The 115343-nt window shown below is 45.0% G+C and carries 95 protein-coding genes (1 of these 95 cut by a window edge); 60 read left to right on the forward strand and 35 right to left on the reverse strand.

The genetic code is table 11. The features are described 5' to 3' along the window. From PV783_RS04640 to PV783_RS04675, 8 genes are all read left to right on the forward strand, one after another. A protein-coding gene (locus PV783_RS04640) for an efflux RND transporter permease subunit (protein WP_079469884.1) crosses the window boundary here: on the forward strand, positions 1 to 43 show its final stretch. 2366 nt of this gene lie to the left of the window's left edge; only the last 43 of its 2409 coding nucleotides appear in the window; its start codon lies beyond the left edge, outside the window; the stop codon is at positions 41 to 43. Positions 44 to 296: 253 nt separating this feature from the next. Continuing rightward, on the forward strand, positions 297 to 986 hold the full coding sequence (locus PV783_RS04645) for a hypothetical protein (protein ID WP_079469883.1): 690 nt from the start codon (positions 297 to 299) through the stop codon (positions 984 to 986). 479 nt (positions 987 to 1465) lie between these two features. After that, positions 1466 to 4558: a SusC/RagA family TonB-linked outer membrane protein gene (locus tag PV783_RS04650; protein WP_420987268.1), complete on the forward strand. Its 3093-nt coding sequence runs from the start codon at positions 1466 to 1468 to the stop codon at positions 4556 to 4558. Between the two features lie 29 nt (positions 4559 to 4587). Next, a complete protein-coding gene (locus tag PV783_RS04655) occupies positions 4588 to 6000 on the forward strand; it encodes a RagB/SusD family nutrient uptake outer membrane protein (RefSeq protein ID WP_420987269.1) in 1413 nt (470 codons plus the stop codon). A 713-nt stretch (positions 6001 to 6713) separates the two neighbouring features. Beyond that, a complete protein-coding gene (locus PV783_RS04660; protein ID WP_420987270.1) occupies positions 6714 to 9794 on the forward strand; it encodes a SusC/RagA family TonB-linked outer membrane protein in 3081 nt (1026 codons plus the stop codon). Positions 9795 to 9805: 11 nt separating this feature from the next. Continuing rightward, positions 9806 to 11221 (forward strand): SusD/RagB family nutrient-binding outer membrane lipoprotein, encoded by a 1416-nt coding sequence (locus PV783_RS04665; protein WP_420987271.1) that lies wholly within the window; start codon positions 9806 to 9808, stop codon positions 11219 to 11221. 621 nt (positions 11222 to 11842) lie between these two features. After that, positions 11843 to 14974 (forward strand): SusC/RagA family TonB-linked outer membrane protein, encoded by a 3132-nt coding sequence (locus PV783_RS04670; RefSeq protein WP_420987272.1) that lies wholly within the window; start codon positions 11843 to 11845, stop codon positions 14972 to 14974. A gap of 12 nt (positions 14975 to 14986) precedes the next feature. Further along, positions 14987 to 16615 carry a RagB/SusD family nutrient uptake outer membrane protein gene (locus tag PV783_RS04675; protein WP_420987273.1) on the forward strand — a complete coding sequence of 543 codons (1629 nt, stop codon included), beginning with the start codon at positions 14987 to 14989 and terminating at the stop codon, positions 16613 to 16615. Positions 16616 to 16691: 76 nt separating this feature from the next. On the opposite strand, the gene PV783_RS04680 is transcribed toward PV783_RS04675, so the two are convergent. Both PV783_RS04680 and gatB read right to left on the reverse strand, forming a co-directional pair. Then, positions 16692 to 17843 carry a redoxin domain-containing protein gene (locus PV783_RS04680; RefSeq protein WP_420987274.1) on the reverse strand — a complete coding sequence of 384 codons (1152 nt, stop codon included), beginning with the start codon at positions 17841 to 17843 and terminating at the stop codon, positions 16692 to 16694. A 71-nt stretch (positions 17844 to 17914) separates the two neighbouring features. Next, positions 17915 to 19366, reverse strand: coding sequence for an Asp-tRNA(Asn)/Glu-tRNA(Gln) amidotransferase subunit GatB (gene gatB, locus PV783_RS04685; RefSeq protein ID WP_079469875.1), 1452 nt, complete (start codon positions 19364 to 19366; stop codon positions 17915 to 17917). Positions 19367 to 19470: 104 nt separating this feature from the next. Here gatB and PV783_RS04690 point away from each other — a divergent pair, with 104 nt between their 5' ends. After that, a complete protein-coding gene (locus tag PV783_RS04690) occupies positions 19471 to 20853 on the forward strand; it encodes an aldehyde dehydrogenase (protein ID WP_420987275.1) in 1383 nt (460 codons plus the stop codon). Between the two features lie 2 nt (positions 20854 to 20855). On the opposite strand, the gene PV783_RS04695 is transcribed toward PV783_RS04690, so the two are convergent. Together PV783_RS04695 and alaS are read right to left on the reverse strand one after the other, a co-directional pair. Continuing rightward, entirely contained in the window at positions 20856 to 21878 is a 1023-nt protein-coding gene (locus PV783_RS04695; protein WP_111577057.1) for a PDZ domain-containing protein, read from the reverse strand. A gap of 374 nt (positions 21879 to 22252) precedes the next feature. Further along, complete coding sequence (gene alaS / locus PV783_RS04700) at positions 22253 to 24874, reverse strand: alanine--tRNA ligase (protein ID WP_420987276.1); 2622 nt, start codon at positions 24872 to 24874, stop codon at positions 22253 to 22255. A 350-nt stretch (positions 24875 to 25224) separates the two neighbouring features. On the opposite strand from alaS, the gene PV783_RS04705 reads away from it, so the two are divergent. The 3 genes from PV783_RS04705 to PV783_RS04715 all read left to right on the forward strand — a co-directional run bounded on the left by PV783_RS04705 (position 25225) and on the right by PV783_RS04715 (position 27359). Then, positions 25225 to 26196, forward strand: a complete 972-nt coding sequence (locus tag PV783_RS04705) for a M23 family metallopeptidase (protein WP_079469870.1) — start codon at positions 25225 to 25227, stop codon at positions 26194 to 26196. 139 nt (positions 26197 to 26335) lie between these two features. Continuing rightward, positions 26336 to 26854, forward strand: coding sequence for a MerR family transcriptional regulator (locus tag PV783_RS04710; protein ID WP_235015921.1), 519 nt, complete (start codon positions 26336 to 26338; stop codon positions 26852 to 26854). A gap of 10 nt (positions 26855 to 26864) precedes the next feature. After that, positions 26865 to 27359 (forward strand): thioredoxin domain-containing protein, encoded by a 495-nt coding sequence (locus tag PV783_RS04715; RefSeq protein WP_079469869.1) that lies wholly within the window; start codon positions 26865 to 26867, stop codon positions 27357 to 27359. Between the two features lie 225 nt (positions 27360 to 27584). On the opposite strand, the gene PV783_RS04720 is transcribed toward PV783_RS04715, so the two are convergent. Together PV783_RS04720 and PV783_RS04725 are read right to left on the reverse strand one after the other, a co-directional pair. Beyond that, positions 27585 to 28691: a mechanosensitive ion channel family protein gene (locus PV783_RS04720; RefSeq protein ID WP_079469868.1), complete on the reverse strand. Its 1107-nt coding sequence runs from the start codon at positions 28689 to 28691 to the stop codon at positions 27585 to 27587. Between the two features lie 9 nt (positions 28692 to 28700). Beyond that, the gene (locus tag PV783_RS04725; RefSeq protein WP_420987277.1) at positions 28701 to 29846 is read right to left on the reverse strand and encodes an amidohydrolase family protein; all 1146 of its coding nucleotides are present in this window, start codon (positions 29844 to 29846) and stop codon (positions 28701 to 28703) included. A 97-nt stretch (positions 29847 to 29943) separates the two neighbouring features. Between PV783_RS04725 and prfA the strand changes: the two genes are divergently transcribed. The 3 genes from prfA (at position 29944) to PV783_RS04740 (ending at position 32679) form a co-directional block, all read left to right on the forward strand. Then, positions 29944 to 31008 carry a peptide chain release factor 1 gene (prfA, locus tag PV783_RS04730; RefSeq protein ID WP_079469866.1) on the forward strand — a complete coding sequence of 355 codons (1065 nt, stop codon included), beginning with the start codon at positions 29944 to 29946 and terminating at the stop codon, positions 31006 to 31008. 171 nt (positions 31009 to 31179) lie between these two features. Continuing rightward, entirely contained in the window at positions 31180 to 31773 is a 594-nt protein-coding gene (locus PV783_RS04735) for a hypothetical protein (RefSeq protein WP_420987278.1), read from the forward strand. A gap of 300 nt (positions 31774 to 32073) precedes the next feature. Next, positions 32074 to 32679 (forward strand): OmpA family protein, encoded by a 606-nt coding sequence (locus tag PV783_RS04740; protein ID WP_227024429.1) that lies wholly within the window; start codon positions 32074 to 32076, stop codon positions 32677 to 32679. Positions 32680 to 32748: 69 nt separating this feature from the next. Here the strand turns inward: PV783_RS04740 and PV783_RS04745 are convergent, their stop codons facing one another. From PV783_RS04745 to PV783_RS04760, 4 genes are all read right to left on the reverse strand, one after another. Then, entirely contained in the window at positions 32749 to 33141 is a 393-nt protein-coding gene (locus PV783_RS04745; RefSeq protein WP_420987279.1) for a VanZ family protein, read from the reverse strand. Positions 33142 to 33255: 114 nt separating this feature from the next. Next, the gene (gene gcvH / locus PV783_RS04750) at positions 33256 to 33636 is read right to left on the reverse strand and encodes a glycine cleavage system protein GcvH (RefSeq protein WP_079469863.1); all 381 of its coding nucleotides are present in this window, start codon (positions 33634 to 33636) and stop codon (positions 33256 to 33258) included. A gap of 101 nt (positions 33637 to 33737) precedes the next feature. Continuing rightward, entirely contained in the window at positions 33738 to 34400 is a 663-nt protein-coding gene (locus tag PV783_RS04755; protein ID WP_079469862.1) for a peptidylprolyl isomerase, read from the reverse strand. 9 nt (positions 34401 to 34409) lie between these two features. Next, the gene (locus PV783_RS04760) at positions 34410 to 34748 is read right to left on the reverse strand and encodes a hypothetical protein (protein ID WP_079469861.1); all 339 of its coding nucleotides are present in this window, start codon (positions 34746 to 34748) and stop codon (positions 34410 to 34412) included. Positions 34749 to 35035: 287 nt separating this feature from the next. Here PV783_RS04760 and PV783_RS04765 point away from each other — a divergent pair, with 287 nt between their 5' ends. From PV783_RS04765 to rsgA, 5 genes are all read left to right on the forward strand, one after another. Then, on the forward strand, positions 35036 to 35995 hold the full coding sequence (locus PV783_RS04765; protein ID WP_374725569.1) for an AAA family ATPase: 960 nt from the start codon (positions 35036 to 35038) through the stop codon (positions 35993 to 35995). Between the two features lie 60 nt (positions 35996 to 36055). Then, positions 36056 to 36922 (forward strand): DUF58 domain-containing protein, encoded by an 867-nt coding sequence (locus PV783_RS04770; protein WP_079469859.1) that lies wholly within the window; start codon positions 36056 to 36058, stop codon positions 36920 to 36922. Positions 36923 to 36946: 24 nt separating this feature from the next. After that, positions 36947 to 37942 (forward strand): hypothetical protein, encoded by a 996-nt coding sequence (locus tag PV783_RS04775; protein WP_420987280.1) that lies wholly within the window; start codon positions 36947 to 36949, stop codon positions 37940 to 37942. A gap of 29 nt (positions 37943 to 37971) precedes the next feature. Further along, complete coding sequence (locus PV783_RS04780) at positions 37972 to 38982, forward strand: vWA domain-containing protein (RefSeq protein ID WP_420987281.1); 1011 nt, start codon at positions 37972 to 37974, stop codon at positions 38980 to 38982. A gap of 91 nt (positions 38983 to 39073) precedes the next feature. Continuing rightward, entirely contained in the window at positions 39074 to 40009 is a 936-nt protein-coding gene (rsgA, locus tag PV783_RS04785) for a ribosome small subunit-dependent GTPase A (RefSeq protein ID WP_079469856.1), read from the forward strand. Here the strand turns inward: rsgA and PV783_RS04790 are convergent, their stop codons facing one another. The 3 genes from PV783_RS04790 to PV783_RS04800 are packed head-to-tail and all read right to left on the reverse strand — an operon-like array spanning position 40010 to position 40898. Then, on the reverse strand, positions 40010 to 40156 hold the full coding sequence (locus PV783_RS04790; RefSeq protein ID WP_159454295.1) for a hypothetical protein: 147 nt from the start codon (positions 40154 to 40156) through the stop codon (positions 40010 to 40012). Positions 40157 to 40165: 9 nt separating this feature from the next. Then, on the reverse strand, positions 40166 to 40315 hold the full coding sequence (locus PV783_RS04795; RefSeq protein WP_159454294.1) for a hypothetical protein: 150 nt from the start codon (positions 40313 to 40315) through the stop codon (positions 40166 to 40168). 46 nt (positions 40316 to 40361) lie between these two features. Further along, positions 40362 to 40898, reverse strand: a complete 537-nt coding sequence (locus PV783_RS04800) for a gamma carbonic anhydrase family protein (RefSeq protein WP_079469855.1) — start codon at positions 40896 to 40898, stop codon at positions 40362 to 40364. A gap of 92 nt (positions 40899 to 40990) precedes the next feature. On the opposite strand from PV783_RS04800, the gene PV783_RS04805 reads away from it, so the two are divergent. Further along, positions 40991 to 42172 carry an aspartate aminotransferase family protein gene (locus tag PV783_RS04805; protein ID WP_420987282.1) on the forward strand — a complete coding sequence of 394 codons (1182 nt, stop codon included), beginning with the start codon at positions 40991 to 40993 and terminating at the stop codon, positions 42170 to 42172. Between the two features lie 16 nt (positions 42173 to 42188). On the opposite strand, the gene PV783_RS04810 is transcribed toward PV783_RS04805, so the two are convergent. Then, positions 42189 to 42581, reverse strand: a complete 393-nt coding sequence (locus tag PV783_RS04810; RefSeq protein ID WP_420987283.1) for a hypothetical protein — start codon at positions 42579 to 42581, stop codon at positions 42189 to 42191. 10 nt (positions 42582 to 42591) lie between these two features. Beyond that, positions 42592 to 45099 (reverse strand): DUF5686 family protein, encoded by a 2508-nt coding sequence (locus tag PV783_RS04815; RefSeq protein WP_079469852.1) that lies wholly within the window; start codon positions 45097 to 45099, stop codon positions 42592 to 42594. A gap of 135 nt (positions 45100 to 45234) precedes the next feature. Between PV783_RS04815 and PV783_RS04820 the strand changes: the two genes are divergently transcribed. The 5 genes from PV783_RS04820 to PV783_RS04840 are packed head-to-tail and all read left to right on the forward strand — an operon-like array spanning position 45235 to position 48614. Next, positions 45235 to 45873 carry a hypothetical protein gene (locus PV783_RS04820; RefSeq protein ID WP_111577049.1) on the forward strand — a complete coding sequence of 213 codons (639 nt, stop codon included), beginning with the start codon at positions 45235 to 45237 and terminating at the stop codon, positions 45871 to 45873. Between the two features lie 8 nt (positions 45874 to 45881). Then, on the forward strand, positions 45882 to 46178 hold the full coding sequence (locus tag PV783_RS04825) for a winged helix-turn-helix domain-containing protein (protein WP_079469850.1): 297 nt from the start codon (positions 45882 to 45884) through the stop codon (positions 46176 to 46178). A 54-nt stretch (positions 46179 to 46232) separates the two neighbouring features. Beyond that, positions 46233 to 47552, forward strand: coding sequence for a cell envelope integrity protein CreD (gene creD / locus PV783_RS04830; protein ID WP_420987284.1), 1320 nt, complete (start codon positions 46233 to 46235; stop codon positions 47550 to 47552). Positions 47553 to 47560: 8 nt separating this feature from the next. Beyond that, positions 47561 to 47923 (forward strand): diacylglycerol kinase family protein, encoded by a 363-nt coding sequence (locus PV783_RS04835; RefSeq protein ID WP_079469848.1) that lies wholly within the window; start codon positions 47561 to 47563, stop codon positions 47921 to 47923. 19 nt (positions 47924 to 47942) lie between these two features. Further along, positions 47943 to 48614 carry a DUF1361 domain-containing protein gene (locus PV783_RS04840; RefSeq protein ID WP_420987285.1) on the forward strand — a complete coding sequence of 224 codons (672 nt, stop codon included), beginning with the start codon at positions 47943 to 47945 and terminating at the stop codon, positions 48612 to 48614. Positions 48615 to 48832: 218 nt separating this feature from the next. Here PV783_RS04840 and PV783_RS04845 read toward each other — a convergent pair whose 3' ends face one another. Then, a complete protein-coding gene (locus PV783_RS04845; protein WP_079469846.1) occupies positions 48833 to 52240 on the reverse strand; it encodes a hypothetical protein in 3408 nt (1135 codons plus the stop codon). A gap of 61 nt (positions 52241 to 52301) precedes the next feature. Here PV783_RS04845 and PV783_RS04850 point away from each other — a divergent pair, with 61 nt between their 5' ends. Continuing rightward, positions 52302 to 52943: an MBL fold metallo-hydrolase gene (locus tag PV783_RS04850; RefSeq protein ID WP_079469845.1), complete on the forward strand. Its 642-nt coding sequence runs from the start codon at positions 52302 to 52304 to the stop codon at positions 52941 to 52943. A gap of 1 nt (position 52944) precedes the next feature. Here PV783_RS04850 and PV783_RS04855 read toward each other — a convergent pair whose 3' ends face one another. The 4 genes from PV783_RS04855 to PV783_RS04870 all read right to left on the reverse strand — a co-directional run bounded on the left by PV783_RS04855 (position 52945) and on the right by PV783_RS04870 (position 56100). Beyond that, positions 52945 to 54480 (reverse strand): polysaccharide biosynthesis C-terminal domain-containing protein, encoded by a 1536-nt coding sequence (locus PV783_RS04855; protein WP_133256121.1) that lies wholly within the window; start codon positions 54478 to 54480, stop codon positions 52945 to 52947. A 77-nt stretch (positions 54481 to 54557) separates the two neighbouring features. Then, the gene (gene arfB, locus PV783_RS04860; protein ID WP_079469843.1) at positions 54558 to 54956 is read right to left on the reverse strand and encodes an alternative ribosome rescue aminoacyl-tRNA hydrolase ArfB; all 399 of its coding nucleotides are present in this window, start codon (positions 54954 to 54956) and stop codon (positions 54558 to 54560) included. Positions 54957 to 55092: 136 nt separating this feature from the next. After that, the gene (locus PV783_RS04865) at positions 55093 to 55548 is read right to left on the reverse strand and encodes a hypothetical protein (RefSeq protein WP_079469842.1); all 456 of its coding nucleotides are present in this window, start codon (positions 55546 to 55548) and stop codon (positions 55093 to 55095) included. 81 nt (positions 55549 to 55629) lie between these two features. Next, positions 55630 to 56100, reverse strand: coding sequence for a hypothetical protein (locus PV783_RS04870; RefSeq protein ID WP_420987286.1), 471 nt, complete (start codon positions 56098 to 56100; stop codon positions 55630 to 55632). Positions 56101 to 56198: 98 nt separating this feature from the next. On the opposite strand from PV783_RS04870, the gene dtd reads away from it, so the two are divergent. The 4 genes from dtd to PV783_RS04890 all read left to right on the forward strand — a co-directional run bounded on the left by dtd (position 56199) and on the right by PV783_RS04890 (position 59500). Continuing rightward, the gene (gene dtd / locus PV783_RS04875; RefSeq protein ID WP_079469840.1) at positions 56199 to 56651 is read left to right on the forward strand and encodes a D-aminoacyl-tRNA deacylase; all 453 of its coding nucleotides are present in this window, start codon (positions 56199 to 56201) and stop codon (positions 56649 to 56651) included. 37 nt (positions 56652 to 56688) lie between these two features. Beyond that, complete coding sequence (locus PV783_RS04880; protein WP_079469839.1) at positions 56689 to 57018, forward strand: nucleotide pyrophosphohydrolase; 330 nt, start codon at positions 56689 to 56691, stop codon at positions 57016 to 57018. 43 nt (positions 57019 to 57061) lie between these two features. After that, complete coding sequence (locus tag PV783_RS04885; protein WP_420987287.1) at positions 57062 to 58003, forward strand: YihY/virulence factor BrkB family protein; 942 nt, start codon at positions 57062 to 57064, stop codon at positions 58001 to 58003. Positions 58004 to 58072: 69 nt separating this feature from the next. After that, positions 58073 to 59500 (forward strand): glycine--tRNA ligase, encoded by a 1428-nt coding sequence (locus PV783_RS04890; protein ID WP_420987288.1) that lies wholly within the window; start codon positions 58073 to 58075, stop codon positions 59498 to 59500. Between the two features lie 172 nt (positions 59501 to 59672). On the opposite strand, the gene PV783_RS04895 is transcribed toward PV783_RS04890, so the two are convergent. After that, positions 59673 to 60392: a ferredoxin--NADP reductase gene (locus PV783_RS04895; RefSeq protein ID WP_079469836.1), complete on the reverse strand. Its 720-nt coding sequence runs from the start codon at positions 60390 to 60392 to the stop codon at positions 59673 to 59675. Between the two features lie 165 nt (positions 60393 to 60557). On the opposite strand from PV783_RS04895, the gene mfd reads away from it, so the two are divergent. Both mfd and PV783_RS04905 read left to right on the forward strand, forming a co-directional pair. Beyond that, positions 60558 to 63929 (forward strand): transcription-repair coupling factor, encoded by a 3372-nt coding sequence (gene mfd, locus PV783_RS04900; RefSeq protein WP_111577043.1) that lies wholly within the window; start codon positions 60558 to 60560, stop codon positions 63927 to 63929. Positions 63930 to 64120: 191 nt separating this feature from the next. Next, the gene (locus PV783_RS04905) at positions 64121 to 64825 is read left to right on the forward strand and encodes an SIMPL domain-containing protein (protein WP_079469834.1); all 705 of its coding nucleotides are present in this window, start codon (positions 64121 to 64123) and stop codon (positions 64823 to 64825) included. An 82-nt stretch (positions 64826 to 64907) separates the two neighbouring features. On the opposite strand, the gene PV783_RS04910 is transcribed toward PV783_RS04905, so the two are convergent. Next, complete coding sequence (locus PV783_RS04910) at positions 64908 to 68135, reverse strand: TonB-dependent receptor (protein WP_420987289.1); 3228 nt, start codon at positions 68133 to 68135, stop codon at positions 64908 to 64910. 315 nt (positions 68136 to 68450) lie between these two features. After that, a complete protein-coding gene (locus tag PV783_RS04915) occupies positions 68451 to 68909 on the reverse strand; it encodes a hypothetical protein (RefSeq protein WP_133256120.1) in 459 nt (152 codons plus the stop codon). Between the two features lie 288 nt (positions 68910 to 69197). On the opposite strand from PV783_RS04915, the gene PV783_RS04920 reads away from it, so the two are divergent. Beyond that, positions 69198 to 70526, forward strand: coding sequence for an AAA family ATPase (locus tag PV783_RS04920; RefSeq protein ID WP_420987290.1), 1329 nt, complete (start codon positions 69198 to 69200; stop codon positions 70524 to 70526). A 5-nt stretch (positions 70527 to 70531) separates the two neighbouring features. After that, a complete protein-coding gene (locus PV783_RS04925; protein ID WP_420987291.1) occupies positions 70532 to 71752 on the forward strand; it encodes a tetratricopeptide repeat protein in 1221 nt (406 codons plus the stop codon). Between the two features lie 86 nt (positions 71753 to 71838). On the opposite strand, the gene gyrB is transcribed toward PV783_RS04925, so the two are convergent. Both gyrB and PV783_RS04935 read right to left on the reverse strand, forming a co-directional pair. After that, positions 71839 to 73821 (reverse strand): DNA topoisomerase (ATP-hydrolyzing) subunit B, encoded by a 1983-nt coding sequence (gene gyrB, locus PV783_RS04930; protein WP_079469829.1) that lies wholly within the window; start codon positions 73819 to 73821, stop codon positions 71839 to 71841. A gap of 123 nt (positions 73822 to 73944) precedes the next feature. Next, a complete protein-coding gene (locus PV783_RS04935; RefSeq protein WP_420987292.1) occupies positions 73945 to 75615 on the reverse strand; it encodes a hypothetical protein in 1671 nt (556 codons plus the stop codon). Positions 75616 to 75733: 118 nt separating this feature from the next. Here PV783_RS04935 and PV783_RS04940 point away from each other — a divergent pair, with 118 nt between their 5' ends. Next, positions 75734 to 76696 (forward strand): helix-turn-helix domain-containing protein, encoded by a 963-nt coding sequence (locus PV783_RS04940; RefSeq protein ID WP_420987293.1) that lies wholly within the window; start codon positions 75734 to 75736, stop codon positions 76694 to 76696. A 116-nt stretch (positions 76697 to 76812) separates the two neighbouring features. Further along, positions 76813 to 77694, forward strand: coding sequence for a hypothetical protein (locus PV783_RS04945; protein ID WP_420987294.1), 882 nt, complete (start codon positions 76813 to 76815; stop codon positions 77692 to 77694). A gap of 737 nt (positions 77695 to 78431) precedes the next feature. Here the strand turns inward: PV783_RS04945 and PV783_RS04950 are convergent. Next, positions 78432 to 78896: a PepSY-like domain-containing protein gene (locus tag PV783_RS04950; RefSeq protein ID WP_079469825.1), complete on the reverse strand. Its 465-nt coding sequence runs from the start codon at positions 78894 to 78896 to the stop codon at positions 78432 to 78434. Positions 78897 to 79153: 257 nt separating this feature from the next. Between PV783_RS04950 and ileS the strand changes: the two genes are divergently transcribed. Both ileS and PV783_RS04960 read left to right on the forward strand, forming a co-directional pair. After that, positions 79154 to 82480 carry an isoleucine--tRNA ligase gene (gene ileS, locus PV783_RS04955; protein ID WP_420987295.1) on the forward strand — a complete coding sequence of 1109 codons (3327 nt, stop codon included), beginning with the start codon at positions 79154 to 79156 and terminating at the stop codon, positions 82478 to 82480. A gap of 6 nt (positions 82481 to 82486) precedes the next feature. Next, entirely contained in the window at positions 82487 to 83530 is a 1044-nt protein-coding gene (locus PV783_RS04960; protein WP_111577035.1) for a TraR/DksA C4-type zinc finger protein, read from the forward strand. A gap of 76 nt (positions 83531 to 83606) precedes the next feature. Here the strand turns inward: PV783_RS04960 and PV783_RS04965 are convergent, their stop codons facing one another. Then, positions 83607 to 85121 (reverse strand): glycosyltransferase, encoded by a 1515-nt coding sequence (locus PV783_RS04965; protein WP_079469823.1) that lies wholly within the window; start codon positions 85119 to 85121, stop codon positions 83607 to 83609. Positions 85122 to 85337: 216 nt separating this feature from the next. After that, positions 85338 to 87170 (reverse strand): ABC transporter ATP-binding protein, encoded by a 1833-nt coding sequence (locus tag PV783_RS04970; RefSeq protein WP_420987296.1) that lies wholly within the window; start codon positions 87168 to 87170, stop codon positions 85338 to 85340. A 197-nt stretch (positions 87171 to 87367) separates the two neighbouring features. On the opposite strand from PV783_RS04970, the gene rbfA reads away from it, so the two are divergent. Next, a complete protein-coding gene (gene rbfA / locus PV783_RS04975) occupies positions 87368 to 87748 on the forward strand; it encodes a 30S ribosome-binding factor RbfA (RefSeq protein WP_079469821.1) in 381 nt (126 codons plus the stop codon). Positions 87749 to 87791: 43 nt separating this feature from the next. Then, positions 87792 to 89015: an FtsX-like permease family protein gene (locus tag PV783_RS04980; protein WP_420987297.1), complete on the forward strand. Its 1224-nt coding sequence runs from the start codon at positions 87792 to 87794 to the stop codon at positions 89013 to 89015. 81 nt (positions 89016 to 89096) lie between these two features. On the opposite strand, the gene PV783_RS04985 is transcribed toward PV783_RS04980, so the two are convergent. Beyond that, complete coding sequence (locus tag PV783_RS04985; RefSeq protein ID WP_079469819.1) at positions 89097 to 89933, reverse strand: transketolase; 837 nt, start codon at positions 89931 to 89933, stop codon at positions 89097 to 89099. Positions 89934 to 90095: 162 nt separating this feature from the next. On the opposite strand from PV783_RS04985, the gene PV783_RS04990 reads away from it, so the two are divergent. Then, complete coding sequence (locus tag PV783_RS04990) at positions 90096 to 91238, forward strand: glycosyltransferase family 4 protein (protein ID WP_420987298.1); 1143 nt, start codon at positions 90096 to 90098, stop codon at positions 91236 to 91238. A 107-nt stretch (positions 91239 to 91345) separates the two neighbouring features. After that, positions 91346 to 91909, forward strand: coding sequence for a ribosome recycling factor (frr, locus tag PV783_RS04995; protein ID WP_079469817.1), 564 nt, complete (start codon positions 91346 to 91348; stop codon positions 91907 to 91909). 84 nt (positions 91910 to 91993) lie between these two features. Here frr and PV783_RS05000 read toward each other — a convergent pair whose 3' ends face one another. Continuing rightward, positions 91994 to 92881 carry a DMT family transporter gene (locus PV783_RS05000; protein ID WP_420987299.1) on the reverse strand — a complete coding sequence of 296 codons (888 nt, stop codon included), beginning with the start codon at positions 92879 to 92881 and terminating at the stop codon, positions 91994 to 91996. A 118-nt stretch (positions 92882 to 92999) separates the two neighbouring features. Between PV783_RS05000 and PV783_RS05005 the strand changes: the two genes are divergently transcribed. From PV783_RS05005 to PV783_RS05060, 12 genes are all read left to right on the forward strand, one after another. After that, positions 93000 to 93746, forward strand: coding sequence for a PPK2 family polyphosphate kinase (locus PV783_RS05005; RefSeq protein ID WP_420987300.1), 747 nt, complete (start codon positions 93000 to 93002; stop codon positions 93744 to 93746). Between the two features lie 76 nt (positions 93747 to 93822). Continuing rightward, positions 93823 to 94251, forward strand: coding sequence for a large conductance mechanosensitive channel protein MscL (gene mscL, locus PV783_RS05010; RefSeq protein WP_420987301.1), 429 nt, complete (start codon positions 93823 to 93825; stop codon positions 94249 to 94251). Between the two features lie 89 nt (positions 94252 to 94340). Continuing rightward, entirely contained in the window at positions 94341 to 95285 is a 945-nt protein-coding gene (locus PV783_RS05015) for a DUF3078 domain-containing protein (RefSeq protein WP_079469814.1), read from the forward strand. 122 nt (positions 95286 to 95407) lie between these two features. Further along, entirely contained in the window at positions 95408 to 96202 is a 795-nt protein-coding gene (locus PV783_RS05020) for a segregation and condensation protein A (protein WP_079469813.1), read from the forward strand. Beyond that, a complete protein-coding gene (locus tag PV783_RS05025; protein WP_111577029.1) occupies positions 96195 to 97103 on the forward strand; it encodes a helix-turn-helix domain-containing protein in 909 nt (302 codons plus the stop codon). Before PV783_RS05020 ends, PV783_RS05025 begins: the two co-directional genes overlap by 8 nt. 104 nt (positions 97104 to 97207) lie before the next feature. Then, positions 97208 to 98080, forward strand: coding sequence for a pirin family protein (locus tag PV783_RS05030; protein WP_420987302.1), 873 nt, complete (start codon positions 97208 to 97210; stop codon positions 98078 to 98080). Between the two features lie 35 nt (positions 98081 to 98115). Then, entirely contained in the window at positions 98116 to 98643 is a 528-nt protein-coding gene (locus tag PV783_RS05035; RefSeq protein WP_079469810.1) for a YceI family protein, read from the forward strand. Positions 98644 to 98702: 59 nt separating this feature from the next. Next, on the forward strand, positions 98703 to 99332 hold the full coding sequence (locus tag PV783_RS05040; protein ID WP_420987303.1) for an NAD(P)H-dependent oxidoreductase: 630 nt from the start codon (positions 98703 to 98705) through the stop codon (positions 99330 to 99332). A 160-nt stretch (positions 99333 to 99492) separates the two neighbouring features. Next, positions 99493 to 99903: an OsmC family protein gene (locus tag PV783_RS05045; protein ID WP_079469807.1), complete on the forward strand. Its 411-nt coding sequence runs from the start codon at positions 99493 to 99495 to the stop codon at positions 99901 to 99903. 178 nt (positions 99904 to 100081) lie between these two features. Beyond that, complete coding sequence (locus PV783_RS05050; RefSeq protein ID WP_420987304.1) at positions 100082 to 100795, forward strand: pirin family protein; 714 nt, start codon at positions 100082 to 100084, stop codon at positions 100793 to 100795. Positions 100796 to 100915: 120 nt separating this feature from the next. Beyond that, entirely contained in the window at positions 100916 to 101629 is a 714-nt protein-coding gene (locus tag PV783_RS05055) for an HAD-IIB family hydrolase (protein ID WP_420987305.1), read from the forward strand. 147 nt (positions 101630 to 101776) lie between these two features. Then, positions 101777 to 102154, forward strand: coding sequence for a hypothetical protein (locus PV783_RS05060; RefSeq protein WP_420987306.1), 378 nt, complete (start codon positions 101777 to 101779; stop codon positions 102152 to 102154). On the opposite strand, the gene PV783_RS05065 is transcribed toward PV783_RS05060, so the two are convergent. The 3 genes from PV783_RS05065 to dxs form a co-directional block, all read right to left on the reverse strand. Next, positions 102155 to 103261 carry a PAS domain-containing protein gene (locus PV783_RS05065; RefSeq protein WP_420987307.1) on the reverse strand — a complete coding sequence of 369 codons (1107 nt, stop codon included), beginning with the start codon at positions 103259 to 103261 and terminating at the stop codon, positions 102155 to 102157. A 133-nt stretch (positions 103262 to 103394) separates the two neighbouring features. Continuing rightward, positions 103395 to 104441: a flavin reductase family protein gene (locus PV783_RS05070; RefSeq protein WP_420987308.1), complete on the reverse strand. Its 1047-nt coding sequence runs from the start codon at positions 104439 to 104441 to the stop codon at positions 103395 to 103397. Positions 104442 to 104523: 82 nt separating this feature from the next. Continuing rightward, positions 104524 to 106449 (reverse strand): 1-deoxy-D-xylulose-5-phosphate synthase, encoded by a 1926-nt coding sequence (gene dxs / locus PV783_RS05075; protein ID WP_079469801.1) that lies wholly within the window; start codon positions 106447 to 106449, stop codon positions 104524 to 104526. A gap of 222 nt (positions 106450 to 106671) precedes the next feature. Here dxs and PV783_RS05080 point away from each other — a divergent pair, with 222 nt between their 5' ends. Together PV783_RS05080 and PV783_RS05085 are read left to right on the forward strand one after the other, a co-directional pair. Then, positions 106672 to 107700, forward strand: coding sequence for a sensor histidine kinase (locus PV783_RS05080; protein ID WP_079469800.1), 1029 nt, complete (start codon positions 106672 to 106674; stop codon positions 107698 to 107700). Positions 107701 to 107791: 91 nt separating this feature from the next. Beyond that, the gene (locus tag PV783_RS05085; RefSeq protein WP_079469799.1) at positions 107792 to 108520 is read left to right on the forward strand and encodes a LytR/AlgR family response regulator transcription factor; all 729 of its coding nucleotides are present in this window, start codon (positions 107792 to 107794) and stop codon (positions 108518 to 108520) included. Positions 108521 to 108602: 82 nt separating this feature from the next. On the opposite strand, the gene PV783_RS05090 is transcribed toward PV783_RS05085, so the two are convergent. Then, positions 108603 to 109358 (reverse strand): geranylgeranylglyceryl/heptaprenylglyceryl phosphate synthase, encoded by a 756-nt coding sequence (locus PV783_RS05090; protein WP_079469798.1) that lies wholly within the window; start codon positions 109356 to 109358, stop codon positions 108603 to 108605. A 326-nt stretch (positions 109359 to 109684) separates the two neighbouring features. Between PV783_RS05090 and PV783_RS05095 the strand changes: the two genes are divergently transcribed. The 3 genes from PV783_RS05095 (at position 109685) to PV783_RS05105 (ending at position 114539) form a co-directional block, all read left to right on the forward strand. After that, positions 109685 to 112981, forward strand: a complete 3297-nt coding sequence (locus PV783_RS05095) for a vitamin B12-dependent ribonucleotide reductase (protein ID WP_420987309.1) — start codon at positions 109685 to 109687, stop codon at positions 112979 to 112981. 548 nt (positions 112982 to 113529) lie between these two features. Further along, complete coding sequence (locus tag PV783_RS05100) at positions 113530 to 114030, forward strand: hypothetical protein (protein WP_079469796.1); 501 nt, start codon at positions 113530 to 113532, stop codon at positions 114028 to 114030. Between the two features lie 20 nt (positions 114031 to 114050). Beyond that, positions 114051 to 114539, forward strand: a complete 489-nt coding sequence (locus tag PV783_RS05105) for a YcxB family protein (protein ID WP_079469795.1) — start codon at positions 114051 to 114053, stop codon at positions 114537 to 114539. 12 nt (positions 114540 to 114551) lie between these two features. Here the strand turns inward: PV783_RS05105 and PV783_RS05110 are convergent, their stop codons facing one another. Beyond that, positions 114552 to 115268, reverse strand: a complete 717-nt coding sequence (locus tag PV783_RS05110; protein ID WP_420987310.1) for a DUF2490 domain-containing protein — start codon at positions 115266 to 115268, stop codon at positions 114552 to 114554. Positions 115269 to 115343 lie beyond the last annotated feature (75 nt).

The following is a 115343-nucleotide window of genomic DNA, read 5'->3' on the forward strand; positions in this document are numbered from 1 at the left end:
AGATATTGACATAAAAGAGTTGGGGATCAGCGATCAGGAGTAGTTTATAAAGATAATAATATCAGGGCCACCGGGGCTGACAGGGCGTGTTTTTCATGCTTTCTGTTTGCCCCGGTGGCTTTTTAGTGTCAGGAAACCGCAGTGGATGCTAAATATTTAGCTAAAATGGACAAAAAATAAAGCTGAAATGATCTAGTGGGCAGCATTCACATACCCTTATAGCCGCTTGTAAAAAAAGGGGGGGGATTATAATGAAAAAGTATGAGGTTTAATACGCCATTCTAACCACATAGTTCATGAAAAATAAGTACTTAAAGGGCGCTCATTTATCCGAGCGCAAATTTAAGGAGATCCTGCGGCTGTTTGCCGATGATCTTACTGCGACCCAGATAGCGAATATCAGCGGTGTAAGCAGGGTAACTATTAACAGCTACCTGAAGAAGCTACGACACCAGATTGCGCGATACTGTGAAACGCAGCATCCTGTGCCCGTTCCCGTGTTAACGTACGAACCCCGGCAAAGTGACCTTACCTCCGACCACGACAGCGACACGCTGGTGGCGGTAAAGCCGGAAGTAGACCGGATTGTTAAGCCGGTAATCTTCGGCATCTGCAGATCCTCAGACAGGTTACACACCGAAATTCTCCCGGACGTAAGCCGGTCAATGATTCATGCGGCTACCCGCGGGCGTTCCGTATTGGAAACGCAGGTAGCTACAGAACGTTTGCGCCGGTTCAACGGATTGGTAGATCTCGGTCAGTACCGTTTATACCGGCTGGGGCAAACTTCCGACACGCATCAGATGGATGACGTGGATGCTTTCTGGGGCTTAACCAAGCATCGCCTGGCTAAGTTCAAGGGGCTGAACCGGAACACTGCTTATTTACACCTGAAAGAGTGTGAATACCGGTTTAATCATCGCAATGATGATCTCTTTATGGTATTGCTGGAGTTGTTAAAAACATATCCGCTTACCCTTTCCTGATAAAAACATTCGCCCCGCAGTTATGCGGGGCAACTTTAATCTCGATTTAGATTTTGGTTGATGAGCACAGGCGGTATTCTTGCCGCTTGTTTCATTTTTATGCCCTTACGTATTAATTATGAAAATTATATGTTAATGAGGCGTTAAAAAGATGTTACCTAAACGTTATCGGGAACTTTCCAAGCTTAACTTTTTGTTAAGAATTATTATATTTGGGGCTGGTTGAAAATTTGCTAAGGAAACTGCTTATGAGGAAGAAGTTGATTACTTCTGCTTGCGATTTATTGAATAAATTGCAAGAGAAGAGGTCAATTGTTTAATTTATGGTCAATATCACTGTACCGTTTTACCTACTCCAGCTTTAAGTATCCAATCACAATTTCACCAACTGCTTATTTAACGGGAACCAATTGAATTAAGGCTTACGGGTCTTGATAATGAGGATTATTTTTTAAGGTTAAGGAAACAAAATCATGCTTATGAGGAAAGTACTATTTCTCCTCTTGTCCGTGCTATTTCTGGGCGGGCAGGTCTATGCGCAAAGCCGCACAGTAACAGGGAGAGTCACTGATGCCGCAGATGGCTCAGCTATTCCTGGTGCCAACATCCAGATTAAAGGTACCACAAAAGGAACCGCAACGAATCCCGAAGGGGGCTACACTATCCAGGTGGATGCCAATGCCACACTGATCGTATCATTTATTGGGTTTGAAGCAAAAGAGGTGCCGGTAGGTACTGCTGCCACTTTGAATGTAAAACTGAAAACAGATTCCAAAAGTCTGGATGAAGTAGTGGTAACAGGTTACACCGTGGAAAAGAAGATCAACTCTACCATTGCCGCATCCAGCATCAATGGCGCAAAGATCAACAACGTTGCATTGCCTGATGTAAACCAAATGCTGCAGGGTAACGCGCCTGGTGTTGCGGTATCAACTAACTCCGGTCAGCCTGGCGCAAAAACGGAAGTACGTATCCGTGGTATCGGTTCTATTTCTGCGAGCAACAGCCCGCTGTATGTAGTAGACGGCGTAATAATTTCTTCCGGAGATTTTACCCAGAACACACCTTCCCAGGATGTAATCGCTAACCTGAACCCTGCCGACATTGAAAATGTGACCGTCCTGAAAGATGCGTCTGCCACAGCATTGTACGGTTCCCGTGGTTCTAACGGTGTGGTGGTTATTACTACCAAAACCGGTAAGAAAGGCGTGAGCAGAATTAATTTCAATGCCAAATATGGTTTCCAGGACCTGTCGCATGGAATTGATATGATGAACGCTACTGAGCTGCTGGCGTATCAGCGTGAGGCTATGAAAAATGCGACCAAAAAAGACGGTACACCACTTTTCACTGCAGAACAGATCCTGGCTAACCGTCCGAACAGTCTCACAAATATCAGCACCGACTGGATGGACGAAGCTTTCCGCACGGGTAAAACTCAGTCCTACGGTATCAACGCCAGCGGCGGAAATGATAAAACGCAGTTCTATGCTTCCGGCGATTATTTCAAACAGCAGGGTATCCTGATTGGCTCTGATTTCAGCCGGTACAGTGGCCGTTTGAATGTGGATCATAAGTTCAACGAAAAATTTGACCTGAGCGTAAAGGTAAACGGCAGCTATACCGATCAGAGAAGTGCAAGTGCAGGTAACAGCTACTCTTCACCACTGATGGGCGCACTGGCCAACTCTCCGTTTATCCCTTCCCGTGATGAGAACGGAAATCCATATAACGGCTATACTGCGGGGCAGCCAGGCACCACGTCCTGGGCCGGTTTCGCGGATATTCCCTCCTCTTACCGCCCGGTATTACGCGGGGGTAACTTCGTGAGCACTGTAAACAGTAATTATAACAGAAGCAATAATACACAAACAGTTTTTAATGCTGCATTGGGTTATAACATTATTGACGGATTACGTTTCGTGGTAAAGGGTAATGCAGAGTTGACCAACATCCGCGAAAAGCAATGGACATCTCCGGATTCTTACGATGGACGCAACTATGGCGGTTATCTGTATAACGTGAATACCAACATGGCGTTGTACACTACCCAGCAATTACTGACTTACAACTTCAACCTGGGTAAAGATCACAGTTTCCGTTTACTGGCAGGTAATGAATATTCCTTCCAGAACCGTGTGTGGAACTATGGTGCAAAGAATGGCTTCCCCAATGGTCAGGCACAGGTGCCGGACGCGGGTTCCCAGTACTTTGACATGGCCGGTGATGAAACATCTTATGCTTTCCAGGGCATACTGGCGAAAGCCGATTATGACTATAAATCAAAGTACTTCTTAAGTGGTAGTTTCAGAAGAGACGGTTCTTCCCGTTTCCCTAAAGACAACCGCTATGGTAATTTCTACTCTGTAGGCGCTGCATGGCGTATTACAGAAGAAGAATTTACAAAAAACATCTCCTGGCTGAACGATCTGAAACTGCGTTCCAGCTATGGTATTATGGGTAATGCAGAAGGTTTGGGAGATTATCCTTATCAACCCCTGTATAGCCTTGTAGGCGCTTATGATGGCGGATCAGTTGCTTATCTGAAACAGCCGGGCAACATGGCGCTGAGCTGGGAAAAACAAAACCTGTATGATGTGGGATTGGATATCAGTGTACTGAAAAAACGTTTATACGGTAGCGTTGGATATTACGATAAACGCTCTTCCGCATTGCTGATGCAGCTGCCATTATCTATGACCAGCGGTTTTGATGTAATGACGATGAACGTAGGTAAGATGCTGAACCAGGGTTTTGAAGTAACAGTAGGTGGTATCCCGGTGTCTACTAAAAATTTCCAGTGGACTTCAGATCTGAACTTTGCTACCCTGAAAAACAGGATATTGTCTCTGGGGGGGCAGCAGTTTATTCCGGCGGGTTCCCGTCAGCGGATTGAAGTGGGGATGCCATTTGGTTCCTGGTATATGCCGGTTTGGACAGGTGTTGATCCTGCTACCGGTGCTGCTACCTGGGAAGGCGCCGACGGAAAACCAACTTCCGATTACAATTCAGCAGTTAGGAAATATGTTGGCCAGGCACTGCCTAAAATCACAGGCGGTTTCACCAATAAATTCACTTATAAGGAATTCGACCTGTCTGTGTTCATCACTTTCAGCGCAGGAAACAAAGCTTACAACTATAACCGTTCCTTCCTGGAAAGCGATGGTAACAACACCACCGGAAACCAGGCGAAAGATGCCGGCAGCCACTGGGAAAAACCGGGCGATATTGCCGACAGACCTAAAGTTATCTGGGGTAATGGTACCAACTCCAATGCTTCCTCTACCCGTTACCTGGAAGATATCTCCTATGTGCGGCTGAGAAACCTTTCATTGGGTTACAATCTTCCAAAAAGTACTTTGAGCAGATTGAAAATGCAGGGATTGAGAGTGTATGCGCAGGCAGAGAACTTATTTACGCTGACAGGATATAAAGGATGGGATCCGGATATGAGCACCAACCCGATTTCTCCGACCAGCACTGCATCTCCGGCTACTACAAATGCGGGAACTGATTTTTACCGTTATCCTACTTCAAGAGTGATCACGTTTGGTATTAGTGTGGGACTTTAATGAAGTAACATCAAAAATTTAAGTTAATTATGAAATATACAAAACTCTCCATATTAGCATTGGCTACGGCTGGTTTGTTTTCAGCCTGCTCCAAGCTGGATCAGAATCCGCAGTCCTCATTGAATGAAGGGGATGCGGTAAATGAAGGGAACGCACGTATTCTTGCAAACGGAATGTATGAGCGCATGCAAACGTTGGAATACTATGGCCGTGACTTCATGATCGTGTCTGACCTGGGTGGTAATGATATGAAGATCACTTCCCAGAACTCCAACCGGTTTATTACAGAATTCCAGTTGAACTACACACCATTGCTGGCGCCGCAAACCAATACATTCCTGAATGCGTACAGAGTGGTAAACCAGGCGAATGTACTGATAGATAAAATGCCTGAAACTGAAAAGACCAGTACCATCCGCGGAGAAGCCTATTTTCTGCGTGCACTGGCCAATTTCGACCTGGCCAGAAGATATACGAGGCCTTATACCAATGTGGGGGCAAAGGTGAATGACCCTAACACCGGAATTACCCTGGTGACCAAAGCAGTGGATGCACCTGGTACTTTCAAACCTGGTCGTAGTACGCTGGCTGAAACCTATGCGGCTATTATCAGCGATCTGAAAGTGGCGCAGCAAACTGCTCCTGCGGGTAAATCCGAAGACAGAAATGCAAATGTGTTTAATGCTACAAAGGATGCAGCAACTGCATTACTGAGTCGTGCCTACCTGTATAAGGGCGACTGGCAGCTGGCTATTGACGAAGCTGATAAGCTGATCGGGAAGTATTCCTTATATGAAGCGTCTGAAGTGGCGAAAGCATTCAACCTGGATGCCGCCGGTTCGGAAGAAATCTTTTCCCTGCGTTTCCTGACACCAGATGGTGCCGGCTCCAATAACTTCGGTTATATGTATGTACCTGCTAAATTAGGTGGGTATGGAGATATCAGGCTCACAGATGGTTTTATGGAATTGCTGGATCCAAAGGATGTTCGTAATGAGCTGGTTCAGAATCTTGATGGCAGTAACTACCTGATGAAATTTTCAGGTAATGAAGCTACAGGACAGGTAGGTCTTGTAAACGTAAAGATCCTGAGAATCAGTGAAGTGTTGCTGAATCGTGCAGAAGCTTATGCTGAGTTGGGTAACCTGCAGAAAGCAACGGATGATGTGAATATGCTGAGAGCTAAACGTGGACTGGATCCGTTTACTGATGTTGCCAATATTAAAGCTGAAATTATTAAGCAGAGAAGATTGGAGCTGGTGGGTGAAGGTTTGGGTATGTCTGATCTGTTCCGGAAGAATGGACAGCGTAATATCAGAGATGCCAATGCACTGAGCACAAGGGTTACGGAGGCGAGTGATTTCCGAGTAGCTTTCCCTATTCCGCAGGCCGAGATGGATGCAAATCCGAATATGGTACAGAACCAGGGTTATTCCAATTAATTAATATTATTATATAACATGAAAGGTGCTTCCGCGAGGAGGCACCTTTTTTTATTTGAGCAGATGCCTACTGGATAAGAAAAAAAAGAGCGGAATAATTATCAAGTGATTTATTTTAGGAAGGATCAGGCAAAACAGGCTCTGGCTGCGGGCAGCATTGCGATATATATATGATCAGACTGATAGCATGTATATCATTATATAATATAATAACCAATCGGTTTTTGCCGGGTACTTATATGAGTATAATATATTTGAAAGATAAATAATTATATATTATATTTATTATAATTACTAGCTTATAAATACGATTCTCAGGTGAAGATGGCTGTTGGGATATATTCCGGAACAGGATTTAAAAAAAAGCTGGTTTTGCACTAGTATTTTTTAAATTTCCTATATTGCAGTAGAATTTAAACAATATTTAACAAATACGTATCAGAATCTAAAACAGAATCTAAATAACAAAATCTTAATTAGTTGGTGCTTGTGTGGATTTAACCGCCATTTCAAATCTATACCGGAAACAGTTTCTGATATAGTTTAGGAAGAAAATAGAGGAGAGAAACTGGAATTTGCTTTGAGAAAAATACGAATAAGGAACGATGGGTTATGAGGAAAACGGATTTACGGAATTAACCTTTGGGATAAATGAGTACAGCACCCCCATTTTTATTAGTTAACTGACAATATCTTTCAAATCTAAATTGCTTATGAAAAGAGGACTACTCTTATGGTTGCTAGTGGCCATCAGTGTTGTGCAAGCCTATGCACAAACAAAATTAATCAGCGGCAAGGTTACGGATGCCAAAGACGGCTCCGGACTCCCTGGTGTATCTGTCGGAATTAAAGGTACAGGTAAAGGTTCCCTAACCACCAACGATGGCACTTACAAACTCGAAGCTCCTGCGGGTTCCGTGCTTGTTTTTTCTTTTATTGGGTATGCTTCTAAGGAAGTTCCTGTTGGAGCTGAAGGCACTATCAATGTTGCCCTTGGCGCCGACAATAAAGATCTTAGTGAGGTAGTAGTTACCGCGCTGGGTATTAAACGTGAAAAACGTACCCTGGGTTATACCACCCAGGAAGTAAAAGGTGATGATATCGTGCAATCCAAGGAAGTAAACTTCCTGAATGGTATGCAGGGTAAAATTGCCGGTGTACAAATTAATAACACTTCCGGTATTCCGGGTGGTGGTACCCGTATCGTTATCCGTGGTGGTGCCTCTTTGACCGGTAATAACCAACCACTGTTTGTAGTAGATGGTAACCCGATCAATAATGATCAGATCGGAGCCGGTGATTCTGACGATGATCCTGTACTGGCGGGTGGTACTACTCCTAACAGGGGCATCGACATTGACCCTAATATTATTGAGTCTGTAAACGTTCTCCGGGGTGCTTCTGCAACGGCATTGTATGGTTCCAGGGCTGCTGGTGGAGCGATCATCATCACCACTAAAACCGGTGCTGGTTTGAAAGGTAAATCTTTCAGCCTCACAGTGGGTTCCAGCTTGAACATTGATAAAGTGGTACTGCCTGAGTTTCAGACCGGTTGGTCACAAGGTAACGGTGGAGTATTCTGGGATGGAAGAACCCGTCCTACTTCACGTTCCTGGGGCGCTAAAATGGATACCTTAAAAGTTGACGGTAAGCCAGCTGTTACCTACGATCCACGTGATGCGTTCTTTAAAACAGGCACTACCTGGGATAATAACATCAGCCTGAATGGATCTACAGATAAATCTAATTACCTGATGTCCTACTCTTCTTTAAGACAGGAAGGTGTGGCTCCCGGTACTGATTTTTATCGTAATTCCTTTTACGCAAATTTCTCTACCCATCTTACCGATAAGTTAACAGCAACTACGGGTATCAGCTACATCGATTCACGTAACGACCGTTTGCTGGAAGGTAACGGTAGTGGTGGTACTTCTTACCTGGCTAACCTTTACACTGCCCCGGTAAGTTACAACCTGTTACCATATGAGAACCCGGTAGATAAGTCACAGAATATGTATAAGGTGAATGCCAATAACCCTTTCTGGACTGCTGCCAATACCGGATTGCAACTGAATGTATCCCGCTTCATTCCTAACTTCAGCCTGGTATATACTCCATTAAACTGGCTGACTTTAACAGAAAGAATTGGTGCGGATATTTATACAGATGAACGTATATTTCATGAGGCAATCGGCTCATTTGGTACTTTCCCGAATGGTCGTATGTACAATGAAATCATCAACAACAAACAGATCAACCACGACTTTTACGCTACCGCCAGAAAAGAATTTAATAAATTCGATCTGACCGTAATGGTAGGTAATAACATCATTTCTGAACACTATACCGATCAGTTTTCAAAAGGTATCGGGTTAGCCGTACCTGGCTTCTACGATATTACCAGTGCGGAGTCTGTAACATCTACGAAAACTTTCTACGACAGAAGAAGGGTGAGTATTTACGGCCAGGCAGTCCTGGAATATAACCGTATGTTGTCATTAACCTTAACTGGTAGAAATGACTGGTCATCTTCCATGCCGGTTAAGAATAACTCCTACTTCTACCCTTCTGTTACCGGTGCATTTGTATTCTCTGAACTGGAAGGATTAAAAGATAGCAAAGTATTATCATTTGGTAAAGTAAGGGTGGCTTACACTGCTATTGGTAATGATGCACTCCCTTATAAGGTAGCAACACCTTTTAATAAAACAGTAGTTGGTGATGGTCTTCGTGGTTCACTGGATCTTCCTTTCAATGGTGTAAATGGTTTCTCCAAGAATAATGTGTTGGGTAATCCTGATCTGAAACCAGAAAGGATTAAAGAATTTGAAGTTGGTTTGGAAACAAAATGGTTAGACAACCGTATTGGCCTGGAAGCGAGCTACTATAACAAGGTTAGTACTGACCTGATATTCCAGACAGCAGTATCTGCTGGTTCCGGTTATACCCAGGCTGTAATCAATGCCGGTAAGATCACCAATAAAGGTTTGGAAGTAACTTTAAATGCTAACCCAATCAGGGGTAAAGATTTCAACTGGAATATTTCTGCTAACTACTCCAGGAACAAAGCCATGATCAATGAGCTGACTGAAGGTGTAACTTCTATCCAGATAGGCGGTTTCACCACTCCGGGTATATACCTGGTAGCTGGTCAGCCTTATGGTACTATCAGAGGTTCACGTTACAAGAGGAACGACCAGGGTAAACTGCTGATCGATGATGACGGTTATCCTATCCAGGATGATGGTACCTCTTTTGATATTGGTAATACCCAACCAAGATGGATTGGTGGTGTAACCAACAGCGTATCTTATAAAGGTATCAACCTGTCGTTTACGTTCGACGGCCGTTTTGGTGGTCAGGTGATCAACTTTGATGAATACTACATGACCTTCTACGGTACCAGTGGTCTTACCAGCAGCCGCGACGGATCAAAGGTATATGACGGTGTAACTGCCGATGGTAAACAAAACACGAAATCCATTAAAACTAATGAGCCTTATTGGCAGGCATGGGGTGATACTTATGAAAACCTGATCCAGGATGCAACGTTTGTAAAACTGAGAAATGTTACACTGGCCTATAATTTTAGTCCAAAGTTGTTAAAACGTACTCCATTTAAAGCGGCAGTATTTTCTGTTGCCGGCCGTAACCTGTGGATCTACACTCCACACTTTACCGGTTCAGATCCTGAATTGAGTACTTATGGAGCAGGTAGTAACTCCGGTGGTTTCTATCACTACGTTTCACCAAGCACCAGATCTTACAACGCAACTTTGAAGTTAACTTTCTAAACTGAGTAATGATGAACAAGAAGATAATTATATCCATTATAGCGGGAAGTGTAATGTTAGGGGGTTCAGGATGTAAAAAATTCCTGGATGTAAACAATGACCCGGCTGCAGCCACGAACGTAACTGACGCCCTGTTGGTGGGCGGTGTTGAATTAACTACCGCATTTAATATTGCGGGTGGTTATCCTGCCAGAACTGCCGCTTTCTGGACACAACAACTGGGTTATGACCAAAATGCACCGGAATGGGATACTTATAAAGTAACAGCTTCCGATGTAGATAATACCTGGTCTTTTGACATGTATCCCCAGATCCTGAACAACCTGAAGATCCTGCAGGACCAGGCTGCCACAGCTAGTCATCCGCATGCCGCTGGTATAGGAAAGGTATTAATGGCTTATAATATGGCTGTTGCTACCGACTTGTGGAATGCAGTACCTTATTCACAGGGATTCACAGGCTTTGGAAATTTAAAGCCAAAGTATGATACGCAGGAAAGCATTTACACCAGCATTAATACTTTACTGGATGATGCCATCGCACTGCTGGCACAGGAAGATGCTTCCGGATCAGTTGGTGATAAAGATCTGATATATGGTTCCGATACTGAAAAGTGGACGGCGTTTGCTTATTTCCTGAAAGCCCGTTTTGCTTTACGTTTAACATATGCACCTGGTAAAGTGGCTGCCACACAGGCACAAGCTGCCTTAACAGCATTGGCAAAGGCTTTCCCTGATGCCAGTTTCAATCCAGGTGTTACATTTGGTACCAAATCCGGATCAGAAGCTCCCTGGAACCAGTTTACAGTGAAATGGGGTAGCGTTGCAGTATCATCTACTTTCCTTACTTTGCTGCAATCAACAAATGATCCCAGGTTGCCAGTAATGGTAGATCCGGTTAAATTAGGCACTGGTTACAGAGGCAGAATAATAGGCGAAGACCAGATTAACATTGATTCACTTTCAGGTGTAGGTAAGTTCTTTGCTGCTGCTGATCAGTCAGTGTATTTAGCTACTTATGATGAACAGCTGTTCATTAAAGCAGAAGCTACTTTCCTGACCGCTGGTTTTGCAGCTGCTCAACCTGTTCTGAAAAGTGCAGTGGAAGCGCATATGGAAAGATGCGGTTTGAATCCGGCCAGCGCTGCGGTTCAGGCTTATATCACTGCTAAATGCACACTCACTGCTGCCAACGCTTACGAGGTGATCATGACACAGAAATATATCTCTAACTACCTGTCTCTTGAATCATATAACGACTGGCGCAGAACTAATTTCCCTAAGCTCACTGTTGTGCAGAATGCATACCAGGGTATCACTACCATCCCACGCAGATGGGTGTATCCAGCTTCAGAGAATGAAACAAACGCACAGCCCGAACAACCAGGCAAACTTACAGATCGCGTTTGGTGGGATACCAAACAATAATCAGTATTTCATTTAACTAATAATACGAAGCGGTTGTCTCTGCAAAGAGACAACCGCTTTTTTTATGCTTATCATCATCTACCCCTAAAATGTTATTTTTTACTTGAAATGTTTCCCTATATTTGTTCCCGTCATGAAAATTTTCATGAAGCCAAAATCGGAGAATCAAGGTTTATTTAGAGTAATACAACATAACAACGAATACATTTTTTTTGCTTATCGGGAATTTATAACGGGAATATTTGCTTATGGGGAGCGGCTTACGGCCAGATTTTCCATCTAATTTAATGAGATTAAATAGTTGCCCAGCCTGCTGTTCACGCAGGAACGGAATCATTTTTCTGCCACCACAGAAAATGGAATGGCAATCTGTATAAAATTATCTGATTATTCAGTGGCGTGCCACTGCTGTACTCTTATTCACTTGTTTTTATAATGTTAGGATTGCTTATGATTTTTAGATTGCTTATGTAGAATTGTGCTTTGCGAAGGTTGCCGCAAAAGCAACATTGTTATTTCGTTTAGTCTTTACTGTTAGATAATAATAGCCATTGTGCTAAATGGCCATGCTATGCCTGGACATGTCTGTATTACATTTATTTTTTCAAATCAAAATCGCTTATGAAGAAAGGATTGTTTCTCTGGTTATTTGCGGCTATTACTGCGCTGCAGGCGCTTGGCCAAACCAGAGTCATCACAGGTAAGGTCACAGACTCCAAAGATGGATCTCCGCTGCCTGGGGTTACAGTAAAAATTGTTGGTACTTCCAGTGGCACCATGACGGCCTCCAATGGAGAGTTTAAGCTCAACGTTGGCGAGAAGGCGACTGCTATTGAATTTTCTTTTGTAGGTTATACCGCCCAACAGGAAAGTATTACCGGCAAATCTATCGTAAACGCCCAACTGGCCGCCGATCTGAAAGGGTTGAGCGAAGTAGTGGTGGTTGGTTACGGTACTATTGAGCGTAAAAACCTCACGGCTTCTGTATCCAGTATCAAAGGAGCCACGCTGAAAAATGTGGCTGCATCCAGTATCGATCGTCAGTTATCCGGACAGGTAGCAGGTGTACAGGCTACCGTTTCCAGCGGTATACTGGGCCAGCCGGCACGTATCCGCATCCGCGGTACCAACAGTATCAGCAGTGGTACCGATCCGCTGTATGTAATTGATGGAGTACCTTACATCACCGGCAACCAGAGTGGTATTACTTCCAATAACCCGTTGGGTGATATCAATCCGAATGATATCGAAAGCATGGAAGTGCTGAAAGATGGCGCCGCTACTGCGATCTATGGTTCCAGGGCCGCTAACGGCGTTATCCTGGTAACTACCAAGAGAGGTAAAAGCGGTAGACCACGCCTCACATACGATATGTGGATGGCTGCAGCTAAGCCTTCCAAATTATTTGATCTGCTGAATGCAGATGAATTTGTAACCATCGCTAATGAGAAAAAGCTGAACGCTAAGCCAACAGCTACACCGGATGCTTTCCCTACACCAAATCCTGATGGCGGTTTTTATGATACCGATTGGCAGAAAATAGTGACCAGAACAGGGTTCCAACAGAATCATGCGTTGTCATTAAGCGGCGCCAATGATCAAACCAATTACTACGTTTCCCTCGGATATACCGATATGAAAGGTATTCTTGTTGGTAACGATCAACGTAAATACCAGGTACGCCTGAAACTGGAACAGAAAGCTTTTAATGTAGTAACTGTAGGCGTAAATGCCGGTGTTTCGCACATTACCAACAATGGCCTGAACGTTAGCCAGAACGGACTTTCCAGCAATCTTTCCAATGCTATCCGTGCATTACCTAACGTACCTGCACAATGGAATGATGGTACCTATAATCTCAGCAACACCAATACACTCGGTAGCGGCGCTAATAAAGCCACTATCGCCGATAACTATACCAACATCAAATATGTGTTGGATCATAACATCTATCGTAACAAGAACCTGAATTTTACCGGTAATACTTTTGCCAGTGTAAAAATTCTGAAAGATTTTGACCTGAGAACGCAGATCGGTATAAACTATATGAATGGGGAAGATTACCAGTACTGGAACCCGATTCATGGCGATGGTCGTGGCACCAATGGTATTATCTATCAGCAGTCTATTCCAAGCTTCCGTTATAACTGGGTAAATACTTTAAGCTATAACAAAACTATCGGCGCACATAATGTAGGCGCCGTGATCGGAACAGAAAATCAGAAAACAAGAGAAAGAAGTTTCTATGCGCAGGGTACTAACCTGATCAGCCCTTTCTTTGGTACTGATAACCTGATCGACAACAGCACCGGTACTCAAACGGTAGGTGGTACACTGGTGGAACGCGCATTTCAGTCGTACTTTATCAGAGCTAACTACAGCTACAAAGACCGCTACCTGGTATCTGCCACTCTCCGCAGAGATGCTATTTCTTCCTTGCCTATCGGCAAACAGGATGTAACACTGCCAGGCGTTTCCGTAGGCTGGAGAGCTTCACAGGAAAATTTCTTCCAGGAAGGCGGTATCGCCGACCTGATCAGCAACCTGAAAATCCGTGGCGGTTATGCTAAAGTAGGCAACGTGGATATCGGTGCATATCCTTATGCCGGTACTTACAAACCAGCACTGTATGGATCCTTACTGGGCATTGCTTTCAACCAGGTATACAACCCGGACCTGACTTTTGAAACCAGCAAAAAAATGAACATCGGGCTGGATCTGGGATTATTCCACGACAGGATCACCGTAACGGCTGATTATTTCAGGAATGATATTGACAACATGATCCTGGCATCTCCGCTGCCTCCGTCATTAGGTGTTCCAAGCGCTACCAAGCCGAATGTATTTTATTCCAACGTGGGTAAAATGTATAACAAAGGTTATGAGCTGACAGTGAACAGTACTAATATTCAGCGCGGTGATTTCTCCTGGACTACTTCCTTCAACATCTCTTTTGTAAAAAATAAAATTACTGCACTGGTAGATAATGCAGATATCGTTTATCCATACAACATTACCCGCGTAGGTGAATCTATGGGTGCTTTTTATGGTTACGAATCAATGGGTGTGAATCCTGCAAACGGTAACCCATTGTGGAAAAAAGCAGATGGTTCCATTATACAGGGTGATGCGTCAAAAGGTGTTTACTATACCTACAATGCTTCAAAGCCTGAAGATGTATCTACCTCAGCAAAAGCATTATCATCTTCCGACAAAAAAATCCTCGGTAACGCTACACCAACCTATTATGGTGGTTTGAACAATACCGTTAATTACAAAGGATTCGACTTTAACCTGTTCCTCTCTTTCTCCGGTGGTAACAAGGTTTACAGCGTAACCCGCCAGGAAGGTTTGAATAACCAGAAGTTCCTGAACAACGGTAAAGAAATTTTAAACAGATGGACTACTCCGGGCCAGGTAACAGACGTACCTAAACTGTACCTGGGTGCAGATAATTTTATCCTGCAGAGTGGTAACGTTAACAGTCGTTTCCTGGAAGATGGCAGCTTTATCCGCGCGCAGAACATCGGCCTGGGTTATACCCTGCCTAAAGCTATGCTGGAAAGAATTAAGCTGAGCAGCATCCGCGTTTATGCACAGGTGCAGAACGCATTCATCATCACAAAGTATTCCGGTCTTGATCCTGAATTAAACACTTATGTGGATTCAAGAGCTAACACGCAACCAGGTTTGGATTACAACACTAACCCGGTTCCACGCAGCTATACTTTTGGTATTAACGTAGGATTATAAAAAATAATGAACATGAGAAATACAATGGCATATAAATATAACAGAAGCATGAAAGCAGTAGCAGCAGGATTACTGGTGTTATCACTGGGTGCTGTGTCCTGTTCAAAATACACGGAATTATCACCAAAGAACGCCTTGCCGCAGGACGCCGTATTTTCGGATTCATCCACTATCGAACTCGCTACAAATGGTATGTATAACACCGCTGCGCTGGGTAGTTATAATGATGATTATACTGTAGGCCGTGGCTATCCTTTCGGCGCCGCTTCAATAGAGCAGGATGAAATGCGTGGAGAAGATATGGTGAACCTGGCTACGTTTTATGATATCACTTACAAAGGTAGTTACAGTCCCACTTCCGCCAATAATGTGCAGATGTGGGTGAACCTTTACGCGCTGATCAACCAGGCCAATACCCTTATTGATGGCGTGCGTAAAGCCGCTGCCAACAACGTGATATCGCAGGCTAAAGCACTGCAGCTGGAAGGTGAAGCCCGTTTTTTGCGTGCGCTGGCGCATCATGAAGCGGTGATTCATTTCAGCCGTCCGTATGCAGATGGTGCGGGTGCACAGGTTGGGGTTCCTTACAGGGATATGCCTGTCAGCACACCAGCTGAAATCCAGGAAGCCCTGAAAGTGGGCCGTGGTACGGTGAAAGAAGACTACACCAAAATACTGGCGGATCTGGATTTTGCAGAAACGAACCTGCTCCCTACTACCGCCAATCCTATCAGCAGGGCAACCAAAGGAGCAGCTATTGCTTTGAAAACAAGGATTAAGCTCCATATGGCCGATTGGCAGGGCGTTATCACAGAAGCGGCGAAACTGGGTGCAGATCAAAGTGCGCCATTTGTGAGCCCGGTGAAAGGTTATAAGCTCACCGATAGCCCTGATGGACCATTCACAAAAGCAGATAACAACACAGAATCTATTTTCTCTATCGCCAACAGTGCTATCACCAACGGAAACACCAACGGTGCGCTGGCTTCGATGTTTGGTCCTTCTGATCAGAAAGGCCGTGGCCTGGTAGCCACCAGCCCGAATCTGTACAACGCCTCTTTCTGGGCAGGTGATGATACACGCCGTGTTTTATTGCAGGTAAAGCAGACCACTGTATCAGGTGGCAAGCCGGTTCAGAATTTCTACTTCAATTATAAATACCGCGATTATCTGAATAAGTCCGACTGGGCGCCGATGATCCGTTATGCAGAAGTATTGCTGAATGCAGCTGAAGCGTATGCACGTGCAGGTAATATCGTACAGTCGTTCAAGTTATACAATGCTGTTCGCAACCGTTCTTTACCTGAAGGCAGTCCGAATCGCATCACCACTGCTCCGCTCGACATGATCCAGGCAGTACTGGATGAGCGTCGCGTAGAATTTGCGGGTGAAGGCCGCCGCTGGCCGGATATTACCCGTCTTGCACTGGATGCAAAGTATGGAACAGGTGGTATCCCTGCAAAGGTGATCGTTGATGATCTGAAAGATGATGGCAGCAATTATAACACCGTTACCAGACCGGTAACACCGTCTAGTTACGGTAGCATCAAGTATGCTGATTACCGGTTTATCTGGCCGTTGCCGGCTACTGAGATCTCTGCAAATCCTGCTTTGAAGAATGCACAGAATCCGCAATACTAAACCTTGCCTTAACCTATAATAACAAAAAAACTCACCGGTGTAATGCCGGTGAGTTTTTTTTATGTAGATGATTATATTATTTCAGCACTTCCTGCAACTTCGCTTCCAGCGCAGGTCCTCTCAGGTTGGAGGCAATTACTTTTCCCTGCGGATCCAGCAGGAAATTGGTTGGAATCGCATTAAGACCATATAAAGGCACTACCGCAGAATCCCAGAATTTGAGATCGCTCACATGGCTCCAAACCAGTCCGTCTGCTTTAATAGCTTCCTGCCATTTATCTTTTGTTTTATCCAGTGATACACCGAGAATGGTAAAGTTTTTTCCTTTGTATTGCTGATAAGCTTTCACCACGTTCGGGTTTTCCTGGCGGCATGGACCGCACCAGCTGGCCCAGAAATCCACCAGTACAAATTTACCGCGGAAAGAACTGAGACTGATCATTTTGCCGGATGGATCGGGAAGAGTGAAGTCGGGAGCTACCTGGCCTACTTTTATAGCAGATGGTTCTTCTCCACCGGCTGCATCGCCGCCGGAGCCCTGATTCTTCTCCAGTTCCAGGATCTTATCTGTCATGCTTTTTACCAAAGTGTTTTTTGGAAAACGGGTAGCAAGATTGGTGATCACCTGTTTGTGTGCAACAATCTCTTCTCCGTTCCTCACCTGGCTGATCGCAAATACTGCGGTGGCTGGATTTTTTGTTTTATCTGCCATCAGGAAAAAGCCGTTTTCAAACTCTTTTTCTTTTTTCTGAAAGGCAGCTACTTTGGGCTGGAATGCACTGTCGGGCAGCACTGCGTGGAGACTATCCAGGCTACGCATTTCTTCTGTGAGTGCAATAGACTGTTTGCTGATATCGCTCATAAACTGTTGCAGCTCGGCAGTTGGTTCAGAACCGCTGATCTTTACATCTTCCAGTTTATCTATATCTCCATCTATTTTCATATCGCCGGCATCGAGTGCAAGTAATATAAATTTGCCATTTTCAAAGCGTACGCGGTACAGTCCCTGTTCGGCTACCATTCCTTTCAGCGTGAATTTGCCACTGGCATCTTTTACATTGGTAGAATCCACCACTTTCACATTGTCCAGTGTCAGTTCTTCCAGTAATACAGAACCCAATGGTAAATTGCTCAGGTGTCCTTCTATTTTAAATTCACCTTTTTCCGTTTGCCCGGCGCATCCTGCGAGGAAAGCGGCGGCGGAAATCCATAATAAGTATTTTTTCATGCTACTATTTTTTGAACATTCATTCATCTGACGGATGCCACTCAATATAGGATAAATATTTCCAATGCTGTTTAGCCTTTCAGCTTCTCTGCCAGCAATTCGTTGGTGAGCCGCGGATCAGCCTTGCCTTTGGATAATTTCATTACCTCTCCCACGAACAGTGACATCAGCCCTTTTTTGCCGCTTTTAAAGGCCGCTACTTTATCCGGATATTTTGCCAGCACTTCATCAATAATGGGAGAAATGTTATCGGCGTTGTTATCCTGTAATAAATTCAGGCGGGTAGCTATATCCATCGGATGATCCGCGGGTGTTTGGATCATTTCCGGCAATATGCGGGAAGAGGCGATGGAGAAGCTGACTTTTCCTGCATCTGTAAGCGTAATTAACGCTGCCAATGCCTGTGGCGTTACCGGGAAATGACTGATTTCTGCCGAGTGTTCATTCAGCCAGGATTTAACAGGGCCCAGCATCCAGTTGGCAGCGGCTTTATATTGCGAGGTAACGGCAATTAAACTTTCGTAATAGTCTGCGGTGGATTTATCATCGCAGATAACACGTGCATCGTATTCCGGAAGGCCAAAATCGGTGGTGTATTTACGGATGAGTTCTTCCGGCAGTGCGGGCAGTGTGGCCCGTACGCTGTTGATGAATTCATCTGTTAGTTTAAATGGGGCCAGGTCTGGTTCCGGGAAGTAGCGGTAATCATTCGCTTCTTCTTTGGAACGCAGGGAAAACGAGCTGCCGTTGGAAGCGTCAAAGCTGCGTGTTTCCTGTACCAGGGTACCACCGGCTTCTATGAGATCTATCTGTCTTTTTACTTCGTTATCGATGGCCCGCTTTACGTTGCGGATAGAGTTCATATTTTTTACCTCTACCTTCGTACCCAGGGTGGTGCTGCCTTTCAGGCGAACTGAAATGTTAGCATCGCAGCGCATGCTACCTTCTTCCATATTACCATCACATACGCCCAGGTAACGTACCAGGCGGCGCATTTCGGTAAGGTAGGCGTATGCTTCCTCACTGTTATGCATGTCTGGTTCGGTTACTATTTCCACGAGGGGAACGCCTGCGCGGTTTAAATCCACGTAGCTGTTGTCGGGGTCCTGGTCGTGCAGAAGTTTACCTGCATCTTCTTCAAGATGGATGCGGTTCAGCTGTACATTGCGGGTGCCGGCATCTGTAATAATGGTAATATAACCGCCTTTGCAGATGGGCGCCGTATGTTGGGATACCTGGTATCCTTTTGGAAGATCCGGGTAGAAGTAATTCTTACGGGCAAAATAATTGTCCTTTTCAATTTCACAATGACAGGCAAGACCCAGTTTGATGGCATATTCGGCCGCTTTGCGGTTCATGCGGGGCAAGGTGCCCGGGTGGCCCATTGTAATGGGACTGATATGCGTATTTGGAGCGCCGCCAAAAGCTGCGCTGTCGCTGCAAAATAATTTACTTTCGGTAAGCAGCTGGGCGTGCACTTCCAGCCCGATCACTGTTTCATATTTGCTGTATATATCGCTCATTTTCCGTACTGATTCCCACAAATATATTCAAATAATACCGTGATTTCAGGCTATTTGGTGCCAATAAATCCCTAAATTGAGATACACATCAAAATTTCTTCCCTATGATCAGCAAGGCCCAGGCAAGTCAGCTTTATCAGGCGCAACAGGTTTATTTCGACTCTGGCGCCACACTTTCTTATTCCTTCCGCAAAACGCAATTAAAGCGTTTGAAGAACGGGATTAAGAAGTTTGAAGATAAAATCACCGCTGCCCTGCATGCTGATCTGCACAAGCATCCACTGGAGTCTTATGGTAGTGAGATAGGATTTTTGTATGAAGAAATCAGTTATATCCTGCAAGGGCTGAAGCAATGGATGGAGCCCGAGTTGGTTACCTCTCCTTTTGTGACCTATCCCAGCAGCAGCCGGGTATATAAGCAGCCGTTGGGGCTTACCCTCATTGTTGGCCCCTGGAACTACCCGTTTATGTTGCTGCTCAGCCCTTTACTGGGAGCTATTGCCGGTGGTAACTGTGCCATTATTAAGCCGTCGGAGCTGGCGCCACATACTGCGGCGGTAACCGCTGCACTGATAAAAGATACTTTTGATCCGGCCTATATTACGGTAGTAGAGGGCGATGGAACAGAAGTGATTCCTACCCTGATGAGCTTCCGGTTCGACCATGTATTTTTCACGGGCAGTATCCCGGTGGGCAAGAAGATCCTGGAAATGGCAGTACCGCATCTAACACCGGTTACACTGGAACTGGGTGGTAAATCGCCTTGTGTGGTAGATGAAAAAGTGAATGTAACGGTGGCGGCTAAACGAATAGTGTGGGGTAAGTTCTGGAATGCCGGTCAAACCTGTGTGGCGCCGGATTACCTGCTGGTACACCATAAAGTGAAGGACGAATTGGTAGCCGCGCTGAAAGCGGCGATAACAGAATTTTTCGGGGAAGATCCCTCCCGCAGTGATGATTATGCCCGTATTATCAATGCCCGGCGATTTGATACGGTGGCCGGCTACCTGGGCGAAGGCCACATACTACATGGTGGGGAAACAAACAAGGATCAGCTCTATATAGCTCCTACCCTGCTGGATGATGTTGAATGGACGGACCCGGTGATGCAGGACGAAATATTTGGTCCCGTGCTGCCTATACTTACCTACACCAGCCTGCCGCAGGCCATAGAGGCCATTAAGCAGTTGCCTTACCCACTGGCGTTGTATGTTTTTACAAAGAGTAAGAAAACGGAGAAGGCACTGATAGAACAGGTGCGTTTTGGCGGAGGTTGCGTGAATAATGCGCTGGTTCATCTTACCAATCCTGAATTGCCCTTTGGTGGCGCAGGATACAGCGGGATGGGAAAGTATCACGGCAAATACAGCTTTGATACTTTTACCCATCAGAAAGGTATGCTGAAAACGGCTACCTGGTTGGATGTTCCAATGAAGTATCCGCCGTTTAAAAATAAATTGAAGATGATGAAGATGGTAATGAAATAGGCTTATATATCCGCCTTATTCAGTTTCACGGGCAATTTAATTATCAGCGTTTTATCGGATCCATTCCGGCGGATTTTTGCCGGTGCGTCGCCTTTCACTTTGGCCTGTGTTTCACGGTATGCTTTAGATAGCTCTGCTGCATTTTTAACCGGTATCCCGGCAAGTTCCAATACTATATCATCTTTCTGGAAACCTGCTGCTGCGGCTGCAGAAGAAGGAGCCACCTCAATTACCTGTGCGCCTTCATTATTTTCGGTATCCTGTACGCGGAGGCCCAGTTTTTCGTTGTTATCCCAGTTGTCGCCAAATCCCTGGAAACCACGCGGCATAGGGAAAGAGAAGGATCTTGGTCCGTTCTTTGGCAGTGCGGATAAAGGTGGATGCATGGTCCAGCCATTATCCATTTCTTTTCGTTCATCGAGGGTAACAGCTACCTTGTTTGTTTTGGTATTACGTATGTACGTTACCGTTACTTTGTCTGCCGGTTTATGTTTGCCGATCTCTTCAAATAATTCTGCCGGTTCATTGATCTTTTTATCATCTACAGAAACAATGATATCGCCGGTTTTTATGCCTGCTTTATCAGCTGGAGTACCTTTTGCTACTGATTTTACCGTAACGCCGCTGGCAGCCACTTTTTCAGTGATCACACCGAGGATGGCTTTGTTCATCACCGGCATTTCTATATCGTTGTCTTCATCGTTGTCGTTAAACAAATCAAAGCTGCCTCCCTGTAAACTGTTGCTGTCAAACGTGAGGGCGTTGCCATCGCGCGGCGTGATCTTCCTGCGGAAAACGGTGAGGTCGGAGTTGCTGTACTGGTCCAGTTTCTGGCCATTGATGAGTACATCGCCGTTTTTGATTTCCACGGTCACTTTACCGTCTTTGTCGCCTTTATGTTTGATTACAATTTCATCAAACTCTCCCAGCTGATTTTTGGAAGTGTCTTTCGTTTGCGCAGATACCGCGCTCATGGTGAAGCAGGAAAAACCCGCTATAGTGAGGATTTGCAGTAACCTGGTCATGTTGCTTAGGTGTTTTGTTGGTTAAATTTAAACTAATGCGGCAAAATTAAAGGGCGTGCCAGGAAAGAAAAAGTTAAAATGTATGGTTTGGGGGCAAAAGAAATACGCTTTACAGCATATTTTTTTATTATTTGATGGGGGAGCCGCTCTTGCCTTCCGGATGCTTCTCCAATGCCCCGGACCTGCGTATGTCATGGATCATCCATGCACTATCTATACTGTTAGCATGCACTCCTCATGCACTATTAATGCACTGTTAATGCACTCCCCATGCACTATGTCTTCATATATGAATGGAATAAATTATATGAACGGGGTAAAAAGAGAGGGCTGACCTAAAAGCCCAATAGACTTTTTGGCCAGCCCTCATCTTTTTATGCTGTGAGTAGTTTCTTTACCGCGGCAATTACCTGATCCAGTTTGTCTGTTTCCTGTCCGCCTGCTGTAGCAAAGGTTTTCTGGCCACCGCCACCACCTTTGATCAGCGGAGCAATGTATTCTTTGATGATCTTTGGGGCTTCCCATCCTTTGGATGTCACCAGTTTCTCATCTATACTGAGCGCCACGCTGGCTTTGCCACCAACATTGGCAACAAACAACAGTACATGATCCGGGATCTCGTTTTTCAGCTGGAAAGAAAGTTGTTTCAGTCCTTCCGCGTTGCCTACATTCACTACCTGGCCCAGGAAGTTAACGCCGTTGATATTTTCTGCCTGGTGGCGTATTACTGCTGCCAGTGCCCGTACTTTTTCCAGTTCCAGTGTTTCCAGTTGTTTTTCCAGGGAAGATTTATCCTGGATCAGTGTTTCTATGGATTTCACCAGTTCTTTCGGATTTTTCAGGGCGGCTTTAATTTCTTTCAGTTGCTGCAATTGCTCGTTAACGAAGGCTTCTGCCTTGGCGCCGGTTACGGCTTCCACGCGGCGTACGCCGGCGGCCACGGCTCCTTCTGAAACAAATTTAAACTGGCCCAATTCGCCGGTTGAGCTGATATGTGTACCACCGCAAAGTTCCACACTATAGGCGGGGTCTATGATTACCACGCGTACAGTATCGCCGTATTTCTCACCAAAAAGGGCCATCGCGCCCAGTTTCAGGGCTTCCTCCTTTGGAAGCTCACGGATCACTACCGGTATATTTTCGCGGATCTTTTCGTTCACAATGGTTTCTATCTGCGCCAGTTCCTCATCGGTTACTTTGGCGAAGTGGGAGAAGTCGAAACGCAGGGCATCTGCATTTACCAATGAACCTTTCTGTGCCACGTGTGTGCCCAATACCTGGCGCAGTGCTGCGTGCAGTAAGTGCGTGGCCGAGTGATGGCGCTCTGTATTATGGCGCTTATCTTTGGCTACGGCGGCTTTTACAGGAGCATCGGGCTGTGCGGGCAGTTTATCTGCAAAATGTATAGTGAGATTGTTCTCTTTTTTGGTGTCGGTAATATGAATTACTTCATCGCCGAAGTGCAAGGTACCGGTATCACCTACCTGTCCGCCGCTTTCAGCGTAGAAAGGCGTTTGGCCCAGTACCAGCTGGAACTGCTCTTTACCTTTTGCTTTCACGGTGCGGTACTTCAGCAGTTTGGTAGTGCTTTCCAGTTGTTCGTAGCCTACGAAAACGGAGTTGGGTGTTTCGTCGAGTATTACCCAATCGCCCATATCCAGTTCTGTAGCGGCGCGGGAGCGGTCTTTCTGCTGCTTCATGGCCACTTCAAACCCTTTCTCATCGACGGTAAAACCATTTTCTGATGCAATCAGGTTGGTCAGGTCCAGGGGAAAGCCGTAAGTATCATTCAATTCAAAAGCAGTAGCTCCATCGATCGATTTAGTAGGAGCTTGCTGCATGAAGTCTTCAATACGACGAATCCCACTTTCCAGTGTACGGAGGAAGTTATTTTCTTCCTCAAACACTACTTTCTTCACAAAGTCTGCCTGTTGTTGAAGTTCCGGGAATACATGTGAAAACTGTGCTGCCAGTACAGGAACCAGTTCGTGTAATAATGGTTTTCTAACATCAAGGAAGGAATAATAATACCTGACTGCTCTGCGGAGAATACGACGAATTACATATCCTGCTCCGTTGCTGGCAGGGAGCTGTCCATCTGCAATGGTAAATGAGATAGCCCGGACGTGGTCAGCTATTACGCGGAAAGCCACATCTTTTTTATCATCACCGAATGTATATTTCTTGCCGGTCAACCCCTCAGCAAAGTGAATAGTGCCTGTAAACAGGTCCGTATCATAATTGGAGGTTTTGCCCTGTAGTACTCTTACCAGGCGTTCCAATCCCATACCAGTATCTACATGTTTTGCCGGTAAAGGTACCAGAGAACCGTCTTTTTGCCGGTTAAACTGCATAAATACATTATTCCAGATTTCTATAACCTGGGGATGATCTGCATTTACCAGCGTTTTTCCGTCTACAAGTTTCCTTTCCTCTTCAGGACGACAGTCTACATGTACTTCAGAGCAGGGGCCGCATGGACCGGTATCACCCATCTCCCAGAAATTATCTTTTTTATTTCCTAACAGGATGCGGTCTTCCGCAATATGTTCTTTCCAGAAATCAAATGCCTCCTGGTCTTTAGGCAGGTTTTCTTTTTCATCTCCCTCAAAAACAGTTACATAGAGTTTATCTTTTGGGATTTTATATACTTCTGTGAGCAGTTCCCAGCTCATGGCAATGGCTTCTTTCTTAAAATAATCGCCAAAGCTCCAGTTACCGAGCATTTCAAACATGGTATGGTGGTAAGTATCAATCCCTACTTCCTCCAGGTCATTTTGCTTGCCGCTTACCCGCAGGCACTTTTGCGTATCAACCACCCTTTTGTTGGGAGGCACCCTGTTGCCCAGGAAGTAATCCTTGAACTGGTTCATACCCGCGTTGGTGAACATCAGGGTGGGGTCGTTTTTAATAACGATAGGGGCAGATGGGACAATCTGGTGCCCTTTTGACGCAAAAAAGTCCAGGAATTGCTGTCTTATTTCGGATGCTGTCATAAATATTGATACGAATTAATATGTATTTTATATCTTATAAGCCATAACCGGTTAGGGGCTTGTAGTTGTATTTCAAGCCCTTATGAAGTAGTTAGAAAATTGACAATCAAAAGGTTGATGTTTTAATCTAATTACAGTAGGTTTGTGCGCCTTATTTTCCCGCCGTGTTAAAGGGAGTGCAAAAATATCGAAACCTGTATGATTATGCAAAACAGGTTGTGTTACCCGGCAAAAATAGTTAAGTGGGAAAAGAAATGCCAACGATACCCATCCATAAGTTTGTACCTCGTGAAATAAATCGGCTGTCATAGCGTTCACTGCACTATGGCGCATAAAGTACACCCTGGTGCATGAAGAAGGTTAAATATTTTTATAATACCCAAACATTAAAATACGAGAAGCTCGTGGTTTCCCTGCGGGTAAAAATCCTGAGAATACTAGGGTTTGTGTCTGCGGCTATCGTGACCGGGGCTATTTTTCTTTCTGTGGCATACCGGCTGGTTGACTCTCCAAAAGAGAAATCGCTTCGCCGCGACCTTGAAGGTATGAAGGAAAAATATGATGCGTTGCAGGGCCGGATGCGGGAGGTAAAGGGAAAACTGGCCGAGCTGGAAGACCGTGACAATGAAATTTACCGGGTGATATTTGAAGCTTCTCCTATCCCGGACAGTACCCGGATGGGTAAAGTTAAGCGGGATGAAGAAGCCGCCCAGCTGCAATCCTTTGCCAGCAGCGAGATTATCGCCTCTACCTCCGTACTCCTGAAAGAACTCAATAACCGTGTAAAAGCGCAGGAAGAATCTTACAACGAAATTGATAAGATGGTGAAGAACAAACAGCAGATGCTGGCCTCCATTCCTGCCATCCAGCCGGTTTCCAATAAAGATCTTAAACATATTGCCTCCGGTTTTGGTTACCGGATCGATCCTATTTATAAAACCATGAAATACCACGCGGGGCTCGACTTTGCTGCGCCCAGCGGCACGCCTATCTATGCCACCGGCGACGGTGTTATCGAAGAGGCCAGCCTGAGTGATGTGGGTTACGGCAACCACGTGATTGTACGACATGGATATGGCTATAAAACCCTTTACGGCCACATGCTCCGCATGAAGGTAAAAGCCGGACAGGCAGTGAAACGCGGCGATGTATTGGGTTGGGTAGGCAGCACCGGCAAATCTACCGGACCGCACTGCCATTACGAAGTCATTAAAAACGGGGATAAGGTAGACCCGGTGTATTTCTTCTTTAATGATCTTACCCCGGAACAGTTTGACCGGATGCTCAAAATGGCCAGGTCGGGAAACCAGTCGTTTGACTAAAGTTATTAGCTTTTAGCTAGTTGCGGGCTTTCCGTAAGTTGTCTAAACCCAAAAAATGAGGTCTGAATGTTACAAGCTACAAGCTAAAAGCTTAACTTCATCTTTGTAAAAGATATTTGTCACCTCGTTTTTTACTACGATGCACCAGCTAGACCTTTTTTCGACATCTGGAGTACCGCATCCCACAGAAGCTGCGGTAACAAGACCAGTTAAAGTAAAAGCAAAGGCCAGCAGCAAGAAAGCTGCCGTAGCAACCACCATACCTGGGAAAAAACGGGGGCGTAAATCATTGAAAGAGTTATCGGAGGACCCGGATCTGATTATGGAATTGGATAAATTGGTATTGGATAAACAGTATTATTCGATCAGTGAGGTTGCAGCCATGTTTAAGGTGAATACATCGCTGATACGTTATTGGGAAAATGAGTTTGATATACTGCAACCTAAAAAGAACCGGAAGGGCGACCGCCTTTTCCGGCAGGAAGATATTCACCACCTTAAATTAATCTACCATTTACTGCGGGAACGAAAATATACGATAGAAGGCGCCAAGCAAAAACTGAAAGAAGATCATAAGCTGGCCGCCCGTAATTTTGAAATGGTACAGGCTTTGCTAAAGGTACGTGGTTTCTTAACGGAACTGAAAGATCAATTATAAAAACAACATTATGCGATTGAAAACATTACTACTGGGTGGTGGCCTGTTATTCTCATCCCTGGCATGGGCACAGAACGAAACAGTACTGAAGGGCAAGATAGATATGAAAACACTGATGAATGACACCTCCGCAACGTGGTTCTACAAAGGTGTAAACAGCTACCAGCCTAACGACAATATGCTGAACTATATTAAAACCAACCGCGCCAACTTCAACATGGTAGTGGTAATGGGTACCTGGGACAATACCAGCCGCGAGGTAGTACCAGCGTTATATAAAGTAATGATCACCGGCGGCAGCCCTGACGAACAGATTGTAATGTTTGCTGCAGATAAAAAACTGCAAACAGATGCGCCGGTAGATTATAAAGTAAAGAAATTACCTACTATCATCGTATTTAAAGATGGTAAAGAAGAAGGCCGTATCGTAGGTGCGCCGAAAGAATCAATAGAGGCTGATATTTCCCGCATTCTGCTGAGCAGCACGAAGAAGGAAAAGGAATAATCGCCTTCGGCGATGGAAATTGTCTTGGAGCAGGATTACGCCGATTAACCGTGATTTCATTGATTTTACTTTTGAGATTTTTTAAAAGATTAGGGGAGATAGAAACGAAAATATTCGATTCTATCTCCCCTAAATATTTAAAATCAAACCTGATCAAATCAGCGTAATCACGGTTAATCGGCGTAATCCTGCTCCAAGACAATTTCCATCGCCGAAGGCGATCTTTTACTCCGCCCGCAGGTCGCTTAGCGTAACGGTTGTAGAGGTAGTAGGCAGCTTGAGTTCACGCGCCTCCATCAGTTTGATTACACCAAGATTCACCGTTTCTCTTAACGCATTATACTGGGCGCCATCAATAATATACGTGTTAAAGATGATCTGGATCACGTAAGTATCTTTGGTAAAATCATTCAGGTTTACCGTAGGATTTTCCAGTACGTTAGAATTGTTGTTCAGCATTTGCCGTACATCCTGTAAAAATAACAGCAGGGTGTCTGCCGGTGTATCCGTTCCCAGTTCCAGCTTTAAAGCCACCCGTTGCTGGGTACGCAGGGAAAGATTATCCAGGATACTGTCCACCATTTTTTTGTTGGGAACCGTAACGAAAGTCTTTTCCAGTGTACGGATACGCGTACTGCGTAAACCAATTTTTTCTACAGTCCCCTGCCAGGAGTCCACCTTAACGTTGTCGCCTACACGGAATGGTTTGTCAAAGAAGATAATAAAGGAGCCGATCAGGTTTTCTATACTTTCCTTCGCTGCTAATGCAAGGGCGGCCGCACCTATTCCCAAACCGGCAATGATCTTTTCTACCAGCCCCGGTCCGAAAAGGATGCGGATGAAGGCAATGGCGCCCATGATAAATATAATGGCCTTGAAAAAATCGCGGAAGAAAATAATGAACTGGTTATCGGTTTTATCTTCTGTGAGATCGGCTTTCTTTTCCAGTACCAGGGCGATGAAATCGATCAGCCGCAGCATGATCCAGATAATGCTCATACTCAGGGCCAGGCTCAGTAAGGTATTGGTAACATCATGCAGCGTTGCCTTGTTATAAATATGTACATTAAGAACCTGCGGAAAGGTAAATCGGTCGATGGTGAGCATGAAGGTGACCAACAGGAAAAAATATTCCAGGGGCCGCAGTAACAGGCTGATAAAGTCTTTTTCTTCAATTTGCGGCGACCAGTGTCTTACCAGCCGGAACAGGATGGTGGCGAGTCCTTTTGAAATATACCGTTTGATAATAAATACAAACAATAAAACGCCGATCAATATCAGGTAATCCTGTACGGGGTTGTCTAAAATTACTTTGTTTAAAAACTCGTTCATAAGTTACAGCTAAATAATTCTACTGCTTTCCTGGTTAATCAATATTACACCTGGCTTACTGCCGGTGTTAAAACTGCCATAGGTGTCCTGTATGCCCAGGGCCTTTGCGCCGTTAAAAGTAGCCCATTGCAGTATTTCTTCCAACGGAATCTCCGGAAAATACTGACGGATGGTTTTTATTTCCTCCCAGATAGACAGGTGGTGATTGGAAGCGAGGCTGTCGGTACCCAGCGTGATATTGCATTGTTGCTGCCGGAATTGTTGAATATCCGGTAAGCGGTTTTCGATGTAGAGGTTCGCCTGCGGGCAAAGGCACCACCAGGTTTCCACGGGTTGTTGTTGTGCAAAACGGATATCGGCTTCGGAGGTAAAAGTGTTATGTACCAGCAGGATTTTATTCCGGGAGAAATAAGGCAGATAAGCTTCCAGGCTGTTGGTACCGGTAGGTTGGAAGCCACTGATATCCATGCCGAAGTGCTGGTAAAAAGAAAGGAACTCCCCTGTTTTTTGCTGATACAATTCATTTTCAGCCGGTGTTTCCTGGTTGTGGATAGATACCGGTGCGTTGTGCGGTGTACCGGCCAGTAGCCCGAACAGGGCGTTGCTAACCGAATACGGAGCATGCGGCACAATGGAACAGCTGTGGTGGGAGCCATTGATTTCCCGGAACGATGCCAGTACGTCCATACTATACTGGTAGCGGCTATTAGCGCCTGCGGGCGCTACGCCCATACATTCCACAAAGGTGTGGTAATACATTCTGCCCTGCTGTTTCTTTACGAGCGTGGCGGTGCTATTGCAGATATCACCTACCGCGGAGATGCCGCTTTCCCACATTTCCTGTTCGGCCTTGTCTATAACAGCGTCATAGTTGCCGGTAGCCTGGTTCCTGGATTGCATCACCTGGGTAAGGAATGCCGGCAGGCCGGTTTTTTCCGGAATTACCCCTTTCATGTGGGATAATTCCAGGTGGCAATGGGTATTTACAAACCCCGGGCATAGTATTCCATCCAGTTCCCTGACATCGCCGCCGGCGTCAGATTCGGCTACAATGCCCGTCACTACGCCATCTTCAGCAAGTATCAATACTTTTCCGGGCCCCAGCAGATGCGTACCGTTAAATATATCTTTTCCCTTTAATTTGATCTGTTTCAATTACCTGCTGTTTAATTAAGTTAATGGTGTTAATTTTGCAACCCGATTGGCAGTATCATTTCCGGTTGGAAAGGGTACTCAAAAGTCAAATATAATTATGATAGACAAACTGGAAGCTATAAAAGGTCGTTTCGAGCAGGTATCGATGGCGCTTACCAACCCGGCGGTTGTTAGTGATAACAAGAAGTTTGGTCAGCTCAGCAAGGAATACCGGCAGTTGGAAAAGATCGTGAAGGCATATGATGCCTACCGTAAATTGCTGGATAATATTGCATTTAACAAAGAAGTGCTGGACAGTGGCGACGATGAAATGCGTGAACTGGCCAAAGCCGAAACGGAAGAATTGCAGGAGCAGAAAACAGCCCTGGAAGCAGAGATCCGCAACCTGCTGATACCAAAAGATCCACAGGATGAAAAGAATGCCATCCTTGAAATACGTGCCGGTACCGGTGGCGATGAGGCGAGTCTTTTTGCGGGAGACCTGTTCCGTATGTATCTCCGTTTTTGTGAGCTCAAGGGCTGGACCACCAGTTTGCTGAGTGAAAATGCGGGATCTGCGGGTGGTTATAAGGAAATAGTGATGGAAGTAAACGGTGATGATGTATATGGTACCCTGAAATTTGAATCGGGCGTACACCGGGTACAGCGTGTACCGGCTACAGAGGCTTCCGGACGTGTGCATACTTCGGCGGCTACCGTAGCGGTGTTGCCGGAAGCGGAAGAAGTGGATGTGGATGTAAGAGAGGCTGATATTAAAATGGATACCTTCCGTTCCTCTGGTGCGGGTGGTCAGCACGTAAATAAAACTGAATCGGCCGTGAGGTTAACGCATATCCCTACCGGTGTGGTAGTGGAGTGCCAGGAAGGACGCAGTCAGCACTCTAACCGTGAAATTGCAATGAAGATGCTACGTACCCGCATATACGAAGCAGCGGTGCGCAAGCATGAAGATGCCATTGCCTCCCAGCGTAAAAGCCTTGTATCTACCGGCGACCGGTCCGCTAAAATACGTACCTACAACTATCCGCAGGGGCGTGTAACGGACCACCGTATTGGTATGACCGTATATAATATGGACGCTTTTATGAATGGAGATATTAAAGATATGATAGACGCCCTCCAGTTTGCAGAAAACGCGGAGAAACTGAAACAGGGCAGTTAATAATTACCGGTTTTAAATTTGTGGAAAGTGACGGCTATCCCCTTGCTGTTATCTTTCCACAAATTTTCTACAGGTTAATTTCGTAATCACACAAAATATCCTACATTTAGTCAGCGGTCACAAGCCGTAGCACTAAAGGAAAACCTTTTCTTCCCCCTAAATCATCATCAAATGTTAGAGCAATTAATGGACCTTGTCCGCGAAAATGCCCAGGGTACTGTGGTAAACAACCCTGCTATTCCTAACGAACAGAATGAAGCCGTAATAGGCGCTGCCACTTCTTCTATCGCAACAGGTTTGCAGCAGGAACTGGCCAGTGGTAACACGGAAGGTGTGTTGTCTTTGCTGGGTGGCGCCGGTAGTGATACCTCTGCTGCTAATCCTGTGGTAGGAAATATCTCCAACAACTTTATCGGCACACTCCTGGAGAAATTTAACCTGGATAAAGGTACGGCCACACAGCTGGCGGCTACCCTGATCCCAACGGTATTAGGCTCCCTGGCAAATAAAACAAAAGATCCTAACAATAGCAGTTTCAGCCTGGATGGTATCCTGAACTCGCTTACCGGTGGCTCCGCACAGGGACTTAACCTGAACGGCATACTGGGCGGCCTTTCCGGCGGCCTCGATAAAAACGGCGACGGGCAGGTTAACCTGGATGATTTAAAGAGCCTGTTATCAAACGGAGCCCAGCAGCAACAACAGCAACAACAGGCTGGCGACGGCGGCGGTATCGGCGGATTATTAAAAAATCTGCTTGGCTAATCTTTTTCGCCACTTCGATTGTTGTATAGTCGTATGCGTTACCTTTGTATGCCCAATTATTGTTATGTGATTTATGCCTGCAGTTTTTTTATTGCCTGTTTATTTCTACTGATCAATATGTTGTGCACGCTAAATCAAGTTGGCAAACTATTTGCGTACAAGTTTTTCAATTAGTTTTGTCAACGGAATTAATGCTAAAAAACCTTCATGTCTAAATTTATTATGATGAAAAAAATCAATGTTCTGGTAGCTTTGGTCTTGTCTGCAACCATGTTGTTCAGTTGTAAAACCTGGCAGAGCATGGACAATACTAAAAAAGGTGCTGCAATTGGTGTTGGTGGCGGAGCTGCCGCTGGCGCTGTAATTGGTAAAGTAGCCGGTAATACCGCATTAGGAGCTATTATTGGTGCTGCATTAGGTGGTGCCGGTGGTGCTTTGATCGGTAAAAAAATGGATAAACAGGCACAGGAAATAAAAACAGAAGTACCAAATGCGACTGTAGAACGTGTGGGTGAAGGTATCAACGTAACATTTGATGCAGGTGTGTTATTTGGTTTTGATAAGTCTAACCTGTCTGCCGTAGCACAGGACAATATCAAGCAACTGGCTGTTATCCTGAACAAGTATCCTGACACTTATGTACGTGTGGAAGGCCATACCGACGACAAGGGTACAGATGAGTACAACATGGGTTTATCTGAAAGAAGAACCAAGAGTGTAATGGCTTATCTGGAAGCACAGGGTATTGCCAAGAGCCGTATCCAGGGATTCTGGTATGGTGAATCACAACCTAAAGTGCCAAATGATTCAGACGCTAACCGCGCTACCAATCGTCGTTGTGAGTTCTCTATCTTCGCAAATGATAAAATGAAAAATGACGCGAAGAAAGAAGCTGGTCAACAGTAATAAAAATATTAAGAACACTTATTTCTCATAAGCAGATATACATTCCCCCCTGGTTACAGGGGGGATTTTTTATTTATCCAGGTTGTTGAAGAACAGGGATCTGACAATTTTAAATACCCATACGCCGGCGATAGCGCCCAGGGTATCGGCCACCACATCATACATATCAAAGCTGCGGCCAATGGCCCAGTATTCCTGGATAAACTCTATTGCAAGACCATAACCGGCTGCACATACCACCAGCAATGCGAGGGTGCCCGCAGAGATGTATTTTTTTTGCCGGTAGATACCGAGGCTCAGAAATAAAACAATGCCTCCAAACAGGCCGAAGTGAACAAACTTATCAAAATGGATTCTGTCAAAAAATGAGTTGGAGGGAATATCTTTCCCGGGCAGGGTACACAAAACAAGGATCAGGATGATCCATAGAATAGCTGGCATGTAATATCTCAGGAGTTTCATGATCCTTTTTTTAATTAACGGGTTACTTTACTGCTAGTAAAAAGGACAACAGGCTGACCGTTCAATAACGTAGCCTGTTGTCCTTTCTTATATAAAAGATTATTTTGGTCGGAATTATTCACCTACCAGCGCCTGGTAAGCAGCAGCATCCAGCAGACCTTCTACATCAGCGGGGTTGTTAACGGTTACTTTCACCATCCAGCCTTCACCATAAGGATCCTGGTTTACCAGCTCCGGAGAGCCATCCAGTGCGGGATTCACTTCACTAACGGTGCCTGCAACCGGCATAAACAGATCAGATACTGTTTTTACTGCTTCTACTGTACCAAATACTTCTTCGGCGTTTACTGGCTTGTTCAATGAATTGATATCAACGAAAACTATATCGCCTAATTCGCGTTGTGCAAATTCAGTTATACCGATGGTAGCTACGTTACCTTCTAATAAAATCCATTCGTGATCCTTTGTGTAACGCAGATTTGACGGAAAATTCATATCAAGTTTGATTTTGAGCCGTAAAAATACAGAAACTATTATGATTTTGACGGGAAGCTATCCTAAATTTTGACTTTCCCCGGACATGGTATTTTTTTTATTTAGAAGATCAACCATTTCTTCATGACACGGATCTTCATGGGCATGTCCTGCAGTGGTCTGTCGTGACTGTCGGTTTTAAGTGCGGCGATTTTATCGATCACGTCCATGCCTTTAATCACCTGGCCAAACACGGTATAGTTCTGATCGAGATGCGGGCTGCCGCCTGCTGTTTTGTATACCTGCCGCTGATCCGTTGGTATTTTGCGGCCTTTAAGTCTTGTTTGCTCCAGTTTATCCAGTTGCTCATCGGTAAACACTTTACCCTGCACAATGTAGAACTGGCAGCCGGAAGAGGCTTTGTCGGGGCGGTCTTCCCGGGCCGCTCCCAGTGCGCCTTTGCGATGGAATAAGTCCAGTTGGAACTCCGGTGGAATAGTATAGCCCACATCGCCGTTGCCCAGCGTATCGCCGGGATGGGCGTGTTTGGAATCCGGATCGCCGCCCTGGATCATAAAGTTCAGGATAACACGGTGAAACAACGTGCTGTCGTAAAAGTGTTGCCTGGCCAGCTTTATGAAATTATCCCGGTGTTTCGGGGTTTGATCATATAACCGGATGATCATAGTGCCATAAGGGGTCGTTACTTTTACTTTCCGGTCTTTGGCAATGCCCGGGCCAACAATCAGCAAAAAGAGGGTACAAAGGAGTAGCAGTTTCTTCATAAAGGTGTATTAGGCTTCTTCGTGACCGGCAAAGTAAGCAATTACGTGTTCTTTCAGAAAGGTTTCCTGTTCCATCATTTCCATTTTTGGAACGGGTTGTAACTCCTTGAAATGCGGCCATCCGTCTTTATCATAGCCATCCAGCTCAAAGTAGCCGCTCTGGCTCAGCAGCGTGCATACGGCCACGTGCATCAGGTCCTGTTTCTGTTCTTTGGTATATTTCTTCTTTAAATTATTTATTTCATTTACGCCGATGAGGAACAGAATAGCTTCCATATTGGGCTTTTTACCAAACCTTTCGGTAAGCATATCTTCTACCGGTTTCCAGCGCTTCTCAAAATCTTCCATATTACTGTTGCTTTTAAATTGTTGACGTTTTGCCAACGGCTTATTCCCCGCAAAGGTACGTTATAGGGAAAAATATTATATAAATATGCCGGGCTTTATTAATTTAGGCAGCGCCATTGAATGATTATTAGCCGGAAATGAGCCATAGTGGCAAGTTTAACAGCATTTTAACGGCCCATTCACATAGTGATAAGTTTTATTTGACCAGAGAATGTTTATTTTAGCACACCTGAAAAATTATTAGCATGGAAAATACATCGTCCGACATCCGGCAACTGAATGAGAAGATTCACCAGGCAAGCGCCTTCGTGGACCTGCTCACAATGGAGTTAGGTAAAGTAATTGTTGGCCAGCGTTATATGGTGGAGAGACTGCTCATCGGTTTGCTGGCCCAGGGCCACGTACTGCTGGAAGGCGTACCCGGTCTGGCAAAAACATTGTCTATCAAGTCCCTGTCGTCCGCTATCAACGCAAAATTCAGCCGTATCCAGTTTACGCCTGACCTGTTGCCTGCGGATGTGATAGGTACCATGATCTATAACCAGCAGAAGAACGAGTTTGTAGTACGCAGAGGTCCCATCTTCGCCAATTTTATCCTGGCGGATGAGATCAACCGCGCCCCGGCAAAAGTACAGAGCGCCTTGCTGGAAGCCATGCAGGAAAGACAAATCACCATCGGCGATACTACTTTCAAACTGGACGAGCCCTTCCTGGTACTGGCCACCCAGAACCCGATTGAGCAGGAAGGTACCTACACCCTGCCCGAAGCACAGGTAGACCGTTTCATGCTGAAAGTGGTGATTGGTTATCCTACCAAAGAAGAAGAAAAACAGATCATCCGTCAAAATCTGAACCCGGAACTCTCCGCTCCTATCCGTCCCATTATCCATCCCTCCGATATCCTCGAAGCGCGTAAACTGGTAAGGGAAGTGTATATGGATGAGAAGATCGAAAAATATATTCTCGATATTGTTTTTGCAACCCGTAACCCGGAAGAATACAAACTCAATAAACTGAAACCGCTTATTGCATATGGTGGTTCGCCAAGAGCCAGCATCAACCTGGCCTGGGCAGCCAAAGCCTACGCTTTCATGAAGCGCCGCGGCTATGTGATTCCGGAAGATGTACGCAATATATGCTTCGACGTTATGCGTCACCGTGTAGGATTAACCTATGAAGCAGAAGCGGAAAATGTTACCAGCGAAAATATCCTGAGTGAAATCCTGAACGCAGTAGAAGTACCATAGCAGCTGAAAAGCTGCCGGACCGGGCATTTATTCGTAATTCGTAACTCAAAATTTTTCCCATTGGATACGGCTGAAATATTAAAAAAGGTAAGGCAGATAGAGATTAAGACGAAAGGGCTTACCAACCACATATTTGCGGGAGAGTACCATAGCGCCTTCAAAGGCCGCGGTATGTCATTCAGCGAAGTAAGGGATTATCATTTTGGTGATGATGTGAGGTCTATCGACTGGAATGTAACAGCACGGTTCAACCATCCTTTCGTAAAGGTTTTTGAAGAAGAAAGAGAACTTACCGTAATGCTGCTGGTGGATATGAGCGAAAGCTCTTCCTTCGGTACCAAAAAGCAGGATAAACGTGACCTGATCACGGAACTGTGCGCTGTACTCGCTTTTTCTGCCATCAAAAATAATGATAAGGTGGGCGTTATCTTTTTCAGCGATGGGATGGAGAAATATATTCCGCCAAAAAAAGGTAAATCGCATATTCTTTTCATCATCCGTGAACTACTATCGTTTACGCCTAAACGAAAAGGAACCAATATTAAAGAAACCCTGCGTTTCTTTAACAACGCTACAAAAAAACGCAGCATCGTTTTTATGCTGAGCGATTTCTTATCCGGAAATTACCAGGATGCATTGAACATCGCCGCCAAACGGCATGATGTAGTAGGCGTACAGGTATACGATCAGCGGGATAAAGACCTGCCCCCGGTAGGACTGATCCAGGTGGCAGACGCTGAAACCGGCGCTACACAATGGGTGGATACCAACGACCGCCGCGTGCGCCAGTATTATGAGCAGCAATTCCTGCAACATTCACAATATTGCAAAAATGCCTTTATGAAAAGTGGCGCAGAATTAGTGAGCGTACGTACCGACGAGGACTATGTGAAAGCACTGCAAACATTTTTCCTGAACAGGGCATAAGATTTAAAGGAGAGCAAATTAAACATGTATAAACAAGAAGTTATAAGGCGTATATTTTTATGTTGCATACTGGGGTTGTTATTTCCTTTCTCCCTGCTGGCACAGCAGGGAGTGGATGTAACCGCCAAAGCAGATACCAACAGTATCAGGATAGGTGAGCAGATAAAACTGCAGCTTACCGCTACGCTGACAGCGCAACAGTTTAAGGACGCTAACTTTAAAGTGCTCTTCCCGGTATTACCCGATTCACTGGACCATTTTGAAGTGGTAACCCGCTCCAATCTTGATACACTGGTAAACCAGGATCAGCATATCCTTCATCAGACTTTTACTCTCACCAGTTTCGACTCCGGCCATTGGGAAATTCCTCCCATGCGTTTTGAAGTTTTCAGCGGCGCCAACGCTACTCCCGATTCAGCCGTTACACTGCCCATCGGCATAGATGTAAACACCGTGGCGGTTGATACTACGAAAGCATTCAAACCTATTAAGGAAATAAAAGGCGTAGCCTGGAGTATCTGGGACTATTGGCTGTATATTGTAATAGGCGCTGCTGCTGTGCTCATCATCGGCGGCCTGATATGGTATCTGCGTACCCGTAAAAAAACGGAACCGGTTATAAAAACACCAACCGTTTCCCCGTACGAAATTGCCATCCAGGAGCTGAAAGCGCTGAAGGAAGAGAAGGTATGGCAACAGGGAGATATTAAACAATACTATACCCGGTTAACAGATATCCTGCGTACCTACTTTGAGCACCAGTTCAGCATTGCTGCACTGGAGCAAACCAGCGAGGAATTACTGCAGAATATTAAACCGGTGACTAAGCTGAACCAGCAAAGAGACAAACTGCGTTCCCTGTTGGCGATTGCGGATCTGGCAAAGTTTGCCAAATTGCAGCCAACGGCAGATGAACACCAGGAATGTATGCAGAAGGCCGAAGAAATCCTGGAGTGGACCAAACCGAAAACTGGTGCGGCAGAAGAAACCGGTACTGATGCCACTCTGGAGAAAGCATAAAGTCAGCATGGATCTTAATTAAAAAATTGATGAATTTTTCAACCTGGAAAAATATTGAATTTGCCTACCCGGTTTTCCTGTGGCTTTTGCTGCTGGTACCGGTGTTGATATACTGGTACTTTGCCCGGCGCAGGGGCCGGCAAAGTGTAATGATGGTATCTTCCATTGAAGGTTTGAAAGGACTGCCGGTATCCTGGAAGGTACGTTTCAGACCTTTGTTACTGGTGCTGCGTATCCTGGCAGTGATTGCACTGATTGTAGCACTGGCAAGACCACAAACTTCCAATACCTCTGAAAGCATCGACAGCGAAGGGATCGACATTGTAATGGCCATTGATATTTCCGGCAGTATGCTGGCGGAAGACCTGCAGCCCAACCGTATGGAAGCAGCAAAGAGAGTGGCCTCCGACTTTGTGGATAAACGCATCAGCGACCGTATCGGGCTGGTGGTATTTTCCGGCGAAAGCTTTACGCAATGCCCGATCACCACTGATCATGCCGTGCTGAAAAACCAGATCATGCAGGTGAAAAGCGGCATGTTGCAGGATGGTACGGCCATTGGAATGGGGCTCGCTACTTCAGTAGACAGGTTGCGTAACAGTCATGCTAAAAGTAAAGTGATCATCCTCCTTACAGATGGAGTGAATAATACCGGCCTGGTAGATCCGCTCACCGCGCTGGAAATAGCCAAGGCATTCAAGATCCGTGTATACACCATTGGCGTGGGTACCATCGGTAAAGCGCCGTTTCCTATGCCGATGTCTGATGGCAGCGTGCAGATGGTGATGCAGGATGTGCAGATCGACGAACCACTGATGAAAAAGATCTCAAAAGAAACCGGTGGTAAATATTTCCGGGCAACCAATACAGACGATCTGAAGAACATCTACGGTGAAATTGACCAGCTGGAAAAAACAAAGGTGGAAATTACTTCCTATAAACGTTTTGCAGAACATTTCTTCCTGCTGGCGATGATTGCGTTAGGCTGCATCCTGCTGGAAACAGTGCTGCGGTATACTCTTTTCAAGAGCCTGCCATAAATAAACGGAGGGGAAAGCCTTCCCCTCCGCATACAGCCTCCGTAAAACAAAATTCGCGTACCTTTGGTGATCTTATAAATATCCAAACGTATTGCAAGCAACAGTATATAAATCAACGGGAAGCTGGTATGTGGTTAAAACGGCCACTGGTGAAACATTTCAGGCGAGGATGAAAGGTATTTTCAAAAAGAATGAAGATATTACTTCTACCAATCCTATCGCTGTAGGCGATGTAGTGGAAATTGTGGAAGACGATAGCGATGCCAACGCCAAAAATGCCATGATAACCGAAATAGGCTCCCGGAAGAATTATATCGTGCGCAGTTCTCCCCACGGTAAAAACAAAAAACACATTGTAGCGGCTAATATGGACCAGGCGATGCTGGTGTGCACCGTAAAGGAACCCCGGACCTCGCAGGGCTTTATCGACCGTTTCCTGGTTACTGCGGCAGCCTATCACATCCCGGTGATACTGGTTTTCAACAAGCAGGATATTTATAAAGAGAAGGAAAACGAAAAGTTTGAAGAACTGGAAGAACTGTACAGCAGCATCGGCTACCAGGTATTACTGATTTCTGCGGCGAACGGCAACGGTGTAGATACCGTGAGGGCGCTGCTGAAAGATAAAACCACTTTAATGGCCGGCCATTCCGGTGTGGGTAAATCTTCCCTGATCAATGTGCTGATGCCTGGCCTCGACCTGCGTACCAAAGCGGTGAGCGGCTGGAGTGGTAAGGGATTACACACTACCACTTCTGCTGAAATGTACGACCTGCCTTTTGGCGGTTGTTTGATAGATACCCCCGGCGTCAGGGAATTTGGGATCGTGGATATTCCCAAGCCGGAACTCTCCCACTATTTCCTTGAAATGCAGCCTTATATTGCCCAATGCCAGTTTAATAACTGTTTGCATATCAATGAGCCCGGCTGTGCGGTGAAAGTAGCCGTAGAGGAAGGGCATATTGATGTAGACAGGTATGTGAGCTATGCTACCATCCTGGAAACCATTGAGGAAGAACAGTACTGATCAGCCTTTTCCGGGTTTACCCAATTCGTCCAGCACTTTTTCTGCTCCCCAGTTCCGTTTGGGTTGCGGACAGCCTTTTTTCTGTGTTCTGCAGGCAGTAAAGCCTATGATGATGGCCATCAGGGCCAGTGGGATAACTTTGCGCATAGGATAGGTTTAAAACAGGCGCATTTGTTTGCCTGCCTTACGGTTTTGTTGCTTTATTTCTTTCGTGTAGTAGTTGGAGGCAGGGCATCCTGTTTTCTGCGATGAACAGCTGGCAAACAGGATGCTTCCCAATATCAGCAGGCATACGGGTATTTTCATAGGAGGATATTTGCCTGCAATATAACATTTTTTTGTAAGATGATTATTAAGGCGCTTTTACTTCTTCTGCGTTCTGGTACCAGGACGCGTACATGCTGTAGTTTTTGGAAATGCGGTTGATTTCCCCGCTGATGAGGGCCATATCAATATCTTTCACTTTACGGGCAGGCACACCGGCGTAAATGGTGCCTGGTTCCACATGCGTATCGCTCAGTACAACAGCGCCGGCAGCAATGATGCTGTTGCTGCTTACACGGGCATTATCCATCACAATGGCGCCCATTCCTACCAGCACATTATCCTCGATAGTACAGCCATGCAGAATGGCATTATGGCCAATAGATACATTATTGCCCACAATCGTTTTGGTTTTCTGATAAGTACAGTGAATCACCGCACCATCCTGTACGTTCACATTTTCGCCGAGGCGGATGCTGTTTACATCGCCGCGAACAACAGCGTTGAACCATATCGTGCAACCTTTACCCATTACTACATCCCCTACTATGGTAGCATTGGGGGCAACGTAACAGTCTTCAGGAATTTGAGGAGTAACTCCGTTCAGTGGAATAATGTGCGCCATAATTAAATGTTTTAGTGCTTATGTTACAAATATAACAATTACTAATTAGCAGTTGTTTTCTAACTTCGCAAAGAACAGAGCAGTTTAGTGATATGAATAACAGGCAACTTTTTTTGCAGCACGTAGCGCAAACCTCCGACGCTCCTCTGGCATTGGAGATCGTGAAAGCGGAAGGCATGTATATGTGGGATGTAAACGGAAAAAGGTATCTCGACCTTATTGCCGGTATCAGTGTGTGTAACGTAGGACATTGCCATCCAGCCGTTGTAAAGGCTATACAGGAACAGGCGCAGCAATATATGCACCTGCTGGTGTACGGCGAGTTTGTACAATCGCCGCAGGTGGCCTTTGCCAGCCTGCTTACCCAACATCTTCCGGAACAGTTAAACTGCGTATATTTTACCAATTCAGGAGCTGAAGCCGTGGAAGGCGCCATGAAGCTGGCCAAACGGTACACCGGCCGCCCGGAAATAGCTGCTTTTAACCGTAGTTATCATGGTTCCACACAAGGAGCGCTGAGTATCCTCGGGGATGAATACTGGCGCAACGCCTACCGGCCTTTGTTGCCGGGTATTCAACACCTGGAGTATAATAATTTTGAATCACTGGAACTGATCACTGAAAGAACCGCCGCCGTGATTGCGGAAAGTGTGCAGGCAGAAGGCGGCGTAATCGCGCCACAACGGGAATGGCTACACGCATTAAGAGATAAATGTTCCGCTACCGGTGCCCTGTTGATACTGGATGAAATTCAGTGTGGTTTTGGGAGAAATGGTACGCTGTGGGCTTTCGAACAATTTGGGATTGTGCCTGACGTATTACTGCTTGGTAAAGCCCTCGGCGGAGGCATGCCTTTGGGCGCGTTCATCGCCTCCCGTGAAATTATGTGGACGCTGACCAACAATCCTGTATTAGGCCATATCACCACTTTTGGCGGCCACCCGGTAAATTGCGCCGCGGGCCGTGCAGGCTTCCAGGCGCTGCTGGACCAGGACTTGTTGAAAGATGTGAATGCAAAAGGGCAGTTGTTCCTGGATCACCTGAAACATCCGGCTATTAAATCGGTGCGTTCATTAGGATTAATGATGGCAGTAGAGTTTGAAAGCTTCCCGGTAAATAAAAAAGTAATTGATTATTGCATCGATAAAGGAGTACTCACGGATTGGTTCCTCTTCGCTGCGGAATGTATGCGCATTGTGCCTCCGCTGATTATTACCCCCGAAGAAATTAAATGGGCATGCAGCGTTATCTGCGAAGCAGCCGATAATATATAGTACCTGTTCGCTTTATTCAGGAATTCAGCCGGCTTAAAGAAAGGGTAACACGTTTGGCAAACAGCTCTATGGCATCGTTTCCGAGGAAAGATAAATAGTAATAGTATTTGCCTTGTGCGGTTATTTCGTGAAGGTTGTTGTTAAACTTAAACTGCCCCCGGTAGAAGCTTGTCAGCGAAGTACTACCGCTGCTTTTTTCGGGCAGAATGGTGAAACAGGTAATAGTGGTTTGATAAAATTCGAGAATGATTTTATAGTCATCATTAATAAATCTCAACTGTAATTTTTTCTCTGCCCCATCCAACTGCATTTTGATGCATTGATAGTCATTTTCCAGATCGTAAGAGCTGCCGTCTATTTCTCCCCGCAGTATACATTCAAACAGCGGGGTATGTGTTACATCTTTCATGAGCAGCAGGTTAAAACTGTAATTTGAAACTACCGAATACGCCAAAACGTTTGTTGGCAGGTTCTCCCGGTGTTACATCCGGTGTTACTCTCCAGATAAAATCTACCCGCAGGAATTTAAAAATATTTTCTATGCCGGTACCCAATTCGAGGTACGGATCACCCTGTAATGTTTTGAATGCAAAACCGTTGTTGAGGTTCAGTTGTTTGTTGGATTCAGACAAGGAACCTATTACGCCTTTGGCAGTCCAGAACTGGCGCCATTTCAGTTTTTTAATTAATGGGATATAACCAAAGATACCATTGCCAATGGTATGTTCTACGTTAAAGCCCGCGTATTGATCGCTGATGAACTCAAAACGGTTCATCATGTTAAAAGCATACTTATTGTAGTAATAAATTTCGTTACCGGGATGTACTTCAAGTGAAGTATAAGGTACGGTACCAAAAATTTTACCACCAAAAACATTATAGTAGAAGGAGCCGAAAGGCGGCAGCTTTACATAATCTGATACGCTGAGCGTAAGGCGCTGATATTGTTGTCCGCTGTTGGCTATGCCGGGTATACCTGCAGCAAATTTCAGTTCCGCGATGGGGTATTTGCTACCCAAACTGATCCGGTAATAATTTCCTTCCAGGAATTGTTCATGGAAGGCATAGCGGAATTTCAGCTCTACTTCCATGCTGGTGAGCGGATCGCGGCCATTGGGCGCTTTCGGATAAAACGCAGCAGTAGGCAGCGGCTCGTAGGGTCTTACCTGTTTGTGCGTCAGTGATATCTGGTGGGAGAAACCGCTGTAATATTCTTTGAAGAATTCAAAGCGTTTTTCATTCACCATTAAAAATTTCTGCGGCACGCCATTTTTCCGGATGGCAAGGGTAAAGATGTTATCGGTACCTACTTCATCATAATAGTGCGTGCCATTGTCCAGGTCTTTCGTGAAAGACGCATACAGATAGGAACGCGGATGTCTTTTCAGCAGCCACAGAGCAGACATCTTCCCTTTATACACGTGATCTGAGAAGCCATAGGCCAGGTAGCCATACAGGTACAGATCTTTATGGAACTGTGGAGTGGTACCGAGGTCCAGTCTTAAACGGAAGCCTTCCAGCCTGTTTTGGGAAAACAGGTAATAGTAAGGTCCCCATTCAATAGGGCCAAAAGGTTTATAGCCGGTAGCCAGGAACCGGATGGTGTTTGAATAGCTCCGGAAGAGCGGCATTTTCTGGAGGGTATCCACCATTTTATAGATGCCTTCTTCGTTTTTGCTGAGGTTTTCCGGGCGGTTGTCCATCCAGAAAGAATCTTTCCGGGCCCTTGCACTATCCAGCACTACTACATTTTCAGGAAATTTTTTATTACTGAAGATGTTGGTCGCGGCGGTATCATTCGTTACTACGTCATCATAAGTCGTGGTTTTACGACCTATGAAATCAAACGTTTTCCCCGGCTTGGGGCTTGGCGCCCAGAAGTCGGCAATAAATTTATCTTTATACAGGAACCAGGAGCTGTCGGGCAGTTGCCGGAACTCCTGTACCATACTGATTTTGCGGACGAAGTTAATGTTGGCGTCACGGGGCACCGACAGCGTAGTTTTCTGTACGGCATAGGTGGTATCATGTACCCAGATATCACCTATAAAAGTATTTTCTCCTTTGCGTTTAGGCGTGAAGTTTAGTTTAATAAACCGCTGGCTGTTCACGTATTGCGTATCTGCAATGGAGTAATCGTAATAGAAGGCGCCGTTGTGGTGAATGGGACTTACAAACTGTTTATCGAATACCGGGATGAAGTTGTCGTAAACATTTACGTTCTGATACATCCCACCCAGGAATTTGGTTACGCTTTCATTATCTATGCCGGAGGTCCGGGCAGCTTTGATTATTTCTTTCGTTTTGCGTGGGTTCGACTGGAAGTAGTAATCCGACAATGTTTCCGTGAGGAATATAGGTAGAAAAGGTTTGTCTTCAGAGGTACTGTCTATGTTATCAAGAATAAACGCAAAGGGTTTGGTGAAGCGGTTTCTCCCAAGTTTCTCTTTGTTGAGATTCTTCATATCCAGCTCCAGTTTATTATACACCTCGTATTTGTAGTTATCAAGGCGATTATAATTGTTCTCCGGTTTATGCTTAACAATCTGTTTAAGGAGAATGAGTGCCCAGTTTACGTTGGCTTTCACCTCGTATGTTTTCAGGGAAACATCTGAGCGGGTTACCTCAAAGTTGATGACCTGTTCTTTCTGTTCTTTGTTAACCGGCAGTTTAAGGATGTTATATCCCATTACCCTTACCAGTAATGAATCTGATGGGATAACATTTAGTTCGAACAGGTATTTCCCTTCCGCGTTGCTAACCATACCTGTTTGGGTATGCACAAACTGAAGAGTGGCGAACGGAATGATTTCCTGTGAGTGCGCGTCTCTGACCACTCCACTAACCTTGTACTGCTGCGCCATCAAACCCGAACCCCAACCGCTTACGCCGATGATTATTGCTAATATTCTTTTCCAGCCAACCATATCTGACAACAATATTATATTATTTATTGCGATTCTGGACAATCACTATCCTCTAGGTAACGCAGTTATAACAAAAAATTATATTTTGTGATTCGGATTTTTCTGTTAGCTTTGTATTGCAAAGTACTTTTTTGTATGACAGACCAACAACATCTGGAGGCATTAACAGACATTAAGCGGATGATGGAACGCAGCAGCCGTTTCATTTCGCTGAGTGGATTAAGCGGTATCTCCGCCGGTATCTGCGGCCTGATCGGGGCATTTATCGCCAATATGTGGCTGAATGAATATTATTTCAGGTGGAACACCACGGGGGTACATAATCATGCAGATTTCATCGTGCTGAAGTACCGGTTAATTGTTTTGGGATTCTCTGTATTAGCGGCGGCACTGATAGCGGGCACTTTTTTCACCTGGCGCAAAGCGAGAAAAAATAATTTACCCATCTGGGATTTAACCTCGCGGAAGGTGCTGATCAATACAGCGATTCCTTTGGCAGCAGGTGGTGCTTTTATAGCGGGTTTATTATTTAATCACCTGGAAGGACTGATAGCTCCTACCTGCCTGGTATTTTACGGGTTGGCCATTATCAATGCCAGCAAATATACTTTGCCGGATGTAAGGTACCTGGGAATCTGTGAAGTTGTTCTCGGTATACTTAATCTTTTCTATTTGAACTACGGTCTTTATTTTTGGGCTATAGGTTTCGGTTTACTGCACATCATTTACGGAACATTGATGTGGTGGAAATATGAACGGAAAGGGACAGTTTAATCAATCGCATGAACCCGATAGGTAACTTAAATAAGATTTTCGAGAGCCGTATACGCCTGGGCGTTATGAGTGTATTGATGGTGAACGAGGAAGTAAATTTCAACGATCTCAAACAGATGCTGGAAGTAACCGATGGCAACCTGGCATCACATCTCAATACACTGGAAGAAAACGGCTATCTCAAAGTGCATAAGGGCTTTATTGGCCGGAAAACCAATACGACCTATGCTATTACCGCGGCTGGCGAAAAAGCTTTCAAAGGCCATATCGCCGCACTTGAGCATATGATCAAATTCACTAAATAAATTTTTTTTGTCTTTTTACTTTGAAACACAAAGTGCTTTCTAAAAATAAAAAATATGGAACCTTCAACAAACGGATCTCCTTCTTTCTTTGACCGCTACGCCTACGCTATTAAAGCGATTATCATTTTTGTATTGATGCTGATACTACTCGTGCCGGCGGCCCTGATTCAAAACATCATCTGGGAACGCCGCGACCGGCAAAATGAAGCCACCCAGGAAATCAGCAGCCGCTGGGGAGGCGAACAGAATATTACAGGACCGGTGCTGGCCATTCCGTATAAACCAGGAACCAGCGAAGCAACCTATGTGTATCTCCTGCCGGATAGCTTACGGATCAACGGGGAGTTATTACCGGAGAAATTACACCGCGGTATTTTCAATGTAGCCGTATACAACGCCAGGTTGCAGCTGAGTGGCACATTTAACCGCAATGAGCTGTTGTCGCTTAATATCCCTCCTTCCGCCTTAGATTGGGAACATGCGTCAGTACTCATTGGCATCAGCGATTTACGTGGCATCGGGAACCAGGTACAGATGATGTGGAATGGTAAATCCTATGCGTTTAACCCCGGTTTGGTCAGCAAGGACCTGTTTGATAACGGGATCCAAACGCCGGTATCAGTTACCCCCGGCGACGCCCTGGGTGGTAACTTCTCCCTGGAGCTGGGTATAAAGGGCTCCGGCCGGATCAGCTTCTCTCCCGTTGGTAAAACAACCACGGTAGGTATTAACTCCAGCTGGACCGATCCCGGATTTGACGAAGCCTTCCCCCCGAAAACCCGCAGGGTGGATGAAAAAGGTTTTGCTGCCACCTGGCAGGTCCAGCACCTGAACCGCAACTATCCCCAAAGCTGGGAAGGCAAAAAGTTTAACATCCATTCCGCCGATTTCGGGATTAAGCTGTTTATGCCTGCCGAAAGCTACCAGATGTCTATGCGGGCGGTAAAGTATGCCGTCATGATCATTGGGTTAACTTTTTTTGTTTTTTATTTTATTGAGCTGTCACAACGCCGCGCCCTTCATCCATTGCAATACGCCCTTATCGGGTTAGCCCTTTGTATTTTTTATACCCTGCTCATCTCTATCTCAGAACAAATTAACTTTATGATGGCTTATGTTATTGCCAGTGTGCTCACAATAGGTCTGATTATTGCATATACGGCTGCTGCCTTTAAAAGCAGGCGCATTGCAGCCGGCATAGGGGCTACACTTGCTATCCTTTATGGATTCATTTATGTGATTATCAGTGCAGAAGATCAGGCGCTGCTCATGGGAAGCTTAGGACTCTTTATCATCCTCGCCCTGATCATGTATTTCAGCACCACTATCAAATGGGATAAATTAGGACAGAAAAACACCAATATCCAGCAATAAAAACAAACATGGGAAACTCTTATATCAGCAAACGGTTGGCCAGCTTCGGATACGCATTTAGTGGTATTGCCGCTTTCCTGCGCAGTGAGCCACATGCGCGTATTCATGCCCTCGCTACCATTGTGGTGGTGGCAGCCGGTTGCTGGTATAAAATAGCAACGCCGGAATGGATTTGGATCATTCTCGCCATTACATTGGTGTGGATTACAGAAATGCTTAATACAGTTATAGAAAAAATAATGGATCATCTTTCGCCGCAGCTGCATCCCAAAGTGAAATTCATCAAGGATGTAGCGGCCGGCGCTGTACTGGTAGCGGCCATAGCAGCCGTTATTATCGGGGCTGTCATATTTATTCCCTACATATTTTAATTTGTCTAAAAGTAACCATATGCAATTGATGAGAACCATCCGTTTATTACAACATCGTATAGGCCGGTCGCGGCACCAATACACCCTGTATACATCTGTACTGTTCAGTATGGCGTTGCTCTTTTTTCGTGTAATGCATACCGGTAGCTATCTGCGGGTATCGCTGATCTGGAACCTTTTCCTGGCCTTTATTCCTTTCGCTATCACCGGCTGGATGGAAAAGCACCCGGAGCAAATTAAGAACCGGTATAACTGGTACGGCTGCTTCATTGTATGGTTGCTGTTTATTCCCAACGCACCCTACATCCTCACGGATCTGTTCCATTTGTTCGACGGCGGCGTGCCATTGTGGTTTGATCTGTTTGTGATTTTCTCTTTCGCCTGGAATGGTATGATGTTCGGCTATATGTCTATCCGCAGCATGGAAAAATTGTGGGGCAACCGTCACAGCCGCTGGCCGGCATGGTTATTCACTTTCCCGGTAATGTTTCTCTGCGGAATGGGTGTATATATCGGCAGGTATTTACGCTATAACAGCTGGGATATTGTGAAAGACCCGCTTACCTTGTTGGGAGATATGGGGGATATTTTCCTGCATCCCGTGGAAAACCGGCATGCCTGGGCCTTTACCATATGTATGGGAATATTTCTGAGCCTGATGTACCCACTGGTGAAAAAGCAACATGCGTAGGATCGCCTTCGGCGATTTTAAATTGTCTTGGAGCAGGATTAGACTGATTATAATGATTTTGGGATTTTTTATAAAAGAAGAAGGGAGATAAAAGTGAGTATTCACTTCTATCTCCCTTCTTCTTTAAAATCAAAATATAATCAAATCAAAAAAATCAGCACAATCAGTCTAATCCTGCTCCAAGACAATTTAAAATCGCCGAAGGCGATCCCCTCCGCTTAGAAGTCAACGCCCATACCAAAGTACCAGATCGGGCTGCCTCTGAAAAACGCTACAGCAGGCCAGCCAGCATCCGCACGGAGGAAGTAACCGGCAATGGTGGTACGAGCACCAAAACCATAACCACCTACAAAGGGCCCGAGGAAACCTTCTTTGATACGGGTAGTTACACCCTGACCATCGTCATAAGTGGTGTAATTGGCATCTTTAAAGCTCAGCTTTTTATTCCAGGCAGTACCGATATCAATGAAGGAGGTAACCTGGAAATTGCGCAGGAATGCAGAGTTGATAGGCTTGTCGATGAAAGTGGCAAACACCGGTAAACGGAGTTCTGTATTCAACAACATCACATTATTACCATTTCTTGCATTTTGCTTGTAACCACGCAGGTTTTCAGCCAGCGTCTGAAAAGCATAGTTTTCTGTTAGATTTACCGGGTTCTTTGTATTGATCTGCGGATTCAGCCAGTTGTCCACGCCTCCCAGGTAATACAGCAGTTTACGGGTCCCCCACGACATATCCATTGCAAAGCGTGTAGCCCAGATAAAGTTGCGGTAAATCTTTGTATAGTGGCGGATATCCACTCCCATGTTATAGGTAAACCTGCCCTGTGCTGCAGCAGAAAGACCCGGATTGAATAACTCGTTCAATCCGCCGTTGGTCAGCTGTGCATTGGTTTCTCCATAAATTTTATAACGGGTACCATTCCAGATATTAATAGCCGGGTTGATCGTATTGTCGTATACGTATTCCAGGCGCATTAACGCGTAGGTCTCCTTGTAATCAGGGGCTATCAGCGCTTCTTTGTTCTCCGACTGTATCACCAGTTTATCGGTACGTATGCCTGCTGATAAACGGATACTCCTTACCTGGTCGAAAGGATATCTTATTTCGCCCTGGTAAATGTTGGTGATCATTTTGGTAGAAATAAAAGCGGAATCATTACCAGCTTGGTCACGGATAACAAATCCACTGCCTTTATCCACTTTGCGGTAGTAAGTGAATTTATAATCAAAGCGTTTCTTCAGGTAGTTGGCCGTAAAGAAATACTCCGATCCCTGCAGGGAAGAAGGAATACGGAAACCGCCGTTGAATTTCAGATCTTCAAACAAATCGCTTACCCCGATGCGGATTAACCCGTTCACCGGGTCGGTGAGGCGGATAGGGCCGCTTGGCGGACCGGTAAATGGCTGATATTTATTTACCAGGATGGAGTTATCCAGTTGCAGGATCAGGTAATCAGAGGCGAATTTGAATTTATACGGGAACAGTTTCGACTTTTTAAGGGTAGATTCCTCGTCTCTTCTTTTTTCAAACAGCGACGGTTCATTTGCGGTAACGGCGTTGTTGCTGGTATCGGCCGGCTCGTTACCAAACTCGTTCTGGAAGAAATTGGGATGTGTACTCGTATCTTTTGACGGCGCCAGGTAGGTAGGCAAGCCTAAACGTAAACTGTCCGCATGCATCTGTGCTTTCCTGAAATTGGTGTTTTTTGCCGTTATATTCCTTTTCTTCAACACCACGGTATCTACCTTCAGCTTCATCAGGCGTTTGATATCTGCATATTGCACTACTTCCGATACTTCTCCCTTTTCCCCGGTAATCCTCGATTCCTGGATGCCGTAAGGATAGTTGGAAATAGGGAAAGTATAGGTAGAATCTTTGGTGATGGTGATGGCTTCTACTGAATCCGGGGCGGTAGAGCCATAGGCTGCCATTGCTGAATCCAGTTCTTCCTGGTCGGGATTATGAAGAATTTCAGAGCCTACATAGAAGAGGGAATCCACGCCATCAGCCTGGGACTTGAAGAAACCGGCATAACGGTTACGGATACCATTGGCATCGGACACAAAGGTAAAGTGAGTGGTATTGTACTGCATGGGCAGTTTGGCGTTGCCGTACTGCAGGTCGGTCAGCTGGGTGATCTGCTTTTCAGAGCTCCGGTTCCAGTTGTCCACCATGAAGATATTGAACGGGTGGTTCAGCAGGGAGGTATCGCTTCCTCTTCCTTTGGGGCCGGGCCTGTTGGAAGAGTAGAGAATACCGCTTTTGCCGGGGAATGCGGCAAAAGACGGGTCCAGGTCATCATACACGTCATTGGTGATCTGGTCTGTTTTAGAATTGCTGATGTTATAGGTAAAGATGTCGGTATGCCCGTTTTTCACGGCAGACAGTAACAGGGTATTTTCCTGTACCGGCATGTATTTAAAGTCGATGATCCGGTCAAACTGGTTCAGTTCCTGGCGTATAGTCGTGCGGGTGATGAGGTCATAGATCATCAGTTTTGTTTTGCCTTCGTGTTCGTATACTACGGCCAGGCGGTTGCCTTTGGTGTTCCAGGCCATCTGTGGATAGTTTGGATCTACCTGGTTGGCCAGCTGCATTACGCCGCTATGCAGCAATACCTTGGGCTTATTCCAGCCGAGCTGGATCTGTACGCGGTATACTCCTTTTTTGAACTCAACTACCGCGTAGGAATTATTTTTAGGATTCGGGTTAAAGCGGTAGTAATCGGCTTTGGGCGTAATTTCCTGGGCTACGATAGTACGGCCTTTGGCAGAAGTCTTTCTTCTGCGGTTATCTTCCTGGAATCTTTTCTGATAAAATACAAAGAAGTCTTTGGTGGCTTTCTTGGGTGTTTGGTTAAGTACCTGTTCAAAGCCTTTTTTCAGTCCGCGGTTAATACGGGTGATGTACATGAGGTAAGGCACGGCATCTTTGCCGTACTTGCTTTCCACATAGTACCAGAACGCCTGACCTGCCAGGAGGGTGTGGTCATAAGCGAGGGCATTGAAGTTGCTGTACTTGCCGGACATGATGATGAGCTTTAGTTCTTCATCCTGTTTGGCGGTCCAGTTTTCGGCGGCATAGCCAATAAAGCCATCGGTGAACCATTTCGGGAAGTCGATCAGGGCGGCATTACCGGCAAATTCGCCGATATCTTCCCCAAACAGCAGTGTTTCCAGCATGATACGGGCAATCCCCTGCCGGATCTGGCGGCGGAGGTTTTCGTGGTTACCGTCGAAATAAACGATCATTTTGTTGCCCACCAGTTTGGTCACCCCTCCTGTATTCTGCCAATCCACGCCAATACCGATATTGGACTGCTTCATTTCCCCGAAAGAGTTGTAAACCACAATATTAATACGCTGTCTGGGGTTGGATTCCATGAACTGTTCCAGCTGGGGTAATTCCTTTTCGGCTACCTGGGCGGCATACTTACCAAGTTCCAGCCCGTTTTGGGCGAAATAGGTGTTGAAATGCCGGCTTTGATAGTATCTCCACTTGAAGTTCTTGAACTGCACACGATTTTGTCCGAATTCTACTGTATTGGTCTGGGCCTGGGATACTATCGTTCCAAGTAATAGGGTACCGTGGAATAATAACCGGGTAATAAATCTGTTCATACAGAAAGTATTGATAATATTGTGATCTGTTTTAAAATTAGCCTAAAAAAATCGGGTTACAATGATTGAAATACAACAATTCACTTTTGGTCCACTACAAGAAAACACTTTCCTGCTTATTAACGGAAAAAAGGAATGTATAATTATAGACCCAGGGTGTTATTTTCAGGACGAAAGAAAAGAATTATTACAATATATACAAACACACGGGTTAAATGTTATAAGATTATTGAATACGCACTGCCACTTTGATCATATATTCGGTAATAAGCTCGTATCAGATACGTATAAAGTGCGCCCGGAGTTTCATGAACTGGAACAGCCGGTACTGGACAATTCCCAGCGGGCAGCAGGGATGTACAACATTCCGTTTGATCCCTCCCCCGAGGCAGGCCGCTACCTGGCAGAAGGGGAAAAGATCCTTTTTGGCACCGATGAACTAACGGTGTTGTTTACCCCTGGCCATTCTCCGGGGAGTGTAGCCTTCTATTGCCCCGGTCAGCATTTCGTGATCGGCGGTGATGTGCTGTTTTACCAGAGCATTGGCCGTACCGATCTTCCGGGAGGCAATCATGCCACTTTGCTGAAAAGTATCCGTGAACAAATGTTTGTATTGCCGGACGAGGTAAGGGTATTCCCGGGTCACGGACCAGCCACCACCATCGGTTTTGAAAAGAAACACAATCCCTTCCTGGTGGACTAGCTTACACTTTAACGAACTTCCCGATTACCGGTAAGCGGGCAAACTCCTTCTTCTCCATACGGAAAATGAACCAGGCATAGGCAGCAAAGAAAGCCGTTGCCACTGCGAGAGGAAGGGGTTTGAGGGCGTAAATATCTTTCGGCGACAGCACCGTCGAGTTAAGCCAGTTGAATACATAGTAAATGCCTGTAGCCAGCCCCATGTAGGTAATTAATTTAGGGAGATGGTAAGGGATGGGGTAATACTTCTGCCCCCATACATAGCAGATAACCATCTGTACAAAATAGCACACCATAGTGGCCAGTGCAGCGCCATAGTAGCCCATCACCGGTATCCACCAATAATTGAGCAGGAAGGCCAGCACGGCAGTGATGATCGTAATCACCGCGCCGGTTTTGGTACGGTCGGTGAGCTTAAACCAGATAGTGAGATTGTAATAAATGCCCAGGAACATGTTGGCCAGCAGCAATACGGGCACAATACGCATCCCCTGGTAGTAGAAAGGCACGCGCAGGAAGGCTTTCCAGATATTCAGGTAAAGACTTACAAACAGGAACATGAAGCAAAGCATAATCACAAACAGCTTCATGATCCGGGCATACATTTTCCTCGGATCGCCGCTTTCCGCCTGTTTAAAGAAAAAGGGTTCCGCCCCTAACCGGAATGCCTGTATGAACATGGTGATCAGGATGGCCAGTTTATAGTTGGCACTGTACAGGGCAATTACTTCTTTTTTGGCTTCCATGTTATCGCCCGGGAGGAACTGGGGTAAAAACCAGGCCCTGTCGAACGTTTCATTGACCATACCCGCCATTCCCACTACGATCAGCGGAAGGGCGTAGTGCATCATTTGTTTCCATAAACCGGCATCAAACTTCCACTCTATTTTGCGGATCTGGGGGAGAAACAGTACCAGGGTAATGGCGCTGCCCAGCATATTGCTCAGGTAAATATACCCGGTCTGATCGCTGCCGCTTTGGAGGTCCGGCAGCCAGTGATGGCCGGCGGCATAGAGTTTCGGGCAGATGACCAGGAAGAAAATATTGAAAAAGATGGTAGTAACTATTCCGGCTATACGAATCGTGGCGTATCTCATGGGCCGTCCTTCCAGTCGCAGCTGTGCGAAAGGAATGGCTGTGAGCGCATCAAAAGCCATCAGCAGCACCACATAGGTATAGTAGGTGGGATGCCCGTTCAGGCCCGCCAGCTCCCCGGCGTAGGAATTAATGACCGGCGATCGCAGCAATAGCAGTAAAATGGTAATGCTGATAGTGGAAAGCAGTAGGGAAATGGTGGAAGTGCCCAGTACATGCGCTTTGTTCTCCTTTTTGGCGAAACGGAAAAAGGCCGTTTCCATGCCATAAGTCAGCACAATATTGGCAAACGGTATATAGGCGTATACGTTGGACATCTCCCCGAATGATGCACGGGTTAAGATGGTCAGATAAAAAGGAGTAAGGAAATAATTGAGCAGTTTGCTCACTATGTTACTCAATCCGTAAAATACCGTTTGTCCTGCCAGGTTCTTAATACTCAATTCCCAAATATTTTGACGCAAATTACGAATTACGGATTACGAATCGCGGATTTGTGAGGATTGGCCGGTGGCTTGGTTTATTCAAATCCTCCTCTCCGTTGCTGCTTTTTATCGGAATGCCTTTTTTTCGACTGGATGCGTTTTTCCCTGGCGGCTTTGGACGGCCGCGTAGGTACGCGCTTTTTGCGCGGTATCAGCGCTTTGCTGATCAGGTCATTCATTTTGGAGATCACTTCCTGTTTGTTGCCCAGTTGTGTGCGTTCAGTCTGGGACTTTACCTGTAGCAGGCCGTCTGCGTTGATGCGGTTCTGCAACTTCTCCATCAGCACCGTTTTTTGTTCCGGGGTTAACAGGGCGGAAGCCATGATATCGAAATAGCCTTCCACCATCGTTTCCACCTTATTCACGTTTTGTCCGCCGCTGCCACCGCTGCGGGCTGTGCGGAACGTGATTTCGGGGGTCACATTGATATTCATATTGATTTAATTTATAATATAAAAAATGTCTCAGGAAGCGCAATTTATTACAAATTACGGCGAATACGCGCTGTTTTTACCGGCGGCAGCGGTTTCCGCCGGTTTCGCATCTAATGCCAGCAGCTTATCACGACATTTATAAATTATAAGGGATCAGGTAAGTATTGGCAGAATCCCGTGGCACAGGAACGGGGTTGTCGTTCAACTGCAAACTGTATATTTCAGTACCGCAACAGCCAACTGATCTTGTCAGGAAATTCAATTTATCCAGGGTAGTCTTAGCTGGCCGGCCAACACGCAGGGTTTGAGGACCTATCACATAAAAATATAACACAGCGGTATTACGGGGTGTGTCTATCACCTGTTTCACCTGTATGACAGTATCCTGCATCAGAATTTTGATACTATCCAATGGTATGCGGGCATAAGGGCCATAAACAAGATCACGGCCGGTTCCGGGTTCTACCAGTTTGAATTTACAAACAGGCGCCATATAATCACACACAACTCCTTCACAAGGATTTTTCTCTGAAGAAGTGGTACAGGCTGCGAATAAAAGTATGCTGATAAACAGGTAACAGATACGGGTCATAGAACGATGATTTTGGTGATCGTTAAACGTAAGTAGTGCGTGATATGTTACAGATACATGAATCGTTGGATGAACACAAGACTAAAAATCCAGCGGTATCCTGTATACGTAGGTACTGGCCCCCAGCTTTATTACTGTTTTATCATTCAGTACCACCTGTGAAAGCAAAGGGCTGCAGCAGGTTTTGGTGAATTGATAAGTAACCTTAATAATCGTGTCTTTTCCAGGTTTACCTATATACAGGTATACCGGTTCTTGCAGGGGAAGTTCTATTATCTGCCTTTCCGGCGTCCAGCCCGGCCTTTGTTCAATGGGGATAAAAGTGGCATCCCCCGGACCTTTATATTTAACACTGTCTGGTGATATAGTGGCATCCGGGCCATACACCAGGTCTTGCTTATTAGCAGGGTCCATCAGCCTGATCATTGCAACGGTAGGATGCAGGGTGTCGCCTTCACAGGAAATTCCTTCACAGGGATCCGCCAGCTTATCATCGTTACAGGCTGTTATCAATATCGCTAATAACAGTAAAAAGGTAAGGGGCCTGGACATATATTGAGTGATTTTGGTAAAAATTAAAACGATGCACCTGTCCTAAAGTTACAGATACAAACGATTTGCCTTAATTTTCCGGCGTTAAATGAAAATCCATGAGAGCAGTTATACAACGCGTCAGTTCCGCGTCCGTTACAGTAGACGGCGCCGTAACCGGTGAAATCCAGACGGGCCTGCTGGTGCTGCTGGGTATTGAAGATATTGATACGGAAGAAGATATTCAGTGGCTGAGTGCCAAAATAGTGAATCTCCGGATCTTTAACGACGATGAAGGAGTAATGAATGTATCCGTGAAAGATGTTCACGGCGATATTTTGCTCGTAAGCCAGTTTACCCTGCATGCCTCTACCAAAAAGGGAAACCGCCCTTCGTATATCCGTGCCAGTAAGCCAGATGTTGCCATCCCGTTGTACGAAAAAATGATCGTGCAACTGGAGCAGGATATGGGCACCACCATTCAACGGGGGATTTTCGGTGCTGATATGAAAGTGGCGTTGTTAAATGATGGTCCTGTTACGATCATCATAGATTCGCACAACCGGGAATAAGGTCAATCCATTATCTTTAATAAATAAAAACTAATCCATGACCATTCAGGAAGCCCAGCAAAAAATTGATAACTGGATCAATACCACCGGTGTACGTTATTTCAGTGAGCTCACCAACATGGCTATCCTCACGGAAGAAGTGGGGGAAGTAGCCCGTATCATGGCCCGGAAGTACGGCGATCAGTCGTCGAAGGAAAGCGATAATAAAAAGCTGCTGGCAGATGAACTGGCTGATGTGATGTGGGTACTGCTTTGTATTGCCAATCAAACCGGTATTGATATGACGGTAGCCCTGGAAAAGAATTTTGAGAAGAAGAATATCCGCGATGCGCAACGCCATCATAACAACCCTAAATTAAAATCATAATACAGCCTGCATACTTTTTGTTTACTGTTACTAAAATGCTGCTATGAAAAAACCGAGCAAGCTTAAAATCATCTGGCAGGTACTGAAGCAGTCCGGTATTGATTTTCTAGATGATAAAGTAATGAAGCTCAGTGCCGCACTGGCCTATTATACCATCTTTTCCGTGGCTCCCATGCTGATCATTATTATTTATTTATGCGACCTGTTCCTGGGGAGAGACGCCATCGAAGGAAATATTTACGGCCAGATCCGTGGGCTGGTAGGCAATGATGCGGCAATACAGATACAGGCCATGATTAAAAATGCTTCCCTTTCCGGCGATATGAGCTGGGCCACTATGGTAGGGTTCATTACGCTGATCATTGGTGCCACCGGGGTATTCGCGGAAATCCAGGACTCTATTAACTTCATCTGGCGGCTGAAATCAAAACCTAAAAAAAACGGCCTGTTGCGGATGATACTGAACAGGTTGTTATCTTTTTCACTGGTGGTAAGCCTCGGGTTCATTTTGCTGGTGTCGCTGGCCATCAACGGTTTGGTGGAATTATTCTCCGCCCTTGTGGTGAGTTTTCTTCCAGGGAAGATTACATCAGGCATCCTCTTCTCGCTGGCCGATTTTGTAGTGCCGTTTGTGGTGATCGCTACCTTGTTTGCCATCATCTTTAAAGTGCTGCCCGATGCCCGGATCAAATGGAAAGATGTACGCGTGGGCGCCATTGCCACTGCTATCCTTTTTATGATCGGTAAGTTTGCGATCGGTTACTATCTCGGCGCCAGCAGGGTAAGCTCTACTTATGGCGCCGCCGGATCCATTGTTATTATCCTGTTATGGGTATACTATTCCGCAGCTATCCTGTATTTCGGGGCTGTATTTACCCGCAATTATGTACAATATTTCGGCGCACAGATTTATCCCAATGATTACGCGGTTTGGATCAAACAAATTGAAATTCCTCACGAGCCGGAGGTGGTTCAGGAAGGGTAATCATTAGCTTATAAATTATTTAATAATCGCATACGTATTTTCAAAATAGCCCTTTATCTTTGCGCCACTATGTCTACAGATCAGAATAAATTCCAGGCGATCATATCGCATTGTAAAGAATATGGTTTTGTTTTTCAGTCCAGCGAAATTTACGATGGACTCAGCGCCGTATACGATTACGGTCAGTATGGTTCAGAACTGAAGAAAAACATTAAGGATTACTGGTGGAAAAGCATGACCCAGCTGCACGAGGATATCGTGGGGATCGATGCCGCCATCTTTATGCATCCTACTACCTGGAAGGCATCCGGACACGTGGATAATTTCAGCGACCCGATGATCGATAACAAGGATAGCAATAAACGCTACCGGGTAGATCACCTGATTGAAGGTTATGCAGAAACGCTACCACAGGAAGCCGGCAACGCCCTTCTGGCACAGATGGATGAACTGCTGAAGGAAAATGACTTTGCAGGTCTTAAAACACTGATAGAAAGCAACAAAATAAAATGCACGGTAAGCGGTACTTCCAACTGGACCGATGTACGTCAGTTTAACCTGATGTTCTCCACTCAGCTGGGTAGCGTAACAGATGAAGCCAGCGAAATATACCTGCGTCCGGAAACGGCCCAGGGTATCTTTGTAAACTTCCTGAACGTACAGAAAACCGGCAGAATGAAAGTGCCGTTTGGTATTGCGCAAATTGGTAAGGCATTCAGAAATGAAATCGTAGCCCGCCAGTTTATTTTCCGTATGCGTGAATTTGAGCAGATGGAAATGCAGTTCTTTGTACGCCCCGGCACCCAGCAGGAATGGTATGAGAAATGGAAAGAAGAACGTATGCAGTGGCACCTGAGCCTCGGCATCGATCCGGCAAAATATCATTTCAAAGACCACATCAAATTAGCGCACTACGCAGATGCCGCCGTGGACATTGAGTACGAATTCCCATTCGGCTTCAAAGAAGTGGAAGGTATCCACTCCCGCACTGATTTTGACCTGAAACAACACCAGGAATACAGCAAGAAGAAAATTCAGTACTTCGATACAGAAATCAATCAGAACTATGTGCCTTACGTGATAGAAACTTCTATCGGTTTGGATCGTATGTTCCTGCTCACTATCTGTAATGCTTATGCAGAAGAGGATCTGAGCACAGCGGAGAAACAAGATAGCCGCGTAGTACTTCGACTGCCTGCTAAACTGGCGCCTGTGAAACTGGCCATTTTCCCACTGACAAAAAAAGATGGTTTGCCGGAAGTAGCAAGAGCGTTGATGAATGAATGTAAACAAGCATTCCATTGCTTCTACGAAGAAAAAGATGCTATCGGTAAACGTTACCGCCGCCAGGATGCCATTGGTACGCCTTTCTGCGTAACCATCGACCATCAGACGAAAGAAGATGGTACGGTTACCATCCGTCACCGCGACAGCATGGAGCAGGAACGCATCCCACTGTCTGAAGTGAAAGCACTGGTATTAAGTAAAATCCTCTAGTAACATATAAGGGCTACAACCGTTGTATTTAGTATAAGCACTCCTTTATGCCTATACGAATACTTATAACTGTTGCAGCCCTTTTTATTTATAGTTCCCTGCCGGCGCAAATTGCGCTGCCATCAGTAACGGTGAAAAATACTGTGGGATTTCGTTTTTAGAAAAGACAGGATTAACCGTACAACTCCTGGTGGATATCATGCCGGTCGTACCCCATTGCCTGGATCCGTTGCTTTGCTTCGTCGATCATGGCTTTCCAGCCGCAAAGAAAGAAGTTGGCAGGGCGCTTATCCTGCAGCAGTTCTTCATAAATACTGTGCACATAACCTTTCCGGCCGCTCCAGTTTTCTTCGCGTGATAAAGTAGGAATGTAATTGAAATTGGGCAGCGTAGTGGCTAATTGTTCCATTTCAGCCGCATAGAGCAGGTCGTGCTGATAACGGACGCCGAAAATAAGGTGAATAGGCGCATGCGGCACTCCATGCAACTGAATGTAATGTGCCATAGACCGGAACGGTGCAATACCAGTGCCTGTACAGATAAGGAATAGCTCTTTGTCCAACGGTTCCGGCAGTACGAAAACGCCCTGTGGTCCTCTCATCAGGAGTTCACTCCCTACTTTTATTTCATTGAACAGGTAAGTACTCCCTAATCCTCCTTCCAGCAAAACAATCACCAGCTCAATTACATTGGTGCCGTCCGGATGGGAGGCAATGGAATAACTACGCCAGCGTTTGTTTTTTTTCTCGTGGATGGGAAGGTCCAGGGTTACAAACTGTCCCGGTTTGAAATCAAACCGTTCCATGTCCGGTACCTGTATCCAAAAACGGCGCGTATTGTGGGTTTCATCCACCAACTTAGTTACGATTCCGGTATGCCATAGGTCCAGCATGGAAGTTGAGTTTGGTCTTATTGAATATAGTGAAAATTTGGCATTCTGCTATTGGGATATTTTCTTATTTATTTTTTTTGTTATGGAGAAGCAAGGTTGCCTTCTCTAAATATCTTCTCTAATCAAATTTCAAAATCGGTAAATCTTCGTACCTTTGCATTCTTCATGAATTTACAGGCTGTATTACAACTATTTCAACGTGATGCGCGCCTGCAGTCGCTGGTGAAGGGGATACAATCACCCACCCCACAATACTTTCAGCTCTCCTCCATTAGTGGAAGCGCAATAAACTTTGTGGCAGTCAGCACCTGGGCGCATGCAGATGCAAACCATCTCTTTATCTTAAACGATAGAGAGGAGGCAGCCTATTTCCATAACGACCTGGAGCAACTCAGCCAGGCACTGGATATTTTCTATTTCCCCGACTCTTTTAAGAAAGCTGGTCAGTTTCATGAAATCAACGGCAGCCATAGTATGCTCCGTACAGAAGCACTCATGAAGCTTTCCGGAGATACCGTAAGGAAGAAGATCCTGGTCACCTATCCGGAAGCACTCTGGGAGAAAGTAGCCGGTAACCAGGCTTTCAGCGCCAACATGGTACAACTGAAAGTAGGCGATGTACTGAAAGTAGATCCGCTGCTGGAACAACTCATCGGCTGGGGTTTTCACGCCACCGATTTTGTGTATGAACCCGGTCAGTATGCCGTAAGGGGCGGTATCCTTGATATCTATTCCTTTGGTAACGAAAAGCCTTACCGTATTGAATTATTTGGAGAAGATATAGATTCTATCCGCCTGTTTGATCCGGAATCACAGCTCAGTGAACGCAAACTCACACAGGTAACACTGATCGCCAACATGGACACCCATGCGGCAGACCACAGCAAAACACCACTCACCGAATTCCTTCCCGCCAATACCGTCGTATGGATGAAAGATCCTTCCTATGTAAAAGGTGTGATAGAACAAATGGAACAACGGCTGGATGATTTCCTGCTCACCGGTCAGAAAGTGAAAGTGGATGAAGATGAAGAAATGGTGCTGAAGGAAGAAGACTTTGTGAAAGCCGCGCCACTGCTGGAACAACTGTTGCAAAAGCCAACGATTGTTTTTGGTAACAAAGACTGGCTTACAGACAACGGTTACCAGCCACAGCTCATCGCCTTCGATACACAGGAACAACCCGTGTTTAACCGGCAGTTTGATCTGCTGATCAAAGATCTCGGTAAACATAACAGCAATAAATACTCCCTCTTTATATTCTCAGACAATCCGCGTCAGCTGGAACGTTTGCGCAGTATATTCGAGGACCTCAAAGCAGATTTTGTATTCTTCCCTATCCCTGTTGCCATCAGCAGCGGATTTATTGATCATTCGCTGAAACTGGCGTGTTATACGGATCACCAGATCTTCCAGCGCTTCCACAAATACAAGGTAAAACAAGCCTACAACAAGAATAAGGCAATTACCATGAAAACCTTGCGGGAGCTGCAGTCGGGCGATTTTGTAACACATATCGATCATGGTGTGGGAATGTACAGCGGCTTGCAGAAAATTGAAGTAGGTGGTAAAATGCAGGAAGCTATCCGCATTATTTACAAAAACAACGACCTGTTGTATGTAAATATCAACTCCCTGCATAAAATCAGTAAATACACCGGCAAAGAAGGCGTGGAACCTAAAGTGAATAAACTGGGCAGCGATGCCTGGGATAAACTGAAGGAGAAAGCCAAAACGCAGGTAAAAGATATAGCCAAAGACCTGATCCAGTTGTATGCCGTACGTAAAGCCCAGCAAGGCTTTGCACATACGCCGGATACCTATCTGCAAACAGAACTGGAAGCGTCTTTCATCTATGAAGATACGCCGGATCAGAGCAAGGCCACCGCGGATGTGAAACGTGATATGGAATCGCCGGCGCCAATGGACAGGCTGGTATGCGGAGATGTAGGTTTCGGTAAAACAGAAGTCGCCATCCGCGCAGCGTTTAAATCCATTGTTGATGGTAAACAGGCCGCCGTACTGGTGCCTACTACCATCCTCGCTTTCCAGCACTATAAAACATTTGCAGACCGCCTGAAAGACTTTCCCTGCACTGTTGATTACCTCAACAGGTTTAAATCTTCCAAAGAAAAAAAGGAAACGCTTAAACGCCTCGAAGAAGGAAAGATCGATATCATTATCGGTACGCATGCCTTACTGGGCAAGGAAGTGAAGTTCAAAGACCTCGGTGTGCTGGTGGTAGATGAAGAACAAAAATTCGGTGTTTCTGCCAAAGAAAAACTGAAACAGATAAAGCATAACGTAGATACCCTCACACTAACGGCAACGCCTATACCGCGTACGCTCCAGTTTTCACTGATGGGCGCCCGCGACCTCTCCGTAATCAATACGCCGCCGCCAAACCGCCAGGCCATTGAAACGGAAGTACAGGTGTTTAACCAGGACCTGATCCGCGAAGCTATTTATTATGAAGCCGAAAGAGGCGGACAGGTTTACTTTATCCACAACAGGGTAAAGGGGCTGAAAGAAATGGCGGGCCTCATACAGGGGCTTTGCCCCGATCTGTCCATCGCTACCGCACACGGGCAGCTGGAAGGGCATCAGCTGGAAGAAGTGATCCTCGATTTCATTGACCGCAAGTACGATGTGCTGGTGTGTACCAACATAGTGGAAAGTGGTGTGGATATTCCAAACGCTAATACCATCATCATTAATAACGCCCATCATTTCGGGTTGAGTGATCTGCATCAGTTACGTGGCCGTGTAGGCCGCAGTAATAAAAAAGCTTTCTGTTACCTGTTGGCGCCGCCTATGAGCACGCTGCCTTCCGATAGCCGGAAACGCCTGCAAACACTGGAGCAGCACAGTGAGCTGGGCAGCGGTTTCCAGATCGCCATGCGCGACCTTGATATCCGTGGCGCCGGTAACCTGCTGGGTGGTGAACAGAGCGGATTCATGGCCGAAATAGGCTTTGATATGTACCAGAAAATCCTGGACGAAGCCATCCGGGAACTGAAACAAAATGAATTCCGCGACCTGTTTAAAGATCAGCTGGAAGAGAAGAAAGATTTTGTGAGCGACTGTACCATTGATACAGACCTGGAAATACTGATCCCCGATACTTATATTGAAAGCATCCAGGAAAGACTGAACCTTTACCAGGAGCTGGATAACATCACGGAAGAAGGCAAATTACAGGCTTTCGCCAATGATATGATAGACCGCTTCGGCCCCATGCCGGAACCGGTGAAAGACCTGCTCACCGCTATCCGCTGCCGCTGGATGGCCATACAGCTCGGCTTCGAGAAAATGATGCTGAAAGAAGAAAACCTGCGTTGCTACTTTATCAATAACCCGGATTCTCCTTACTTTGAATCCCCTACGTTCAATCATATATTAACGTATATACAAACCCGTACCAACAACGCCAAACTAAAACAGGTTGGTAAAAACTTTATGCTGGTGGCTTCCCGTATCCGTCATATGAACGACCTGTACGACTTCCTGAAAGCTATGACCGATAGCCGGAAATAATTCTTCCCCTGTAACATAATTCCTTTATAATCGTTTCATAACTAATATGAAATGTATAATTCTATTTCTGTAACTATTGCATTAACAAAATTTTATAAATCCCCTTTTGTGGAAACACTTTTTAACCCCGCATCATGAGGGTGTAAATAACAACAAACACTAATTTTTTTAACAATAGAAAACATCGACACATGAAAAAGGTAATGTTATTAGCAGCAGGATTATTTTTTGCACTGAGCACTTTTGCACAGCAAACAGATAAGCAACCTCCGGTAAAAAAGATTGAAGTAAACGGATCCGCAGAAATGGAAATCACACCGGATGAAATTTATTTCAACATCTCTTTAAGAGAATATCTTAAAGGAAAAACCAAAGTGGAAATCAGCACACTCGAAAAACAACTGCAGAAAGCCGTATCTGATGCAGGAATTCCAAAAGCCGATTTCACTATTGAAAATGTATATGGTAACAACTTTGAGATTTTAAGGAAGAAGAAAGATCCGCAGGAATTTATGGCGCGTAAACAATACCGTCTTAAATTAAGCAAGCTGGATAAAATCAATGAAATCCTCGGCGCAGTAGATGCAGAAGGTATTGAAAATGCCAGGATAGCCTCCTACTCTTCCAGTAAAATGGAAGCTTACCGTAAAGAAGTAAAAATTAAAGCGCTACAGGCTGCGAAAGAAAAAGCAGAGTATATGCTTTCTGCTATTGGTAATAAAACAGATGGTGTGATCGAAATTCAGGAAATGAATACAGATAATTATTCTGATGTTCGTCCTATGATGAGTAACTACATGGCTAAATCAGCAGATAGTGCAGAAGCAGCTTCTGATATTGATTTCAAAACCATTAAGATCCGTGCAGAAGTAAGAGCAGTATTTGCTATTAAATAATTACACTGGAGATGTAATACCAAAAAAAAGAGGTTGTTCCGTATGGAACAACCTCTTTTGCGTTTTATTAAGACAAGCTGAATTAAAAGCTGTATCTCAGGCCCAGCTGCATCTGGTGACGCGATGCAAAGAAATCTTTTGAATATGGAGTGCCTGGTTTGCTGAAAGTATAAGTAGGATAATTGTTAACCACTTTACCGGTAGGGCTCAAACCAACACTCGCCATTGAGTTAAAGGTGTTAGGTGTGAAGTACTGAATACCCCAGTCTTTGTTCAACAGGTTAGTAACGTTCACGATATCGTAAGTTAACGTGATGGTATGTACCTTCTTACCTGCTTTAAAGTTATAGTCCTGCGCGAAACGGAAGTCGGCCTGTGTGTTCCACGGTGTGCGGCCGCCGTTACGTTCAGTGAACTGACCTTTACGACCACTCAGGTAGCTATTGCTGTTAACATAGCTCATGAAATCATTTGCCTGTTGAGCAGCAGTTGGTCCACCTGCTTTATCGGTAAAGAAGTTGGTTGCTTCAGCCACATCTTTCGGGATGTAGGTGAGGCTCACCTGCTGTGGTGTACCGTTGATGGTAGCATTCACTAAACCATAAGAGAACGGTGTACCGGAAGAGGTATTGAAAAAGGCAGAGAAGTTAGATACCCATTTGCCTTTAGTGCCCCAATCCTGTTTGTAAGCAACGGTAGCAACGATACGGTTACGGATGTCGAAGTTAGAGTAAGCCAGTCCTGGATTGTTAGGATTCAGCGCCTGGTTCAGCTGCCAGTTTGATTCCATCGAGTTGCGGATACCATTGGTGATATCTTTTGCCTGTCCGTAAGTGTAAGCCACCATGAAGTTCAAACCAAAAGGGAATGTTTTGGATACCTGGCCGGTGATGCTGTAACGGTAACCTTTATCGGTGTTGGATAACAGGTAAGCGTTAGTATATAAAGGATTGATTTTAGAACCGGTGTAGATAGGCTGTTGCTTGTTTACATCGTATGCAAAGTAAGTTGGATTATCCGCCAGGTTTACCTGCTGGAACATCAGATCCTTGATTACTTTGGTATAGATACCTTCGATGGAGAACTTCCACTGGTCGTGGGTGGTGTAATCCAATGCGAGGCTGCTTCTCCATACCTGCGGCATTTTGAAGTTGTTGTCGATCATATCCACCTGTGTAGCGCCGGCAGCATTTTTAACATCTACGCCATTCTGGGAGGCAAAGTCTGCGATACCATTCTGGGATGGTTTTGCTGCAGGCAGCGGAGTGTTAACAAATGGTTTGGTGCTGCTTCTCTGATCGTAAGCGCCATAAGTAACACCATTGTTATAATAAGCATAACCGATCCATGCGAAAGGAATACGGCCGGTGAATAAACCGGATCCGCCACGCAGTACCAGGCTGTTATCGCCTTTGATATCATAGTTGAATCCTAAGCGCGGAGAGATCTGCACATTATTCAGGAAGTCGTTTTTGATATCCTTTGGTTTGGTATAGTTGTAAGTGGTGCCGTAGTTAGGATCTTCCGGTGATTTGATTGTTTTATCACTCAAAGGTTGTTTGTTGGGAATACCTGTGTAATCCAAACGGATACCCGGAGTAATTCTGAAACGGTCAGTCAGCTGGATTTCATCCTGTCCGTAAACGCTCAGCAGGTTTGCTTTGAACTGGGCAGGAGGATTAGCCATGATGTAATCACGGGAGTTGTTGGTGTAGTTATAGTTACCGCGTACACGTGCAGGATTGTTAGCCAGGAAGTCTTCAACGCTGTTGTAATCCAGACGGCCATTCCAGGAGTTTACAAAACCATAAGTGATGTTGTAAAACTCATTGTGTGTACCGAGGGTAATAGTGTGATTTCCTTTGAACAGGGTTACGTTATCAGTTATTTCAAACGTTTTTTGTTTCATGTTGAAGATACTGGCTTCACGGTCGGTACCCAGGAAGATGGTAGAACCTGGTGTTCTTCCTTTAATCTGGATCTGTGGTGTAGCCGGATCAGACAGTGGATCCCTGTAATCGTGTACATTGGAGTAACCGAGGATCAAACTGTTGGAGAAACCGCTGTTAAAGTTACTTTTCAGTTCAGCTACAGTAGAAGTCTGGTTATTTACCTGTTTGAAGTCGATGCCCTTGAAACGGAAGTTTTGCTGATCGCGTTCCAGGTTGGTAGCTTCGGAAGTGATGGTGTTGTTACGAACAGACAACTGGTGTTTTCCATTGATGTGCCAGTCGATCCTGTTGAAGAATTTATTAGAGTTGGAATAGATGCTGGTGTTACCTGAAGTACCCGGATCTACGCCGTATGTTTTCATCAATGCGGTGATATCAGCAGCGTCTTTTTCTGTTAAGATGCCACCGCCATCAGCAGAACCTGCACCGAGGATCACCGGATCCACGCGGCGGGTAATTTCTTCGTTGGTGAAGAAGAATAATTTGTTTTTGATGATGGGGAAACCGATACGAACACCGGTCTGGTACTCATGAAAATCGCTTGGTAATTTAGAACCGTCGCCGGCGTTGTTTTTACCAACCAGGGAAGCGTTGCGGCCAAATCCGTAGATGGAACCGTGTACTTCGTTGGTACCGCTGCGGGTTACGGCATTTACGCTACCACCGAGGAAGTTACCAACTTTCACATCGAAGGGAGCCAGTAACACCTGTATATCCTGGATGGCATCTACAGATACCGGGTTGGTACGGGTGCTGCTGCCTGGCTGACCGCTGGTGTTGCTCTGTCCACCCAGTGAAGGGCTGAAACCAATGGCGTCGTTGTTGATAGCGCCATCTACAGTTACGTTATTGTAACGGTAGTTGGTACCCAGGAAGGAGTTGTTGTTGCTCTGCGGCGTTACTTTGGTAAGGTCCTGCAGGCTGCGGCTCAGTGTAGGGAGCGCTTTAATCTGCTCCTGTCCTACCCTGGTACCGGATTTGCCTGCACCGGCATTACCTGTTACCACTACTTCACTCAGTGCAGTGGATTCTTCCTGTAATTTAAAGTTGAAACTGGTGGTTCCCAGTCCGAGGTTAACATCTGATTTTACTTCTTTCTTATATCCAATGAATGAAACAGTGATAGTGTAAGGACCGCCTGGATTCAGGTTAGGCAGATTATAACGGCCATCAGTGTTGGTTTGTACGCCTGATTTGGCGCCGGTGCTGTTATTTACTATTACTACTGTAACGCCGGGAATGGCCTGTCCACCCGGATCGGATACTTTACCCGATATAACGGAAGTGGTCACCTGTGCGTTCGCGCTGTAACATAGAATTACAATGAAGCTAGCTAATAGCGTAAAGAATGATTTCATAAACTGTTTTGTAAGTATTTACAGGTGCAAAGGAAACAGTCTGATGCAACCAGAATGTTAACAGATCATTACGGAATTGTTAAGAAGTGCCTAAAACATCCTAAAAAGGAGCCATTTAAGGCCGTTTAGTGTTTAAATACTATCAGAAATGGGAGTTTTATTTAACTTTAATGTTAACAGTGCGCTAAAATGAGATAGGAATTAATTGTTAACTCAGGGTAAACAACAAACAAAATAATATAACCTTAACGTACGTACGAATTAAAAAGCCCCGCCTTTAAAGGAGGGGCATGTGAGAAAGTTCATCAAATGTGTTTAATAAATTTCGACTTTAAAAGTCCCGTCCGTTAAAGGTTTTTCTGTTTCACCACTTATTAATACACCGGAGAATGTCCCCTCCGCGTGTTTACTATTAATGCTCGTTATAATTACTTTGATATTTTTACTCAGGTAACCCGGTTCTTTTTCCTGGATATTCATCAGTGACATTTCCACATCTTCTATATAAGTACCCGCTTTCAGTGAATCCGGAAAAGTGATCATCAGCTCCATATGATGGCCGAAGTTATTGGTAACACCATCTATCACCAGGGTCTTTTTGCCGGCATATACAGTATCGGTAAGGTATGCTTCTGTGGCATTTGACTGGTATTTAACGCCATCCATTTTAAAGTAGAAGCTGCTGGCTGGTGTTGTTTCGGTCTTTTTATCACAGGAACAAAGGATCGTTCCTAAAGCAGCAATAACGGCTACCATTAAGAGTTTCATTCTCATAACATTATAGTTTAGGCATGCCGTTTTTTAACGGAACGAAACCAGTGCCGGCCGCTTTTGCGCAGCCGGCCATTAGTTAATTTGACATAGGATACTGGTTAGGTTCTGTTGGCATAGGGATAATATGGCTGCAATATATATAAATATTTATTAATTAAATAAAATATATATAGATGGAATGAGGAGTATATTTTTGACGGGCGTGGGGATTTAGGCACAATTAACACTTTTTTTGCGGCCGAATTGCGTATTATTACGGGGTTACTGAATAATTAAAAGAAGCACATTATGTCATCGGAAGTAATAAAGCAATTACAGGAGGCGGTGCAGTTTTCACCGGAGAATGTGCCTTTACGTATGCATCTGGCGCAGGTACTGCTGCAGGATTATGAATACACTGCCGCAGAAGAACAATACAGAAAAGTACTGGAACTGTCGTCTTCTAATACTGCTGCACAGCTTGGCCTGGCACGCACCTTTTATCATCAGCATAAATATTCCGCTGCCATTGTGGTACTGGAACAACTGGAAAACCGGGAGCCGGACCATTTTGATGCGCTGCTGCTGCATTGCCGCATCCTGGTGAAGGAACAATCTATGCCGTCTGCCAAAGAAATATATCAGCATTTGCTGCAAATAAATCCGGGCTTCCGTGATGAAGCACTGGACGGGCTTTTCAGGGTAGCGCAACAACCATCTGTTTCCTTTAACGGAGAAGATGAGGAAGAAGAAGAAAGTGAGAGCCTGTTCATGCTGGAAAAACCTGAAATTAATTTTTCAGATGTAGGCGGTATGGAAAGAGAAAAGCAGGAAATAGATCTGAAGATCATCAAGCCCCTGCAGTTCCCAGATCTTTATAAAGCCTATGGAAAAAAAGCTGGTGGCGGTATCTTGCTGTATGGCCCTCCGGGATGCGGTAAAACATACCTGGCCAAAGCTACCGCAGGACAAATACAGGCGGAGTTTATCAACGTGGGCATTCATGATGTGCTGGACATGTGGGTGGGTACCAGTGAAAAAAATCTGCATAGCTTGTTTGAGCTGGCCCGTCAGAGTAAGCCCTGTGTTTTGTTTTTTGATGAGGTAGATGCACTAGGCGCTAACCGTACAGCGCTCCGGCAGTCGGGCGCAACGCATATTATTAATCAGTTCCTCGCAGAAATGGATGGTATTGCCGCCAGCAATGAGAACATTCTCATTATCGGCGCCACCAACGCTCCGTGGAGCCTGGATCCTGCATTCCGCCGCCCGGGCCGTTTCGACCGGATCATTTTTGTAGCACCACCGGAAGCGGAAGGCAGGGAAGAAATCCTGAAGTTACAATTACGCAATAAACCGGTAAGCGATATTAATTACAACGCCCTGGCAAAGGCCACTCCGGGCTACTCCGGCGCCGACCTTAAAGCGATTGTGGATATTGCGATAGAAGAGAAACTGTTGGAAGCCTTGCAGAAAGGTGTACCACAGCCCATTACACAGAAGGAATTATTAAAAGCCGCCAAAATACATAAACCCACCACAAGGGAATGGTTTAATACTGCCCGTAATTATGCGCTGTATTCAAATGAAACCGGTCTTTATGATGATGTATTGAAATACCTGGATATTAAGAAATAACGTTTATGGCTGTATTAATTCAGCGCGCTCAGATTTTAGTACAACAAGGCCGCTTCCAAGATGCCTTTGCAGCATTACGTCAGCACCTGAGCACCAATGCCCACGATACCGACGGATTATACCTGCTGGCAATCTGTTACCTGGAAACAGGCAACACGGCAGAAGCATCCCAGATAGCAAGCAATACCCTCAGCTTTGCGCCATACGATGATCGTTTCCTGTACCTGTTGTCCAGGATCGCTTTTGCAAAGAATCAATTTAACGAAGCTATCAGGGCCATCAGCAATGCAGTGGCTATAAACCCTTACCGGGTGAATTATTTTGCCATGTGGAGCCAGATTTTGTTGTCGAGGAAAGAATATGAAGCGGCGCTCCACAAGGCGGAAGAGGGACTGGCTATTAACCCGGAAGATGAAGCCTGTCTTAATCTCCGTTCTCATGCGTTATTCCGGCTGGGCAAAAAGGAAGAAGCATTTTCCAATTTGCATGAGGCACTGGAGCACAATCCCGAAAATGCTTACACCCATGCCAACCTCGGCCAGAAATGGCTGGAGGCCGGTGATCACCGGAAGTCGCTGGAGCATTTCAGGGAGTCGTTGAAACTGGACCCTAATAATGAATGGGCGCGGCAGGGTATGGTGCAGGCCATGAAAGCCAGGTACTGGCTGTACCGGCAGTTCCTGAACTATGCCTTTTTTATGGCGCGGCAAAAAGCGCGTACACAATGGATCATTATCATTGCCATTTTTATACTCACACAAATCGCCAGCAGGGTATTCTTCCCGGTATACGTACTGTTGGCGTTCCTGGCGCTTTCTACCTGGCTCATTACGCCGGTGAGTAACCTGTTCCTGCGCCTGAATCCATACGGCAGATACGCATTGAGCAAAGAACAAACACAGGTGTCTAATGTAGTAGGGATCCTGTTATGTGTATCGTTAGCAGCAGGTGCGGCGTTCCTGTTCTCGCATCTGCAGGGATTGCTGGCATTGTGTCTTTGCAGTGGTATTATGTTGCTGCCGGCTGCGGGATTTTATATACCTGAAAGCAAAAAGAACCGCCGGATTATTACGTGGTATACCGCAGGGCTGGCGCTGCTGGGCGTATTGGGTACTGTGTTGGCATTTGTTATTAATGATGCCTTCAATATAGTTGTTACTGCTATGCTGATAGGTGTGTTCCTGTACCAGGTGTTGGCAAATTATATTCTTACGAGAGAAGGATAAAGAGATTATTTTCAGATGATAAAACAAAAAATCCTGCCGTTTCAGCGGCAGGATTTTTTGTTTATAACTATAACGTATATACGTAATTAAGCATCAATCTTAGCATACTTCGCATGTGATTCGATGAATGCCCTGCGTGGAGGAACTTCATCACCCATCAGCATACTGAATACGCGGTCAGCTTCTGCGGCGCTTTCAATGGTTACCTGTTTCAGGGTACGGTGTTCAGGGTTCATGGTAGTATCCCACAGCTGTTCTGCGTTCATCTCACCCAAACCTTTATAACGCTGAATGGTTACGCTGTCTTCCTTACCGCCGCCAGCGAGCCTTACAGTCGCTTCTTTACGCTGTTCTTCCGTCCAGGCGTAAGTTTGTTCTTTACCTTTTTTCACGAGATACAGTGGTGGTTGCGCAATGTACACATAACCCTGTTCAACCATTGCTTTCATATAACGGAAAACGAAGGTCAGGATCAGTGTGGCAATGTGGCTACCATCCACGTCGGCATCCGTCATGATGATGAGCTTGTGATAGCGCAGTTTGGAAAGGTTCAGTGCTTTATCATCTTCTTCTGTACCAATGGTAACGCCCAGTGCAGTAAAGATGTTTTTGATTTCATTATCCTCGTAGATCTTGTGCTCCATTGCTTTTTCCACGTTAAGGATTTTACCACGGAGCGGCAGGATGGCCTGGTAGTTACGGTTACGTCCCTGTTTGGCGGTACCACCTGCGGAGTCTCCTTCGACAAGGTACAGCTCACATTTGGTAGGATCGTTATCGGAGCAATCGGCCAGTTTACCTGGTAAGCCGCTACCGGTCATTACGCTTTTGCGTTGTACCAGCTGACGTGCTTTACGGGCGGCTTCACGGGCCTGCGCAGCCAATACCACCTTATTGATGATCTGCTTTGCTTCACGCGGATTTTCTTCCAGGAATGCCTCCAGTACTCCGGCAACAGAACTATCTACCACACCCATTACATCGGAGTTACCGAGCTTGGTTTTGGTTTGTCCTTCAAACTGTGGCTCAGGAACTTTCACGCTGATAATAGCGCTCAGTCCTTCACGGAAGTCGTCGCCGGTAACTTCGATCTTCGACTTCTCAAACATTTTATTTTTATCACCATAAGATTTAAATACACGGGTGATAGCACGGCGGAAACCGGCTACGTGTGTACCTCCTTCAATGGTGTTGATATTATTTACGTAGGAGAAAATGTTCTCACTGAATGCGTCGTTGTATACCAGGGCTACCTCTACGGCTACATTTGAAACCGGCTCATGTACTTCTACATAAATTGGATTCAGCAATATCGGGTTACGGCGGCCATTTTTGTCGAGCATCTGGATAAACTCGCGGATACCACCTTCACTGTAGAAAGTTTCAGAGAAGAAGTTACCTTCTTCATCTTTTTCACGTTCGTCGGTTAAAGTGATCTTGATTTTACGGTTCAGGTAAGACAGCTCACGTAAACGACCAGCAAGTATTTCGCGGTTGTAGGTGGTTTCTTTGAAGATTTCACCATCGGGTTTAAAGTGAATGGTGGTTCCGGTTACTTCACTGGTACCTATTTCACGTGCAGGATATTGTGGCGCGCCACGATGAAATTCCTGTTCAAATAATTTGCCTTCACGTTCTACAGTTACATAAAGCCTGTCGCTCAATGCGTTTACGCAACTCACACCCACACCGTGCAAACCACCGGACACCTTGTAAGTGTTCTTGTCAAATTTACCACCGGCGTGGAGTACCGTCATTACCACTTCCAGGGCAGAACGGCCTTCCTTCGGGATAATGCCGGTTGGAATACCACGGCCATCATCCTTTACACGGATGGAGTTATCTTCCAGGATGGTAACATCGATGTTTTTGCAGTACCCCGCCAATGCTTCATCGATAGAGTTATCTACTACCTCATAAACAAGGTGGTGGAGACCCTTGACGCCAATATCGCCGATATACATGGCCGGACGCTTCCTAACGGCTTCCAGTCCTTCCAATACCTGTATACTCCCTGCATCATATCCGTTGCTGCTGGGGCTGGGTGCTTGCACTAATTCTTCGCTCATATGTTGGTGTAAAATCTATTAGAAATAAAATCGGTAGACAATCATGCAAAAATACGAAAAATAAGCCTTATTTCCACAAAAGAAGGGCTGTTTTTATGTGGTGAGGATCCATCATTTTTTCCACTAGAGATTTCCTGCACCAGCAATGTCTTTTACGCCTGTAAATAAAGTTTTCCACACCAGGTTAAAAAAGGACTTTTGGATGTCCCGGGTGTAAGCAACATCCGCGGTGCGGACCTTTTCATTTTTGGATGGGTTCTCTGAATTGATTACCAATGCGTTAGCTACGAGACTAATGAGCCCTTTGCGTTTAAATCCATCGTGATCTTTATTCTGCTTTAAAACGGCAATTTTAAGATTTTGGTACAGCAGTTTTACATGGCCCTTCGCCCTTCGCTCATCTCCATTAATATTAAAGGTAAGATCCTGGATATCGCACGACCTGATCTCGATTTTCCCCATTGGCTGGGTGATAACGTTCAGATCTTTGCCGTTCATATTATTCAGCCGGCCGGAAACGCCAAACCTGCCGCCTTTATCGTTCAGCAGAAAATCAAACCGGGCGGTTAGTTTACCGCTTTTCATAAATATTGCATCAAAATCGGCTGTGAGGTGCCCGTTTTTGGCTACCATGCTATCAATATTGGTGATGTTACGGAACAAACCGTGTACATGACTGAAATTGATATACCCGGTTTGTTCCGTAACCGGGCTCAATTCTGTATACCGGATATCGATGTTATTGCCGGTAAGCGTATCAATATTCACGGGGATTTTCAGTTTAGCCAGTAGCTGGTGGGGATATTGACCCAGTTTATTGCCGGGAGGCATAGGCATCATGCGGTTCCTGTAGATGTCCAGTTTTCCACTCTGGATATTTGCCCGCTCAGCCCAGATCTGCTGCTCCTGTAATAAAAGACGTGGATTAAGGTTGCGCAGGCTGATATCGTTAAATACCACTTCAAACCGGTCCTGCTGCACGCCGGTCTTTTTCTGGAAGGCGGCCTTATCATAACGGGGTTGCAATTCAAACTGGCTAATATTCACAGTGCGTTGGGCTGCGTCATACCGGATTCCGCGAACATACATCCAGTAAAGGCTATCCCGGGTTCTGTTCATATAGTCCTTCATCCCTATTTCGTAATTGCGGGCATATAAAAAACGGGTGGGATCATCCAGGGCTACCGAGTCTATCAGGAAATCATTGATTTGTACACTCAGATTGTGGAATTGATGGATCACCCGGGACGAGTCTTTCCGGGTAAAAATATATTTGAAGTTGGTGCTGTCCAGTACCAGCTTACCTATAAAAATGGATTTCATTTTGGCAGAAATGTTCTGGTAGGCTGTTTTCGGGGTGCTGGTATCTTTCACGGTGGCGTTTTGGTCCATAATGATACTGGGGCTGGTTACCTTGAGGATACCAGCGTTAAGGTCTTTCCCGAAAAAATAGCGCCAGGGCTTAAAGTATTTAAGTTCCAGCCGGTCCACGCTGATGGTGTAAATATCGGCCGGCGCCCGTTGTTGCGACAACAGGCGTTGATAAACAACGGAATCGGCCGTCATGCTGGCTTTTTCGATAGTTACACTGCCGGAAAGCACGTCCAGGTGCAGTTCTTCGAACTTAACGGTATAAAGACTGTCCGACAGATCGGTTACATAGCCCTGAAGCTCCTGTTTCAGCAGTTTATTCCAGTGTTGATTAAGATACCAGCCGGTACCCAGCACCAATAAGGTAAGTACACCGGCTACAATAAGTATGATCTTTACCAGTCTGCGGATATTTTTTGCCATCAGGGAAGCATAAACGAAATTTATACCAATAAGTGTGCTTTTTCAAGAGGGAAAGCAGGGATGGGTTTGTAACTGTATTGTCAAAACGTATTTGTTTAAAAAACGAATCCCTAAATTTGTGACTTCTATAACAGCACGGCGTTTAAAAACAGATAAAGTGAAAGAAATACAGGAAATATTGTCTTTAGCCATTCCGCAGCCCGCGATGAGCGACCAGTTACAGCTGGCGGAGCAGGATAGTGTGTCAGTACCTGACTGTCTTGATTTTACGTTACAACGTTTTATCTACGATAAACCGTTACCTGTTGAAGATGTGGCGATGGTTATTTACCAGCCCGCCAAAAGGGGACAATCTGCCGCCATTGAGCTGCGGTATTGTGTTGCCGGCAGTAAATATTGTAAAAATCCTTCCTGTACCGATCAGCTTTGCTCGGAAGGCAAGAAGGAAGCCTGCAATGACAGGGTACCATCGGTAGACCTGATCACAGTTCGCTTCCAGCCTGCATTTATCCAGTCGCTGCAAAAGGGTACCACTACCTTTTCTTTATTTGAAAATCAGTCCCGCAAACCTTTTGTGAAAACCATCCAGCCCTGTACGAAGTCCAAATCCGTACTGGAAACAATGGTGCATCATGATTACGAGGGCATCCTGAAAAATATATTCCTGCAAAGCCGTGCGCTGGACCTGTTATTATACAGCTCCGACCAGTTTATGCAGAATGATACCGACGAACGCTATGGTTGCCGCTTCCTCACTCATCTGGAAGACCGCGAAAAAATAGAAAACGCCCGGGGTATCCTGCTGGAACAACTGGACTCTCCTATTACCATCAGGGATCTGGCCCGCCGGGTAGCCATGAACGAATGTTACCTGAAGAAAGGCTTCAAAGCCATGTATGGTACCACCATATATGATTATTTCCAGAAAGAAAGAATGGAAAAGGCCAAAGGGCTTTTGTATGAAAAAGGAATGTCTGTTTCTGAAGTAGCTATGCTGATGGGATATTCCTGTATTTCCCACTTCTCCACTGCCTTTAAAAAGCACACCGGGCTGAAGCCCTGCGAACTGCTGTTGCGTTAAATACAGCATTTCATTACTTCTACGTCTACGTCACTGCTATGCTTTCCCTGTAAGGGAAATATCTCTGCGTTAAAAATAACGTAACTATATTTATATGTTTTTTAAGTCATCTGTTTATGCCTAAAACAGATGATAAAATAGTACATATGTTGAATGACATCTATATATATGAAAACAGGGATCTTATCTATTTAAAGTTATATGAAAGAAAAGCCCGGCGTTTGAGCCTGAATCTTACCGTAATTGGTCCTGATCAATTGAAAGGCAACACCAGGTACGAGCAATTCCTGTCTCTTTATGAACACTATAGTGTCAACTCGGTTGAGTTTGAAGTAAGTTGTTTCGCCCGTTACTTCGCTATTGCGGAAGCTCATAAAAATGAGGATACTTTTATTCTTTCTGATTCAGATATTTACCTGGTGAATAACCTGCAGCATATCCGGGAAGATACATCCTTGCAAGGTGTATTTATCGGGAGTGAGGGGTTTTACGGGGAAGGCAGCGAACACCAGATTTCCCCGCATTTTTCGTTCTGGAATAAAGCGCTGATCAATAGTTTCACTGATTACCTGCTGGAGGTTTATAAGAGAAATAAACAAGATCATTTCCTGGCGAGGCATTATAAAATACAGCAGGAAAAGATAGGAAGAACGGCTATTTCAGACATGACCTTGCTCTATATGTGGGTAAAAGAGAAGGGTATTCCCTACTTGAATTCCAATGCCGTCGGCAGCTCGCTGGGTATTGACCATAACATTTCTTCTGTTTATAGCGAGAATGGCATTTACCAGTCCTTTTGCAACAGGAAGGCGATTAAATTAAAGGGGGAAGCAGTGTATTGCAAGGCCACCGATGGAATGGCGCAGGCGATGTCTGTATTGCATTTCCAGGGGGAGTACAAGCAGGTTTTGAAGTATTTCTACCAGGGGCGGTTAGCCAGGTTTTACTGGTTTACCATTTCCCGGGCGCTGAAAAGAAGTTTGAAATCGGGCAAATGAGCCGGTATTTTCCCTTTTCGATCATTTGTTTTCCCGATTTGAAAAACGGAAGATAAAATATAGGTGTTTCTTTGTAACACGATAGGCAGATATCCATTTGCGTTTCCTATAAGCTTCCTTATCAGATTTGACCTTGGAAGAAGCTTGGCTGGCAAAAGTAAGTAAAGCCATAAATCATACTTGCATGAATATCAAACACCATTGAAGTGCAATATGCCAGAAAAGTTTCTACCAGATTTTATAAAGTCGTTCGCTTCTGCGGGCGACTTTTTTTGTTTGGGAAAAGTATTCTTCTGAAACGTAGTGGGAAATAGTGCCGCAAGTGCAAAAGCAGGTCTATTGGATAATAACCCGGATTATACCCGGAGATGAAATGATGATAAGTCATCGCTAAGCCGTATCTCTATAGGTACAAGTTATCTACGGCTTAGATACGGGTTATATACGGCTTATCTACGGCTTATCCTATAATGGCGCCAGCCTGGCAGGACCTTACAGGTAGTACTAATGATACAGGATTAACTTTATATCCTTTTTGTTAAATGCAGTTTGAGCTTTACAGGTTTCCGATTTACGGGTTGTGGAATTTGCAGGTTCTACCGTTGGAAAAAATTCACATGTTGGGAAATTCGGGAGTGAGAAAAACAGATGTGAGGAGTCATAACAAATAAAAAACCCCGCCCAAAAGAGCAGGGTCTGTCCTATTTATCCCTATACCTATGAAATACTTGTTTGTGTTATTCAGTGATGGTACCAGCTTCATTCAGCAACACTGCCTTGTCCGTACCATTATCCTGAATATTGATTTTGTAGTATGAAGCTACATCTGATCTCTCAATTTTCCAGCCATCTTTTATGGTTGCTGCCGGATATTTTGTTTTCAGTGTACCAGCCACTGACTCCGGAAGATTTTGAGCATCATAAGCGCTTCTTGTGGCAACCCATTTGCCATCCGCATCATACTCTGCAATTGTGTTTATGTTGTCTTTTTGGAAACTTGCTGTCCAATGTCCTGCACTTGTCTTTGTCCACTTAGCAGCTGCTGTTCCCGCAAAATTCTGATCAAAAGAACTCTTAACTGCCTCAGGTGCTTGCACCGCTTTGGCAACTATCTTTGTTTTTTTAACTGATTTTTTTTGCTGTGCAAAAGTTATGCCGGAAGTGAATAGAACCGCGCAAAATATTAACGTCAACTTTTTCATATTTGATATGGTTTTTTCCGTTGGGTTAAAATTAACTACTAGGTTTTTCTAATTTCTTCCTGGCTAGTTAGCTAAAACAATGCCAAAAACGCAGTTTAGATACTCTTTATTGCAAATTACAAAAAAAACAATAAAAAATATTCAAAAAGCATAGTTTTTAGCAAAGATGGCTATTTAGGAGCCAGCGTATTTTCTTAACTTCGCACAATTTTAATCAATTATTGTCTAAATAACATCAAAGGGCGGGGAATTGTTTTATGTCCAGCAAATATCAGGAATATAACCAGTTGAATTTACCTCAGATAGAGAAAGATATACTGCAACACTGGGAGCAGCACCAGACTTTTGAAAAAAGTGTGGAAGTGCGCGAAGGCGCCACTCCTTTTGTTTTTTATGAAGGACCTCCAAGCGCCAATGGTTTACCGGGTATTCACCATGTTATTTCACGTACATTAAAAGACCTGGTGTGTCGCTATAAAACGATGCGTGGTTACCAGGTAAAGCGTAAAGGTGGGTGGGATACCCACGGTTTGCCGGTGGAACTGGGTGTTGAAAAAACTTTAGGGATTACCAAAGAAGATATAGGCAAGAAGATTTCTGTTGCTGAATATAATGATACCTGCCGCCGGGAGGTATTGAAGTATAAAGATATGTGGGATGACCTGACCCTGAAAATGGGATACTGGGTTGATCTGAAAGATCCGTATATCACTTTTGAGAACAATTATATTGAAACACTCTGGTGGTGTCTTCAAACGCTTTATAAAAAAGGATTCCTGTATAAAAGTGTAAGTATCCAGCCTTACTCCCCTGCGGCCGGTACCGGTCTGAGCTCCCATGAGCTGAATCAGCCGGGCACCTATAAGGACGTAAAGGATACTACGGTTGTGGCGATGTTTAAGGCCCAAAAAGCAAGTAATTCTCAGTTTCTTTTTGATGCGGCAGGATCAGATGAGGTATTTTTCCTGGCCTGGACTACCACCCCGTGGACTTTACCATCAAATCTGGGTTTAACGGTAGGTGCTAATATAGAATATGTACTGGTAAACACTTTTAACCCATATACTCACCTGCCGGTGAATGTTGTAATGGCTAAAGTGCTGCTGGGTAAATACTTCAAGGCAGAAGGAGAAAACGGCGACTTTGCGGCATACCAGGAAGGCGATAAAGTGATTCCGTGGAAGATACTGACCAGCTTTAAGGGCAGTCAGCTCGAAAATATCCGTTACGAACAGTTATTACCATTTGCCCAGCCGGAAGAAGGCGACCCATTCCGTGTAATCCTCGGTGACTTTGTTACTACAGAAGATGGTACGGGTATCGTTCATACTGCTCCCGCTTTTGGCGCGGATGATAACCGGGTAGGTAAGAAATATGGTATTGGTATTTTAACGCTGGTAGACAGAACCGGTAAGTTTACAGAGAATGTTGGTGAATTTTCAGGCAGATATGTAAAGAATTATAAAGATGATCCCGATTACAAAGATGTAGACGTGGATATCGCCGTGAAGCTGAAGAAAGAAAACCGTGCATTTAAGGTAGAAAAGTACGAACATACCTATCCGCATTGCTGGCGTACTGATAAGCCGGTATTGTATTACCCGCTGGATGCGTGGTTTATAAAAACCACTGCGGTAAAAGACAGGATGGTAGAGTTGAATAAAACGATCAACTGGAAGCCGGCATCCACCGGTACCGGTCGTTTTGGTAACTGGCTGGAGAACATGGTGGACTGGAACCTCAGCCGTAGCCGTTACTGGGGTACGCCGTTGCCTATCTGGCGTACAGAAGACGGTACAGAAGAAATCTGTATCGGAGGTATTGAGGAACTGAATGCAGAAATCCGCAAGGCAAACCAGGTGTTGGGCGGAGATGTGAATAAGTCCTATCTCCATGAGGGCATCCTGGATCTGCATAAACCATATGTGGATGATATTATCCTGGTGAGCCCATCAGGCAAACCAATGCGTCGTGAACCTGATCTGGTGGATGTTTGGTTTGACAGCGGCGCGATGCCATATGCACAGTGGCATTATCCCTTTGAGAATAAAGAGCTGATAGATAAAGGACAGGCTTTCCCGGCTGATTTTATTGCTGAGGGCGTGGATCAAACCCGTGGCTGGTTCTATACTTTACACGCACTGGGCGTTATGCTGTTTGATAGCGTGGCGTATAAAACAGTAGTTTCCAACGGGTTAGTACTGGATGCGAAGGGGCAGAAAATGAGTAAACGTCTCGGCAACGTGGTGAATCCGTTTGAAACCATTGAAAAGTTTGGGGCCGATGCCACCCGTTGGTACCTGATCACCAATGCTTCACCCTGGGATAGTTTAAAGTTTGATGTAAAAGGTATAGGTGAAGCGCAGCGTAAATTGTTTGGCACCCTGTACAATACATACAACTTCTTTGCTATGTATGCAAATCTTGATAAGTTTACTTTCAGGGAAGCATATATTCCTTTAGAAGAACGTCCGGAAATTGACCGATGGATTATTTCCGTATTGAATACGCTGGTAAAAGATGTGACCAGTAGCTTCGACGATTACGAGCCTACACAGGCAGGCAGAGCGATAGAGCGTTTTGTGGATGAGCAGCTGAGTAACTGGTACGTGCGTTTGTGCCGTCGCCGGTTCTGGAAAGGGGACTATGAGCATGATAAGATCAGCGCTTACCAGACATTATACGAATGTTTGGAAAAAATTGCACAATTGATGGCCCCGGTTTCCCCATTTTTCACCGATTGGTTATTTAACAACCTGAACAGTGTAAGTGGCCGCAGCAAGGCGGCTTCCATCCATCACACTGATTTTCCGGTGATAAATGAGGGTGCGGTGGATATTGATCTGGAAGAAAGGATGCAGCTGGCGCAGGATATTTCCTCGCTGGTATTATCCTTGCGTAAAAAGGTGAACATTAAGGTTCGTCAGCCTTTGCAGAAGATTTTAATTCCGGTGGCAAATGGCAGAATGAAAGAGCAAATAGAATTGGTAGCCGACCTGATAAAAAGTGAGGTCAATGTCAAAGGGATTGATTATCTTACGGAAACGGAGGGTTTTATCAAGAAAAAGATTAAGCCTAACTTCAAGTCCCTCGGTGGTAAAATGGGAGCAAAGATGAAATCTGTAGCAGCCGCGATCAGCGCGTTTACAGAGGCAGAAATTACCACCATTGAGCGCGACGGCCATTTCAATCTGGTTGTAGAGGGAGAGCAGTTGCAAATCCAACTCTCTGACGTTGAAATCATTTCCGAAGATATTCCGGGATGGACAGTAGCTAATAAAGGCGCCTTAACGGTAGCGCTCGACATTACTATTACCCCCCAGTTACAGGATGAAGGAAATGCCAGGGAACTGGTAAACCGGATACAAAAAATCCGTAAGGATCGTGATTTTGCATTGACTGACAGAATTGACGTAACAGTTGAAAGTGTGGATACGCTCAAGTCGGCCATTGTGAACTATAATGATTATATTTGCACGGAAATTTTGGCAGATAGCCTGGAATTAGTGGAGCGATTACAAGATGGTACAGAAATAGAGGTAAACGACCTTAAATTTAATGTATTAGTTAACAAAAAAAGCTAATCCCCCATGGCAACAAAAAAGAAGGTTGCTAGTAAAACGACCCAGAAGGCGGCTCCGGCTAAGAAGACTGTAGCAAAGGCATCACCAGCGAAGAAAGCTGCTAAACCTGCTCCGGTAAAGAAAGCGGCGCCCGCTCCAAAGAAAGCAGCTGCAAAAGCAGCCCCTGCAAAGGCGGCTCCTAAAACAGCAGCAAAACCAGCAGCCGGAAAAGCCGTGGTAGCTAAAAGCACTGCCAAAAAAGCCGCTCCGGCGCCTAAAAAAGCAGTGAAAAAGGCCTCTGCCTTACCAAACAGTAAAACATCATCCGTCAAGAAAGTTGCTGTACCTGCGAAATCGACCGTTAAAAAAGAGCCTGCTGTAAAGCAGCAAGTGGTAACGAAAAGTGTTTCCGCTGGAAAAGAGAAACCATTTATTTCTAAGTCAGAAGAAAAAGAACTTAAAACGATGGCAGTAAAGAAAGCAGATACTAAGGTAGAAGTTGCTAAGGAAAAAGAATCCACAAAAAAAGCAGCGGAAAAGCCTGTTGTTAAGGCTGAAAAGTCAGTAAAGGCGGAAAGATCCGAGAAACCCGAAAAAACTGAAAAATCTGAGAAAAAAGGTGGAAAAGCTACCCTGGTAACTTACCAACCTGAATTCACCAAGTCAGTGCTGGATCAACCAGCGCAACCTACTGGTCCTGTATACAGATACAGTGATTCAGACCTGCAGGAGTTTAGAGAATTGATCCAAAAGAAGCTGGAATCAGCTAAAAAGGAGCTCATCTATCTGCAAGGCCTGATCACCCGTAAAGACGAGGCAGGTACTGACGATACAGAGAATAAATACATGAGTATGGAAGATGGCAGCGGCTCCCAGGAAAGAGAGCAACTGAACCAAATGGCCAGCCGTCAGATCCAGTTCATCGATCACCTGGAAAAAGCAATGATGCGTATTGAAAACAAAACCTATGGTATTTGCCGCGTAACCGGTAAACTCATAGATAAAGCACGCCTCAGAGCAGTTCCTCACGCCACCTTGAGCATTGAAGCCAAACTGGCTAAAAGTAAATAGTCTTAATAGTATTAAGACAGAAAAGGCGCAGCGGTTATCCGCTGCGCCTTTTCGTTTTATAGCTGAATGAATATTATCAACAGGCGGCCATCTCTTTTTTATTACGCATCTGCCGCACGGCCAGGTAAAGTAATCCTGCTCCGGCTAATCCTATCAGGCTGCCAACTCCAATATTACGCGCCTGCTTTTTACTGATAGCCGGTAGCTTGATTCCAAACTTTGCAGGACTAGCCTGCGCAATATCCAGCAATGGCGCTAATGATAAACCACTGATGATTTTATCGGCAACCTTTTCTACAACATTGCCGGGATACTGTGGACAAAAAGCAACGCCGATGCCGGCCTCGGTTAATAATTTGCTGTCCCGTTTTCCATCTCCCACATAAATGATATTCTGTGTATTAATATGATATTGCTGCGCGATGTAAGGATACATATTGCTCCGGGAATACTCGGCTCCTTTCATGAAATAATCTGCAATGGTAAACTCGCCGGTAGCCACGCTGTTCACCAGATGCAGCTTATTGGCAAATACGAAATCCATTCCCAGCTGATTCTTAATATGACGGGCAACAGTACCAAATCCATCGGTGATAAGACCAACGGCATAGCCTCTTTTTTTCAGCTCACGCACTATTTCGCGGATGCCGGGTACCAACGGAATAGCATCGGCTACTTCCAGCAGTTCTGCAATGTTGCGCCCTTCAAAAAGAGTAGCTTTTAAATGTAGTGTAGTTACTTCACTATGTCCGGCAGATTCAATTTCCTGTAATCCTTCCTCCTGCCCAAAGGCCACTGCGGCCCACTGCATGTAATCTTGTGTAAACACCGCATGATCGAGGTTGAAGATGACCATCTTCTGTAATTTATCAATAGATTCCAGGATAGAGTACTCCATCTGCTCCCGGATCAGGTTAATATTTCCCAGTGTTTCGAGGTTTTCCTGTGGTATGTTTTCCGCCTTGCGGAGAATGGTGCGGGAAACTTCTCTCGACATTTTGCTCAGCTGTTCCCAGGTTTGCATAGCATTTTCCACCTTCCCGATATTGGCTTCTGTGATGCGCGCGCCCAGATGATGCATATCTATCAGCAGGCCGATATCCACGCCATAATCATTTTCAAAATGCACACGGGAAAGGAAAGATTTACGTGCTGCAATCATACCGCTGAGTGGCTGCTGGAAATGCGCAATCTCGGGGAATAATATACTCAGCAGTGGCTTGGCCACCAATTGGGTGACCCTGCCTGCCTGCCTTTCAAAGTAGGATTTGACGAAGTCAGCTTCGTCTTTTTCGATAGGACCAGTTAATAGGTCTATAATATTGTCGGGGTAAGTCAGGATGTCGCCATCTACGTAGGCAATAATATCATGTTTGGCAGCCATCATACCTTCACGCATAGATATTCCCTTTCCTCGCTGGCTGCTGGTAATCACTCTCACATGTTCTTTCATCGCCTCTTCCACTGTGTTGTCTGTAGAATTATCATCTACCACAATGATCTCAATTTTCCGGGTTGTTTTCTTTACGGTTTTAATAACCTGGCGTATGGTAGCACCTTCGTTTAATACAGGAATTACGATAGATATCATAGGAGTTCGCTATGTTAAAGGTTAAAAAATAAGTGCTGCAAAGAGCTGGTGTTGGCATTGTCAGGGCGCTTCAATAACAAAAACCGTACCTGTTACGGTTTTTTGAGAAGAAGAAAATGTTATGGAAAGCCATGTGGAGATGGATAAAACGCAACACGCTCCACTTTTTGAGCGGAACGTGCTGTATTACGTATATACTTTAACGTTAGGATTCCTTTATTTGAACTCCTGCATTTCCACCAGTTTGTGATAGATGCCATGCTGCTTCAGCAATGCGTCGTGGGTGCCACGTTCTTTGATTTCTCCCTGGTCCATTACAATGATTTCACTGGCATGTTGTATGGTACTCAGCCGGTGTGCAATTACAATGGTGGTGCGGTTTTGCATGAGCTTATCCAGCGCTGCCTGTACCAGTTTTTCGGACTCCGTATCCAGTGCGGAAGTGGCTTCATCCAATATGAGAATAGGAGGATTTTTGAAAATAGCGCGTGCAATGGTAAGGCGTTGACGCTGGCCCCCGCTGAGTTTCAGCCCGCGGTCGCCAATAATGGTGTCATAACCGTTGTCCAGTTGTTCAATAAATTCATGTGCATTGGCAATTTTTGCAGCGGTTATAATGGCCTCCCTGTCGGCCTTTGGCTGACCAAAGGCAATATTGTTCAGTACTGTATCATTAAAGAGAATGGCTTCCTGCGATACAACACCGATCAGGCTGCGGAGGTCGTGTACTTTCAGGTCGCGTATATCGGTACCGTCTATACGAATGGCACCTTCATTTACATCATAGAAGCGTGGTAAAATATCGGCCATCGTGGATTTGCCTGCGCCACTGCGGCCAACAAGCGCTATCATCTGCCCCTTATTAATAGTAAGCCGGATGTGCTTCAGCACATATTGCTGTTCGTATTTAAAGGAAACATCATCGTATTCCACGCTGCTGTTAAACCCGGTCACAGCGCGGGCATCAGGCTTTTCGTGGATGGTAACCGGTGCGTCAAGAATTTTGAAAATCCTTTCACTGGCCACCATTCCTTTTTGTATAGTAGTAATAGAAGTAGATACGTTTTTTGCAGGCTGCATGATCTGTGAGTAGAAAACAAGATAGGTCATGAAGGTAGCGCCGGTAAGCAATTCGCTGCCCGATAATACGAGGCTTCCTCCATAGATCACGAGGATAACGATAACGATTACCCCAAGTATTTCAGAAATGGGAGAAGCCAGTTCGCGCTGGTTGTACATCGACTTACTCACTTTCACAAACCGGGTGTTTACCTCACCGAATTTATTTTTCATGAAACGCTCTGCAGTAAAGGATTGTATGATCCGGATACCGCTCAGTGTTTCTTCTGTTACGGAAAGGATTTTTCCCAGCAGGTCCTGGCTGAATTTACCTTTTAGTTTTAATTTTTTGGATACATAAGATATCAGTAAACCGGAGATAGGAAAGAATACGATGGTGAACAGGGTGAGTTTTACAGAGAGATAAAACAGCGCCGCGAAGTAGCCGATTATAATGAATGGATCGCGCAGCAGTGTTTGTATGGCGTTGATCACACTGTTTTCAATTTCCTGTACATCGTTGGTCATGGAAGAAAGCAGATCTCCTTTTTGCTGATCGCTGTAAAATGATAATGATTGTTGCGTGAATTTTTCATAGAGGCGTATACGTAGCCTGGACAGGACGGTCATTTTAAGCCGTACCATTACCCTGGCGCTCATGTAGCGGCCAAAGTTGGCGATCACGATACACACGCCTATCACTGCACAAACAAAGTACAGGGCGCTTTGTTTGGAGCCGCTGGCCCTGATAAAATTGTAGAAATAGTAGTTGAACAGGTCAATGAAGTAGTTAATAGAGAAGGTGAAATGTGGTTCCGGCAGTGCCTGGGGAATTTCTCCCACCTGGTTAAAAATAACGGTCAGTAGTGGAATCAGCATTGCAAAATTGACCATACCGAATATGATACCTATAAAAGTATATATCACATATTCGGGCAGATAATGGTGCAAAGGTGTGGCAAATCTTAGTAATCGCTTGAATGTCTTCATTCCTGGTAGTCTGTTTAACTTGCTGGCAAAAATAGCATAATTAAGGTATGAGGGGGTGTAAATGCGGCTATTCTTTGCCGGAAATGGTTAATTTCGCAACTGACGGGCTGCTGGCAGCCGGTTATGGTTTGGCGGGGCGGGGTAATTATGTTATTATCGTACGCAGACTGTTTTACTAACGATTAAAACTGAATGAGATGCAGGAAACTAAAAGGCAGAAACAAATAGGACAACTTGTGCAGCAGGAGCTGAGTGGTATTTTTCAGCGGTTGGGATTTAACGTGGTGGATGGGGGAATGATATCTGTTGCTGCCGTGAAGATGACCCCAGACCTGCTGGAAGCGAAGGTATACCTGAGTATGTTCCAGATCAAAGCCCCTTCTGAGATGCTGGAGCGGATCAAGGAAAGAATGGGTGAAATCAAGAAGTTACTCGGAATAGGATTAGGTAAACAATTGCGCAGAATCCCCGAGCTGAGCTTCTTTTTGGATGATACCCTTGACTATGTGTTTAAGATGGAAGAATTGTTTAAGAAGATCAAGGAAGATGACGCCAACATTAAGGACGGCAAGAAATAAGGGTTACGGATTCGTTATTCTTCATTCGTAATTCTACAAATACATGGTTTGGCAATTTGCTTCCCGTTACTTCCGGGCAAAAAAATCTACCAATGCTATCAATATCATTGCCTGGGTAAGTGTGGCGGCAATTGCAGTTGGGACAGGCGCCCTGATTGTGATACTAAGTGTGTTCAACGGCTTTGAGGGCCTGGTAAAATCCCTTTACTCCTCTTTTTACCCCGCGGTGAAGATTGCGCCGGTTACCGGCAAAACAATTATCCTTACGCCTGCGCAGTTGCGGCAAATAGCAGCGGTGCCGGGTGTGGCCCATTTCTCCCGGGTAATTGAAGAGAAGGCGGTGCTGCGCTACGGTGATGAGCCTACGATTGCAGTGTTGAAGGGTGTGGACAGCAGCTATAATTATGTTACGGATGTGAAAAGCAACATTATCCGGGGGCGCTTTGATACCGGCGACAGTGTGGCTTACCGGGCGGTGCTGGGATTGGAGTTGGAAGGCGCGCTGGGCGTGGATGTAGTGCATAGTATTGCACCTGTTACTGTATATCTTCCCCGCAGGAATGTGAATGCTTTTGTAACCCCCGAGGATGCGCTGAACAATGGCGTTTTGTATCCTGCCGGAACTTTTGCTATTCAGCAGGAGTTTAACAGCAAGTATGTTATTACAAACATTGAATTTTTACGGGGTCTGTTGCAGATGGGGGGCGATGAGATGTCGTCGCTGGAAATCGGGACACGGGCAGGGATAAACGATAAAGAACTGAAAGTGCAACTTGAAAAGTTGCTGGGCCGCCATTACAAAGTGCAAACCCGGTATGAGCAGAATCAATCGTTGTATGCCATTATGCAAACGGAGAAGTGGGCGGTATACGTGATACTTAGCTTTATTATGATCATTGCCGCCTTTAATATGATCGGTTCTTTGTACATGCTGGTGATAGAAAAGCAAAAAGATATTACGATCCTGAAGGCAATGGGTGCGCGTAAATCATTGATTATGCGCATCTTCCTGGCAGAAGGATTGATTATTGCGGGGATAGGAACCGCGTTGGGCTTTGGTTTGGGTATCACCTTTTGTGTGTTGCAACAGCATTTTGGTATTATTAAGCTGGAGGGAACCTCTTTCCTGGTGGATTCATACCCGGTGAGTATGCATGCGGCAGATTTCCTGCTGGTGTTTGTTACGATTATAGTGATAGGTGTGGCTGCCAGCTGGTATCCGGCGAGAAGAGCGGCGGTGGAAGCGATTACACTGAAGGCCACCTGATAAGGACCTGATTAAAAATATTAAAAAAGGAGGAGCATGAATTCATGCTCCTCCTTTTTTAATATTTTTTAGTAACTACAATTAATAGTCGCCTAATGTTTCAGGTAACTGCGCCAGTGCTTTGGCGAGTTGTTCATCGCTTGGGGCGATACCATGCCATTCGTGGTGGCCTTCCATGAAGTCAACACCCTGACCCATAACGGTTTTCATGATAATAGCAATGGGTTTACCCTGACCGGTAAGGCTTTTGGCTTTTTCCAGCGTGGCAACAACATCATCCATATCGTTACCATTCATGTGCAGAACGAGCCATCCGAATACTTCGAATTTAGCGCCTACATCACCAAGGCCGGCAACATCATCAGTAGTTCCATCAATTTGCTGACCATTCAGATCAACGGTGATGATAAGATTATCTACTTTATGATGAGGAGCAAACATTACGGATTCCCATATTTGTCCTTCTTCAAGCTCACCATCTCCGTGCAGGGAGAATACCAGGTTTTTATCGTTATTGAGTTTTTTAGCAAGTGCTGCGCCTATTGCCACACTCATGCCCTGGCCCAGGGAGCCGGAAGCGATGCGTACACCCGGTAAGTGTTCGTGGGTGGTGGGATGGCCCTGCAGACGGGAGTTTAGCTTACGGAAAGTGCTCAGTTCCTGTACGGGGAAGTAGCCGGAACGGGCCAGTGCGCTATAGAACACTGGTGAAATATGTCCATTGGACAGGAAGAACAAGTCCTGGTTCTTACCATCCATATCAAAAGGTTCCGGTTTGTGATCCATTACCTTGAAATACAATGCAGTCAGAAAGTCGGCGCAACCTAATGAACCTCCGGGGTGACCGCTTTGAACGCCATGTACCATCCGTACAATATCTCTCCTTACCTGAGTAGCAATATCTTTGAGCTGTGGCATGATAGTTGTTAATTTTTGTGCCGCAAAACTAATAGAATTTCGTAGAATTTGTGGCTGTTGAATGTTTTTTTGCGATCTCAAAGTATTAAAAAAGTTGATTTTTTTAACGTTTCTTTTCACATTTCGTTGAAATTAATATCTTTGCACAATTAAGCCCCACTAATGGAGAATGTATTAATTGCTACCGTCCTAAGTTTTGTTGTTACCTATTTTTCTATTCCAATACTGATAAGAGTGGCGGAATTAAAGCATTTATACGACGAACCGGACGAAAGAAAGACGCATAAACAGCGTATACCAACGCTCGGAGGAATCGGTTTTTTCTCCGGATTTATAATTGCCACTGCTATCTGCGTACCCGCGTTAGCCAATTCGCCATTTCAATACATGATGGCGGCGTTCTTTATCATTTTCATGGTAGGTATGAAAGATGATATCGTAGGGCTGTCTCCGTTAAAGAAATTAATCGGGCAGCTGGCGGCATCTTTCGCTATTATCTACCTGGGCAATCTGCAGATTACAAGCATGTATGGCTTCATGGGCATTTATGCCATGCCTCCCAATATCAGCCTGATGCTGACCTATTTCACTTTTATTGTGGTAATCAATGCTTTCAACCTGATAGATGGGGTAGATGGTCATGCCGGCAGTATCGGATTGCTGGTAAGTGCCGTACTGGGGGCTTATTTCCTGCATGTAGGTGAAATCACTTATGCAGTCATTGGTTTTGCACTGGCAGGTGGGCTGGCCAGTTTTCTTATATATAATATTTCCCCCGCCCGCATTTTTATGGGTGATACGGGATCCTTACTGATAGGGCTGGTAAATGCAGTGCTGGTGCTGAAATTTATTGATGTGGCAGGTAACCCGGCCGGTAAGATGCCAATCGGAGCTACACCAGCTGTGGCTTTTGCTATCCTGATCGTACCTTTATTTGATACTTTACGCGTATTCGCTGTCCGTATGTTACAGGGAAGATCTCCTTTCTCTGCCGACAGAAACCATATCCATCACTACCTGCTGGACCTGAAGCTCAATCACAGGCAAACCACGCTGGTTTCCGTAGCCATTAATGCTACCTACATACTCGGTGCATTTGTGCTGCAGGGAATGGGCGCTACCTGGTTGTTAATGGTTGTAATAGGTTCTGCTACCTTTTTTACAGGAATATTATACCTGGCACGCCGGAAAAAACTGGCTGTGAAAGCTATACCAGAACCGGTAGTACAACCAGCAGCGGCAACAGCAAAAGAAGCCACCAAAATATTGCGTGTTACAACAGAGGGTGTATTACAAGATAAATAATCCTTTTGTTGTGGTTATTTGTAAGCATTTCTACTTCCATTATCAGGGCGTTGCTTTGACGATTAAAAGAAAACCTGTAGGTTTGCACGCACTTAACTATTTATGTTATGCAAGATGATCTAACGCTTATCATTGATGAGGCAGCGGACTCGATGAAGAAAGCTATCGGGCACCTGGAATTGGAACTTACAAAAATCAGAGCCGGGAAAGCCAATCCGCAAATACTGGATGGTATCTTTGTTGACTATTATGGCGCACCAACTGCACTAAACCAGGTAGCTAACGTAAGCATTGCAGATGCCCGCACCCTGACCATTCAGCCCTGGGAAAAAAACATGCTGCAGCCTATTGAAAGAGCCATTATTGCATCTAATATTGGTCTCAATCCACAAAACGACGGGGTTATCATCCGTTTATTCCTCCCGCCATTAACCGAAGAACGCAGGAAAGAATTTGTGAAAAAGGTGAATAATGAAGGCGAACAGGCAAAAGTAGCCATCAGGAATATCCGCAGAGATGCTATTGAAGCAGTTAAAAAATTGCAGAAAGACGGTTTAAGTGAAGATACAGCCAAGGATGCAGAAGCCGATATCCAGCAATTAACCGACAAGCACATTACACTGATCGATAAGCACTGCGAAGTAAAAGAGAAGGAAATTATGGCTATTTAAGAGTTTTATAGCCTGAAAATATAACAGCGGAGATATTAACGGATACTGATCCGGTTAATATCTCCGCTGCTTTTTAGCAGTGGCTTATTTTGCCGGAGCCACTTTGTTAGCCTTGTTTACGAGGTACACACCGAGCAGAATAATGCCCATGCTCCCCACCTGGACCCAGGTAATTGTTTCATGCGCCACTAATCCCCACCCTACTGCTACTAACGGTAACGCATATGCTACCATTGAGGCCAGCATGGATCCCGCTTTTTTGATGAGCAGGAAAAAGAGTACAGCTGCCACCCCGGTTCCCATCACCCCCAGTACCAGGCCCGCTGAAAGCGACCGCCAGGGCGCATCCGGTTGTGAAAACTGCGGAAAGAAATTACTGCACCACAGAATAGGGAAAGTGAACAGCGCACAAAAGAACATAGCAAGAGACCCCAGCTGCAGCGAACTGAAACCCTGCAGCTTATGATGTACCATACTAATATTAACGCCATAGCTTACGGTAGCCAGAATTACCAGCAGCGCATAATACCAGTGGCCATTTGTATTGATACCTTTGGCGGTGAACAATAACACTACCCCTGCCAGCCCTACGAAAATGCCGGTGAGCTGCGCTTTTTTAAATGGACTTTTAAAGATAATAATCCCGGACAGTAAGGCCATCAATGGTGTTAAGGCATTAAGTATCCCTGCAAGGGAGCTGTCGATTTCCGTTTCGGCCAAACAAAACAGAAAGGCCGGGATACCGTTACCCAGGATGCCGGACAATATGATAATGGGAAGCTTATTTACGGGTGTTTGCCTGAATGCCTTTGGTAAAAAAGGGGAAAGCGCTATGCCGGCAGCTACCAGTCTTAAGCTGGCTACCTGGTAGGATGTAAATGATTCCAGACCTATTTTCATCAATATAAAGGAACTGCCCCAGGTGAGTGATAACAGGATAAACACTCCCCAATGGGCGAAACGTTGCTGCATATCTTTTATTTTTCGAGTACAAAGGTGCAGGTATCCTTCATATTCAGCAAAATATAAATCGTGTTAATGCAACACTTCTGTCCCTATTTTGTTAAATTTATTTATAAGAATGCGCTACATGGGTAAAATCAAATTGTCAGCTATCAGCACATCAGCTCCCAAAAAGCTGGAAAAAGAAACGATAAAGGCTGTAACCCGGGAAATTCTGGAAGAACTGGATGAACTTCAAAACCTGCTGTATGCACAGCATAAACACTGTGTATTGCTGGTGGTACAGGGAATGGACGCCAGTGGGAAAGACGGCGTAATAAAGAATGTTACAGGTACCTTGAATCCGCAGGGTTGCGTAGTACACTCTTTCAAAGCACCCACCACAGAAGAATCAGAACATGATTTTTTATGGAGGGTACATCAGCATGCGCCGGGTAGAGGCATGATCCAGGTATTTAACCGCTCACATTATGAGGATATTCTCATACAACGTGTGCATAAGTGGATTGACGATAAAATGGCTTTTAAACGGATGGAGGCCATTAATGATTTTGAAAAGTTGCTAACGGTTCATAATAATACACACATCATAAAATGTTACCTGCATGTATCACAGGAAGCCCAGCAACAGCGCCTGATGGAACGAACCGAAGACCCCCGGAAAATGTGGAAGTATAACGAAAATGACCTGGCAGAAGCTAAGCTGTGGAATAAATATATGGATGCTTACGAAGACGCCATCAACCGCTGTAATTATGTGCCCTGGCTGATTGTACCGGCAGATCAGAACTGGTATAAAGAATACCTGATTGCGCTAACGTTGAGGGATACACTGAAATCATTAAAGATGAAATACCCCCGGTTAAAGAAATAATAACCTAATAATTAACGTCTTCGGGGATTATACTTTAATTTTGTTCACTTATTTTAACCAATAAAAACCTTGCATTATGTCGTTCATCAAAGAGTTTAAGGAGTTTGCCATGAAAGGCAATGTAATGGATCTTGCTGTGGGTGTGATTATAGGTGGTGCGTTTGGAAAGATTGTTACATCTCTGGTAGATAATATCCTGATGCCTCTCGTCGGACTATTTACCCGGGGAAAGAATTTTAATGACGTCTTTTATGTATTGGACACAAGTAAGGGTGACGTGGCCACGTTGGCAGATGCGAAAGCCAAAGGCATAGCGGTATTTGCTTATGGCGCTTTTATACAGAGCGTGATTGATTTCCTTATTATCGCCTTCTGTATTTTCCTGCTGGTAAAATTTATGAATAAGCTTACCAAGAAAAAAGAAGAAGCCCCTGCCCCGGCCGAACTGTCTACCCAGGAAAAACTGCTCATGGAAATTCGTGATGAATTGAAAAAATCCAGATAAATTTTTTTAGAAAGACCCTTGCCATCCCATTTTTCCTTCCCGGAAGAAGTGGGATGGTTTATTACGTATACTCATTTAAACACAAATTGATGAAAAAAATTACTTTATCCATTGCCTGCTGTATGCTATTGTTTACGGCCGTGCACGCGCAAAATGACTGGATGAAGAAGTCGAGAGAAGAAGCTTCTGATAAAATCAAGAAAGACGCTAATGACACCATCCCCAAATTATGGAAGAAAGGGATGAACATTAACGTCAATATCAATCAGGGATCATTAAGTAACTGGGCTGCGGGTGGCGATAATTTTGCTTTCTCCCTTGGGTCCAATCTTTTTGCCTGGGCATTTTATAAAAACGGAAGACATTCCTGGGACAACGTGGCCGACCTCGCATATGGCTATATTAACACCACCAGTTTGGGAGGACGCAAGAATGATGATCGTATTGACCTGACCACCAAATATGGTTATGATATCGGCAAAAACTGGTACTTAAGCGGGTTAGTGAATCTGCGTACGCAATTCACCAATGGTTATTTGTATCCTTCAGATACTACGCCACAGCTGTCCTCAAAATTCTTCTCTCCTGCTTATGTGCTGGTGTCGCCGGGTTTTGACTATAAACCAGACAAATCATTTTCTTTATTCCTGTCGCCGATTACTTCCCGTTTTGTGTTTGTAATGGATGATGTACTTTCCAAACAGGGTGCTTATGGAGTAGATACGGGCTCGCATTTTAAATATGAAATAGGCGCCTACCTGTCTGCCAACTATATAAAGACTTTTGCCAAAAACATGACTTACAAAGGCCGACTGGATTTATTTTCCGATTACAGGCATAACCCGGGAAATATCGATGTGTTTTTTACCAACGCATTGGAACTGAAGGTTAATAAGTGGATTTCCGCCCTGCTGACTGTAGATATGATATATGATGATGATGTAAAAGTATTTGAGAATAAGGAAACTGGTGTGATGGGGCCTCGTTTGCAAATAAAACAGGTGATAGGGGTTGGCTTTGCTGCCAAGTTCTGATTCGCCGGAATTTTGTTATTTTTGATATCGCACAGCGGCACAGAGACAAACAGCCGGTTATATTGGACCGGGCATTTAATGACTCCGTGCAATTGTGCGATATCTTTTTAAAAAAATCTTTAATGAGCGAACAAGCACCTGTCTATAAGATCAAATTACCGCAATTTGAAGGTCCTTTCGACCTGTTGCTGTTCTTCATTGAACGTGATGAGCTGGATATCTACAATATCCCTATTAATACTCTCACACAGGACTTCCTGGATTATATCCATCATATTGAAACGTTGAATATTGAGCTGGCCAGTGAATTCATTCTCTTTGTATCTACCCTCATGCGTATCAAGGCCAAAATGCTGCTGCCACGCAAGGAGCTGGATGAGCAGGGAAATGAGATTGATCCCCGCATGGAGCTGATTGACAAGATCCTTGAATATAAGCGCTACAAGTTGGCAGCCGCGGAACTGGCAGAAATGGAAGCAGACCGTATGCTGTCTGTAAAGCGTGGAAATATTGCAAAGGAACTGGCGGAAATCGGGGAAGTGACCAGTGAAGGTACCGAAGTACAAACCCTCACGCTCTTCAAGCTGACAAAAACCTTTGAAAAGGTGATACAGCGCATGAAAGAGCGTGATAATAAACCCCAGCACGTAGTATACAAGTACGACTATACGATGGAAGGCTCCAGGATGTATATGGAAGAGCTGGCGCGGGCGGAGCGTACTTTATCTTTTGAAAAAATATTCGATCACTGTAAAGACCGTGTACATGCCATTTTCCTGTTCCTCAGTATGCTGGAACTGGTGCAGATGAAGCATATGGGGATTATGGTGGGAGAAGGCAGGAATAACTTTATTATTGAATACATTGATCCTTCCGAGAGGGAGGAGGAAACTGCAGGAACCTTAATAGATGGCTGAGAAACGTGAAAATATCGGGATTGTTTCCTTACCGGAATACTCGCATGCAGATCCGGGATTTGTGGTGTCTGGTCTTTGTGAATTAGGCAACAGTTTTTTTGATCAGATCGGCGTGCCGCACCGGCACGACTTCTACACCATTTACTGGATTAAGAAAGGTAAGCTGTTGCATACCATTGATGCAGTGACGCACGAGGTAAAGAAGAACACGTTGTTTTTTGTAGCCCCCGGCCAGGTGCATAACCTGCAGGCAACAGATAAAATAGATGGATACATGATTGCGTTTCGTGATGCTTTCATGTGTTTAAAAGATCAGACGCAGGTATCCGGTATTAATTCCGGGTTGTTTTTCAATAGCCAGTTCAGCAGTGTTATTCATATTGATGATGAACAGGAGAAGGATATTGATGCTATTGTGCGCCTGATGATGAAAGAATTAACCCTGCGCGAACCTGAATACGAAATGGCCCTGCACGGATTGCTGCGTTATTTCCTGGTACTGGCTTCCCGCATAAAGGGAGAGAATGTGGCCATTACCCCTGAACAACATGCTGCTCACAATAGTTCCATCTTCCTGAAATTTAAAAACCTGATAGAGGAAAAATACCAGGAATTAAAAACTGTATCCGATTACGCGGGCCTTTTACATATCAAGCCTGTGCTGCTGAATGAAATCAGCAAGCAATTATCCGGCATTACTGCCGGGGAGCATATCCGTAACCGGGTGATCCTGGAAGCGCAGCGGTATTTATATAATACAGACCTTACTGCCAAAGAAATTGCCTATAAGCTGGGTTTTGATGACCCGCACTATTTCAGCCGCTTTTTTAAGAAGTATACCAACCAGAGTCCTTCTGAATTTAAAGAGGCTTCCCGCACTTCCGTAGGCCCTTCTGTCTGAATTTTCCGGAATTTTCAAAAAAAGTCCATCACTAGGAGTGTTTTATCCATTCTTAATGGATGTTGCAACATGTACTTTTGTGTTGTCTTAAGGAGGCAAACAATATGAAAACACAAAAACATGTAAGCCAGATCATAATTGCAGCCGCACCACACATGGTAGGTGATGGATTCAGGGTACAGAGTACCTTACCGGGCGGTACCCGTTCTGAAGGTAACAGGATCAGTCCTTTTATCATGATGGACTATGCAGCTCCCAACTACATCCCACCGAGTGTAAGACCCAAAGGTGTTGGCGAACATCCGCACAAAGGCTTTGAAACCGTTACCATCGTATACCAGGGCGAACTGGAACACCGGGACTCTACCGGTAGTCATGGTTTGTTGTTTCCGGGTGATGTGCAGTGGATGACAGCAGCCGGCGGCATCTTACATGAAGAAAAATACAGTGACGCATTCAGCAAACAAGGCGGGAAAGCAGAGTTTGCCCAGTTGTGGGTAAATCTTCCCAAAGCATTTAAAAACAATCCTCCCTCCTATCAGAACCTTACCAAAGCAGCAATACCTGTGATAAAAGTAAGTGAAGAAGGATATGTGAGAGTAATTGCAGGTGAATATGATGGTGTGAAAGGCGCTGCCAGTACCTTTTCCCCGGTGAATGTTTATGATATCCATCTGAAAAAAGATGATAAGATCACTTTAAGCATACCGGAAAATTTTAACACGGCAGCAGTAGTATTCCAGGGAGAAGCAGATGTGAATGGTCAGCCGCTCAAAGGAGTAGAAACTGCACTCTTTGAAAAAGAGGGTACTGAAATAATCATCACCGCGCTGAAAGACACTGCCATGCTGGTGTTGAGCGGCGAACCGATTGATGAGCCAATTTTTGCTTACGGTCCGTTTGTGATGAATACGGAAGATGAAATCAGAACGGCGATAGATGACTACAACGCCGGTAAAATGGGAGTTTTAAACTAATTAAACATTTAATAATACTAAAAAAACAAAATTATATGACAACCTGGAAAATTGATCCTTCACACAGTGACGTACAATTTAAAATAAAGCACCTGATGATTACGACTGTAACCGGTCAGTTTGCAAAATTTGATGGTACCATGCAGACCGTTGATAATGATTTCAGCACTGCCAACATTACATTTGAAGCAGACATCAACAGTATTTCCACGCAGAATGCGCAGCGTGATGCTCACCTGCAGGCAGGAGATTTCTTCGAAGCAGAAAAGTATCCTAAGCTCACATTCGTGTCTAAAGAAGTAAAGAAAATAGATGCCGATACATTTAAGCTGGTAGGTGACTTAACCATCCGCGACAATACCCGTCCTGTAGAGCTGAATGTTGAATTTGGCGGCGAAGTGGTAGATCCTTATGGTCAGACTAAAGCAGGATTTGAATTGAGCGGTAAAATTAACCGTAAAGATTTTGGTCTTACTTTCCACGCTACTACTGAAACCGGCGGTTTGTTGCTGAGTGATGAAGTAAAGCTGCTGGCCAGCGTGCAAATGGTAAAACAACAATAAGATAGTGTTTACCCGTTACAGATCATGATCTGTAACGGGTAATGTTCAATAAAAATGAAATGGATATTCTGAATAAACTGGAATGGCGTTATGCCGTTAAGAAATTTGACCCGGCTAAGAAACTGAGTGCAGATCAGCTGGAGAAATTACTGGCCGCTACAAGACTCTCTGCCTCTTCCTACGGTTTACAACCGTATAAAATCCTGGTAGTAGAGAACCCGGCCGTACGTGAGCAACTGAAATCGGTGTCCAACGGACAGTTGCAGGTTTCGGATGCATCGCATCTGATCGTTTTTGCGAGATATACCGATCTGAACGAAACCCACGTAGATGACTATATGAATAATGTGGCGGAAACGCGTAACATAGCTCCTGAACAACTGGCAGGTTTTTCAGGAGTAGTGAAGGGAACCGTTAACCGGTTAGGTGCAGAAGGAACAGCTGTATGGAGTGCAAAGCAGGCATATCTTGCTTTGGGCACCCTGCTTACGGCAGCAGCTGTGGAAAACATTGATGCCTGCCCGATGGAAGGCTTTGATGCTGCCGGATACAACAGGATATTAGGACTTACAGAGAAGGGCCTGGCTGCTGTAGTAGTTGCTGCGATAGGATTCAGAGCGCCCGATGATGTGATGCAACATGCCAGGAAAGTACGTAAGCCAATTGCAGAATTGGTAGAAATGATATAGGAATCAATTGACAGGAACCATGTACAGCCGCACAGGAAACTGTGCGGCTTTTTTATGCGCTTTGATGTTCCAGGAAGCTCCGGCATTTTTTATTGCCGATTAATTTGTAATTTGGGCCTCCGCACTGATTTTTCTAACAGGAAAAAAATAAAAATTTAACATGAAAAGATTTGCATCTGCCAATTGGCAAGGTACCGGTAAAGAAGGTAAAGGCACTTTAACTTCCCAGTCAACTGTATTAAACAAGACCCAGTACTCTTTCAGCAGCCGTTTTGAAGATGGTATTGGTACTAACCCTGAAGAACTGATTGCCGCAGCTCATGCCGGTTGTTTTACCATGAAACTGAGCTTTGTGATCACTGGCGCCGGTTTTACTCCCGGTAACATTGATACCAAATGCACAATCACTTTAGATAACGGTGCTATTACTACCAGCCACCTGGAAGTAACCGCCAGCGTAGAGGGCCTGGATGCCGCCAAATTCGCTGAATTTGTAGCGGATGCTGAGGCTAACTGCCCGGTGAGCAAAGTGCTGAATGCTACCATTACTACAGATGCGAAACTGGTGTAAATAGTTACCAGGCATCGTTACTGCTTTACGGATTTTTCATATGCATACCGTTTTCTTTCAGACGGGTAGTGCATAGAGAAATCCGTATTTTTTTGTCCACGCTTTTCAACATATGATCCATTCTCCACCGCTTTGTTTATAACGATATTTGTAGTGTTAAAACAAAGGAGATTTAGTTATGAAAAAAGTTATTCATCGTGCAGATACCAGGGGATATGCCAACCACGGCTGGCTGAAGAGCCACCATACTTTCAGCTTTGCTAACTATTATGATCCAAACAGGATTCACTTTGGCGCACTGCGAGTGTTGAATGATGATGCGGTAAAAGGTGGAATGGGTTTTGGCGCTCACCCGCATGATAATATGGAAATTGTATCTATTGTGTTGGACGGTGAATTGGCGCACAGCGATAACACCGGTAATAAAGAAGTGATCCGTAAAAATGATGTACAGATTATGAGTGCCGGAACAGGTGTGGTACACTCTGAGTTTAATGCGTCTAAAACGGAGGAGGTGAGCTTTCTGCAGATCTGGGTGATACCGAGAGAAAGAAATGTAACGCCCCGTTATGATCAGCAAACATTTGATCCCGCCGCCCGTGAAAACGCTTTACAGGTGGTGATTTCACCGGATAAAAATGCCAACGGCCTGTGGTTGAACCAGGATGCCTGGTTTACATTAGGTAAATATGAAGCCGGTAAAACACTGGACATTGCAGCGAAAGCGCCCAACATAGGTACTTACCTGTTTTTGCTCAGTGGTGAATTGAAAGTAGATGGAGAAACATTAGCAACACGTGATGCAATCGGGTTATCCGAATATGACAAAGTAAGTATTGAAGTAGTCAAACCGGCAGAGTTTTTGCTGATAGATGTACCAATGCTGAACTAATCACATCGTTATATACTAACCCGTTATATCTAAAAGAAGATCAGTCGTTACGGCTGGTCTTTTTTTTATATTTTTATCGGCATCCGCATTCATTGAAATCATTAAAAGCCACTACAACACATGTTATTAGCCACAGATCTGGACGGTACATTTTTAGGAGGTACAACAGCAGATAAAGAACAATTATACAGTTTATTGCAGCAACAAAAAGATATACAGCTGGTGTTTGTAACCGGCCGGGGCATATCAAGTGTATTGTCGTTACTGGAGAATAATGCTTTGCCGCGGCCCGAATATATTATTGGAGATGTAGGGGCTACTATTACCCACCTGCCTACATTGACGGCGGTGGAGCCGGTACAATCGCACATTGCGGCCAAATGGCCTGGTGATCATGTGAGAGAGACATTGAAAACTGTGAGGGGATTACTGCACCAGGACGCACATCAGCAATACCGTTGTTCTTATTATTATAATGACAGCACTGATATTGAAGGCGCCCGTGAAATAGCGGCATCGCTGCAATGCGACCTGGTTTTATCTGCCGGAAAATACCTCGATATATTACCTGCCGGCGTAAATAAAGGGTTTACGTTGAAACAATTATTGCAGGTGCTGGCACTGCCACATCAAAAGGTGCTGGTGGCCGGAGATTCTATGAATGATTATTCCATGTATGAATCCGGATTCAAAGGAGTGGTAGTAGGTGATTCGGAGCCCGAATTAATAGCGCGCACTGCAGGAATGTCGAATGTATTGCAGGCGCAGCGGGCGGGTGCAGGCGGCATCCTGGAAGCGATGAGTTTTTTTCCTGAGTTTGGCATTTATCTGTAAAAAGAAGTGCAAAAGTGAGGGGTGGAACAGAAAAAGATTGTACCTTAGAACAGGTCTTTTCTGGTAAATTAATATGGATATTGACAACAGTGTTTGGTATGATGAATAGTTTTTTAATCATCATTTAAATTGATAAATCAATACACCATGGAAATCACAACTCCCACTGAAGAGCTGCACCAGCAGCTGAATTCCTGGAAAGAAGAAGCAAATGAAGTAAGAACTGAAGTAAAAATGATGCGGGAGCGGTTGGAACAAATCGCGCTCAGCAAAGCTTCCCGGGATGTAATGACACAGGTTGAACATTTTGAAAACCGTTTACTGCGGCAACGTGAAGTAGCTGATGAAATGCATCACGACATCAAGCAGTGCGCTAAAAGGGTAGCCAACACGCCGGTAACAGTAGTGCATGACGACCGTCCTATCGATGACTTTCAGACCATACAACATCGTATGGAAATTTTCCGGAAATTATATATGTCGTTAAAAGAAGACTTCAATCAATTTATACCTTACGAGGTGTGATTACTGGAGAGCTTTTACCTTATGCTCAATTTTATGAATGATTTCATCCAGCTGAAGGGTGGATTCATGCAGCCATTCCATGAGCTGGGTGTTGAGATGCAGGTCCTGGTTGCTTTTATCGAATAAGCCGGCAATGCTGAGTATAGATACTACCGGCCGGCGTATTTCGTGGGAATTGATCCAGGCAATTTCCTTGAGTGTTTCATTTTGTTCTTCCAGTTGCCTGGCTTGTTTTACGAGCTTGTCGATATCCTGTATCATCCCTATCATGCGATATGGGATATTATTTTCGTACATGATGAATGCACGGTCTACCACATATTTATAACTGCCATCCGCGCATTTAAAGCGGTATTCTTCCGACCAGTAGTTCAGATGTGTACGTTTGCAGTTATCAAGTGAAGAAATGATCCTGGCATGATCTGCGGGGTGTATATTATCCTGCCACCACTGTACCAGGTCGGTTTCATCGTGGCTGTTATAATGGAAGAGATTATGTAGTCCGTGGTTCCAGGTAACGGCATTTGTTACGAGGTTTTTGTCGTATACAGCATCATTTGTAGCCTGCGCAAGCAGTTCATAGCGAATGCCCAGTTCACGCGCTTCTTTGGCGGCCCTCATTTGTGCATCCACGTCTTTGGCCATGATGAAGCGGGCATTTTTTCCATAGTATACCGCGGGAAGGGAGTAGATCTCCACAAAAAAATTGGTACCATCTTTTTTACGGTGTTTCCAGATGCCCCTGTATTCATCTCCATTGCACCGTTCTGCGGCATTTTCCAGCAACAGTGGTATATCTTCTTCATTACGTATATCCTTTAACGTTAGGTTCAGGAAATCTTTCCTGGCGTACCCGTATTTTTCTACGGCAGCATTGTTAACAGATAAAAAGCGCATGGTGGCTTTTTCATAGATCCACATAGGGATCGGGTATTCATTAAAAAGATGTTCGAACTGAAGGGGACGTTTGTCTGATAAGAATGTGGCGACAATCAGCAGGGCAAATACACTGCAAAGCGTTAGTATACTGAGTGACAGTAGTAATGAAGATGTTTGAAAACCGTTTTTAAACAGGAGATAGCTGTTAATAAAGATAACAACAAGCAAAAGCGATAAGCAAGTAATCTTTATCGGGGCATTTCGCATCACCTGATTTTCCTCATAATTTAGCCAAAATTTTAGCAACTAAAAAATAATATCAGATCGTTATGACTGATAATATTTTTTACATTATATGGTTTTATAATTCAAGGATCACTTCGTCGCTTGCGGGATATCCAACGCAGGTAAGTACGAGACCTTCGGCGAGTTCTTTATCGGTAAGGACTTCATTTACCGGCATCCATACTTTACCACTCACACACTGTGCCGTGCAGGAACCACATACGCCGCCTTTGCAGCTGTAGGGCAACAATATTTCGTTTGCCAATGCGTAATTCAGAATGGTTTGGTTACCGGGAACAGCCAGTTTGTATTCTGCATTGCGGTAGCGGATGATTACCTGTTTCAGGTCGTGATCCTGCGGCAATGGTGTTTTGGCGATCCGGGTATCTGTATTCACCACAAAGTTTTCTTTATGGAGCTGTGATTCCCCGAAGCCCATGAAGGTAAGCGTGAGCAGGATAGTGCGCATATAATCGGGAGGACCACAAAGAAAGAATTGCGAATCTTCCCGGTGGTAACGGATATGGGTATTTACCAGTTGTTCCAGTAAAATATTATTAAGCCTTCTGTAAGTATGATGACTATCCGGATCGTTGCTGAAAAGCCAGATGCATTCCAGTTGCTGCGGGTAACGCTTTTGCCACGTTAGCAATGCTTCATAAAAGATGGTTCTTTCGGGGGTGGTGTTGCTGTAAATCAGTTTAACGTGGGCATTGGGTTCCGTTGTTAATATCTGTTTCAGCAGCGAAAATACGGGCGTTATACCGCTTCCTGCAGCCAGGAGGAAAATGTCTTTCTCCGCATCACCCGATTTTTCGTAAGTGAACCGGCCGGAAGGTTCCAGTGCGGTAACGATATCATTTACTTTCCAGGTATGGATAAGGTGACGTGATATTTCCCCGTTTTCTTTTTCGCGGATCGTTACAGATAGAAAGGAATCCACGCCTGGTGTGGAGCTAAAAGAATAAGAACGTCTGTATTCTTTATTGTTGAGTGTAATGAGAAAAGTGAGGAATTGTCCGGCGATGTATTCCAGTGGTTCCGGCGATGTATTTTCCAGCTTATAAGTATAAGTACCGGGTGTTTCGCGTATGATCTCCGTTATCCTGAGCTGAAAATACATGGTATAAAAAAGTTTAGCTATTTAAATATTCAATTTCTATGGAAATCAAATATTCAAATAGCTAAATAACTAAATTCTTTTATTAAATAGTGACGGTAATTTTTTCTTTCAGCATATCCCTGGTGGTGCGTGCAATACCAGCAGCATCATAACCGCATTCGCGGTATAATTCTTCCGGCTTGCCATGTTCCACAATTCTATCGGGGATACCTAATCTTTTAACGGTTGCCTTATAGTTGTTGGCTGCCATGAATTCGATAACGGCGCTGCCGAAACCACCTACAATGGTACCATCTTCCACAGTAATTATTTTGTCGAACGACTGGAAGATTTCGTGCAGCATGGTTTCATCCAATGGTTTTACAAAGCGCATATCGTAGTGAGCGGGTTGTAATCCGTCTCCTATCAATTCTTTACATGCTTCAGCCACGAAGTTGCCGGTATGTCCGAGGGAGAGGATAGCGATATCTTTTCCGTCGCGGATTTTGCGGCCGGTACCTGCTTTGATGGCTTTAAACGGTGTACGCCATTCCGGCATTACGCCTTGTCCGCGTGGATAGCGGATTACATAAGGCATATCATTTTCCGGCAGTTGTGCGCTGTACATCAGGTTGCGCATTTCTTCCTCATTCATGGGCGCGCTGATGATCACGTTGGGAATACTGCGCATATAGGCAATATCGTAGGCGCCGTGATGGGTAGGTCCGTCCTCTCCTACGAGTCCTGCCCTGTCGAGGCAGAATATCACGGGTAGTTTCTGGATGGCTACATCATGTACGGCCTGATCGAAGGCACGTTGGAAGAAGGAAGAGTAGATGTTACAGAAAACGCGCATGCCCTGTGTTGCCATGCCGGCAGAGAGGGTAACCGCATGTTGTTCGCAGATGCCCACGTCGAAGGCTCTTTGCGGCATTTTCTCCATCATAAATTTAAGGGAGGAGCCGGAAGGCATAGCGGGGGTAATGCCGATAATTTTATCGTTTTGTTCTGCGAGTTCAATGATGGTATGGCCAAAAACGTCCTGGTATTTGGGAGGTTGCGGGCTTGTGACCGGTTTTTTGAATATTTCGCCGGTAATTTTATCGAAGAGACCCGGCGCGTGCCAGGTGGTTTGGTCCTTTTCTGCGAGTGCATAGCCTTTACCTTTGGTGGTAACGATGTGCAGCAGTTTCGGGCCGGGAATATCTTTCAGATCCTGGAGGGTATCCGCCAGTTTGGTGATGTTATGTCCGTCGATGGGGCCAAAGTAGCGCATCTTCAGTGCTTCGAAGAGGTTGCTGGATTTGGACACTACGCCTTTGAGGCTGGCTTCCAGTTTGGAGGCCATGTCGCGGGTAAATTTCTTTCCTACAGGTAATTTGCCCAGCAGGTTCCACACATCATCCCTTACCTTGTTATAGGTGGGGGAAGTGGTGATATCTGTGAGGTATTCTTTCAGCGCGCCCACATTAGGATCTATGGACATGCAGTTATCGTTCAGGATAATGAGTACGTTGGCGTTTGCCACACCGGCGTGGTTGAGGGCTTCGAAGGCCATACCTGCGGTCATGGCGCCGTCGCCGATCACTGCAATATGCTGGCGGTCGAATTCTCCTTTATAGTGGGAGGCCATTGCCATGCCCAGTGCTGCGGAGATGGAAGTGGATGAGTGTCCTACGCCGAAGGTATCGTAGCGGCTTTCATCTCTTTTAGGAAATCCGCTGAGGCCCTTATATTTCCTGTTGGTAGGAAATGTTTCCCGGCGACCGGTGAGAATTTTATGGCCGTATGCCTGATGGCCCACGTCCCATACCAGCTGATCGTAAGGAGTATTAAAAACGTAATGCAAAGCGACTGTCAGCTCCACTACACCAAGACTGGCCGCAAAGTGGCCGCCATGCACACTTACCACGTCAATAATGTATTGACGCAGCTCCTCACATACCTGGTGAAGCTGTTCTTTATTCAGCTTTCGCAAATCAGCGGGATATTCTATCTGGCTCAACAGTTGACCTGCCTTTATATTCATAATTGGGCTCAGGGTTTATATGAAGTAACAAAAATACATAAAAATATGTGGTAAATAGTGTAAGTATGACAGGAAAATAGGACAGTTCCGTGATATTTCGCCATTCAGATACAGCCATCTGCCATTTACCTTTTTTGATTCACCATTTATAACATTTAGGTTTCTGCAGGGGGCGCTGTAGGGTATTTTTGGAATATAGGTGAAGTTTACTAATTTGATTGAATGTTTAAACAAATAAACAAATATTGGTGGTGCCAGATATTGGGGTGGTCGGCATATTTTCTGATCAATGTTTTCTTCGCCTTTTCTGTTTACAGAAAAACGTCTCCGGACGCGGCTTATTATCTGAATCTGGTAATTTTTGTGTTATTCGGTTTTATAGCCACCCATTTTTTCCGTAACCTGATTCACCGGTTTGCGTGGGTGAACTATAATTTTGAGAACCAGATCCTGCTGTTCATCGGGTTAATGACGGGATCGGGGCTGGTATCGTATATTGGATATTACTTTTTTGGGATATACCTGTTGCACTTATCGGATACGCCCATCCAGGTGGGGATTGTAGGTTCTTTCCTGATCACTACCATCTGGTGGTTTCTATATTTCATATGGCACTACATTGAAAGGAACCGGCGGTCGCAGGTGGATCAGTTAAAGCTGGAAGCTACTGTGAAGGAGCTGGAGCTGAAAACGATTAAAGCGCAGCTGAATCCGCATTTTATTTTTAACGCACTGAACAGTATCCGGGCGCTGGTAGATGAAAACCCCCAACGGGCAAGAACTGCCATCACAGAGCTTTCCAATATCCTGCGAAGCTCTATGCAAACGGAGAAGGCGGAAACGGTGAGCCTGGAAAACGAATTGAATATAGTAAAGGATTACCTTGCATTGGAACATATCCGGTTTGAGGAGCGTTTGAGTGTAAAGTATGAGATTGACCCGGATACGCTGGAGTTACAAGTACCTCCTATGATGTTGCAAACGCTGGTGGAAAATGCCATTAAACATGGGATTTCCCGGATCATCAGGGGCGGGTTCGTTTATATTCACTCTTCCCTGAAAGGTATGCAGCATGTAATTACCATTGAAAACACCGGCCAGCTTGTAGAAAACAATATGAACGGGCATGGCTTTGGATTACAAAGCACCCGGCAGCGGTTGAGCCTTTTGTTTGGAAGCAGGGCTTCCTTTGAAATCAGGAATAAAGATGAGCAAACGGTAGAAGCTACTGTAGTGATGCCTTTGCTCTAAATCACTTGTTATAAACTGCTGTAGCCGGATAAACTGGTTATAGCTATTATTTTTAAATCAATTAAATCATCAACCAAACTTCATATTGCCAATGAAAAAAGCATTGATAATAGATGATGAACGCCTGGCCAGGAGTGAGTTAAAGAAATTGCTGGCAGATCACCCGGAAATAGTGGTGGTAGGAGAAGCTGTGAACGCGAAGGATGGTATAGAAAAGATAGAAACGCTTCATCCCGACCTACTGTTCCTGGATATTCAGATGCCTGATAAAACGGGCTTTGACTTGCTGGCAGAGCTGGAAAAAACACCACAGGTGATTTTCACTACTGCATATGATGAGTATGCGCTGAAAGCATTTGAGTACAACGCGCTGGACTACCTGTTAAAGCCGGTAGAGCCCAAGCGGCTGGCAGATGCGATCCACAAACTGCATCAGCAGGATGAAAAGGACCGTTTGGCGGCATCCGGTGGTATCCGTAATTTATTGTCTGAGAATGACCAGGTTTTTGTGAAAGATGGCGACAGGTGCTGGTTTGTGAAGCTGCAGGAGATCCGGCTTTTTGAAAGTGTGGGGAACTATGCACGGGTATATTTTGAAACCAACAAACCTTTGATCCTCAAATCATTGAATGCGCTGGAAGAAAGACTGGACGAGCGTACTTTTTTCCGTGCAAACCGTAAACATATTGTGAATCTGCGGATGATTGAGAAAATTGATACTTATTTTAATGGCGGTCTGTTGCTGGAAATGCGCGGAGGCGAAAAAATTGAAGTAAGCCGCAGACAGGCAGTGAAGTTTAAAGAAATGATGAGCCTGTAAGTATTTGGCGATCAGCTATTAAAGCGAATGACAGCAGGATATCTGCTGTCATTCGCTTTATATCTTTTAAGTCAAATCTGTTTTATGCTTTCACGGGAACAGAATGCACCGCATCTGCCAGTTCCTTGATGAGAGAGAGATCTTTCTCAATAGCATTACCCACTACGAGAATATCCGCGCCTGCTTTACAGTTCAGGTAAGCTTTTTCTGCATCCCTGATACCTCCTCCAACGATAATAGGAGCCTGTACCTGGCTAGCCACCCGGCTGATCATACTTTCTGTGATAGGTACACGGGCGCCGCTGCCGGCATCCATATAAATCACTTTCATTCCCAGCATTTCCCCTGCTATTGCGGTACACATGGCAATATCTGCCTTGTCTGCCGGGATAGGCATGGTGTTACTGATATAAGAAACAGTTGTGGGTGCTCCGCCGTCGATTACCATGTAACCGGTTGAAATTACTTCCAGTCCGCTTTTCTTCACGGCAGCAGCAGATACTACATGCTGACCGATCAGTAATTCGGGGTTTCTGCCGGAAATTACAGACAGATAGAGTAAGGCATCGGCATATTTTGATACCTGAGAAGGGCTTCCGGGAAATAATACAACGGGAATGTTGCAGCTGGCTTTCAGCTGTTGTACGCATTCATCAAGGTGATCAGAAATCACCAGACTACCTCCAAGGAAGATATAATCAACTTTGGCAGCAGTGCATTTATCAGCAATCTCTATGATTCCGGCAGGTGTCACCTTATCCGGATCAATTAAAACCGCGAATGCCTTTTCCTTTTTAGCCTTTCTTTCGATGAACGAAGTGTATATGTTATTGTACATCAATAGCGCATTGTTCCGGTTGTCGCAAATGTATAATATTTTTATTAATAACACACATTGCTAAATAAATATGCATTCAATTCATTTTCTATTCATGAACTTCATGATACCTAGCTGATTATGTGTGACAGAACTGTAAACGTTTTGTTAATGACAAATTTTAAGCCGGATTTCTTTTGGCTCTATAACAAACGTGTTGGCAAACTGTTTGCGCAATTATCCACAATCTGTGCAAAATAAATGAGTCGCTCCAGGCATTTTAAAATTAATTTTAGAGTACTCCGCTATACTAACTCATTTATATCATCTAAGAAAAATTTACGGGCATGAAAAATCCAGTCAATAGTAAGAATGGGCTTGCGTTTTCCCGCCATTTTACGAAAGAAGGTGTGAGTCCTTACGATCAGTTTGCGTATGAGCTCCGCTCCTCTGTGATCCGTAATCCTGGTGGCGACGTAGTATTCGAAATGAACAACGTGGAAGTACCGGTAGGCTGGTCGCAGATTGCTACCGACATCCTGGCGCAGAAATATTTCCGCAAAGCCGGGGTGCCGCAAGCTGATGGAACTTCAGGGAGAGAAACTTCTGTGAAGCAGGTGGTACATCGTATGGCCAACTGCTGGCGTGCCTGGGGAGAAAAATACGGCTATTTCGCTTCTGCAGAAGATGCCCGGGTGTTCTATGAGGAACTGACCTACAGCATGCTCAACCAATCATGTGCGCCTAACTCCCCGCAGTGGTTCAATACTGGTTTATTTGAGAGCTATGGTATTAAAGGCAAGCCGCAGGGGCATTATTATGTAGAGCAGCACACAGGTACCCTGGAAAAATCTACCTCTGCCTATGAGCGGCCTCAGCCTCATGCCTGTTTTATATTAAGTGTAAATGATGACCTGGTGAATGAAGGTGGAATAATGGATTTATGGATGCGGGAAGCGCGCATCTTTAAATATGGTTCAGGCGTTGGTACTAATTTTTCGCATATCCGGGGAGATGGGGAAAAGCTTAGTGGTGGCGGAACTTCCAGTGGATTAATGAGCTTTCTGAAGATCGGTGACCGGGCAGCGGGAGCTATTAAGTCGGGTGGTACCACCAGGAGGGCGGCAAAAATGGTGTGCCTGGATCTTGATCACCCGGAGATCATGGAGTTTGTGAACTGGAAAGTTGAGGAAGAAAAGAAGGTGGCAGCGCTGATTGCCGCCGGGTATTCTTCTGATTATGAGGGAGATGCATATAAAACGGTATCCGGTCAGAATTCCAATAACTCCGTGCGGGTGCCGAACTCTTTTTTCCGGGTACTGGAAGCAGATGGTGAATGGGAGCTGAAGGCCAGGAGTACCGGTAAAACCGTAAGAACCGTAAAGGCAAAGGATCTCTGGGACCAGATTACCTATGCAGCCTGGCGTTGTGCAGATCCGGGTACTCAATATGATACTACTATCAATGAGTGGCATACGTGTCCGCAGGGCGGGCGTATTAACGCCTCCAATCCGTGTTCGGAGTATATGTTTCTTGATAATACAGCCTGTAACCTGGCGTCTGTGAACCTCAGGCGTTTTTTTAATGATGAAAAGAACCTGTTTGACGTGCCGGGCTTTGAGTATACCGTGAGATTATGGACGGTAGTGCTGGAGATTTCCGTACTGATGGCGCAGTTCCCATCTAAAGAGGTGGCGCAGCTCAGTTACGAGTATCGCACGTTGGGGCTGGGGTATGCTAACCTGGGCTCCATGCTGATGGTGAGTGGTATTGCGTACGACAGTGAGGAGGCGCGTGGTATATCGGGGGCGATATCTGCTATCATGACGGGGATTGCCTACAAAACATCTGCGGAGATGGCTGCACACCTGGGCGCCTTTCCACGGTATGAGGAAAACAGGGAGGATATGTTGCGGGTGATGCGGAATCACCGGGCGGCAGCGTATGATGCATCTGATGCATATGATGGACTGGAAATAAGACCCAAAGGCATTGACGCGCGGTATTGCGCGGATTATTTGTTAAAGTCGGCCACTAAGGCCTGGGATGAGGCGGTGAAACTGGGAGAGCAATATGGTTACCGCAATGCGCAGGCAACGGTGATTGCACCTACCGGCACTATCGGCCTGGTGATGGATTGTGACACGACTGGTGTGGAGCCTGATTTTGCATTGGTGAAATTCAAAAAGCTTTCTGGTGGCGGTTATTTTAAGATTATTAACCAGTCTATCCCTACGGCGTTGCAAAACCTGGGATATTCTTCCCATGAAATAAAGGCGATTGTGGATTACGCAAAGGGTACCGGCAATTTTGCCGGGGCGCCTTATATTAATCATCAGTCACTGAGTGAGAAGGGGTTTATGGGAGAAGAGCTGAAGAAGCTGGATACTGCTGTTTCTTCTTCTTTTGATATATCATTTGTATTTAATGTTTACACGTTGGGAGAAGAATGTTTGCAGCGGTTAGGATTTAAGGCGGAGGAATATTACAGTCTTGAGTTCAGCCTGTTGCATGCTTTGGGATTTACGGATGAGCAGATAGAGGCGGCGAATGATTATGTGTGCGGAACAATGACCGTAGAGGGCGCGCCTTACCTGAAGGAGGCTCATTTGCCGGTGTTTGACTGCGCCAATAAGTGCGGCAAGCATGGAGAGAGGTACATACATGCGCATGGCCATATCAGGATGATGGCGGCGGTGCAGCCTTTTATTTCCGGGGCTATTTCCAAAACCATTAACCTGCCGAACGAGGCGACTGTGGATGAAATTGCGGACGCTTACAAGCTGAGCTGGGAGCTTGGGTTGAAAGCCTGTGCTTTGTACAGGGATGGTAGTAAGTTAAGTCAGCCTTTGAGTAACAAGAGCGATAAAAAGAAAAAGGTGGAGGCTGTAACCGAGCCTGTAACCGGGCAGGATTTGCAACAGCTGACGATAGATGAGTTGCTGGAAGAAGTGAACAAGCGCATGCTGGCCAGCAGGGACACAACATTGAAGCGTCAGTTGTCGAGGATTGTAGAGCGGCAAAGTTTGCCATCCAAACGGGGTGGATTTACGCAAAAGGCGAATGTGGGGGGCCAGGTGATTTTTGTGCGTACCGGAGAATATAATGATGGTACGTTGGGAGAGATATTTATTGATCTGGCGAAAGAGGGCTCTACTTTACGGAGTTTGATGAACTGTTTTGCCATTGCGGTTTCTGTGGGTTTGCAATATGGGGTTCCGTTGGAGGAGTTTGTGGATAAGTTTGTATTTACGCGGTTTGAGCCGGCCGGGATGGTAGATCATCCCAATATTAAATCGGCCACCTCACTGATTGATTATATTTTCCGGGTATTGGGATACGAGTACCTGGGGCGTACGGACCTGGTGCATGTGCTTGACGCACCCGGTAATACGGGTGAAGGGGATGCGGATGAGGACGCGGAGGCTCCATTGCCGGGGCGGGTAAGTAATAGCGGGCAGGCTGCGCCGCGTGTTCCCAAAAAGCAGGCGGCTACTGCGTTTCAGCAGGAAAGTGGTACGCAGGATTACCTGAAAAGTATGCAAAGTGATGCACCTGCATGTAATACCTGCGGGCATATCACGGTACGTTCGGGAACTTGCTATAAATGTTTGAATTGTGGTACCAGCATGGGTTGCAGCTGATTGATGTTGCAACTTCTTGTTAATGATATGTTATTTAGCCTCTAAAATTTCAAAGAAAAATAACATGCCCTTACCTTTGTATTCAAATAGGGTTTTCATAGGATAGTAACAAATTGAGGGCGCTTTTCTAGGCGCCCTTACTTTTTTCAAAAAACGCCCGATTTTTCCTCTCTTCTCCGGACGATATTTAAGTCCTTATTCTTTATCACATATTTTTCTATTTGATTTTTTTCTAAAAAGATTGATTTTATTGCGTCTTTTTAAAAAATTTCTCAAAATATTTTATTATTTCTAATATTTAATCTTTCGCCTGACTCACGATATAATTTTATTATATTTGTTATTGTATTAATTTTTATTATGGTTACTGTCCTATGAAAAACCAAATATTCCTACACCGCGTGATTCATCATGCACTGTAAATGACTCTCGAAAGCAATGGTTCGCCCATTGCTTTTGTTTTTTTCAGGGGTTTTTACGCATATTTTGGAATCTACTAGAAATCTCAAAATATAATTGTATTTTTAGACTCGAAAATTTGACACCTTATGAAAAAGCTGTTGTTAATGCTGTTGGTAGTTTTGGCCGCAGCCGCATCAGCAAATGCCAGCACTGGTTTCAAGAACGGGGATAATAATGGTGATAAAAACGGAGACAACAACGATAACCGTAATAACGCCAAAAACACAAATAATGCAAAACCTGTAAGGGTAGAAGAGTTTGTGTTAATGTTTCCGCGGGTAGAGACAACAGAGAAAGTGGATGAAGCAGAGTTGGAGAAAGCTATTGTGGATTTATACAAGTGGTACTTACAAAACGAAACCAAGTTAAATACAAACGACTTCCTCAAAGGAAGTGGTAAGGAGCTGGCTTTTCCTTTCAAGGTAGATCCAAAAACCTTGCAACAATATTTTCTGTTCATCAAGAAGAACTTCCCCGGATTCAGCGAGGACGATCTGTCTAATGTAAAACGCGGCCGGAAGAAGGAAGCACCTGTTACTGTGCGTGATGAAATGGATAATCCTATGTCGATTTCAGTTAACAGATAAAATAGTTTTGCCAGGCGATAATGCATTTAGAGTTTAACTACGATAAAGGGGATGTGTTGCATGCATTGCGCTATCATTTTATGCGAAGAGGCGAGATTAAAGTCTTCCGCAATACCCTTATCATCTTATTACTTGCTACTTTAACGGGTTATTTTTTCAGCGTGGTTACCACTGGTGCACTCACTGGTATTGTTATCATGATACTGGTGCTTGGCTGGGTATTCTGGTACCTGTTACCCGTTTCCATTTATAATAAGGCAGCTACTTTTAAAGACAGTATACATCTGAAGTATTCTGATGAAGGGTTATTGATTACCACCCGCGGGAGTGACCATCCGCGGAATATCAGCTGGAGTAATTTTTCCCGGGTAGTGGAAACTGAAAAATTCTTCTTCCTCTATCGTGATAAGAAAACCTTCTTTCTCATTCCTACCAGCGCTTTCCAGACAGAGGAAGCCTACCGCAATTTCGCGGGAATACTTAAATCGAAATTTAGTAATTACCAGTAATGGTTTGCAGCGTTACAGGTTGATGTTCTGAAATACGCTGAAATGCAGGATGTGGTTCATGGTTTTAGCGCCCGAGGTAACCTGGATCAGCTGGTTCATGTAGCCTATATCTGCTTTGAGGTTGGCATTGAACTGATATCCAAAGGCCACCAGGAAGCGGTTCTGATCGAACAGCAGGTTGCTGATATCATTTCCCCAGAGATTTAAAAAGATTTCGTCCTGTAAGGCCACATAGAATGGTGTGGCTGCTTTTTTATGACGGACAGGTAGCTGTGTGCGGTTGAAATAGCGGGCGCGGTTGCCATATTTCCAGTTGCCGATAGCGTGTGGATCCCCTGGTGCAGAAGGTTGTGATACCCAGCGTTGCTCCAACCGGACGCGATGCGTCATATCCAGTTTTTTTGCTTTATGGATATATTGTTCAAAGATGCGTTGTTCGGGTAGCCATGTATTGCTGATAGCATTATAGGTTGGCACATAGGCGTATCCCAATAAAATATGATCCTGTTTGTTAATAGAATATTGCAGACCGCCACGCATGAGCAGTTGACCTTTGTTACTGATACCATCCCTGATACGTAACTGCACATCAAACGGAACCGCCCATTTGCTGTTAATTTTCATGGTGCCGAAATAGGTATACCAATTCTGGTAGGCATGTGTCACATCCTGTGCCGATACAAAACGGGCAATAGCCATCAGGGCTACTGTTAGCAGTACTTTCCTCATAATCGCTGAATATAGGTGGGGCTAAAGATAAATAAATAGGGATAAAAAAAGAAAGCGCCTGCAGATGCAGGCGCC

It is taken from the genome of Chitinophaga sp. CC14 (assembly GCF_048957795.1).
GTDB lineage: Bacteria > Bacteroidota > Bacteroidia > Chitinophagales > Chitinophagaceae > Chitinophaga > Chitinophaga ginsengisegetis.

Excerpts from the sequence above, each read along its gene's own strand:
- PV783_RS04645 (WP_079469883.1), top strand. The coding sequence starts at position 297 with ATGAAAAATAAGTACTTAAAGGGCGCTCATTTATCCGAGCGCAAATTT.
- PV783_RS04650 (WP_420987268.1), top strand. The coding sequence starts at position 1,466 with ATGAGGAAAGTACTATTTCTCCTCTTGTCCGTGCTATTTCTGGGCGGG.
- PV783_RS04655 (WP_420987269.1), top strand. The coding sequence starts at position 4,588 with ATGAAATATACAAAACTCTCCATATTAGCATTGGCTACGGCTGGTTTG.
- PV783_RS04660 (WP_420987270.1), top strand. The coding sequence starts at position 6,714 with ATGAAAAGAGGACTACTCTTATGGTTGCTAGTGGCCATCAGTGTTGTG.
- PV783_RS04665 (WP_420987271.1), top strand. The coding sequence starts at position 9,806 with ATGAACAAGAAGATAATTATATCCATTATAGCGGGAAGTGTAATGTTA.
- PV783_RS04670 (WP_420987272.1), top strand. The coding sequence starts at position 11,843 with ATGAAGAAAGGATTGTTTCTCTGGTTATTTGCGGCTATTACTGCGCTG.
- PV783_RS04675 (WP_420987273.1), top strand. The coding sequence starts at position 14,987 with ATGAGAAATACAATGGCATATAAATATAACAGAAGCATGAAAGCAGTA.
- PV783_RS04680 (WP_420987274.1), bottom strand. The coding sequence starts at position 17,843 with ATGAAAAAATACTTATTATGGATTTCCGCCGCCGCTTTCCTCGCAGGA.
- gatB (WP_079469875.1), bottom strand. The coding sequence starts at position 19,366 with ATGAGCGATATATACAGCAAATATGAAACAGTGATCGGGCTGGAAGTG.
- PV783_RS04690 (WP_420987275.1), top strand. The coding sequence starts at position 19,471 with ATGATCAGCAAGGCCCAGGCAAGTCAGCTTTATCAGGCGCAACAGGTT.
- PV783_RS04695 (WP_111577057.1), bottom strand. The coding sequence starts at position 21,878 with ATGACCAGGTTACTGCAAATCCTCACTATAGCGGGTTTTTCCTGCTTC.
- alaS (WP_420987276.1), bottom strand. The coding sequence starts at position 24,874 with ATGACAGCATCCGAAATAAGACAGCAATTCCTGGACTTTTTTGCGTCA.
- PV783_RS04705 (WP_079469870.1), top strand. The coding sequence starts at position 25,225 with ATGAAGAAGGTTAAATATTTTTATAATACCCAAACATTAAAATACGAG.
- PV783_RS04710 (WP_235015921.1), top strand. The coding sequence starts at position 26,336 with ATGCACCAGCTAGACCTTTTTTCGACATCTGGAGTACCGCATCCCACA.
- PV783_RS04715 (WP_079469869.1), top strand. The coding sequence starts at position 26,865 with ATGCGATTGAAAACATTACTACTGGGTGGTGGCCTGTTATTCTCATCC.
- PV783_RS04720 (WP_079469868.1), bottom strand. The coding sequence starts at position 28,691 with ATGAACGAGTTTTTAAACAAAGTAATTTTAGACAACCCCGTACAGGAT.
- prfA (WP_079469866.1), top strand. The coding sequence starts at position 29,944 with ATGATAGACAAACTGGAAGCTATAAAAGGTCGTTTCGAGCAGGTATCG.
- PV783_RS04735 (WP_420987278.1), top strand. The coding sequence starts at position 31,180 with ATGTTAGAGCAATTAATGGACCTTGTCCGCGAAAATGCCCAGGGTACT.
- PV783_RS04740 (WP_227024429.1), top strand. The coding sequence starts at position 32,074 with ATGGACAATACTAAAAAAGGTGCTGCAATTGGTGTTGGTGGCGGAGCT.
- PV783_RS04745 (WP_420987279.1), bottom strand. The coding sequence starts at position 33,141 with ATGAAACTCCTGAGATATTACATGCCAGCTATTCTATGGATCATCCTG.
- gcvH (WP_079469863.1), bottom strand. The coding sequence starts at position 33,636 with ATGAATTTTCCGTCAAATCTGCGTTACACAAAGGATCACGAATGGATT.
- PV783_RS04755 (WP_079469862.1), bottom strand. The coding sequence starts at position 34,400 with ATGAAGAAACTGCTACTCCTTTGTACCCTCTTTTTGCTGATTGTTGGC.
- PV783_RS04760 (WP_079469861.1), bottom strand. The coding sequence starts at position 34,748 with ATGGAAGATTTTGAGAAGCGCTGGAAACCGGTAGAAGATATGCTTACC.
- PV783_RS04775 (WP_420987280.1), top strand. The coding sequence starts at position 36,947 with ATGTATAAACAAGAAGTTATAAGGCGTATATTTTTATGTTGCATACTG.
- PV783_RS04780 (WP_420987281.1), top strand. The coding sequence starts at position 37,972 with ATGAATTTTTCAACCTGGAAAAATATTGAATTTGCCTACCCGGTTTTC.
- PV783_RS04790 (WP_159454295.1), bottom strand. The coding sequence starts at position 40,156 with ATGCGCAAAGTTATCCCACTGGCCCTGATGGCCATCATCATAGGCTTT.
- PV783_RS04795 (WP_159454294.1), bottom strand. The coding sequence starts at position 40,315 with ATGAAAATACCCGTATGCCTGCTGATATTGGGAAGCATCCTGTTTGCC.
- PV783_RS04800 (WP_079469855.1), bottom strand. The coding sequence starts at position 40,898 with ATGGCGCACATTATTCCACTGAACGGAGTTACTCCTCAAATTCCTGAA.
- PV783_RS04805 (WP_420987282.1), top strand. The coding sequence starts at position 40,991 with ATGAATAACAGGCAACTTTTTTTGCAGCACGTAGCGCAAACCTCCGAC.
- PV783_RS04810 (WP_420987283.1), bottom strand. The coding sequence starts at position 42,581 with ATGAAAGATGTAACACATACCCCGCTGTTTGAATGTATACTGCGGGGA.
- PV783_RS04815 (WP_079469852.1), bottom strand. The coding sequence starts at position 45,099 with ATGGTTGGCTGGAAAAGAATATTAGCAATAATCATCGGCGTAAGCGGT.
- PV783_RS04820 (WP_111577049.1), top strand. The coding sequence starts at position 45,235 with ATGACAGACCAACAACATCTGGAGGCATTAACAGACATTAAGCGGATG.
- PV783_RS04825 (WP_079469850.1), top strand. The coding sequence starts at position 45,882 with ATGAACCCGATAGGTAACTTAAATAAGATTTTCGAGAGCCGTATACGC.
- creD (WP_420987284.1), top strand. The coding sequence starts at position 46,233 with ATGGAACCTTCAACAAACGGATCTCCTTCTTTCTTTGACCGCTACGCC.
- PV783_RS04835 (WP_079469848.1), top strand. The coding sequence starts at position 47,561 with ATGGGAAACTCTTATATCAGCAAACGGTTGGCCAGCTTCGGATACGCA.
- PV783_RS04840 (WP_420987285.1), top strand. The coding sequence starts at position 47,943 with ATGCAATTGATGAGAACCATCCGTTTATTACAACATCGTATAGGCCGG.
- PV783_RS04845 (WP_079469846.1), bottom strand. The coding sequence starts at position 52,240 with ATGAACAGATTTATTACCCGGTTATTATTCCACGGTACCCTATTACTT.
- PV783_RS04850 (WP_079469845.1), top strand. The coding sequence starts at position 52,302 with ATGATTGAAATACAACAATTCACTTTTGGTCCACTACAAGAAAACACT.
- arfB (WP_079469843.1), bottom strand. The coding sequence starts at position 54,956 with ATGAATATCAATGTGACCCCCGAAATCACGTTCCGCACAGCCCGCAGC.
- PV783_RS04865 (WP_079469842.1), bottom strand. The coding sequence starts at position 55,548 with ATGACCCGTATCTGTTACCTGTTTATCAGCATACTTTTATTCGCAGCC.
- PV783_RS04870 (WP_420987286.1), bottom strand. The coding sequence starts at position 56,100 with ATGTCCAGGCCCCTTACCTTTTTACTGTTATTAGCGATATTGATAACA.
- dtd (WP_079469840.1), top strand. The coding sequence starts at position 56,199 with ATGAGAGCAGTTATACAACGCGTCAGTTCCGCGTCCGTTACAGTAGAC.
- PV783_RS04880 (WP_079469839.1), top strand. The coding sequence starts at position 56,689 with ATGACCATTCAGGAAGCCCAGCAAAAAATTGATAACTGGATCAATACC.
- PV783_RS04885 (WP_420987287.1), top strand. The coding sequence starts at position 57,062 with ATGAAAAAACCGAGCAAGCTTAAAATCATCTGGCAGGTACTGAAGCAG.
- PV783_RS04890 (WP_420987288.1), top strand. The coding sequence starts at position 58,073 with ATGTCTACAGATCAGAATAAATTCCAGGCGATCATATCGCATTGTAAA.
- PV783_RS04895 (WP_079469836.1), bottom strand. The coding sequence starts at position 60,392 with ATGCTGGACCTATGGCATACCGGAATCGTAACTAAGTTGGTGGATGAA.
- mfd (WP_111577043.1), top strand. The coding sequence starts at position 60,558 with ATGAATTTACAGGCTGTATTACAACTATTTCAACGTGATGCGCGCCTG.
- PV783_RS04905 (WP_079469834.1), top strand. The coding sequence starts at position 64,121 with ATGAAAAAGGTAATGTTATTAGCAGCAGGATTATTTTTTGCACTGAGC.
- PV783_RS04910 (WP_420987289.1), bottom strand. The coding sequence starts at position 68,135 with ATGAAATCATTCTTTACGCTATTAGCTAGCTTCATTGTAATTCTATGT.
- PV783_RS04915 (WP_133256120.1), bottom strand. The coding sequence starts at position 68,909 with ATGAGAATGAAACTCTTAATGGTAGCCGTTATTGCTGCTTTAGGAACG.
- PV783_RS04920 (WP_420987290.1), top strand. The coding sequence starts at position 69,198 with ATGTCATCGGAAGTAATAAAGCAATTACAGGAGGCGGTGCAGTTTTCA.
- PV783_RS04925 (WP_420987291.1), top strand. The coding sequence starts at position 70,532 with ATGGCTGTATTAATTCAGCGCGCTCAGATTTTAGTACAACAAGGCCGC.
- gyrB (WP_079469829.1), bottom strand. The coding sequence starts at position 73,821 with ATGAGCGAAGAATTAGTGCAAGCACCCAGCCCCAGCAGCAACGGATAT.
- PV783_RS04935 (WP_420987292.1), bottom strand. The coding sequence starts at position 75,615 with ATGGCAAAAAATATCCGCAGACTGGTAAAGATCATACTTATTGTAGCC.
- PV783_RS04945 (WP_420987294.1), top strand. The coding sequence starts at position 76,813 with ATGCCTAAAACAGATGATAAAATAGTACATATGTTGAATGACATCTAT.
- PV783_RS04950 (WP_079469825.1), bottom strand. The coding sequence starts at position 78,896 with ATGAAAAAGTTGACGTTAATATTTTGCGCGGTTCTATTCACTTCCGGC.
- ileS (WP_420987295.1), top strand. The coding sequence starts at position 79,154 with ATGTCCAGCAAATATCAGGAATATAACCAGTTGAATTTACCTCAGATA.
- PV783_RS04960 (WP_111577035.1), top strand. The coding sequence starts at position 82,487 with ATGGCAACAAAAAAGAAGGTTGCTAGTAAAACGACCCAGAAGGCGGCT.
- PV783_RS04965 (WP_079469823.1), bottom strand. The coding sequence starts at position 85,121 with ATGATATCTATCGTAATTCCTGTATTAAACGAAGGTGCTACCATACGC.
- PV783_RS04970 (WP_420987296.1), bottom strand. The coding sequence starts at position 87,170 with ATGAAGACATTCAAGCGATTACTAAGATTTGCCACACCTTTGCACCAT.
- rbfA (WP_079469821.1), top strand. The coding sequence starts at position 87,368 with ATGCAGGAAACTAAAAGGCAGAAACAAATAGGACAACTTGTGCAGCAG.
- PV783_RS04980 (WP_420987297.1), top strand. The coding sequence starts at position 87,792 with ATGGTTTGGCAATTTGCTTCCCGTTACTTCCGGGCAAAAAAATCTACC.
- PV783_RS04985 (WP_079469819.1), bottom strand. The coding sequence starts at position 89,933 with ATGCCACAGCTCAAAGATATTGCTACTCAGGTAAGGAGAGATATTGTA.
- PV783_RS04990 (WP_420987298.1), top strand. The coding sequence starts at position 90,096 with ATGGAGAATGTATTAATTGCTACCGTCCTAAGTTTTGTTGTTACCTAT.
- frr (WP_079469817.1), top strand. The coding sequence starts at position 91,346 with ATGCAAGATGATCTAACGCTTATCATTGATGAGGCAGCGGACTCGATG.
- PV783_RS05000 (WP_420987299.1), bottom strand. The coding sequence starts at position 92,881 with ATGCAGCAACGTTTCGCCCATTGGGGAGTGTTTATCCTGTTATCACTC.
- PV783_RS05005 (WP_420987300.1), top strand. The coding sequence starts at position 93,000 with ATGGGTAAAATCAAATTGTCAGCTATCAGCACATCAGCTCCCAAAAAG.
- mscL (WP_420987301.1), top strand. The coding sequence starts at position 93,823 with ATGTCGTTCATCAAAGAGTTTAAGGAGTTTGCCATGAAAGGCAATGTA.
- PV783_RS05015 (WP_079469814.1), top strand. The coding sequence starts at position 94,341 with ATGAAAAAAATTACTTTATCCATTGCCTGCTGTATGCTATTGTTTACG.
- PV783_RS05020 (WP_079469813.1), top strand. The coding sequence starts at position 95,408 with ATGAGCGAACAAGCACCTGTCTATAAGATCAAATTACCGCAATTTGAA.
- PV783_RS05025 (WP_111577029.1), top strand. The coding sequence starts at position 96,195 with ATGGCTGAGAAACGTGAAAATATCGGGATTGTTTCCTTACCGGAATAC.
- PV783_RS05030 (WP_420987302.1), top strand. The coding sequence starts at position 97,208 with ATGAAAACACAAAAACATGTAAGCCAGATCATAATTGCAGCCGCACCA.
- PV783_RS05035 (WP_079469810.1), top strand. The coding sequence starts at position 98,116 with ATGACAACCTGGAAAATTGATCCTTCACACAGTGACGTACAATTTAAA.
- PV783_RS05040 (WP_420987303.1), top strand. The coding sequence starts at position 98,703 with ATGGATATTCTGAATAAACTGGAATGGCGTTATGCCGTTAAGAAATTT.
- PV783_RS05045 (WP_079469807.1), top strand. The coding sequence starts at position 99,493 with ATGAAAAGATTTGCATCTGCCAATTGGCAAGGTACCGGTAAAGAAGGT.
- PV783_RS05050 (WP_420987304.1), top strand. The coding sequence starts at position 100,082 with ATGAAAAAAGTTATTCATCGTGCAGATACCAGGGGATATGCCAACCAC.
- PV783_RS05055 (WP_420987305.1), top strand. The coding sequence starts at position 100,916 with ATGTTATTAGCCACAGATCTGGACGGTACATTTTTAGGAGGTACAACA.
- PV783_RS05060 (WP_420987306.1), top strand. The coding sequence starts at position 101,777 with ATGGAAATCACAACTCCCACTGAAGAGCTGCACCAGCAGCTGAATTCC.
- PV783_RS05070 (WP_420987308.1), bottom strand. The coding sequence starts at position 104,441 with ATGTATTTTCAGCTCAGGATAACGGAGATCATACGCGAAACACCCGGT.
- dxs (WP_079469801.1), bottom strand. The coding sequence starts at position 106,449 with ATGAATATAAAGGCAGGTCAACTGTTGAGCCAGATAGAATATCCCGCT.
- PV783_RS05080 (WP_079469800.1), top strand. The coding sequence starts at position 106,672 with ATGTTTAAACAAATAAACAAATATTGGTGGTGCCAGATATTGGGGTGG.
- PV783_RS05085 (WP_079469799.1), top strand. The coding sequence starts at position 107,792 with ATGAAAAAAGCATTGATAATAGATGATGAACGCCTGGCCAGGAGTGAG.
- PV783_RS05090 (WP_079469798.1), bottom strand. The coding sequence starts at position 109,358 with ATGTACAATAACATATACACTTCGTTCATCGAAAGAAAGGCTAAAAAG.
- PV783_RS05095 (WP_420987309.1), top strand. The coding sequence starts at position 109,685 with ATGAAAAATCCAGTCAATAGTAAGAATGGGCTTGCGTTTTCCCGCCAT.
- PV783_RS05100 (WP_079469796.1), top strand. The coding sequence starts at position 113,530 with ATGAAAAAGCTGTTGTTAATGCTGTTGGTAGTTTTGGCCGCAGCCGCA.
- PV783_RS05105 (WP_079469795.1), top strand. The coding sequence starts at position 114,051 with ATGCATTTAGAGTTTAACTACGATAAAGGGGATGTGTTGCATGCATTG.
- PV783_RS05110 (WP_420987310.1), bottom strand. The coding sequence starts at position 115,268 with ATGAGGAAAGTACTGCTAACAGTAGCCCTGATGGCTATTGCCCGTTTT.